The sequence below is a fragment of the Ardenticatena maritima genome (genome assembly GCF_001306175.1).
Lineage (GTDB): Bacteria > Chloroflexota > Anaerolineae > Ardenticatenales > Ardenticatenaceae > Ardenticatena > Ardenticatena maritima.
This window is the reverse complement of record NZ_LGKN01000003.1, coordinates 346029-461371: the sequence shown is the minus strand read 5'-3', so window position 1 is coordinate 461371 and position 115343 is coordinate 346029. Positions and strand designations below refer to the sequence as shown.

Here is a 115343-nt window from a genome sequence, read left to right as displayed (position 1 = left end):
AGGCCATCGCGACGCCGCTTTGCGCGCGTTTCATCTGCTTGGCGCAATGTGGGGCATGTCTGCGGAAGAAGCCGCGCAAGCGGTACTCAACCAAGCCACCGCGCGGATCGCCGAAGCCATTCGGCAGATGACACGCGAGTACAAAGTCCCGCACGACCGCCTGCTTCTCATTGGGGGCGGTGGCGGAGCGGGGGCGCTTGTGCCGCCTGTTGCGCAGGCGCTGGGTATCACGTACACGCTTCCACGCCACGCCGAGGTTATCTCGTCGCTGGGTGATGCGCTGGCATGGGTGCGCGAAGTGGTGGAACAGCCCATGCGCGGGCACGATAACGGGCACGACCTGGTGCGTGAAGCCCGCGCCGCGGCTATCCGTTCAGGCGCGGCGCCCCACACGGTCAGCGTGGTGGTCGAACGCGACGAACAGCGCGGTATGTTGCGCGCCATCGCCACGGGGCAAGCGGCACTGGCAACCCCCACGCACGACCTGCGCATGACACCAGAAGAAGCACAGCGCCTTGCGGCTGAAGCCTGCGGCATGCCGCCCAACCGCCTGGAACTCCTTGCGACGAACGACGTGTTTCACGTCTTCCGCGTGCCGCGCCACTGGTGGCGTGCGCCGCGCCTGGCGGTGGTGGACGTGCGGGGTGGTGTGCGCTTCTTTTCGGGGAAAGCGCACGTTGTTTTCGGTACACCGCCCCACCTGCTCGAACGCATGCAACATCTGCTGGGGGCGTCCCCCGCGCACTTCATGCCCGACGTGCGCCTGCTCATTGACGGGCAATTGATTGACCTGACGGCGGTGGGTGAACCGACCACCTCGCTGTTGGAAACCATTCGCACCATTGTTGAACCACTGGACAACAAGCGCGTGATTGCCATTGTAGGAGGATGAGCCATGACAATCTATCGCGTTCAGAAAAAAGCATGGCATGAAAACATCTGGATATGGGCTGGTTTGTTGGGATTACTCGCTCTCATCGTCATCATCGGCTGGCTCTTCTGGCGAACAGAAGCCCCCGCCGCCCCATCCGAAGCGGAACAAGCCCTTGAAGAAGCCGCCCAAGGGCTGGAAGTCTTCCTCATCGAGTATCCGCAAGCAGGGGAAGGCGTGGAACGTCGCGGCGCGGAAGCCGTACTCGAACGCGCCACCCAAGCCTTTGAACGCGCCCGCCCTGCACTGGACCCCGCCGTCGCGGAAAGCATAGCGCGCGATTTGGCTGAGTTGCAGGCGCGGGTTGAAGCAGAGGCGCCCGCAGATGAGGTCGTCCCGTTGGCGGAACATCTGCGCGACCGCCTGATGGACGCCGCGATGCAAAAACGCCCCTAAGGGTTGCCTTAGGGGCGTTGCCGTCTGGATGCGTGGACGGTTTAGAGCGGTTCCATGCCAATGCGCGACATCACCACCGTCCATGAGCGGGGCAAGATGCGCGGCAAAAACGTGAGCAAGCGATTGCGCCAGCCAGGCACAACCACCCGCTTGCCCGCCAGCATGGCGCGGTAGCCATATTCAGCCACCTCTCGCGCCGACATCGCGCCCATCTCAAAGCCGCGCACCCGCCCAATGCGTGCGCGCTCCTTGAACTCGGTTTCCGTCGCGCCTGGGCATAACGCCGTCACGGTGACGCCCGTGGTGCGCAACTCATCCGCCAGCGCTTCGCTGAAAGAGAGCACGTAGGCTTTGGTGGCGTAATAGACCGCTTGCCATGGTCCCGGCATGAAAGCCGCCACCGAAGCCACATTCATGATATGCCCTCGCCCGCGTGCAATCAGGTGGGGCACAAACAGGCGCGTGAGCATTGTCGTCGCCAGCACGTTCACATGCACCATTTGCGAAAGGTGTTCGGGGTCTTGCGTGTGGAACAACCCATGCAACCCAAACCCCGCATTGTTGATCAGAATGTCCACATCAAGCCCCAACTCGCGTACCAGGTCGTACACCTTGCGCGGCGCGCCATCTTGCGCCAGGTCAGCCACGATGACCCAAACGCGCACATCATGCGCGGCTTCCAACTCCGCTTTGAGCGCTTCTAAGCGTTCGCGGCGGCGCGCCACCAGCACCAGGTCGCCTCCATGCTCGGCGTGCACGCGCGCCAACGCCATGCCAATGCCACTCGACGCCCCCGTAATCAATGCCGTTGCCATCGTTCCACCTCACGCTTCACGCGCCGCAGGCACATCGTCAAGGTACGCAACACCCGTCAACTGCTCCGAGACTTCCCACAGCCGCCGCGCCGTCTCCGGGTCGTAGGCTTCGGGCTTCGCCTGCACGCGCTTGGGGTAGCCGCGCATTTCCATGAAGCCGTCGGGACCGAAGTAGTCGCCGCCGCGCACATCGGGCATGGTGGCGGCGTAGAGCGTGGGCAGCGCCCCCATTTCGGGAGACTGCGCCAGCAGTTTGTTGAGGAGCGAGAAGGAGCGTGTGTAGCGCTGCAAATTGGTGTTGGTATAGCCTGGGTGGGCGGCAACCGCAATCGTTTCCGCGCCCTTGGCTTCCAGGCGGCGCTGCAATTCAAACGTGAAGAGCAAGTTCGCCAGTTTGCTTTGCGCATACGCTTTCCAGGGCGAATAAGAGCGCTCCCAGTTCAGGTCGTCAAAGTTGATTGTGCCAAAGCGATGCGCGCCACTGCTCACCGTCACCACACGCGACTTGGGCGTTGCCAGCAAACGCCCGATGAGCAACCCCGTGAGCGCAAAATGCCCCAAATGGTTGACCCCAAACTGAATTTCAAAGCCATCTTTGGTCGTCATCCGCTGGGGCGGTGCCATAATGCCCGCATTGTTCACAAGCACATCCAGGCGGTCGTACTGCTGGGTGAAAGTGTCGGCAAACGCCCGCACCGACGCCAGGTCAGCGAGATCCAGGTCAAGCACCGCCAACTCGCCGCGCGGGTTTTCGGCGCGGATGCGAGCGGCGGCGGCTTCGGCACGCTCGCGACTGCGGCACGCCATCACCACATGCGCGCCTTTGTGGGCAAGTGCGCGCGCGGTTTCGTACCCAATCCCGCTGTTCGCCCCTGTGACGATGATGATTTTACCGGTTTGGTCGGGCATATCGGCGGCTGTCCATTTGGCGGCCATATCGCCCCCTCCTTTTTCTTAGATTGAACGTTCATTCAACGCAAGTGTAGCATGGGAAAAGGGAATGTCAATTGGGCAACTTGGAGCAAATAAAAAAAGCGCCCCGTTGCCTGCGGGGCGCTTCCGTCTGCCAGCCCAACATCAATACTGGATCAACGTAAACACATCGTACCCTTCCAGCCGCGAACGACCATTCAGGAACGTCAATTCCACCATGAAGGCAAACCCGTGCACAATGCCGCCCAAGCGTTCGACCAACTGCGCCGTCGCTTTAGCCGTGCCGCCCGTTGCCAGCAAATCGTCCACAATCAAAACCCGCTGGCCAGGCTGAACCGCATCCACGTGCATTTCCAGATGATTGCTGCCATATTCCAGCGTGTACTCCTGCTCAATCGTTTCCGCGGGCAACTTCCCCAACTTGCGCACGGGCACAAAGCCAAGCCCCAACTCATATGCCAGTGGCGCACCAAAAATAAAGCCGCGCGACTCAATCGCCGCCACCAGGTCAATTTCATCATCCACATAACGGGACGCCATGCGGTCAATCACTTCACCAAAAGCGTCGGCATCTTTGAGCAAGGTCGTAATATCTTTGAACAAAATCCCTTTGGTGGGGAAATCGGGCACATCACGGATGAGTGCTTTCAGATGATCCATGGCTCTACTCCTTCCTTCAACGTTTTCGCGGGCGTGCGCCAGCACCAGCCGCATACTCTACCAAAATTAGCGCATTCGTCCAATGCCATTTGCCTTACGCCAATCCGAGACGTGCCAACATCCGCGCCACGCCTTGCATCACAGGCAACGCGCGCGGCTCACCATAGCGATACCACGTTTCCGCCGCCGCAATGCCCAACACCCACCCACCAATCACATCGAACGGGTAATGCACGCCGACGTAGATACGCGCCACCCCCATCGCCACCGCCAGCAAGAGCAACAGCCCCCCCACACGCCGGTTGTGTCGCCACACCAACCAGCCCAACGCCGCCAGCGCCGTGGCGGAATTGGCGGGGAACGAGGGGTCGCTGGGGCGGTAGAAGAGTAACACCACATCATCATGTGTGGTGAATGGGCGAGGACGCCGCCACATCAGGTTGAGCGCCTTCACAACGATATTCGCCCACACGAACGCCACCAACCCGCTGAACGCCATCACACGCTCGCGGTCGCGGCCGCTAAGCCAGAAGAAGACCAGCACGCTGAACGCCATCGTCGGCAACATGTAATCGGTTGCCAGGAAGAACATCACCCCATCAAGGGGCGGCCACTGCCCCGCCAACCCGTTGATGAGGCGAAAGAGCATCCAATCCAAAGCACCCATTGGCTCACTCCACCCGTGCGCCGCCCCACGCCAGCAGGCGCGTCAGCACAAGCGCCACGAGATAGGCGCTCGCCAACAAAATAGCCGTTTCCGCCGTCGCCGGCCCAGGGGCGCGTAGCCAGCGCTGGTTGGTCAGGAAAAAAGCCAGCAACGCGCCCCCCCACAGCACCGCCCCGGCGGGAATCGCCAGGCGTTCAGGGAGCCAGCGCAGCGTCGGGCGTTGCCAGTAGCCGGCGGCCACCTGCATAAGCCCCATAAAGGCAAGCACCATCCAGGCAAAATAGGCCACCGCCAGGCGCGGCTCAATCCAATTGTTGAGCACCGTCACCGAACGCCCAAAGACGGTAATGGTGATACCATCCAGCATTGGCGCTACCCCAAAATGCGGCGATAGACCGTTTCCACGGCTTTGTCTTTGTATTCAGCCTGCACGGCACGCAAGGCTTCGACACGCTCGCGCACCTGCGCGGCAAACGCCTCATCATCTAACAACGAAAGATTGATCGCCACGTTGAGCAACGCCGTTTCAAAAGCCGCATTCGCCAACTGCACACCGGCGCCGGCGTCGCTGATAGCGTTCTTGTTGCCCTTTTCGGCAAGCGGCACCGCCAACTCAAACAGGCGCGCCGCCTGTTCAGCCATGCGCAGCGGCACCTCCGTCGCTTCTTTCAGCGCCTCGCGAATCGCTTGTTTGCGAGCGGCTTTCTGCTCATCGGTCTCGCGCGGCAGGCGATACGCCTCCATCACACGCTCAAACACCTGCGCGTCCAATTCCGCCAGCGCCGTCAATTCCACACGAATCGCCTCCGCCTGCTCGCGAATGGCCTTCATCTCTTCCTCAACATCGGCGTACTTCTTCCGCCCAATGGTGAGGTTCGTGACCATCGAGATAAGCGCCGCGCCCATAGCCCCCGCCAAACCGGCAGCCGCACCGCCGCCCGGCGCTGGGGCGTCGCTCGCCAATGCGTCCAAAAACGTTCCAATCGTCTGCTCACGGAAGGCATGCATTGTTCTTCCTCCATGCACGGTTTTGGTTCGACAAGCCCAAGCAGCATGTGAAGAATATCACGAAGAAAAGAGGTTGACAACCAACCATTTGAAGCCTCGACGATGGTCTATTCTGCGATATCAATTGACCAAAAGACGCTATTCGATATAATAAGCGCCGTCTTCGCCAAAAGCGTTGTGAGAACTGAGGGGCGTCCCTCAGTTCTCTTGTTTCAGCAGATAGAGAGAGGATTATCGGCTATGAGCACGCACCAAAAACCCACTTTGTTGACACCAGAGGGGAAAGCCAAGCTCGAAGAAGAATTGCGCTACCTGAAAGAAGTGCGCCGCCCCGAAGTTGCGGAGATGATTCGCCGCGCACGCGAAGAAGGCGACTTGCGCGAAAACGCTGGCTACGATGAAGCCAAGCGGGAGCAAGCCTTTGTGGAAGGGCGCATCCAGCAACTGGAAGAGCTGTTGCGCCACGTGCAGGTGATTGATGAGGCCGCCAAAGCGCAAGGCGTCGTCACCATTGGCTCAACGGTGGTGGTGCGCGAAGAGGGTGGTCCTGAGGAGCGCTTCACCGTCGTCGGCTCAGCCGAAGCCGACCCCGCCAACGGACGCATTTCCAATGAATCGCCCATTGGCAAGGCGTTGCTGGGGCACAAAGTGGGCGACCGTGTAGAAGTGCAAACGCCGGGCGGCACCATTGTGTTCGAGATTGTCGCCATCGAATAATTCAGACCACGAAGCAGAACAAAAACGGTGGGGCGATAAAGCCCCACCGTTTTCATTTCACCCCTGCACGATTTCACTTGAATTGCGCTGTAAATTCCGCCGTCATACGGTAGTAGAGGTCGCCATACTGCACGCTGGGCTCAATGTACGTCCCCTCCACCCATTCATTCCAGGAATTGATCCACAACACGTCGGGAAGGCTTTGCATCGCCGCGTTGAAGGTGGCGCGGTAGAACGCGCCGTTCTCGCGGTCGCGGCGGTGGGGCTCACTCGGCACGCGGATGTCAGGTTTACAGCCGGCGCGCGTATCATCCCAGCCGGGCATCAGCGTGGCAACCCACAATTTGGGCTGGCCGGTTTGTTGTTCCCACGAGCGTACCCACCCCGCCCAGCGCGGCATTTTGACGTAGTCGTTCGGCCACTTCGCGTGCGTAATTTTGTGCACATACAAGCCATCAAACACGCTCAGGAACGAGGGGTCCAGCCCCTCGGCAATCCACCAGGCGCTATGGTTGGGGTCCACCTGGGCGCGAATGGCAGCCCATGCTTCTTGCGGGGTTTGCCCACCCGTGATGGGAACGCGATAGACATCGGTGAAGAAAATCACGGGACGCCCCGCCAACCGCAAGAAGTTGGGGTGTCCGGCGTAGGTGTTGAGAATGTAGGCAATGGCTTCGGCGACGTTTTGCTGGTTTGGCGCAGGCGAGCCGTGCCAGATATGGCGATGGAAGACAACGGTTGAGCGGAAAGGTGTGCCCGCCGATTGCGCCAGCAAGGTTTGGAAATTGCGATCGGTTCGTTCCCCCGGAGCAAACCAGTTGAGCGTGAAGCCGTCAATGCCGACGGCAAGCGCCTGTTCAATGTGGCGGCGAATCGCCCCGGCGTCATCGGAGTGGTACGGTTCGAGCGGACGGTCGCCCGCGCTGATGTTGCAGGCATCCCACTTGTCACCATCATACCATGCAAAATAGTTCGCCAACACCACCCGTTCTACCCGCTGCACCGGTGTGGGGGTCGGCTGTGGTGTTGGGGTGGGCGGCACCGGCGTTGGCGTAGCCGTCTGTGTCGGCGTGGGGGTGATGGTTGCCGTCGGCGTCGGCGAGGGCGTAGGGGTGTTGGTGGGGGTCGCCGTCGCCGTTGGGGTAGGGGTTTCTGTTGGAAGCGGCGTAAACGTCGGGCGCAGGGTGGCAGTTGGACTTGGCGTTGGCGAGGGCGGTTCCGGCTGCGCAGCCGCCTCGCCCGAAGATTGCATGGCTATGCCTTCTACATTTTGGCAAGCAACGCTCCACAAACTCAAAACTGCCATGAAGACTATCAACCATAGGCGTGTACGACGCATGAGAATAGGCCTCCTTTTATCCAGCGTTGGGTTGATAAGACGACGGAGTAAAGCAATTGGTTACGTCGAAGAAGTACGCCGGTGTACACGAGGGGGAGCATAAGCACTTTTTTCAAAAAAAGACAATGGTACTCTTGGGTGAACCGCAGGAACAATCTCCCAAAACAGACAAGGTGCATGGACAAACTGCCAAACCTGGATACAATGCGAGGCATTGCAAAAAAGTTCACAAAGGAGTGTCCCGTGGTCGAACAAAAACTTGCCGAACTCAAAGCCCGTTTGCTGGAAGTGGACAACATCAACGCCGCCGCTTCGGTGTTGTCGTGGGACCAATCCACCTACATGCCGCCGGGGGGCGCTCAGGCGCGCGCCCGCCAACTGGCAACGTTGCAACAACTCTCGCATCAAAAATTCACCGACCCCGCCATTGGGCGCTTGCTGGACGACCTGCAAGCCTACGCCGAAAGCCTGCCCTACGACCATGACGACGCCGCGCTCATCCGCGTCACCCGCCGCGAGTACGAACGCGCAACCAAAATCCCGCAAGACCTGGTGGCGGCATTGTCGGCGCACATCTCGCAATCCTATGCGGCATGGGTGGAAGCCCGCCCGGCAAACGACTGGGCGCGCATGGTGCCGCTTCTGGAAAAAACCGTTGAGTTGAGCCGCCGCATTGCCGATTGCTTCCCCGGATATGAGCACCCAATGGACCCGTTGATTGAGTGGGCCGACCCCGGCATGACGGTGGCGACGATTCGCCCACTGTTCGCCAAACTGCGCGACAACCTGGTGCCGCTTGTGGAAGCCATTACCGCCCATCCACCCGCCGACGACAGTTGCCTGCACCGCACCTATCCGGAAGACCGGCAACGCGAATTCGGCGAGCGCGTCATTCGCGCCTTCGGTTACGATTTCAACCGCGGGCGGCAAGATAAAACCGCCCACCCGTTCATGATCAAATTCTCGATTGGCGACGTGCGTATCACCACCCGCTTCAAAGAAAACGACCTGAGCGAAGGTCTGTTCAGCACGCTGCACGAAGCGGGGCATGCGCTCTACGAGCAAAATGTGGATTGGGCATACGAAGGCACACCGCTCGCCAACGGCGCATCAAGCGGCGTGCACGAAAGCCAATCGCGGCTGTGGGAGAACCTGGTGGGGCGTAGTCGCCCCTTCTGGGAGCACTACTACCCGCACTTGCAAGCCACTTTCCCCGAACAACTTGGCGACGTCTCGCTGGATACGTTCTACCGCGCCATCAACAAAGTCCAGCGCTCGCTCATCCGCACCGACGCTGACGAAGTTACCTACAATCTGCACGTGCTGATTCGTTTCGACCTGGAAGCCCAACTGCTGGAAGGCTCGCTCGCGGTCAAAGATTTGCGCGACGCCTGGAACGCACGCTATGAAAGCGATTTGGGCATCACGCCGCCGGACGACGCCCACGGTGTGTTGCAAGATGTGCACTGGTTTGGCGGGGTTGTCGGTGGGGCGTTCCAGGGCTACACGTTGGGCAATATCATGAGCGCACAAATTTTCAACGCCGCCGTCAACGCACATCCCTCTATCCCCGATGAGATTCGTCAGGGGCAGTTTGAAACCCTGCGCACGTGGCTCACCGAAAACATTTACCGCCACGGCGCAAAATTCTTGCCGCTGGAACTCATCGAACGCGCAACCGGCAAACCTTTGGACATTGCCGATTACATTGCCTATCTGCGCCGCAAATATGGCGAACTCTATCCGGAAGCCGTCAAGGCATAAAGGAGGCAAACCATGAGCATCCGTGCCATTCGCAAAGACCCCATCACGGCCTGGCTTCTTTTGGTGGCGTTTCTCACCTTCTTCATGGTGGTGTTGGGCGGCTACGTGCGCCTCTCACGCGCCGGCCTTTCGATCGTGGAGTGGAACGTCATCACGGGCGTGGTGCCGCCGCTGAGTGAAGAAGCCTGGCAACAAGAATTTGCCAAGTATCAGCAGACGCCGGAGTACCAACTGGTCAACAAAGGCATGTCGCTGGAAGAATACAAGGAAATTTTCCTCATTGAGTGGTTCCACCGTCTGGTGGGGCGCATTGCGGGGTTGCTGGTTGTGGTGCCGCTGATTGTGTACGGCATCCGCGGCATCATCCCCTGGCGCGAATCGTGGCGGTACTGGCTCATCGCCGCCCTGTTTGGCGTGCAAGGGCTGATTGGCTGGCTGATGGTGGCGAGTGGGCTGGTGGATCGCCCCGCGGTGAGCCATTTGCGCCTGACCATTCACCTGCTGACCGCCCTCACGCTTTTCGCCCTCACGCTCTGGATGGCGTTCAATCGCATCTACGCCGACGAAACCATCCGCCGCCCCGCCTCACCCACGCTGACACGGCTGGCGTGGGCGCTGCTGGTGGTGCTGGTGGTGCAAATCGCCTATGGCGGGCTGGTTGCCGGGCTCAAAGCGGGGCACGTTTCGGACACGTGGCCGCTGATGTTCGGCTATCTTGTGCCGCCCAAACTGCTGTCGGTGATGGAACCGTGGTGGGTCAACTTGTTTGAAACGCCGCTGACGGTGCACTTCATTCACCGCTGGTTTGCGTTTGTCGTCGCGGCAGTCGTCGTTGCGCTCGCGGTCGCCGTGCGCCGACAGGGATACGATGATGAAGTGATTGCCAGCACCAACCTGTTGCTGGCGCTGGTGGTTGTGCAGATTTCGCTGGGCGTGAGCGTCGTCATCTTTGGCGTGCCCAAATGGCTGGCGATCGCCCACCAAGGCACCGCTGTGCTCCTGCTTGGCACAACCATTTTCCTGCTTCACCGTCTGCGCCGCGCCGCACCGGCTGCGGTCGCTGTGCCGGTTTCCTCGCAACAACGCGCCCACACCTGAGAACCCAACGCTGAACCATACACAAAAACGCCCGCCAGCGCGGCGGGCGTTTTTGTTTTCTGCCACGTATCTCCCCCTCAGGGAGCAACCACCTCAACTGTACCGAGCAGAACCGCATCGCTCCCATCGGGCAGGCGCAGACGTTCACCCGTCTGCCACCAGTACGCCCCAGCAATCAGGCGATAGGTGCCCGGCGGCGCATCAGCGGGAATGGTGAGACGGTAGGTGTCTTGCACCACCTCGCCCACATCCCACGCCGTGGTGGGGTAAAAGCCGCCTTCGGGTTGGCGGTCGTTCTGCGCGACGAGCACACCATCGGCGTTGAGCAACTGCACAAAGAAGGTGTAATCGCGCGCCAGAGGCGCGTCGGCGCGCCAGGCAAGCGTTATGGCAATTTCGCTGCCAGGTGTGAGGCGTGCGGGGCGTTCGTTTTGCGCCACCAGCACCAATCCGCCCTCAAAGGCGGCGTTCAGCGCCACAGGCGGCAGGGGTGGACGCTCCCCAACCCAAATGTAGTCCACCGTCCAGGCGTCGCCCACCGGCTCGCCTTCCGCGTTCAAAATAGGCAATCGTTCAAGCGTATCGAGCAGGTACAAGCCGGTCTGCAAGCGATACCGCCCCGTGGGTGCATCCGCCGGAATGGCAAGCGTATGCTCATCAGGATACTCAGGCTGCTCGCCAATGTGGAACAACCACGTCGGCATCACGCCGTCCACCGGCGGCGCATCATCCTGGGCAAGCAGGCTGCCGTCGGGCGCTTCCAGATGGAAGAAGACGTTGTATTCGTCCCACACCTTGCCCAACGCCGTCCACGCCAGCATGGCGTTGAGCGTTTCACCGGGCATCACATGGTCGCCGGTCAATTCGACGCGCCGCAAGCCAACTTCGTTCTTGAAATTGACAGGCGGCTCATAGGTGTGCACCACCGGACGCGGCGGCACATCGCGCCAACCATCCGCCCGCAGGACGGCAATACCCCGGTCCATGAAAACCACGTCCATCTGTTCCACCACCATGCGCACAAACGCGGGTTCGTAGCGTGTCGCCAGACGATACCCGTCAACCAAAAAGTAGGTGTGCGGATGTGTGCGGATGACCTCTTCCAATTGTTCAACCGTGTTCAGCAAGGGCGCACCTGTCCAGCGGTCAACCCAGACACCATCGCGCCGAATGACATACTCCTCGTAATCTTTCTGAATGGCGTAGTAGTCGCAAGGACCAAAGACGGCGGCGCACGCCGGCGGTTGCGGCGTCAGCACGGCGTCGCCCGGTTGGCGGTGTTCGGCAATGTACGCCAGCGCCAGGTCGTAGCCTTCCACCTGCTGGCGCAACGTGCGCACCGCATCGGGAACGAAGAGCGCCATCGCCACGATTGCGAGCCCAAGCGCGCCCTGTTCACGCAGGCGCGGCGAGCGGACAAAGCGGTCCCACGTCCAGACGATGCCCGCCGCAGCCGGCAAAAACCAGAAGGGCACAATCATGAAGATGTAGCGCATTTCGCGCCAGGTTTGCCCCACAAAGAGCAGAATGACCACAAACACAGCGCCAAAAAGCCAGAGGTAGTAGAGCGTCGCCTGATAGGACGTGGCAATGGTGCGCAGGGCTGCGCATCCATCCAGCAGGCATGTACGCCACGAATCGAAACGCCAGGCGCGGCGGGCTTCGCGCAGAGCCATCACCAGCGCCACCAGCACGAAAAGCGTGAGCACAAGCCGCGCGGGTTCATAAAAGAAAGGACCGTACTCCTCCCACGCCCCGCGAATGTCGAAAATCAACCCCACGTAAGGGCGGCGCGCCTGAATGGTCTCGAAGTAGCCGGGCTGCCCGACTTTCTCGATCAGGTAGCGCACCCCCATGGCAATCCACGCCCCCACATGGGCAAGCACGGCATCGGGGTGGCGGAAGAAACGCACGCCCCGCCACGCCACAATAGCCGCCACCAGCGCCGGATAGAGCAAAATCGTTTCTTCCTGGCTGAACAACGCCAGCACAAACAGCACCACAAACCAGACATGCAGGCGCGCCCGGCGTCGGGGGTCTTGCGCCCGTACCGAGGCATACGTCACCCACGCCGTCAGCAGGACGAACAGTTGCAACTGCATGTAGAAGCGTGCACGCGCGCCCCACACAATTTCTTCGGGCGCCAGCACCATCAGCGCCGCGGCAACCAACCCCACCCGCGCGCCAAACTGCCGACGCCCCACGTGATAGACGGTGACGATCGTTGCCAACGCAAACAGGATGCTGGGAATGCGCGCGACCAGCGGGTCGTACCGATACGCCAGGAACGCCGCTTCGACGTAAGAGGCGAGAATACCGCGCGTGTAGAGCACACCACTCGGCATACGCGGCACGCCCAATTCCAAAATGCGCTTTGCCGCCCACATGGTGGTAAATTCGTCCACAAAGAGGCTGATTTCACGCGCGTACTGCCAGCGCACCCACGCCGCAACTGCAAGAAAGAGCGCCAGCAAGACGCCATAGGTGCGCGGTGCAAGCGAAACCGGCTTTTCTGTTGCGTCTGTTGCTTCGACGTTCACCTTCCTGCCTCCAAACGTGCAAAACGGCACAGGTGTTGTGCCTGTGCCGTTGCGTGGCTTTGAGACGCAAGCGGCTCACGCTTCATCGGCGTTGAGCACTTCGCGTACAACGTAAATAGGTTTGCCCTGGCTTTCGTGGTACGTGCGGATAATCATCTCCGCCAGCAAGCCCATGGTAATCAACTGCACCCCAACGACCACCAGCAAGACAGCCAGCAACAGCAAGGGGCGTCCGCCGATATTCTGACCTTCAACAATTTTCAAAAATGAAAGGTACAGCCCCAACAGAACACCAATGCCCGCTGAAACCAGCCCCATCGTCCCGAAAACGTGCAAGGGGCGCGTCGAGTACGTCCCCAAAAACCAGACCGTAATCAGGTCGAGAATCACGCGAATGGTGCGGCTAATGCCATACTTTGATTTGCCAAAGCGGCGCGGATGGTGATTGACGGGCACCTCGGTGACCGCCCCACCCACCTGGCTTGCAAGCGCCGGAATGAAGCGGTGCAATTCGCCGTACAAGCGCACTTCGCGCAGCACCTCGGCGCGATAGGCTTTGAGCGAGCACCCGTAATCGTGCAAGCGCACTTCGGTCACGTTCGAGATGAGGCGGTTGGCAATCATCGAGGGCAATTTGCGGTCCAAAAAGCGGTCTTGGCGGTTGATACGCCAGCCGCTCACAATATCGTACCCCTCTTCGATTTTTGCCATGAGTTTGGGAATATCGGCGGGGTCGTTTTGCAAGTCGGCGTCCATGGTAATGATGACCTCACCCCGCGCATGGTCGAATCCGGCGGCAAAAGCGGCGGTTTGCCCAAAGTTGCGGCGCAACCGCACAATCTTGAACCGCTTGTCTTTTTCGGCGATTTGCCGCAACAGGGGATAACTGCCGTCGGTCGAGCCGTCATCCACAATGATGACTTCGTAGGGCTTGCCGTATGCTTCAAGGGCTTCGGTCAGTTTCTCATAAAGGTGTGGGATGCTTTCTTCTTCGTTATAAAGGGGAATCACCACCGAGATGTATGGCGCAGACGCCTGCTCGGCGGTGTGAATATCAGTTGTCGAAACCGCTGTTTGAGTCATTGGCTTGTTCCTCCTTCACCACATGCGACAGGGGAGTATAGACCGCCCCCCACGTTCGTCAAATGAAAAGAGGGCGCATCCAGGTGCGCCCTCACAGAGACGATTGCTCGGCTTATTCGGCGACTGTCTCTTCCTCTTCGCCTTCTTGCACTTCCCAAAACCGGTCTGGCGACGTCAGGCGGTCGGTGTAGAGAATGCCGTTCAAGTGGTCAATTTCATGCTGCAAGACACGCGCCAAGAACCCTTCGGCTTCAATGCGGCGCGGTTTGCCCCACTCATTGCGTCCAATCACCACAATGCGCGTGTGGCGCATCACTTCACCAACGTAGCCGGGAATGGACAGACACCCCTCGATACCCGCTTCCATCTCTTCGCTTGCTTCCACAATTTCCGGGTTCACCAGCGCGAACGGTTTGCCAATCCAGGGGCTGCCGACATTCGCTCCCTCATCCTCTTCGTCGGCGGGGACTTCGACGACAATCACCCGCTTCAATTCGGCAATCTGAGGACCAGCCAGCCCCACGCCGTGCGCCGCGCGCATCGTTTCAATCATATCGCGCACCAGCGCCCGCAATTCGGGGCCAAACGTTTCCACCGGCTGGGCTTTTTCACGCAACACGTCATTTGGAACAGTCACGATTTCACGCAACGGCATAGGTTTTGCTCCTTACTTCATTCCTCTTGCTGACGTCCGCCAGCATTCTAGCATACTCCCACATGGGGCGAAAATAGCCGCTTAGCGACGACGCGCCAACCAAACCAGCCCCGTCCCATCTTCTGCCTCTTGCCAGGCGGCTTGTTGTGGGTCGAAAGCACGCCACTGCTGAACAACCACCAACCCAGCGCCCGCGGGCATCCCCGGCGGAAACGTTGGGGCGCACGGCTGCGCGCCCAGCGTACCGCTTCAGCGCCTGAGGGGCGCCGGCCGGGGGACGAGGGTGTCGGGCTGGATGAAGCGACCGAGGGCGGGGTCGTAGTAGCGGGCGTTGTAAAAGTAGAGCCCCAGGGCGTCGTCCCAGCGCTGGCTGGTGAAGCGGCGGTCGGTAGGAAGGGTGCCGCTGCGCCAGCGCACCTCACCGAAGGGCAGGTAACGCTGCTGCGCCACCACCTGCCCCGTGGCCGAGACCACCAGGCTGGCGCTGCCCAAGAGATGGGATTATCCCTTGTAAAAGGACACCGTTCCATTTCTACAGTGGGAATGGACTGCTTGTCAAAGCGGCATGTACTTCATACGCCTGTTCAGCTTTTTGTTTTAGTCATTGAGCCACGGAGTAATTTCCCGGTTTGTGTATCGCGCATATCGACGACAAGGTGTCCTTCCTTCAGCCAGCGTATTATGTCAAATAGGCCGTGATGTGGAAAAAGGGAAAATTTGCGTCCGTCCTCGGTTTTGAGGGAGAAGGGCAGCCAGCCCACTTCTCCTGTTAGAATCTCGTACGCTTCATATGGCTCAATCACAACTACTTTTACATGTGCCATCAAAGTACTCCTCCCTACTACCTAACCAATTTTTCAAGGCGGAGTATTTTGACTTGAACAGGATCTACTGTCCAATACTCTACTCCAAAGCCTGCACGGAAGCCCGGCCGTAAGGGCCAAACCCAGGGTTGAACTCTTCGTGGCCCAAAGATGCGAGGCTGATTTAGGATTTGAAAATCTATTCTGTATTGAGGAGTATTAGGTAAAGCTAAACGAGAAGTGGCTTCCTTAGCCGACTTGTATATGTCTGTAGTGAAATAAGTCTCACCCGGGCGACCACCGCGAAGCAATCCTGTTTCTTCAATGGCTTGCAATTCGCCCTCCGAGATATAACGGCTGTAATATCCTGGATATCGTGCCCGAATGAGGGCAAGGTCCATACTTCGACCCACGCCGGAAACTACGGCGCCCACCGCTGCATCGCGAAGAATATCCTCCGGTCTACCCAGGCCTTCGGTGATAGCCTGCCCGGTGAGCGCGTTCTCCGTGGCAATGGCCGCCTGCCCGCCACGGCTCCACTGATGGCCCCGGAGGCTATGGTGCCTGCCGCCCCGGTTCCGAGTACGGCGGTGCCTAAACCAAACGTGGCGCCGCCCACCGCGCCGGCCACGGCCCCGGCGGCCACGGCGGCCCAGTTGACCTGGGTAAAGGCCTGAACGTTGAGACCGTTCTGGCTGATGTTGGCGGCAACTTGAACGCCATAAGTGACCCCAGCGCCGAGCAACGCCCCGACGCCAATGGAAATGCACGAGGGGCAATGCCCTGTGGGGTCATTGTACCGCAGCGGGTTGTTGCGCCCAGCGTACCGGTTCAGCGCCTGCGGGTTCCCTGGCTTCGGGTAAATTTGCTTAGTGTGTTTGCTTCACGAATTGCGACGTATTAACTCCACAAGGGTCAGCATCTGTTGCTGGAGACGCCACATAAGATCGTCATACTGGGGATCTGCATAGTCCATAAATCCCATGTGTGTGCCAGCATCTTGTATTTGCTTCCATATTTCATTTATTTGCGAAGGAGCAATTTGAATCTGGCCCCATGCTTCAGCTTGCCCCTCCCACTGCGCCAGCGTCCGCACGTAGCGCATGACCGTGCTGGCCAACCGTGTAGGGTTCTGGTAAGTGGCTGCGTTCAAGTCCAGACTTTTGATGCTCGTTGCCACACCGTTCTCAAAACGGTCAATCACCGGGAAATTGGGGCTCAGGAACCGGCTTCGTCCCAATATTTTTTCAACCGCAATCCCTCGTTGAAGAGGCGGCAAATCCCAAACATTTGTCCCTGCCTGAGTGATGACTCGGGCCTCATTCGTGCAATCCCCATCGGCGCAGGCAGCGAAGGGGCCGCGCTAGCGACCGCGGCCCCTTCGCCGGTACTGAATGCCCCAATCGCGGTTTAGCCCGGTTAGCAAATTTACTGCATTTCAATCTCAATACCTCTGAAACGAAAGGCTTTGCGAATGTTCTCAATGATTCGGTGTTTTTCCTCTTCCGTGATTTTCTCGCCAGTAGGTGCATCCCAAGTATTTATGGAATCGGTATAAATGACTAAACCGGAAGGCCCGGCCAGGAGTTCGGCATCAATAAAAAGTTTTTTGCCAGGCTCCGTATATAAAATCCTACTCCGCCCAACGACTTCAACGGTGAAGCCTTCCGAGCTCTGAATAACGTTGGGGCGCGGTATAGTAAACATTACGTCCTCCTTATGGCAGGGTAATAACGTTTCCATCGGGCATCACCACATGGTAAATGATGGCGGTGACGCGAGGATTGGTGAGGAGCGTGGGATACTCTATTGTAGCCCAGATACTCTGTAGACTGACTCCTCGTTCAGCCACCTGAAATACATGTACTTCCCCACTCGCCTCTAAAGCAAAATTCCGCGAAGCCTGTATCCACAATGGGCGTGCTTCGGTAAACCAGTCTAGCACCTGTGAAATCTGCTCCAATTGCTTTCCGATGTCTGTCATCTCCAATGTGATTCCATTATTCTCTAAGGCCCATTGCTGAGCTGCATTTTTGACTATTTCACCTCCTGACCAAAAGCCGTGTGTAACTATCTTGGCCTCATTCGCACAATCCCCATCGGCGCAGGCGGCGGTGGCAGTCGTGCTGGCGACCGCGGTCCCTTCGCCGGTACTGAGTGCCCCAATCGCGGCTGCGGTCCCTTCCCAAGCCAGTATGCCCGTACCCACCAGAAGAGCCGCATGAGCACCCCCTTCCAGCGTAATGTACCCCCATGCCAGAGTTTTTTGCTGGGCTGTAGCCCGGTCGCTTTGGACGATGGTGAGGGCCATATCCAGGTTGTTGCAGGTGACATCGTAACCTGGAAGTCCGCGGATGAAACTCGCTACTCCCCAGCAATGCCCACTCGGGTCCGTGTACCGCAGCGGGTTGTTGCGCACATAGGCATAGCGGTTGAGGGATTGCGGGTCGCCGGGCCGGGGGACAAGGGTGTCGGGCTGGATGAAACGGCCCAGGGCGGGGTCGTAATAGCGGGCTTTGTAGTCGTAAAGGCCCAGGGCGTCATCCCAGCGCTGGCCGGTGTACTGGCGGTCGGTGGGGAGGACGCCGTTCCCCCCGCTCAGTTATCCGATTGTCAAGGTGCTCACCGCCGTGCAGGCTATACGTCCATCTTCACCTCCACCCACTCCAACGCCGGGTTGTCCCGTCCGGCCAAACCTTCAGCCCCTCTTCCGCCCCTTGGACCTTCGCTTCTTCTCACAACGCACCGACTCCACACCAAAGTACGCTTTCACTTCCTCCGCCAACGCTTTGTAGCCTTTGATCCGGCGCGCCATCACCGGAGCCAGCACATACAGTATCCCACCATCATCCAATTCTTCATGCAACCAACCCGGTGCCTTCAGAAAGTACTCCTTGCCGTACTTTTCCACGTACTCCTGCCCAAAGAAGTTGGCCCAGTAAATGTGGGGGATTTCCAATGCCTGCACATCCTTCTCCCGTATGCGGTTGCTGCAAAAGTCGATGCTGCCAAACACGGGATGCAAGATGGCGTATAATGCCTTTCCCAAGCGCAACATGAGTTGAGCGTAGTATTCGCGAGGATATCTCGCTTTGTTGAACATCCAGGCATCGTGAGTGCGAAGATAGACGCGTGTCTTCATAGGCGTCTCATTTGGACTGTATTCCCACTTCAGATCTAGCCGAAAGGCCAACTGGTTGTATTCGTCACTCTGGTCTTGTACCACTAAGATATGTAAGTGTCGGTGCTTATAGGCCACCCCCAGTTGGCGGCGCACATTCTCATCGTAATGGTCCCACCAAACAATCGATTCGGTCACAAGGGAACTTCCTATCTGCACCGAATCTGGTGGAAGCCCTAACGCCTGAAGAGTGTCCAGGATCGCCTCTAGGCTTCCAGGTTTTCCTAAATCTTTCGCCTGATAAAATCGCAGAACAACCTCGCTCATGGATACACCTCAACAATGGCACCGAGAGATTCAAGTTCCTGACGTACGATATTCGGAACACTGTTCTGGAAAATGAACTTTACTTGATCAGCATGCTGTTGATAAATCTTAAGTTGCACTGCGAACTTCTCAGCAAGATATCTCAATCCCCTCTCATCCCACTTACTCCAATCGTAGTTCTTCAACTCCACAAACGTTCCATCCTTCAACACCACATCAATGGACCGCCCACCGCCAAGACTCCTCTCGATCTCCACTACCTCGGTGGCATGCATCGCAATCCACTCCATCTGAAAGACGTACCCCTTCACCTGCGGAAATCGTACTGTCGCCAATGACCGCAGCAGTCGCTCCACCCGCGCGCCGGGGGGAAACAGTTGGTTGCCCCCGCCAAAGCGTCGCACGGCCTGTAGTAGGTCATCACCGACCTGTAAACCACCACGTCCCACAACACGAGTAATCCGGTGGTAAAGTTCCGAAGCCTCATCGCCATACCGCAGATACCCTATCGAGGGCAGAGCCGGTAGCAGACTTATTGTGTCTAGAACTAGCCAACCAGCATTGGTCAAGGAAGGGTTGGTGGCAAACTCGTAGGCGCTGATGGCGAAGAAGATGGCATCACCAATGTCCCATGGCGTGTGCCCACTCGGGTCCGTGTACCGCAGCGAGGACGTTGGGGCGCATGGCTGTGCGCCCAGCGTACCGGTTCAGCGCCTGCGGGTTTCCTGGCTCCGGCACGATAGTGTCCGGTTGCGTGAAGCGACCGAGGGCGGGGTCGTGCCCTCTCCCTCCATATAAACGTCGGCCCGTACCTGACCTTCTCCCCGGCCCTCCTCCCTCTCCCAAGGTTGGGAGAGGGAGGAGGGGAAGCCAGTCGCAGACGGGCTGAGAGGTGAGTGAGGGCCCTCATCCGTCATCCCAGCGCTGGCCGGTGAAGCGGTAGGGCGTGGGCACACGCTCCCAACCCTTTCGCGCCTCCCCGTAGGGATACCAGCCGCTGACCGTGCCATCCGGCCTTGAGGCGTTCCCACGGAGTGGTAGGTCCTATGAATCAAGGGTCAAGTAACTCCGGCACTTTGCGTGGCCCGGGACGCAGGGCGGAATGTCGCAGAAAATCGACCATCTCTCGATCGATCACTTCCAGCAATTGCTTCAAGTCCTCAAGAGTCATGTAGTCTGCAATAGGGGTGGAAAGAACGATGACATACTCTTCGTAACGTAGGATTAATCTACACCATTCTGGCTGGGCAACTCCATCTCCACCCTCACAACCAAACTCGAATTGATTGGCATTGGGTGGGTGATATATCCATCCTTTCGGAACGTATCCTTTCCCTGCATTCACACTTGATGGTGAAGGGCGCGAGTTTACTTTAGCAGCGAAGGAATTCCAGAAGACATGGATCTCTTCGTGGATCTGGTTCCGCCTGTACGTTTCTAACGTGACCTCATACTGGAATCCGCTCGCAACAGCCCACCGTGCCCTGGTGAAATCGGTGTCGGTCCATATATCCGAGGCGCTTACCTTATGAAAAGTCCATCCAGGTGGCAAAGCCTCGAATTGCTTTTGCAGGAACTGGTTTACAGGGAGTTCTGGTTCCCTCTGCGTAGATTGATAATACCGCGCCACGCATCCCCCTAAAGCGAGTCCACCTAGAAGCAACATAAGCATATATAACATACACCCTACACGCCACCGCTCACTCATGGTGTACCTCCCAACGGTTGTGTAGCCAGACGAGGCTCCTCTAACACAGCCAAGTAAAGATCGGCTGGTTTCACCGCCAACCCGTATTTGTTCCACAGTTGAATACCTATCTGAATGGCTGCGTTGTCCGACGGATCATCCCAGGAAGCTGCCCAATTGTCAGCCCCCGAAGAACGATGCGATACAGTCTTGTTATACAAATTCGAGCCAATCTGCTCGATCCCCGCTTCTCCTGTCAACTCAAGTTGAGAGAAATCAGAGGCCCGACCCACGTACCCGTAGTGAATGTTCGACCATATGTCGAATCGATATAGAAGTGATCCAACAGTTGATCACCCCTTAGGCTTTCCGGGACTTTCGTCGGGAATCTCTGGTACAGGTGAGTTTACCTCATCAAGCAAAATGGGCTTGTGGTCCCAGTTTGCAATTTTCGGGGCTAAAGGCCCAGCATACTTTTTGATTCGCGCATCCATAACTTGGGACGCCCAAATGCTGTAGGTGGCGGCTTTGCCTAACAATGTGCTAAAACCACCAAACCGGGACACGGCATTCGCTAATTGCATAGCCTTTACCAGCGAACTCTGCGCATTGTGTACCATCTCCTTGTAAATATACTGAATCGGCGGTGGAATAATGCCCCGCAGGGTGGGCCTGCTACTTATGGGTGTTTGAACAAGGTCACATTGTATATCAATACATACTGCGTGCCCACTCGGGTCCGTGTACCGCAGCGGGGACGTTGGGGCGCATGGCTGTGCGCCCAGCGTAGCGGTTCAGCGCCTGCGGGTTTCCTGGCTCCGGTACGATGGTGTCCGGTTGCGTGAAGCGACCGAGGGCGGGGTCGTGCCCTCTCCCTCCATATAAACGTCGGCCCGTACCTGACCTTCTCCCCGGCCCTCCTCCCTCTCCCAAGGTTGGGAGAGGGAGGAGGGGAAGCCCGTCGCAGACGAGCTGAGAGGTGAGTGAGGGCCCTCATCCGTCATCCCAGCGCTGGCCGGTAGAGAGCAAAGCCCTTAAGGAGCGTTTTGCTTAAGGGGCTTGGACTTGCCAAGACGCAGGTCCATCCGTTCGTCTATAGCCCGCAGCGCCCGCTCTAACGCCTCGAACGTTATGTGGGTGAATACATCCCAAAACAGCAACCAGGCTCTACATCACTATTTTGTATTACAAATTTTCCACAGATTACTGAGGTCTCTTCTGACTATATCACCGGTTTCTGCATTCACATAAATCTCTGCAAGAAAGAGGGGCGACAAAGTAATCCACCGTGGGTTGACAAAACGGACATCCCATCCTTGATATGCGTAAGGTGCTCCGGCGATAATTACCTTTTCAATTCCGCATTTTTCTGTCATATCCCCCAGAATAGCGATGGATTTGTACAACGCCTCTGTCTCATCCTTGTTACGTTCGAGATAAAATTGGGAAGTAGTGACTATACTGGTGCTGACACCAATACGACCAGGGGGAGTAATAAGCAACTCTCCCTCTGCTTTGTTAATTTCTATAACGATGTAAGTCTTTGTATCTTTATCCACAAACGTATATGATGCTTTTGATATCTTCCACTCCTCACGATCTCTTCGGTAAATAGCATCAACGGACTCTAAGTACGCCTTGTGACTCCACTCTCGGGCTTCACTAAGAGCCAAGGAGTAGCCGTCTTTTATCCGTTCCATAGTAAAGTTGGGGAGCAATGGCTTGGTCTTTTCCCTTTCCATCAAGCCACAGGCAGTTGTGAAGAGAAGCAGGAATACAATAGCCCCAATATATGGTTTAACTCTCATGGTGCGTTACTCCGAAAGGAATAGTAGATGGAAAAAATCCCCCGATGTGCATAAGGCCATGCCAAATAATCGCTCAAGGCTTGAGGAGAACCTTGCTGTGCTTCTATCAAGGCCTTCTCAATATTTTCTTTTCCTACATTATAACCATTGATTATCAAAACTCGCTGCTGTTCTGTAGTTAGGTTCAAATCTGCTGCATATCTATGGACAGTAGTTTGAATATCTAAGATGTTAGCGGCAATATATTGAATATTAGCCGGATCAACACTCAACCGCAGAGCGATTGCTCCTCTCCGCCCGATGAGAAGTACATTTGGTGTGTAGGGGATGACAAGATTTTTTGTTTCTAATTTCATAGCCGTATCAACTCGTACTTGACCCACGCCTATACTGGCCTCTCCTGTGAGGACGTATTTCCAGAGATCTGCGTCCATCCAGGGATATCCGGTTATATTGAGTCCAATACGCTCAATTTGTCGATAACATTTAGTTGACCAAATATAGGACCGGTCACCCTACGACGCAAACGGTCGATTTCGGCTATCTTACTCTCAGGAGAAACAAGTGTTGCCTTAAACGGACCTTCACAGGACTCACCTACTACACCGCAAATAGCAGCATGCCCACTCGGATCCGAGTACCGCAACGGGTTGTTGTTAACGTACGCGTAGCGGTTCAGACTTTGCAGCTCTGCAGGACATTCTCCCTCCAGCCGAATGCCCCGCCCCCGCCCTGGCTTTCTTCCTCCGGCGTAGATGGGTTGAGAAAGTTAATGGAAGAATAGCAGCTCGTTTATCCCTCTGTTGTGTGCTGGATGGTTGAGCAATCAAACTGTTGAAACCTCCCTATTTTTTCGGTCTATCCGCCGGGCCGCATTTGATCCGTTGAGGGCCGCTGCCCAAGGTCGTCGCATAAACCCTCGTGACCAATTTTTTGCTCTTTAAATCTAGCTGGAAATATATGCATGCTCCTTCGTATTCCGTGAGTTGATAAACATACCGGAGTCCCACTAATGTCCCATCGGGCTGTCGACTTTCCTCCTTCACATGAGGGAAGCGCCCCAACTTCGCCTCCACCTCCGCATAGGGCGTGCCCGGAGGAAAAAGTGCTTTCACCTTTTTGTACACATCCCAATGGTCGACAGGACGTCCCGGCTCGCAGAATGGGTCCCCAGCAGGCAAATCCAGTGCATCACACAGCACTTGCTTGCTCTCTTCGCTGATGGGATACACGGCCCAAGGATATCGCTCCGCTTTGGCCGTGGCAGCCGCTCGTCTCGCCTCTTGTATTTCTGCTATCCGTTGACACCCCCCTCCCAACACCAGCAATAGCAGCAATGGAACTAGCCACCACTTCCGCACTCTCATGGTTCCCCTCCTATCGACCAAGTAACCGATCCAGTCCGGCACCTACCACATTAGGAGGTAGCCAACTGTTGCCTGTCGAGGCCAGCCAGCGAGTCACCGGATCGCGTAGGTCTGTTATCAAGGCCCGCCGTGCAGCATCTGCGGCAGTATCCGGTGTAATTATCCCTTCATAGAGGGCTAACCCAAAAGCCAGGCCGTTGTAGGAAAGCGCGTAGTCTTGCCACGACGCTCCTCGCTCCTTGGGCGGTTTGAGAGATTCTGTGAAGTCCACGAATTCATGTATGTCATTCGCAGGTATACCCACAAGGATGGCACCAACCCATCCGCCCTGAATGGCTGTGTTCACATATGCCCACCAATGGTAGATTTGATTGTGCCCATCTTGATAAGCCTCATGGAATCCGGTATCACCAAACTCCGGTAGACGGGGGCCTCCACGCCACTCGCGAAATTTAACGGGTAAAGCCGTGATGAGCGTCCAGGGTCCGGCGGTGCCCAAGATGACAGCCGTGATGTCATCGGCCCATGCTTGGGTGTCCGTCCCAAAGCCAGCAGCGAAGTTGAGGATTTGGGCAAAAGCTTCTACGTCGGTCACGCCAGCATCCGGATTGCGCACTTCACGTAAAATGAAACGAGTGTACGTCGCGATATCGCGTCTTCGCCCCCGTTGATGGACAGTGTGGTGGCCTGTACCTGACCAGCTGCATTCTCCCAGAAGAGGATCCCCATAGCAAGGTATATGCCCACTCGGGTCCGTGTACCGTAACGGGTTGTTGTAGACGTAGGCATAGCGGTTCAGCGCCTGCGGGTTTCCTGGCTCCGGTACGATGGTGTCCGGTTGCGTGAAGCGACCGAGGGCGGGGTCGTAATGGCGGGCGTTGTAGTCATAAAGGCCAGGGCGTCATCCCAGCGCTGGCCGGTGAAGCGGTGGCGTGGGAACACTCCCCCAGCCCGCTCGCGCCTCCCCGTAGGGATAATACCACAACCGGCCGCTGACCGTGCCATCCGCATTCGCCAGCGTGACCGTGGACCCCAGGTGGTCGGGGAGGAAGTAATACAGCACGCCGCCCTCTGGAGGGCAGCTTTCGTCCGTCACCCAGCCCTCTCCCAGGAAGCCGACCAGCCTCTGCGGTCAGCTGGCGGTGTGATAGGCCTCTGCAGGGAAAGACGGATTCGGTTGTTAAGGTACATTCAAATGTACAATCTACTCCGTTACTCTTCGCCACTCACTCTTCGGAACCGAGGGTCGCATTGAGAAACGATCTCGGTGACAAGGTCAAGCAGTTCACCTCCTAGTGGACTCTCGGAAAAGGCGTAATCATCGGTCACAATCCGTCCTAGCGCACCAGCTGCTCCTAAAAGGGCCTTTTGATCTGGAAGACAATCTAGCATCGCCTCAAGTACATTAATAACGTGGGGCAGAAGCCAGTGGGATTGAGGCTCCTGAGCAGCGTCCTTGGCTTGAGCGAGTAGCGCCTTAATTTTCTCTTCCACAGTTCTCTCTTCCAAGGCATTCCTCTTACTTGGTTACATCAAGAGGGCCAAGCAACATAGCACTTTCGGGGTTGGGAAGGTAAATCTGTATTCCGCCCCCCGTTGCATAGGGACCAAAACGCGGGTCTTGAACTTGTGAAGCTACCTTTCCTCGGATAATGGTTGTGCCTGCAGAAATCTTGAAAACGGAGATGCGAGTAGCTGAGTTATAGTCCGGTAGTGCTAATGAACCCCACACGTACAAGCTGGCGTAAATGCACCATAAGATTTCCTCCGGGAGTGAAAGTTATATGTGGTTGACAGCAGCAGCCTTTGCAGAGAACGACTCGAAGACGACAAGAAGACGACCGAAGTGTTTGCGGATATGCCGCGATGCCGCGGCCTTTCTGCTTCAAAAACGGGCGCTATTATACGCCGTTGGTGACATTGTCAAATCGCCCAAGGGAAGTGCTCGAAGAGCAGTGGATAATACCAATTGCCTATTACTACAACCGCGCTTATCGGGGTTTATACCACAGCTCCACCGAATGCGGGGGGAGGGGGAACGTCACCGCCAGCAGCCGACGCACTTCCAGCACCGTCAGGTCGGCCAATCCCAACTTGGCCCCTTTTTTCCGTTGCCCGGCAGCGGAGAGACGAACCATGCATGGCCATCATGGAGAGCATGATATACCGGTACCAACTGTGTCAGGAACGCACTTCGTAATTCGTCCAGTCCGCTCTCCCCTTGGCTTTACCGCTATCACAGTCGAGAAACTCTATCCGCACAAGTGCGGTTGTCGTACTAGCGACGACGCGCCAACCAAACCAGCCCCGTCCCATCTTCCGCCTCTTGCCAGGCGGCTTGTGGGTCGAAAGCACGCCACTGCTGAACCACCACCAACCCGGCTGTTTCGAGCATGGCGCGCATTTCAGCCGGCGTCTGCCACCGCCGACGCAGTGTCAGCGGTTCCCCCTCCGGCGGGGTCAACGTGCGCAGGACGGTGCGCGTCTCGGCGTCGAAAACGGCTTCTTCCAGTACCTCGCCTTGCGGCGTGGTGTAGCGGCGTCGCCACGTCGGCGCTGGTCGCCATTCAGGCGAGCCAAAGAGCAAATAGCCGCCTGGTCGCAGCAAATCCGCCACTTTTTGCACCGCTTCGACGGTTTCGGCTTCGGAAGGCTGCCCAAAGGGCAACATACCGTCAGCCAAAATCGCGTCGAAGTAGGGCGGAAAGTCTAACGTGCGGAAATCTTCGTTCAACACCGCCACCGCCCACCCACGCGCCAGCGAGGCTTCACGCGCGAGCGCGGCAAGGTCTGCCGACAATTCAACCGCCACGGGGCGAAAACCATGCCGCCCAAGCAGCAAACTCACGCCGGCTGTGCCGCTGCCAATGTGCAGCAGACGGCGCGCCCGCGCAATGGGGGTCTGCATGAGAAACTCGAAACGCGGCTGAGCGTCTTCGGGTGTGAATGTGCCCGCGCGAATAGCGCCCGCCAACCAGCGCCCACGGGTTTGGTAGTAGCGCACGTCATTCATGGCGTCCACCTATCGGGAAGAGCATGCCGCCCACGCCGCCCAACAACATGCCCAGCGCAAGCCCGGAGATGAGCGTGGCGAAAAACGACGCCCCAACACCCAGCACGCCGCCCAGTAGCCCCAGCACCAGCCCGGCGAACGTCCCCAACGCGGTGCCGCGCACCGTGCGCGTGCCGCCGTACCCGTTCACGAATCCGAGCGCCAGCCCCACCAGCGCCAACCCAGCCACCACCGGCAACGCCATCCGCTGAAGCCAGCCGCTCAGCAGCGCCAAAAACGCCCCCATGCCGCTGAGGGCGACGGTCAGGCGAAAACGGTTGAGCACGGGCGCATCCGTGTCGAGCGTGGCAGTGGTTGCCAGAAAAGCGCGCCAGAGTGCCGGTCCATCACGGCGCACCCAGACCAGCATGGACGCGAGAATTGCGCCGGCGACGGCGCCCGTGAAAGCGGCAAGAATAGCGCCCCCCATTTGCTCCGGCGGCAAGCGGAGCGCGAAAAACGCCCCCGCACCGACACCGCCAAGCACGCCGCCAAGCGCCAGTGCGCCAAACCGCGAGCGTTCAAGTTCCATAAAAAGTTCCCCCACCGATGCGCCAAAGAGCGCCCCCAGCGCGCCCCCCGTGAGCGCACCGGGAATTTCGCGCCCTGTGCCGGCGGCAAAAGCCCAACCAGCCGCCGCGCCCAGAAACATCAAGGTGAACGTAATCAGCACTTCTTGACGACTCGTCCCAAAACGCATATCCCCTCGCTCCCTCTTTGCCTCACATGCTTCTGTTTTGCTTCCAGGCGGACTCATCACGCTTGACGAACCTCGCAACGGTGTAGTATACCTCACCCGCGATTTTTGCCTATCACACAAGTAACTTTTGCCGTACACATGGGTTTTGGCAATTGACGTTCGGGCAACAAACCGATATACTAGCGCGCAGTTGCCGACGTTTGAATAAAGCAGGCAAACAACAATTTCGCAAAGGAGAGGAACCATGTCCGACATTTTTGAACGCGTCCGTGCTATCATTGTGGAGCAACTTGACGTTGATCCCGAAAAAGTCACGATGGACGCTCGCTTCCGCGAAGACCTCGAAGCCGACTCGCTCGACCTCGTCGAACTCATCATGGCGTTTGAAGAAGAATTCGGCGGCGAAATCTCCGACGAAGAAGCGCAAGAAATCCAGACCGTGGGCGACGCCGTCCGCTACCTGGAACAACACGGCGCAGCGTAATTCACCAAACGACTGGCTCGACGAAGGCGAGACGGTTTCGACCGCTCGCCTTTTTTCTTTCATCAACCCGCAACCCCGCAAAGGAGGCCACAATGAAGCATACCCTGGCCGACCTCGCCGAAGCCCTTGCGGCACAGAGCGCCAACGCGCCCGAAGATGAAGCCGACCTGTTGCACTTTTACCACCGCCTGTTTGCCTTGCTTGCCCAACAACAAGCCGCCCTGGAGCTTGACCTGAGCAAGCACCTCGCCGACTTTTCCCGCAAGCAGTGGTTGCGTTCGGGGGAACCGGCGCTGCGCTTTGAGTGGCTTGGTCTTGCCCCGTCAACGTTCCACCCTTGGGTGGAACAGGTGGCGGCGTTGCTCCGTGAGCGCGTGCCTGAGTGCCAAGCCCCCACCCCGGAGGAAAGCGTCGAACTTGCGGCACGCTACTACCACGACAACACGACGGGCAAAGGCGCTGCCATGGATGCGCTCATGCAAAGCGCCTTGACGCCTTGGCTTTGGGAAGCCGCCGCGCAACTCACGCCCCATCTGCCGCTGGATGAGTGGCTGCGCGGCTACTGCCCCGTTTGCGGCGGGTTTCCCGATTTTGAAGTCATCGTTTCCAACAAATGGCGGCGTCTGCTCTGCGAACGCTGCGCCGCGGAATGGCGCTTCCCCAACGGCGTCTGTCCCTTCTGCGGCGAAGATTCCCCCGACATGTTGGGGTTCTACACCACCGAGGATGAGGTGTACCGCATTGACGTGTGCGACGCCTGCGGTTCCTACATCAAAGGCGTGGATAGCCGCCGCTTTGAAGGCACGCTCAACGCCGTGCTGGAACGCTTTTTGACGCCGGGGCTGGACTATTCAGCCGTTGAACAGGGCTACACACGCCCCGAAGCCTTTGAAGATTTTGCCGAAGGAGACGAGACATGAACCGCGAAGACGTGCTCCGCGCGTTGCAAGGCGTCATTCCCGCCGTCGTCACGCCCATGCTGGAGAATGGCACGCTCGACATTGACGGTTTTGAAGCCAACCTGCACGCCTGGAATTCCCTCGGCTTGACGGGCTACCTGGTGCTGGGCTCGACAGGCGAAACACCGCTGCTGACCGAATTTGAACAGGGCATGCTGGTGCAAATCGCCCGCCGCACCGTTCCCCATGACCGCCTGTTGCTGGTGGGCACGGGGCGCAACAGCACCGCCGCTACCATTGAAGCCACGCTGCGCGCCGCCGAGGCGGGCGCTGACGCAGTGCTGGTCGTCGCTCCCACCTACTACACGCCCCAGTACACCCAAAGCGCCCTGCGCCGCCATTACGAAGCCGTTGCGGACGCCAGCCCGGTGCCGGTTTTGCTCTACAACATTCCGCAATTCACGCACATCACGCTCTCGCCGGCGCTGGTCGCCGATTTGGCAACGCATCCCAACATTGTCGGCATCAAGGATTCCAGCGGCGCGCCCGCCAGCCTGCTCGCCATTCGCCGCGCCACGCCGCCGACGTTTCGCATCCTGAACGGTTCGGCGGTCTATGCCCTGGGGGCGTTGCTCGACGGCGCAGCTGACGGGTTGATTCTGGCGCTGGCTAATATCGCGCCCGAAACGTGTGTCGCTTTGTTCAACGCGGCGCGCGCCGGGCGTATCGAAGAGGCGCGGCGCTTCCACAGCGCCTTGCTCGCACTGAATGAGGCGCTTGCCGGAACAGGCATTGGGGGCATCAAGGCGGGGGTTGAAGCACGCGGCTGGGCGGCTGGTCCATCACGCCCACCGCTTTCGCCTGTGGATGAGGCGCAACGCGCGCGTATCGCCGCCGCCGTCGCCGCCCTTCCATGAAGAAAAAACGCCCTGTCAGACGCACACCTGACAGGGCGTTTTCGTTGGCGAGACGTTGCGGTTAGACGTTGAAGCGAATGCTCAAAATATCGCCGTCCTGCACGACGTACTCTTTGCCTTCCAGTCGCACCAATCCGCGCTTGCGGGCTTCCGCCATGCTCCCCGCTTCAATCAAATCGTTGTAATGCACCACTTCGGCGCGAATGAAGCCGCGTTGTAAGTCGCTGTGAATCGCGCCCGCCGCTTCGGGAGCGGTGGCGTCGGCGGGCACCGTCCAGGCGCGGACTTCGTCTTCCCCAACGGTGAAGAAGGTTTTGAGGTTGAGCAGGTCATAGCTCATGCGAATGACGCGCTTCAAGCCGGGTTCTTCAATGCCAAACTCTTCCAGAAACTCGGCCGCTTCTTCGGGCTCCATCACCGCCAGCTCGGCTTCCAATCGCCCGCGGAGCGTGGTAATCATGGCGCGTTTGCCAATGCGGTAGGCGCTCAAATCAGGCTCGGGTTGCTCATCTCCCAGGTTGATGACAACAAGCATGGGCTTTTGCGAGAGGAACGAGAAACTGCGAATGCGCTTCTCTTCTTCGGGCGTCAGGTCGAGTTCGCGCAGGGGGTGTCCCGCTTCGAGATGGTCGCGCAGGCGTTCGAGCAAGGCTTTTTCCTCTTCCAGCGCTTCGCGGGCGCTTTTTTGCAGGTTTTGCTTGCGCAGTTCGTCCGCCAAGCGTTCCAGGCGCTTTTCAACGGTAATCAGGTCGTTGAGCACCAATTCATCTTCCAGCGCGTGGAAATCACGCACAGGGTCAATGGTATCATCCAGATGGGGCACATTGGGGTCTTCAAACGCGCGCACCACGTGCAGCAGGGCGTCGTTGGCGCTGATGGCGTTGAGCAAGGGGCCGCTAATGCCGCGCTCCCCCGCCCCTTTGGTCATGCCCGCAATGTCGTTGTAGGTCACTTGCGCGTAGATGGTACGCCGCGGGTTGTACATGGCGCTCAGGCGGTCTACCCGTTCATCGGGCACATCCACCACGGCGGTGTTGATTTGCAAATGCCCGCCCGAAAACGCCGCCGTTTCGGCTTCGCCGCGCGTCAACGCATTGAAGACGGTCGTCTTGCCACTATTTGGTAAACCAATAATGCCGATTTTCATCGCTCTGCCTCGAAGTCTTGAGAGTTGGGCTTGACACAGAAACAACGCCGCACAAGGCGGCGTTGAGATAGGCTCATCATACCACAAAGTGCCAAATGCACGAAACGTTCATCATGGGTGGGCTTCCAGGCGCTGCGCCGGCGTCAGGGGGATGGTGAAGGTGAAGGTCGTTCCACGCCCCACTTCGCTTTCAACCCATATGCGCCCCCCTTGGGCTTCGGTTGCCATTTTGCAAAACGCCAGCCCCAACCCCAAACTGCCCCGCCGATTTTTGCCCTGGCGGAAGCGATCGAAAATGTGGGGGAGTTCGTCGGGGGGAATGCCTTCGCCTGTGTCGGCGACCTGCACATGCATGAAGCCATCATGCACGAATGCGCGCAGGGTAATTGCGCCATCGGTGGTGTGGCGAATGGCGTTGCTCAGCAGGTTGTCCACAATCCGCGTGAGAAGCCCCGCATCGCCATAAGCGGGTGGCAAGTCGTGGTCGGCTTCCACGTGAATGTCGGTGCCGTTTTGCGCGGCGCGGTGGCGGAACGCATCGGCTTCGTTTTGCAGCAACGCCGGCACGTGAATCTCCTCTTTGCGCGGCGTGAAAGAGCCGCTTTCGAGGCGCGCAATTTCCAGCATATCGTTGACCAATCGCGACATGGAATGGCTGGCGCGCTCGGCGCGTGCCAGCATCGCATCCAGTTCATCCGGCAATGTGCCAAAAACACCTTCGCGCACCATTTCAAGCGTGCCCAGAATAACGTTGAGCGGGTTTTGCAAGTCGTGCACAATCATGCGCGTCAGGTCCAGGCGGGCTTGTTCGGCGCGTTTGAGTGAATCGAGCGCTTGGCGCAGTTCCGCCGAACGCTTTTCGAGCAATGTATCGGCGCGATAGACAAGCACCAGCAACGCTGTGAACAACACCAGCATCAACCCGACCCCCGTTCCCACAATCCGCCAGCGCAGGCGCTCGGCGCGCTGAATCAGCCCGCTCACGTCTGTGATGAGCAGCATGAGCGCGGCATCGTTGCCTATTTGCACCGGCAACACCGACTGCAAAAGCGGCGCTTCGCTTGGCGCAAGGTCGCCGTATTCCCCCGACGGCATTGGCGCGCCCACGGGCAAGAAGGTGTGCGACGGCGTCGTCAAAGGGGCGTCAAGGGGGAGTCGCCGCCCAATTTGCTGGTGGTTCGTGCTGAGGAGAACACGTCCCTGGGGATCGGCAAGGCTGAGCAAGCGCACCCGCCCCAACCCTTCAACCTGCTTCAAGACCATATCCGCCATGCTGCCGGGCGTTTCGGTGTTGCCGCGCAACATCTCCAAATCCACCTGCTGGCTGAGCAGAACCGCCAAATGGGCACCCAGGTCTTCGGCTTCGGCGCGCGCCTGTTCAAGCAAGACATCGCGCGCCAGACGGAAGACACTTTCGGAAAGCACGATGGTGAGGAAACCGATGATAGCCAGGCTAAACACCGCGTAGTAGGGGAGAAGCCGAAATCGGCGCAGGTTCTCGTATTCGTTCAGCAGAATGAGCACCGAGACAACGAAGAAGACCAACAGCCAGACATGGAACATCCACCAGGAGAGTTGCCATTGCGGGGCGTTGGGTTCGATGAGCAAGGTTTGCAAAAGAAGCGGCGCCGCCACCAGCAGAATGCGCCGCTGGGCGGTGGCGCGCTCACCAATCAGGCGCAACGCCGCCACAAGCAACCCCGCCAGCAGAACAAGCGTGCTCCATTCGATGAAGCGCGTCAGCACGTCGCCAAGTCGGGCATACAGGTCAAGCAGCCAATCATCTGCGGCAAAGGTGAGCAGCAGCCAGAGCAGGTACGCCCCCACCGCCGTCGCCAAAATGGCGCGCTGGTGCTGCTCGGTCCATGCCGCAAAAGCGGGGCGCGAGACCAGAACAGCCGCCCAGAAGCAGAGGGTCGCGCTGAGCACCGCCAGCCCAACAGACCATGCAACCGATGGGTTGAAGCCGGCAAGCAGTGCGCCGGGGGTGGTCAAGCCGTGGACGAGGAAGAAACTCGCCAGCAGGGCGTTCCCCAGCAAAATCCAGAAGAGGCGCACGTTGCGCACATCGTGCAGGAAGATGAAGAGCAACCAGCCACTGAGCGCCATCAACAGGCTGGTGTACGAAACCAGGTAGAAATGCAGAAGACGGTTCTCAAAACGCACGTCCAGCGCGGGGACGAGTGTGAAGAAGAGCCACACCCAGGTCGGGAGCAACAAGAGCAAACTATACGCTACGGGACGCAGGCGGGCTTGCATAGGCAATTCCTCGGTTTTTTCACCATGCCACTCTCTTGGGAGCATACATCTACCCGTTGATACGAACAAATTGCTACTTTTGGATGAAAGCACGTGCAACAAAGTGGAATACGGCTTTGTGTGGAGAGAAGGCGTGCATATAATCCCCACGCAGAGACCCACCAACCACCAGACTAAAGGAGCAGGCTATGGACCTTGGTATTCAGGGCAAAGTGGCGCTTGTCGCCGCTGCCAGCCGTGGCTTGGGATTCGCCTCAGCGTACCGTCTGGCGCAGGAAGGCGCGCGTGTGGCGATTTGCTCTCATTCGCAAGAGCGGGTCAACGCCGCAGCCGAGCGTATTCGCGCCGAAACGGGGGCGGACGTTCTGCCGGTTGTCGCTGATTTGAACCGCGCCGAAGAGATTGAGCGGCTGGTGGCGACCGTGCGCGAGACGTGGGGCGCGCCGCTCATTCTGGTGACGAACAACGGCGGACCGCCGTCAGGCATGCCGCTTGACTTTACGGATGAAGAATGGCATGCCGCATTCAACCAGGTGTTTTTCAGCGCGTTGCGGCTCATTCGGCTGACTGTGCCTGACATGGAACGCGCCGGATGGGGGCGTATCGTCAACATCACGTCCATGTCGGTCAAACAGCCGATTGACACGCTCGTGCTCAGCAACGCCACACGCGCCGCATTGGTGGCGTTCGCCAAAACGCTGAGCAATGTTCTCGCGCCCAAGGGCATCACCGTCAACAACATCTGCCCTGGTCCCATTGAAACGGAACGGTTGCAACACCTCATGCAAGCCGCCGTGGAACGGGAAGGCATTTCATGGGAAGAAGCCCGCCAACGCTGGACGAGCACCATTCCCATGGGACGCCTTGGACGCCCTGAGGAGTTTGGCGACGTGGTGGCGTTCCTCTGCTCCGAACGCGCCAGTTTTGTGACGGGGGCTACCATTCAGGTGGACGGCGGCGCAGTCAAATCATTGTTGTGAGGGTGGTATGCCAATCGTCTCATGCTGGCTTGAACTCGACTTGCCCTCGCGCACGCTCAAAGAGAAGCGGAGCATCGTCAAACACATTGTCAACCGTGTGCGCCAGCATTTCAATGTCGCCGCTGCGGAAATGGAGTTGCAGGATGTTGTCGGTTCAGCCACGCTCTGCTTTGTGACTGTGAGCAACGATTACCGCTACGCCGAAGGGCTGCTGGAACAAGTGGTGGCGTGGGTTGAGCGCGAGCGTCCCGACGTTGTGATTGTGGAGTACAGCATTGAAGAAGTTTGAAAAAGTGCGTGGATGGGCAAAAAACCTGCCAGGTGGGCGAACGCCTGGCGGGTTTCTTTTCGTGTTGCTTGGCGTGCTGGTGCTGACCGCCTGCACAGGACGTACCGCCGCACAGCGCGACGTGCTTTTGGCGACAACCACCAGCACGCGCGACAGCGGCTTGCTCGACGTGCTCATCCCCCGTTTTGAAGCCCAAAGTGGGTATCGGGTGAAGATGATTGCCGTCGGCACGGGGGCGGCGCTGCAAATGGGGCGCGACGGCAACGCCGACGTGCTGCTCGTTCACGCGCCCGAAGCCGAAGAAGCCTTCATGCGCGAAGGGCATGGCATGGCGCGCTTCCCCGTCATGCATAACGACTTCGTGCTTGTCGGTCCCCCCGACGACCCCGCGTCCATACGCGGGCGTTCGATTATCGCGGCGCTCCAACACATCGCAGCGCAAGGGGCGCGGTTCATCTCGCGCGGGGACGATTCGGGCACACACAAGAAAGAACGGGCGCTCTGGGCGGAAGCGGGCATCTCGCCTGAGGGGGCGACGTGGTACAACGAGACCGGGCAAGGCATGGGGGCGACGCTCACCATTGCGTCGGAGAAACAAGCCTACACGCTTGCCGACCGAGGTACATTTTTGGCTATACGAAACACGCTGGCGCTCGACATTCTGGTTGAAGGCGACCGACGGCTCTTCAACCCGTATCACGTCATCATCGTTTCCCCCACAGCCCACCCCAACGTCAACGTTGAAGGCGCACGCGCCTTTGCCGCCTTTCTCACCACCCCCGACACACAAGCCCTCATTCGCACGTTCGGCGTCGAAACCTACGGCGAGCCGCTCTTCATTCCAGACGCCGTTCAACCGTAAGCCATGCAGACACTTCTTGACGGACTCACCGAAGCCATCCGCCTGCTCCTCAGCGGCGACCCCGCCATCCGCGAGATTGCCGGGCTGACGCTCTTTGTTTCCGGCACAGCCACCCTGCTCAGCCTGCTAGTGGGGTTGCCGATTGCCACCTTGCTGGCGTTCACCCGTTTTCGTGGGCGCACACTCCTCATCAGCCTGGTCAACATGGGCATGGGCATGCCCCCCGTCATCGTCGGGCTGGTGGTGGCGCTCTTGCTCTGGCGCAGTGGTCCCCTGGGTGCATTGGGGTTGATTTACACCCCCGCCGCCATGATTCTGGCGCAATCCCTGCTCGCGTTGCCGCTCATCATCGGGTTGAGCCAAGCCGCGCTCGAACACCTGGACCCCCGCTTGCGCTGGCAACTGCTCGGCTTGGGTGCTTCCCCCGCGCAACTGGTCGCAACGTTGCTGTGGGAAGCGCGCTTGCCCATCCTTGCCGCGGTCATGGCGGGCTTTGGTGCGGCGCTCTCCGAGGTCGGCGCTTCCATGATGGTAGGGGGCAACATCGCCCACCAAACCCGCGTGCTCACCACAGCCATTGTGCTTGAAACAAGCCGCGGACACTTCGCCACCGCCATGGCGCTGGGGCTGTTGCTTCTTCTGCTGGCATGGTTGGTCACCTTTGCGCTCACCACCCTGCAACACCGCACCACGCCCGACACCGCGCCCCCCGCACCACCCCCCACGCCGCCGCGCCCGCCTGCACCGCTTCCACCGCCACGCCCCCACACGGCGGACGCACGCCCCCGCGTCCACCTGCACAGTGTGCGCGTGGAAGAAGGCGGACGCACCCTGCTCGACATTCCCCATTTCGACATTTTCGACGGGCAAACCCTCGTCGTCATGGGACCCAACGGCGCAGGCAAAAGCACGCTTCTGCTCCTGCTGGCGGGGTTGCGTCGCCCCACGCAAGGGCGCTTGGTCTGGTGCGGCGAACCGTTGCCACCCCGCCCCCCCACCGCCTACCGCCGACGGCTCGCCCTCGTCATGCAAGCGCCGCTCTTGCTCGACATGTCGGTCGCCGAGAATGTAGCGCTCGGCTTGCGCTTCCGCGGGCTGAACGCAGACGAACGCACGCAGCGCGTGCAAACCTGGCTGGAACGCCTCGGCATCGCGCACCTGGCGGAACGCCGCGCCCGCACGCTCTCCGGTGGTGAAGCCCAACGTGTGGCGCTCGCCCGTGCGTTCGCCACCGAACCCGACCTGCTCTTGCTCGATGAACCGTTCAGCGCCCTTGACGCACCCACCCGCCACACCCTGCGCGCCGACCTGGCGCGCCTGTTGCGTGAAACTGGGCAAACCGCCGTGCTCATCACCCACGAACGGGACGAAGCCGCCATGCTCGGCGACCGCATCGCCGTCATGTTTGGGGGGCGCGTGCGCCAGGTGGGCACGCCCGAAGAGGTGTTCGGGCGCCCCTGCGATGAAGACGTGGCGGCATTCGTCGGCATCGAAAACATCTGGCAGGGGCGTGTACTCGCTTCACACGGGGGCGTGAGCCGCGTGCAAGTGGGCGGCACAACGTTGGACGTTGCCGCGCCGCTTCGCCCCGGCGAACATGTGCGGCTGGGGCTGCGCCCCGAAAGCGTGGTGCTCTGGGCGGCGCACGCGCCCATCCCGCCGTCGAGCGCGCGGAACAGCGTGCGCGGCACGGTTGTGGGGATTGAAGCCGTGGGAACCGCCTTGCGGCGCGTCTTCATCGCCTGCAACGGCATGACGCTGGTGGCGCTCATCACGCACCAATCCGCCGAAACGTTGGCGTTGCGCCCCGGCGCGCCTGTGCAAGCCGCCTTCAAAGCCACAGCCATCCACATCTTTTCGCCCGCCTGAACCGCCCCAATCCCCGCATCGCCGCTTCGCCAAAACCAGCATCGTGGCTATAATCCCCGTGCGATTCCGACCCACACACATTCACGGCTTCGTCTGTAAGCCGTGTTTCTTTTTGAAAAGACCAAACAGGACGTGTGAAACCTATGACGGACAAAATCATTGTACGTGGCGCACGTGTTCACAACCTGAAAAACATTGACCTGGAAATCCCGCGCGACAAACTCATCGTCTTCACGGGGCTTTCGGGCTCCGGCAAATCATCACTGGCGTTCGACACGCTCTACGCCGAAGGGCAACGCCGCTACGTCGAAAGCCTTTCATCCTACGCCCGCCAATTCCTCGGGCAAATGGAAAAGCCCGACGTAGACCAAATCGAAGGGTTGTCGCCCGCCATCTCGATTGACCAGAAAGGCACCAGCCACAACCCACGCTCCACGGTGGGAACTGTCACCGAAATTTATGACTACCTGCGCTTGCTTTTCGCCCGTGTCGGGACGCCCCACTGCCCACAATGCGGTCGTCCCATCACGTCGCAAACCGTCCAGCAAATTGTGGACGCCCTGCAACGCCTGCCCGACGGGAGCCGCATTCAGATTCTGGCGCCGGTGGTGCGGGGGCGCAAAGGACACCACCAGCGAGTGTTTGAGGATATTCGCAAAGCGGGCTTTGTGCGCGCCCGTGTGGACGGCGAAATTTATGACGTCAACGAAGAGATTGAACTGGACCGCTACAAGTTGCACACGATTGAAATCGTGGTTGACCGCCTCGTCATTCGGCACGAGCACAGCCACGATGATGAAACCCGCCTGGCGGACAGCGTCGAAACGGCGCTGGAACTGGGGAATGGTCTGGTCGTGGTCAACGTGATTGACCCCGAAGACCGTTCGCAATCGCGCGATTTGATTTTCAGCGAGCAATTTGCGTGTGTACAGTGCGGCATCAGCATCGGCGAAATCGAGCCGCGCACCTTTTCGTTCAACTCACCCCACGGCGCATGTCCCGAATGCCAGGGGCTGGGCATCAAGCAAGAAATTGCGCCGGAACTGGTTGTGCCCAACCCCGATCTCTCGCTCAACGAGGGCGCAATCGCCCCGTGGAGCCGCGCCAGCACCACCGAATCGTTCTTCAAAAACCTGCTGGAATCCGTCGCCGAACACTACGGCTTCTCACTCGATACGCCCTGGAAAGACCTGTCGCCCTTCCACCAAAACATCATTCTCTACGGAAGCCGCGGGCAACCCGTCAAAGTGCGCTACAAAGCCCGCAACGGGCAAATGCGCATCTACGAAACCGTTTTTGAAGGCGTCATCCCGAACCTGGAACGCCGCCACAAAGAGACCACCAGCGACTACATGCGCTCCGAAATCGAGCGCTACATGGCTGAATACCCTTGCCCCGCCTGCAACGGCACACGCCTCAAACCCGAAGCGCGCGCCGTGCTGGTGGCGGGCAAAAGCATCACCGACGTGGTCAACATGTCGGTCGAAGAGGCGCTTGCCTGGGTGCGCGAGGTGATGAACGCCCCCACCATTGACCCGAACATGGTTGTCGAACAGGAAGGCACGCTCTCCCAACTCACCACCACCCAGCGCCAAATCGCCGACCAAATTCTGCGCGAAGTGGAAGCCCGCCTCGGCTTTCTGGCGGACGTAGGATTGGGCTACCTGACGCTTTCCCGCTCGGCGAACACGCTTTCAGGTGGTGAATCCCAGCGCATCCGCCTCGCCACTCAAATCGGCTCGCGGCTGGTGGGCGTGCTCTACATCCTCGATGAACCCAGCATCGGCTTGCACCAGCGCGACAACGAGCGCCTCATCCGCACGCTCGAAAAAATGCGCGACCTCGGCAACACCCTCATCGTGGTTGAACACGACGAAGACACCATCCGCGCCGCCGACTGGATTGTTGACCTTGGTCCCGGCGCGGGGGAACATGGGGGGCGCGTGGTGGCGACGGGCACCGTCGAAGATATCATGAACAATCCCAACTCCATCACCGGACGCTACCTCAGCGGCAAAGCCTACATTCCCGTGCCCCCCAAACGGCGCGACGGCAATGGCAAATCACTCATCATCAAAGGCGCACGCGAACACAACCTGAAAAACATCACCGTCGAAATCCCGCTCGGCAAATTCATCTGCGTGACAGGCGTCAGCGGGAGCGGCAAGAGTACCCTGGTGGTTGAAATTTTGTACAAGCGGCTGGCGCAACTTCTGCACCGCGCCAAAGCGCACCCCGGCGAACACGACGCCATTCTGGGCATCGAACACATTGACAAAGTCATCAACATTGACCAATCACCCATCGGGCGCACGCCGCGCTCCAACCCCGCCACATACACCACCGTCTTCACCGCCATCCGCGAACTCTTTGCCACCTTGCCCGAAGCCAAAATGCGCGGCTACAAGCCGGGGCGCTTCTCGTTCAACGTGAAAGGCGGGCGCTGTGAAGCCTGCCAGGGCGACGGCGAAATCAAAATCGAAATGCACTTCCTGCCCGATATTTATGTCAAATGCGAAGTCTGCAAAGGGCGGCGCTACAACCGCGAGACCCTGCAAATCAAATACAAAGGCAAAAGCATCGCCGACGTGCTGGACATGACCGTCGAGGAAGCCCTCGAATTTTTCGAGAATGTGCCCAAAATTCGGCGCAAACTGCAAACCCTCTACGACGTCGGCTTGGGCTACATTCGGCTTGGGCAACCCGCCCCCACGCTCTCAGGCGGCGAAGCCCAGCGCGTGAAACTGGCGAAAGAACTGTCGCGTGTGGCAACCGGTCGCACGCTCTACATTCTGGACGAGCCGAGCGTGGGGCTGCACACGCACGACGTCGCCAAACTCATCCGCGTGCTCAACCGCCTGGTCAACAAAGGCAACACCGTGCTGGTCATCGAACACAACCTCGACATCATCAAAGTCGCCGACCACATCATTGACCTTGGTCCCGAAGGTGGGGCGGGCGGCGGGCAAATTGTGGCGCAGGGCACGCCCGAAGAAGTTGCCGCTACACCCGGCTCGTTCACGGGCTACTACCTGAAAGCGGTGCTGGAACGCGCCACCTACGGCGAATGGCCGCCGGAAGAAGACCTTGCCCCGTTTGATGACGAAGCCGAAGATGAAGAAGCCGAACAAGAGGAAGAACGGCTAGACGAAGAAGCCGAAGAACTGCTGAACTAACCCCCGCCACACCACAAGGCGACGCACGCGATGGGTGCGTCGCCTTTTTTACTACGTTCAGGTCGCCTCTTCCGCCACAATCATCCACGGTTGACCCTGGCAACGTGTGAGGAAGACGGTGAACGTCTGCTCACCCGCACCGCGCGGCAACTTGCGCCGAAACGCCATCGGGTCCACCGCAAACCCCCGTTTCTTGACGACAACGTCGCCAGGATTGAGGGCGCGGAGCCACTTTTTGAGCGTTTTCAGGTGAAACGCGCCATGCTGCACAATGCGCCAACGCCGTGCCAGCGGCGTCTCAACGGCTTCATCACCGCTCAGGTAGGCAATCGTGGGGTCGAGCAGGGCGGCGTTGAGGCGAACGGCAAGGTGGCGCACCGCGCCCGCACGAATGACCGCGCAATCCGGTTCGTAGAGCCAGCCGTGCGGCGGCGCAACGGGCACATCGGGGGCGGGCGTCTCAGCCGCCAGATGGTGCGGCCCCGGCAGACAGGTTGCCAGACGTTGCGCTGTGGGTTGCAACGCGCCGAAGGTGAGCAAGGCTTCCTTGCATGCGCCTGCTTCCGAAATGATTTCAAGCGCGCCATCGGGCGGGAGTTCCGCATCGCGCACGCCGGGATGGAGTTTGACCGCCAGCGCCGCCACGTGCGCCCGCAAGGCGAGAATGCGGTCGAGCGGCGGTTCCAACGCCTGCACGTGGAAGAGCCGCCGACCATCGCGCCGACGGGCGGGGTCCACAAACGCCGCTTCAACGCCTTCCAGGGGCAACGTTGTCCAGTCGGCGCAAACCACGCGCACGCGCGCCGCCAGCCCCAGCGCCGCCACGTTGGCTTCCGCCAGCGCCGCCCGCACGGGGTCGCGTTCGACGGCGAGCACGCGGCAACCGGCTTCGGCAAGCGCAATCGTATCCGCGCCAATGCCGCACCCCAAGTCTGCCACATGGGCGAAAGGTGCAAACCGTTGAGCGCGGTAGGTCGCCACCGCCCGACTGCTTGCCTGCTGCAAGGCTTCGTCGGTGTAGAGCAAGGCGTCGGCGTGCGGGAATTTGCCCACCGCCCGCCGTCGCAAGCGCGCCTGGTCGAGCAACGCCGCGGCTTCGTCGGGTGAAAATTCGCGGCGCAGGTGGGTGAGAAGCGCCAGCGTGTTTTCCGCGCGCAGGTCTTCATCGGCGAGCCGCGCCAGCGCACGCTGAGCACGTTCGCTCAGCAAAAAGCGCACCGTCTCAAGCGTAAGCGCCCGCATGCGCCCTCATTCAGCCCGCTGGATGACATCCAGCGCCTGCTCGATGTCCGCCTCGGTGATGCCGTAATGCGTCACCGCACGGTAGCGCCGCCCGCCAATGGGGTTGATGAGCACGCCCTCGGCACGCCAGCGCGCCGCCCGCGCGGCGGGGTCGGTTTCATCCGGTTGCTCAAAGATGACGATGTTGGTTTCCACGGGATGCAAAATGCGGTAGCCCAACGCCGCCAACCCTTCGGCAAGGCGCTGAGCGTTGGCGTGGTCTTCCGCCAGGCGGTCGCGCATTTCGGTCAGCGCGACAATGCCCGCCGCCGCCAGCACCCCCGCCTGGCGCATTCCACCGCCCAGCAGTTTGCGTTTGCGCACCGCCTCAGCGATGAAGTCGCGGCTACCGACGACCAAACTTCCCACCGGCGCCGCCAATCCTTTGCTGAGACAGACGCTCAGGCTGTCGAACGGTTCCGCCAGCACCGCCGGCTCCACACCGAGCGCCACGGCGGCGTTCCAGAGCCGCGCGCCATCGCAGTGCAGGCGCAAACCGTGGCGGTCGGCAATCTGGCGCACGCGCCAGAGGTAATCGGGGGGGAGAACGCGCCCGCCCATGCGGTTGTGCGTGTTTTCAAGCGAGATAAGGCGTGTGCGCGGGTCGTGGGGGTCGTTGGGGCGCACGCCCGCTTCAATCTCGGCGGGGTCCAACGTGCCGTCCGGCTGGTTGGGAATCACCCAGGGGTGAATGGCGCCCACCGCCGACGCGCCGCCGGCTTCGTAGAGGTAGGTATGCTGGGCGTTGCCGACGATGTACTCATCGCCGCGCCCACAATGCACCAGCAGGCAAATAAGGTTGCCCATGGTGCCGCTGGGCACAAAAAGCGCCGCCTCTTTGCCGAGCAGTTCCGCCGCCATGGCTTGCAGGCGGTTGACCGTGGGGTCTTCGCCATAGACATCGTCGCCCACGTCGGCTTCGGCCATGGCGCGCCGCATGGCGGGCGACGGCTGGGTGACCGTATCGCTACGCAAGTCAATCAATCGCATAAAGCCCCCTTTTGTGTGCCTGTGGGTGTTTGCACGCTACGCCTCATATTCGGCAAGCAATTCGCGCGCACGTTCCACGCGGATGTTGCGCTCGGCAACCAGGCGCGCGGCGATTTCATCCACCAGGGCGCCCGTCGCCCCCGCCGCGAGCGCCACTTGCCGCGCGTGGAGCGCCATGTGCCCTTGCTGAATGCCCTCGGTGGCAAGCGCCCGCAACGCCGCCATGTTCTGCGCCAACCCAACCGCCGCCATAATCTGCGCCAGGTCGCTGGCGCTTTGCACGCCCAGCATTTTGAGCGCCACTTGCGCGGTGGGGTGGGCTTTGGTCGTACCGCCCACCACGCCCACCGCCAGCGGCAGTTCGATTTCGCCGAAGAGGTCGCCTTCGGGCGTGCGCCCAAAGCGGGTGAGCGAGGTGTAGCGTCCTTCGCGGGCGGCGTAGGCGTGTGCGCCCGCCTCGATACCGCGCCAGTCGTTGCCCGTCGCGACGGCGACGGCGTCAATTCCGTTGAGAATGCCCTTGTTGTGCGTTGCGGCACGGTAGGGGTCGGCGGCGGCAAACGCCCAGGCTTCGATGATGCCTTGAATGACGCGGTCGGGGTCGAATCCGCTGGCGGCAAAGGCGTCGCGCGTCCAGACAGCGCGGGCGCGGGCAAGGCGGCGGTCGGCGAGGTTGCTGAGGATACGCAGGTTGACGCGCCCCCCTGTGAGCGCTTCAATGCGCGGCGCCAGCGCTTCGCATGTGGTGTTGATGGCGTTCGCCCCCATGGCGTCGCGCGTGTCCAGCAAAATGTGGACGATGAGCATGGGTCCCGCAGGCGTATCAGGCAAATGGCGCACTTCGATGCCCTTCGCACCGCCCCCCAGTGCCACAATCGTCTTGTGCAGGCGGTTGGCTTGCGCCAGCAGTTCTTCCTCAGCGGCGAGCAGGGCGCGGGTTGCGGCTTCGATGTCGGGCACGTCCAGCACTTGGATTTGACCAATCATGATGGGGGGATCGCTTTCGGCGGTAAAACCGCCGCCGTCGCGCGCCAGTTTGGCGGCAAACGAGCACGCCGCCACGATGCTCGGTTCTTCAACCGCCATGGGCACAACCACTTCGCGCCCATTGACAATGAAGTTCACCGCGACACCGAGCGGCAAGGCGAAAATGCCAATCACGTTTTCGATGAGGCGGTCGGCGCGCTCCAAATCAAGGCATGTGTGCAAGATGCGTTGCTCATCGGGCGACAGGCGGCAAAATTCAGCAATGCGCGCCACACGTTCTTCAACAGAGAGTTTGTAAAATCCGCTAAAAGGCGTTGTCGTCATTGGTTCGTCCCTTTTTCGTTTTTGTCAGCCGTTGCATGTTCATCGGTTGCGGATGCCAGAGTTTCTTCTTCCGCCAGGGCTTGCTCCATTGCCAGAATCGCACGCGCCAATTCTTCGATGGCCGCACGCTGTTTGCGGTACAGGTCGCTTTCGCTCATGGCAAGGCGTTGGGCAACGTCGCGAGAACGATACCCTTGAATGAATTTGAGGTCGAGAATGTTGTAGAGCAACCACTCCTGCTGGCTATGCGCCTGCCCTTCGGGCGGTTTCAAGGCTTCCATGGCTTCGGTCAGCACCGCCCGCAAGGCTTTGGCGGGGTTGTTGTCGAATTCGCGCAGGCGCTGGCGCACCACGCGCAAATGCAAGAGCGGACTTTGGGTCAGGCGTGGACCGCCCCAGTAGTCGCGCAAGGCGTCTTTCACAAATTGGGGAAAATCGGCGGCCTGGAGCGGGGTATGCTGCAATACCGCTGTTGGCGCGGTGTAGGGCACGGTTGTGCGCCAACGCTGGATATTGTCGAATTGGGGTTGCAGTTGTTTCAGCAATGTGAGCACCCCTTGCTGCAAATGGCGGTCTTCCAGCGAGATTTGGGCTTGTTTCAGCAAGCGGTCGAGCAAGTTGCGTTCGCGGTCGCTCATTTCGCCCAACTGGGTGGGCATTTGCACGGCCAGCAACCCCAGCAGAAACGCGCCATCTTGCGAGCGGAGCGGATAGAGCCGCAAGCCGTGGCGTTCAGGCCATGTTGTCAGGTCGTCGGCTGCAATGTCGCCGTTCAACCCCGCCAGTTCGGTCAAGTCAAAAGCGTTGAGAAACGCTTGGGCAACGCTGGGGTCGCCCGAAGACGCCGCCACCGAAAAGCGCCCTTCATCCAGCACAATCACAAAACCGTGCTCAACGCGGAGCAAATCGCAAATCGAGGTGAGAATGTTTTCCAGCACTTGATTGATGTCGCTGGCGGTGAGCATGCGGTCGCGCAACGCCCGCCACAGTTGAATTTCGGAGCGGTCGCGCTGGTAAACCAGCAGGTCGTACACGGGCTTGAGCCACTCCAAAATCACCTGGTAGAAGATAATCCCCCCCACGATGATGAAGACGAGCACGGTTTCGCGTGGAAGCCCCAACCACTCTTCCAGCGGCGGCAACAACAAGACCGCCGTCAAGACGAAAAGCCCAAGGAGGGGCCCCTGGAAGATGTACGTCACCAAATCATGTTTGATGACGCGGTCGGGTGCGAGTGCGCCCAAATACGCCACGCTGTACGTCATGACGACGATCATGGTGCCAACCCCAATGTTGCCTACCAGAAGCAGGATGATAATCACCATCGGCGGCAAGCGGGCGGGCACACTCGCCAGCAACAAATAGGGGTAAACCGCCAGGCCGGGCGCGGCGAACGAGGCCACCAGGTAGGTCATGCGGCGGCGTGAGGTGGGCGTCAAGGCGCGTTGGCGCGCCCACAGCGTGTTGGCAAAGCCCCACGCCGAGGTGATGAAGAAGTACGCCACGAAAACCCAAAAGAAGGGACCCGCGGTGAGTTGGGTCGCCCACGGTGCGTAAGCAACCGCGCGGTCTACAATCAGGTCGGTTGTCCAAACGAGGATGAAAAAGAGCCCACCTGTGGCATACGCCACGACGGTCGCCCAGCGCCGAAAACGGGAGACATTGCCCGTGCTGCGCAAGAGCGCGTCGCTAAAATGCAGGTAGGCGGCGGGCACCATCGCGATGCCAATCCACTGCAATTTGAGCCAGCCCGTCGCCGCTTCGGGGTTATTGACCTGGGCAATCACCACATCCACGCCATTCACAATGGTGACAAACCCCAGCAAAGCGGCAAACGCGCGGGCGGCGGAATTGCGGAAGTTATGCGTGACGATGTAAACGAACAGCGAAAATGTCAGCAGCAAATTCGCCGCTGAAATTGCCAAATTCAATCGGTTGAGCAGTTCTAACAACAGATTATTGGAATTCATGGGCATTGTACCGTGCGCGTTGCAAGCCTCGATGCCGTGAGTGAGACCTTACCCCAACCAGTAGGTAAGGAAAAACGCCACAGTGGTCACGAAAATCAGGCTATCCACACGGTCGAGCACCCCACCATGCCCAGGAATGAGATGACTGCTATCCTTCACGCCCGCACGGCGTTTGAGCATACTTTCCGCCAAATCGCCATACACAGCCGCTAGCGATAAAGCAACACCGATGAGAATGGTCAAGCGCCAATCCAGCGCAAGCACACGTGTGCCATACACCAGCATAGCACCGATACACGTGAAAACACCACCAAAGACGCCTTCCCATGTCTTTTTCGGGCTATAGCGTGGCGAAAAGAGGTGCCGACCAAACATCCGCCCCGTCAAATAGGCGCCGCTGTCTGTTGCGGTCGTGGCAATGACCACCAGCACCACCCACCATAACCCATCTTCACGATTGCGCAGGAGCACAAGCAACATGCTGGGCCATCCGAGATAGAGCGTGGCGGCGACGAGGGTGCTCCATTCACGGATTTTGTCATGGGAGTCATCAAGCGCCAGTTGCAAAACCAGCCCCCCCAAGACCAGCACAGAGAGCCCCAGCGCCACCACGACCAGATCGCCTTGCGCTGCACCACTCACAAAAGCCAGCAACGCGGCGGCGGCCGGCAGCAGCAGATGCTGATAGCGCGTTTTCAACACCATGCGCAAGAATTCCCACGTGCCCAGCAATGTAGCGACAAAGACAAGACCCGCAAACAGAAAACCGCCCCGCCAGAGTGGCAGGGCTATGAGAGCAATCAAGACCAGGGCGCTAACGATGCGAGTTCGCATGAAGACTGCTTCCTCAAATTGTTGCGCGCGCCATGCTTACGCTTTTTGCGGCACACGCCCAAAGCGGCGCTCGCGGCGAGCGTATTCGAGAATGGCTTTGCGCAACTCTTCTTTGTCGAAGTCTGGCCAAAACGTCGGTGTCGAATAAATTTCGGAATACGCCGCTTGCCAGAGCAAAAAATTGCTCAGACGATACTCTCCGCCCGTGCGAATGACCAGGTCGGGGTCCGGGCACGGGTAGGTGTAGAGGTAGCGGCTGAACGTTTCTTCGTCGAGCGTATCAGGATCGAGCCCTTCTTTCATAATGCGACGGCACGCATCCAAAATCTCGGCGCGGCCACCGTAGTTGAACGCGACATTCAAAATCAGGCGGTCGTTGTCTTTGGTGTATTCCACCGCCTTGCGAATTTTCTTCTGTAAACGGGGCTCGATACCTTCCATGCGTCCAATATGGCGAATCTGCACCCCCTGCGCATGCAACGATTCCAACTCGCGGTCAATGACACGCTCCAAAATGCTCATCAAGCCGCGCACTTCGCGCGGTGGGCGGTTCCAGTTCTCGGTCGAGAACGCGTAAATGGTCAAGATTTCGATGCCAAACTCGACACATGCTTCCAGGATGCGGCGCAAATTGTCCGTTCCGGCACGATGCCCCGCCAAGCGAGGCAAACCGCGTTGTTGCGCCCACCGCCCGTTGCCGTCCATGATAATGGCGACATGGCGCGGGATTTTTTCGGGGGGCAAATCAAACGGCTGTTCGCTCATCTCTTGTCCCATGCGCTTGCCTACACTTCCATGATTTCTTCTTCTTTCGCCTGTCCAACTTCTTCTGCTTCCTTGATTTTCTTATTGGTCAATTCCTGCAATTCCTCTTTGGCGCGGAAGAAGTCGTCCTCGCTGATTTCGCCTTCCTTTTTCAACTGTTCCAGGTCGTGCAACACATCGCGGCGAATATTGCGAATGGCGATGCGGGCTTCTTCAACACGGTGATGCACAGCCTTCACCAATTCGCGGCGGCGTTCTTCCGTCAAGGGGGGCAACACCAGGCGAATGACTTGCCCATCGTTGTTGGGGTTGAGCCCCAGGTCAGATTCCTGGATGGCGCGTTCGATCAGGCTCAGTGTGCCGGGGTCCCACGGTTTGATCAGCAACATGCGGGCTTCGGGCACCGTAACCGACGCCACCTGGGTCAGCGGCGTGGGCACGCCGTAGTAATCAATTTTGACACGTTCAAGCAAGGCTGGTGTGGCACGTCCTGTGCGCAAACTACGCAAATCATGGTCAAGCGCCTGAACGGCTTTGTCCATACGTTGTTCGGCGTCCTTCAAAAATTCCCGGTACATAGTGCCTCTCCTTGCATCGTTGTGTTCTTGCGTCTTCAGGAACTAATCAGCGTTCCGATGTCATCGCCAAGCACCACTCGCTCGATGCTCGATTCACCCCACAAGTCAACCACCACAATGGGCAAATCGTTGTCCATGCACAGGCTGAGCGCCGTTGAATCCATCACACCGACGCGCATATTGAGCGCGTCGAGGTAGGTCAGGTGCTCGTAGCGGCGCGCGTTGGGGTTGACTTTGGGGTCAAGGTCGTACACGGCGTCAACTTTGGTGGCTTTGATGAGGACTTCGGCGTCAATTTCCATGGCGCGCAGGGCGGCGGCCGTGTCGGTGGTGAAGTAGGGGTTGCCTGTGCCGGCCGCCAGAATGACAATGCGCCCTTTTTCGAGGTGGCGAATGGCGCGGCGACGGATATACGGTTCGGCGACGGCTTTCATTTCAATGGCGGTTTGCACACGGGTATCGCAGCCAATCTGTTCGAGCGCGTCTTGCAGGGCAAGGGCGTTGATGACGGTCGCCAACATGCCCATGTAATCGGCGGTCGCGCGGTCCATGCCATGGCGCATGCCAATCTGGCCACGCCAGATGTTCCCTGCACCAATGACAACCGCCACCTGCACATCGAGATGGCGCACGCGCTTAATTTTTTGCGCCAACTCGTGCACACGTTCCGGGTCAATGCCATAACCGCCTTCACCGGCGAGGGCTTCGCCACTCAGTTTGAGCAAAATGCGCTTGTATTTCAACTGGGACATGGGTTGCTCTCCAACTGTGGTTTGGAATAGAGTACGTCAAAAGGGGGCTTTGGGCAAACAAAGACCGGCGAGCCTGAGGACTCGCCGGTCGTCAACAATGCGCTGATTAGCCTTCGACTTCGCCCACCGCCATGCGGCAGAAGCGGCGCACAACGATGTTTTCACCCAACTGGGCAATGTGCTGCTTGATGAGGTCCTGGATGGTCACGCTCTGGTCACGAATGTAGGGTTGTTCGAGCAAGCAGACTTCCTGGAAGAATTTGTCGAGACGCCCTTCCACGATACGTTCCAGGATGTGCTCAGGGCGACCTTCCTGGCGCGCCTGCTCCATGAGGATGGCTTTTTCTTTTTCGATGACTTCGGCGGGCACATCCTCGCGCGAGACGTATTGCGGGCTGGTTGCCGCAATCTGCATAGCGATGTTGTAGGCGAGTTCCTGGAATTGCGGCGTGCGCGCCACGAAGTCGGTTTCGCAATTCAGTTCGACCATGGCGCCAATCTGATTGCCGGCGTGGATGTAGGACGTAATGACGCCCTGCATCGCCACGCGGTGGGCTTTCTTGGCAGCCTTGGCGATACCGCGTTCGCGCAGCAATTCAATCGCCTTGTCCATATCACCGTTGGTTTCCTGGAGCACCTTCTTGCATTCCAGGATACCAGCACCGGTGCGTTCACGCAGTTCTTTGACCATTTCAGTGGTAATTTCAGCCACGGTTCTCCCTCACTTCCGATTGGTTTAGTCTTCGGCTTCATCCTTGTGGGTGCGCTGGCGCGGCTTGCGCTTGCCACGCTTGGCATCCACACGGCGGATTTCATCATCTTCTTCACCAGCACGCCCACGCCCACGGCGGCGCACAAGGATTTCTTCTTCCTCGTCTTCATCAAAGAGATCGAAATCGGCATAGTCGGGTTCGTCCTCGGGCGTGAAGACGCGCTGTTCAGGCAGGGCGCTTTCGGCTTCGGCGCGAATTTCTTCAAGCAGAGCCGATTCGCGCATCTGCTTGCCTTCGATGATCGCGTCGGCGATGTACGAGGTCATCAGCCGAATGGTACGAATGGCGTCATCATTGGACGGAATCACATACTGAATGGGGTCGGGGTCGCAGTTGGTGTCCACCAGCGCCACGATGGGCAAGCCCAAGATGTTCGCTTCGTGCACCGCCAGGTGTTCGCGGTTGGGGTCCACGATGAAGAGCATATCGGGCAACGTTTCCATGTTGCGCAAACCACCCACGCGGCGTTCCAGTTTTTCAAGCAGGCGGTCAATTTTCAGCCGCTCTTTCTTGGGCAGGTGGTCAAGTTCCCCATTCGCGCGCTGGCGTTCCAATTCAATCATGTATTCCACGCGCTTGCGAATGGTTTGGAAGTTCGTCAGCGTGCCACCCAACCAGCGCACGTTGACATAGGGCATGCCGGCGCGCTGCGCCTGTTCGGCGATAATGTCCTGCGCCTGGCGCTTCGTGCCCACAAAGAGCACATAGCCCCCATCAGCCGCCACGTCGCGCACGGCTTCATAGGCGCGCTGCATGGCTTCGAGCGTTTGCGCCAGGTCAATGATGTGAATCCCGTTGCGCTCCGTGAAGATGTAGGGGCGCATTTTGGGGTTCCACCGGCGGGTGCGGTGGCCAAAATGGGCGCCTGCTTCCAGCAGGTCTTTCATGGTAACTTGTGTAGGCATAGAAAATCCTCCTGAAAAAGTTGGTTCGACTTCCGCACTCCTCATCCCCCGCCAGAACCACGTGCGCGACGTGGCACCCCCGGCGGAGTCGAAAGTGCGTGCTTGATACGGCAGGGACAAGCCCAATCGCGGAGTATAGCACAAGGTGAATATGTGACCAAATGCACAAGCAACGCGCTCATTTGCCAAGGGAGAGACTTTGCGCATTATAGCCACCGTCTGCGTATCTTTTCACAAGGATGTGTGTTTTCATGAATGAACTCCGGCATTGTGGCCACGCTTTTTACCTTCTTCTAGAACATACCAAGGGGGGATATTTTTGACCATGGAGAACCGTGCTCGACGTGTTGTTGTCACCGGTTTGGGTGTTGTGTCACCTGTCGGGAACGACGTTGAAACCACATGGCGCAATCTGGTCAACGGTGTATCAGGGATTGGGCCCATCACGCAGTTTGATGCGAGCGACCTTGATACACGCATTGGGGGTGAATTGAAAGACTTCGACCCCCTGCAATACATGGACCGCAAGGAAGTGCGCCGCCATGATCGCTTCGTTCACATGACGGTTGCCGCCGCCGACCAAGCCATACAAGACGCCGGTATCAAGCCTGAAAACGAAGACCCCACACGGGTGGCTATTATCATCGGGAGTGGTATCGGCGGTTTTCAGACGGTTTTTGAGCAATATGACATTATGAAGGAACGCGGTGTCAAACGTGTCAGCCCCTTCTTCCTGCCGGCCATGATTATTGATACAGCCGGGGCGTATCTTGCCATTCGCTACGGGTTCAAGGGCCCCAGTTTTGGTGTGGTGAGCGCATGCGCCACAGGCACGAACGCCATTGGTGAAGCGTTCCGCATGTTGAAGAACGGGCTTGCTGATGTGGCATTGGCGGGCGGCTCCGAAGCAAGCATGATTCGCCTTGCATTTGCCGGTTTCAATGTGATGCGGGCGATGAGCACACGCAACGATGAGCCTGAAAAAGCCTCGCGCCCGTTCGACGCCACGCGCGATGGGTTTGTGCTGGGTGAAGGGGCGGCTGTGCTTCTGCTGGAAACGCTGGAACATGCGCTGGCACGCGGTGCCAAGATTTACGCCGAAGTGGTGGGCTACGGCACCAACGTGGATGGGTATCACCTGGCGCAACCCGCCGAAAACGGCGAAGGGATTCAACGCGCGATGAAAGAAGCCCTCGCCGAAGCCGGTCTTGAACCGCACGAAGTGGACTATATCAACGCCCATGGGACAAGCACGCCGCTGAACGATGTGAATGAAACACGCGCGATCAAAGCCGTGTTTGGCGAAGCGGCGTACGACATCGCGGTCAACAGCACCAAGAGCATGACCGGGCATTTGATGGGGGCGGCCGGCGCGCTGGAAGCGCTGGTGACTGTGAAAACCATTGAAACGGGCATCATCCACCCCACCATCAACTACGAATACCCCGACCCCGAATGCGATTTGGACTACGTGCCCAATGTGGCGCGCAAAGCCGATGTGCGCGTCGGCATGAGCAATTCCATGGGGCTCGGTGGACACAACGCCAGCATCATCTTCCGCCGATTTGAAAACGGCAGCACGAAAAACGAGTAAGGAGGCTTCTATGCCACACGCCCATATTCGCGGGTGGGGAAAATATGTGCCGGCCAATGTGATGACCAACGACGACCTGGCACGCATTGTGGACACCAACGATGAATGGATTCGCACCCGAACAGGCATTGCGGAGCGCCGTTTGGCCGGCAAGGAAGAAACAACCGCTACCATGGGCGCAAAAGCCGCACGCGAAGCCCTCACACGCGCCCAGGCAGACCCCGCCGACGTTGAGTTGATTATCGTTGCCACCGTCACGCCCGACCGGGTGTTTCCCTCAGCCTCGTGTGTCATTCAAGATTTGATTGGGGCAACCAACGCCGCCGCTTTCGATTTGAGCGCGGGGTGCAGTGGATTCGTCTATGCACTCTCTGTTGCCTCGAAGATGATTGAAAGTGGGGCGTACCGCAACGCGCTGGTGATTGGCGCGGAAACGTTGAGCCACCTTGTCAACTGGGAAGACCGCAGCACCTGCGTGCTCTTCGGCGACGGGGCGGGCGCTTTCTTCCTTGAAGCGGATGAGCGACCGGGTGGGTTGCTCGGTTTCGAGTTGGGGGCGGACGGTTCCGGCGGCGCGTTGCTGACGGGGCCGCTTGTGGGGCGTGGCTACGTGCCGGCCGTCGGGCCGGAAAATTCGCCTGATTACATTTACATGAATGGGCGCGCCGTCTATCGGTTCGCAACACGTGTGATGGGCGTTGCCGCCAAGAAAGCCATTGAGCGCGCCGGGTTGACCATCGAAGATATCGATTTGTTCATTCCCCACCAGGCGAATTTGCGTATCATCGAAGCCGCCGCCAAACAATTGCAGTTGCCCATGGAGAAAGTTTATGTCAACATCCACCGCTACGGGAACACATCCGCAGCCAGTATTCCCGTTGCCTGTGCCGAAGCCGCCGAAGAAGGACGCCTAAAACCCGGCGATACCGTGGTGATGGTGGGATTTGGTGCAGGGCTGACCTGGGCGGCGGCGGTTGTCCAATGGCCTGAACCGTTGCCCAATGGTCATAAGCGCACGACAACCGCTCGTTCGTGGTTCTACGACAAACGCGCGCGCTTTGTCAGCATGCGGCACCGGTTGGGGCATCGTGTGGATGAGTTGCTGGAAACGGTACGTCGCGACTCGTAATTGAATACACGGCGGAAAGACAAAAGGCGCTTCGCACGAAGCGCCTTTTTGTCTGCGTCCCCCCCAATGGCTTACGAGGCTAAATGCGCCTCAAACCAGGCGGGGATGCGCGAAAAATACTCGTTCGGTGCGACGTGCTCAATCTCGCGATGGTCTGCCTCTGGGACAACCCAATGCTCTTTGACCGACGCCCCCAATGCGGCAAAAAGCGCCTCCCGGTCTTCACGCGGGATAAACCGGTCACGCCCAGCGTGCAACATCAACGTAGGGACACGCACCCGCGCCGCCCAACGCAGCGGCTCGGCCACGCGCAAGGCCACATGCAAACGGCGGTCGGCCAGCCACAAAGCGCGGCGCACCCACGCGTCGGCAAACCATGACGGCACATGCCGCTCACGCAGCGCCCCGGCAACAACATGCGGCAGCACCGCAAAGGGGCAATCCAGCACAAGGGCGGCGATACGTGCATCATGGGCGGCGGTTGTCAACGCCACGCCGCCCCCCATTGAACAGCCCCATACGCCCACACGCTCAATACCGCGCGCGGCAAGCCAATCCAGTGCGCCGCGCACATCGCACACTTCCCAGTAGCCAAAGGTCACGATCTCGCCGTCCGAACGACCATGGGCGCGAAAATCGAACATGAGCACGTTGAAGCCGCGCCGCACCAGATGGGGCGCATAATGGAGATCGCCATCCATACTCCCCGCTTGCCCATGCAGGATGACGACCGTTCCACGCGCCGGCTCCGGTGCGGGCATCCACCATCCCATCAACCGTGTGCCATCACGGGCGGGAAAGGTCACGACTTCGTACGCCAATCCAAACGCCGCCGGATTACGCGCCGGGTCGGGGGGACGACGCGCCAAGAGTTTGCGCATCAGCCACCAATCAGCGCCCGGCGGCACGAGGAGTGTCGCCAAGATGGACGCTTGGCTCATGCCTGTTCCTCCACAAATGAAAATGCTTCAAACGAGTTGACGTTGACAAGCGCCACAGGTGTTTTGACGCGAATATGTGGGTTAGTCGCTGAAAGAATTTCCGCCTGAATCATCGGCGTAAACACATCGCCTTCACGGATGAGGGGACCCATAGATTCACGTTTGGAACGCAGCGCCATCAATCCATAGACGCGATAGGTATGCACGTACATGATGGCGGGCTTCTTCACACGCTCAACATAGGAATAGAGCCGCCCTGAGGGGTCTGCAATATGTTCTTCAAGAATGGCAATGACTTCAATTTCGCGCTTGCGCAGATAGAGCGTTTTAGGCGTATCAATGGGCGTCTGGGGGGATTTAAGATTGTACACGCGGACATCTTCGATATCCACGTAATCCGTCAGGCGGTCGTTCAACACATCCGAGAGGCGTTTGCTCCCAGTCACAACGCGCCCCCGAAAAATGTAATAAGCGGTCATGGCGGCGACAACGGCCACATTTTGCTTCATACAGCCTCCTCAGTTTGGTTGATCAACAGCGGGGTACATTAGAGAGATGCCAGCAGGCGTCGAAGAAGCCAGCGGGCGGCATGCTTATCAAGCGTCAAATTATTATTACCACATTTTGGGCTTTGAATACAAGCAGGGCATCCATCCTGACAGGGGCATGTCTCCAGATGGTCCAATGTGGCGTGCCAAAGTGTTTCCAATTGCTCATAGCCCCGTTCAGCAATGCCGACGCCGCCTGGATGCCCATCATAAATACAAATGAGTGGTGTGCCGGTATCAGGGTGCATGGGGGTTGAGACGCCGCCAATGTCCCACCGGTCGCACATGGCAAACAGGGGCAGCAAACCAATGGCGGTATGTTCAGCGGCATGTAGCCCGCCGGCAAAATCCAGCCCCAAGCGCGCCATTTCGGGCGCCCAAGCCAGCGGCACCGTCCACCAGACGCCTACCGTGCGGAATTCAGTTGGGGGGAGTGTGAGGTCGTGCTCGCTGAGCACTTCTTCGGTGAACAGCCGATGGCGACGGTAGCCAACCACTTGCTGGACAACAGTCAGTTCACCCAAGAAGACGGTCACAGCGCCGAGTTGCTTCTGTTCCCAAACGCGCTCCAAGCGAAAATCTGTTTCCAGGCGCGGGCGGGTGTAGTAATCCACGTCATCATCGCGCAGCCAAATACGCCGCCGCGCCATGTCCACTTCTTCGACAAGGTAGGATTCGCCCTGGTGAAGATAGACCGCGCCGGGGTGGGCGCGTTCAAACACCAGCGCAGGCTCCAATGTTTCCAAGGTGATGGTTTCACCGCGCCGCGTGCGCAACAAAAGCAGGTAGGGGTCGCCCCCCAAACTGCGAATGTTGACATGCTGGGCGGGATACTCGTCGCGCCCTGTGTAGAAGAGGCGACCATGGCGTTCTTGCAGCAGCCCCACGCCTTCGAGCAGCCGTGCCATCTCATCGAAGGCGTCGCCGCCAAAACGCTCGCGGTCGCTCTCGTCCAGGGGGCGTTCGTAGGCGGCGCACAGCAGATGGTCGCGCAGGATGTGCTCGTTTTCGGGGTCAATCAGCGCCTGCTCAACCGGGCGTTCAAAGATGGCTTCGGGATGGTGCATGAGGTACTGGTCGAGCGGGTTGTCTTGCGCGATGAGCACGGCAAGCGATTCGCGCGCGCCGCGCCCGGCGCGCCCCACTTGCTGCCAAAGGCTGGCAATCGTGCCGGGAAACCCCACCGTGAGCACAGCGTCCAGCCCGCCGATGTCAATCCCCAGTTCGAGCGCGTTGGTCGCGGTGACGCCCAGCAACTCTTCATCAAACAGGGCTTTTTCGATTTGGCGGCGCTGTTCGGCGAGGTAGCCGGCGCGATAGGCGGCCACGCGGTCGCTCAACTCCGGGGCATGGGCTTCAAGCCGATCACGGGCGTAGCGCAAAATGAGTTCGGCGGCACGGCGCGACCGCGTGAAAACGATGGTGCGCAAATCATTCTGCATGAGCATGGCGAGCAAGTTTGCGGCTTCGGTGTTGGCGCTACGCCGCGAAAGGCAGGCGCGGTCCAGGCATGGGGGATTCCAGAGCAGAAAAATGCGCTGCCCACGCGGTCCACCGTCCTCATTCACCACTTCGACGGGCATGCCAATCAGGCGCTCGACATGCTCACCGGGGTTGGCAATCGTCGCCGAGGCGGCAATCACCACCGGGCGGCTTCCGTAGAAGTCGCACAAGCGCCAGAGCCGCCGCAGAATGTTGGCGACATGGCTACCAAGGACGCCGCGGTAGTAGTGGGCTTCATCAATTACCACGTAGCGCAGATTGGCGAGAAAGTGCGCCCACGCGGCATGGTTCGGCAAAATGCCCACATGCAGCATGTCGGGGTTCGTCAAAATGATATGCGCCCGCCGACGAATACGCCCCCGGTCGGCTTTGGGGGTGTCGCCATCGTATGTGGCAAAACGTACAGATTCGAGCCCCTCGGTGGCGCATAGCGTTTCGAGTGTGCGCAGTTGGTCTTGCGCGAGGGCTTTGGTGGGGAAGAGGTAGAGCGCGCGGCTGTTGGTATCACGCAGCCAGGTGTCCAGCACGGGCACGTTGTAGCAGAGCGTTTTCCCGCTGGCTGTGCCGGTAGCCACAACAACATGCCGCCCTTCACGCGCCGCGTCAATGGCGTGCGCCTGATGGGTGTAGAGTCGCCGCACACCCAGCGCACGCAATGCCTGCGCCACCGGTCGCTTGATGGGGCGCGACAGGGAGCGAAATCGCGGCTCACGCGCCGGCAGGTAGCGCGTGTGGGCAACTTGCCCCTCGTACTCACGGCTGGTGACAATTGTTTGCACAAGCACGTCAAGTGCAGACATCGGTACATCCTGTGGTTTCAAGAGACGACAGACGGCGCACGCATGTTAGCCCGTGTGGTTTCCAAAACGCTGTTGATCGTGATAGCGAATGCGCTCGAAGGTCATCCACATGACGATGATGATGAAAACGCCTTGCAGGGCGAACAGGTAAATGGAATCACGCGCCATTGCCTGGCGGTCGGGCGAAAGCGCCAACCAGCCGACAAAGCCGCACGGGAGTACCCACGCCATCACCAGCGCCCCCAGGCATCCCAATGTTTGCCCCACACGCGCCAAAAACGCTCCGACACGCAGGAGCACAAAATAGACCGCGCCCACCCAAACGATGATGGACGTGTTGGCAATGCGCCCCTGGGTCGCGCGTTCGACGGCAATCGAAAGGGCAATCATGCCTGCAACCAACAACAGGTCAATCAACCAACCGGGCACTTGTCGCTGTATCGTGTTCATAGACGCCTCACGCTATTTTTTGCCCTTGCGGCGGCTGTTGCGACCACCGCGCTTTTTCGATTTCGATTTTTGCCCTTTCTTGCGCGCCGTTGCCGACGGTTCGCTGCCGGCGGCGCTCCCCCCACCGCTCCTGCGCCGTCGATTGCCGCCACGCCGCCGCTTCTTCTTGCCAGATGGTGCGCTTGCTTCGGACGCGTCTTCTTCTTCCCCGTCCTCCACTTCCTCAGACGGCGCAGCCTCTTGCGCAGCGCGTTGCGCTTCATCGCGAGCAATGCGTTCCGCCACGGATTGGGGCACCTGCACGTCGGGCAGGCTGGTGGTGTATTCGGTCAAACCTTGCCAACGCGAGAACGCTTCGGGGGCGGTTTCGCTCCGCTCCTCGAAGGAGATGGCAAGCGGCACGCTCTCCCCAAGGGCGGCTTGCAAACGGGTCAAGTGGGCTTGCAAATAGGCGTCCACATAAGCGGCATAGGACGCAGGCAACGGCGCTGGCGGTTCATCACGCAGTGCGCCGGCTTCCCACATAGAGACGTATGCCGCAGGCATCTCCGCGGGCAGGGCGATGGTTTCCGCCAAATGCGCCGCCGCCACCAGCAAAAAACGGGGCGGGACGGCGGGGTCGGTGCCTTCTCCACCCATGACCAACCAATGCGGCACGTGCGGCGTCAGCGCTTCAAAAAGTGCATCAAGCCCGTTGGTGGTGAGGCGCAAATGCGCCACGTCGTCGGCGGGGTGGATATCCGCCCCAAGTTGGAGCACTACCACGTCGGGCGCGACATGTTGGACAACGGGGACGATGACCTCGTTGAGCAGGCGTTCCAAATGGGAATCGTCCGCAAGCGGCGGCAACGGCAGGTTGATGGTCGCGCCGCGTCCGGGACCGTCGCCAATTTCTTCCGGTTCGCCGGTGCCGGGGAAAAGAAAATCGCCCCCTTCGTGGACTGACAGCACCACCACGCGGTCGGTTTGCCAGAAGGCGTCTTGCACGGCGTCGGGGTGGTGGGCGTCCAGGTTGAGGTAGAGCACACGCAAGCCGTGTTCAGCCAGCAGATGGAGCGCCAGCGCTACATCGTTGTAGAGGCTCAAACCGCGCGCTTCGGCGGGGCGCGGGTGGTGCGCTCCCCCCGCAGGCGTCAGCGCATGGCGCGTGCGCCCCAGCGCAATCTGACGGGCGGCGGTGAGCAGCGTGGCGACCTGCGCGCCGAAATAGGCGTGCATGTCTGGGAAGATGGGCACCTGGGCGTCATCAAGCCCGTAGGCGGCTTCATCCAGCAAACTCGCGCCTTCTTCGGCGACGGCTTTGATGGTCGCCAGGTATTCGGGCGCATGAAACGCGCCCAACACGTCTTCATCAAGCGGTTCGGCTTCGATGAGATGGACGCCTTCGGCTTCATCGAGCCGCAAAGCGTCAATAAGCGTCCGAAAGCGTGCGGCGGCGGCGGGGCGAATGCCATGCCGCCACCCTTCGGGCGTTTCTTCAATCGCCGAATTGAGAACAATGGTCAGCGATGGCGTTGTCGTGTCATGCATGGTCGTTCTCTCTCGTTATCGCATAGTCTTGCGAGATGGTTATGGGTTGGGCGGAAGCCAGGTTTGTTGCATCCACTGACGCGGATTGACGGGCACATCCAGAATACGCAGTTCCCAATGCAAATGGGGACCAGTGCTCAAACCGGTGTTGCCGACAGTGCCAATCTGTTCGCCCTGTGAAACGGTTTGCCCAACGGCAACCAGGCGCTCCGCCATGTGGAAGTACGCCGAATAGAGCCCCGCACCATGGTCTATGATAACCAGTTTCCCGCGAACATGCACATCGTCGGAAAAGGCGACAACGCCGTCGGCGGACGCATAGACGGGTGTCCCCTCTTCGGCGGCAATATCCAGGGCGGCGTGATACGCGCCCGGCGGTTCGCCCTGATAACTGCGGCGCGTGCCAAATGCGGTGGTGAGAATGCCGAGCACGTCGCCCAGGGGCCAGGCAAAGGCGCTGTTCCAGAGACGGCGCGGCGTGGCTTGCTGGTAAATCGCCGAGAGCATGGCGCGTTCTTCGGCAATCAGTTGTGGGTCGAGCAGGTCAACACGGTCAGGGGGAACTTCAAGGTACTGAATTTCAAACGCCTGTTCGACAACAGGAACACGCACCACCACTTCGGCAACTTCCCCCTCGGCGGTGGCGGCTTGCACCACCAGCGGGCGCTCGCCCGTGCGATTCCAGGGCGCGATCGGCATCAGCGCCCACGCGGCATCCGGCGCGAAGGGGATGGGCGCCAGGTGCAGCCCGTCGAAAATGGCGCTGATGGTCGCCGGGCGCGTGGTGCGCACCAGAAGCAAGGCGGTTTCCCCCTGGGCAACCTGTTTGGGCGACCACGCCACATGCAGGGCAAGCGGTTCCACCGTGGGGGTTGGGCTGGGCAGCGGCGCGGGCGTGAATGTGGGCGCGGGTGTGAGCGTGGGTGGCTGTGTTGGGGTCGGTTCAAGCAAAGTGGGCGAAACCGTGCAGGCAACCGCCATGCCGAGGCTCACCAGCAACAGAAAAACCCACCCGCCCGATTGCCGTCCACGTTGCCACATCATGGGAGCGCCGTCATGTACGCTGTTGCCACCAGCACAGACACCGCCAGCAAGCCATTCACCCACGCCACCAGGCGCAAGCGGCGAAGCATGGTTTCATAGTGCGGCGCGAAACGTCCAGCGTCGCGGATACGTTGTTGCAACCCAAATTCGGGGAAGAAAACCAGTTCCAACCACACAAGCAACACCAATTCAAGCCCATACAACAGGTGTTTGACAAGCATGGCGCGGCTCCATGCGTTGGTGATGGCGAGCAAATCCTCGTAATGGGCATCCACCACCATCTGGTAGAAGCCGCTGCCACCCAGCACAGCAAAGCCCAACAATGCCCACGGCATCCAGCGGCGCAAGCGGTTCACAAAAACGTCATCTTGCGTGGTGCTTGCCACAACAAGCAAAAAACTCCACCCAATCCAAAGAATGGTGCCGAGCAGGTGTGCGCTGTATGAGATTGCCAGCCGAAATGTTGCATCCATTGGTCGAGATTGACAGAGTTCGTATAATGCGCCGGTTGCAAGCGCCTATGATACGATGAAACGAAGAGAGGACAAAACCACAAGCGGCGTATCAGCCGCTTTCTGTTGGGGGTATGCATGTTCGAGATTGTCTTTTTAGGCACATCGGCATCTGCGCCGTCGGTGACGCGCAACGTGAGCGCAACAATGGTACTCGCCCGCGGCAACCGCTTTTTGATTGATTGCGGCGAAGGCACGCAGCGGCAGTTGCTGAAAAGTGAACTGGGTTTCCGCAAACTCGACCGTATTCTCATCACCCACTCCCACCTCGACCACATTCTGGGGCTGGCGGGGCTGGCGTCAACGTTTGCCCGCTGGGAACTGCACGAAGCCTTGCACATTTACGGCGGGCGAAAAACCCTGCAACGGGTGCGCCGCCTGCTCAACATCGTCATTCAGGAGCAAAATAGCCCGCTCAACATCACCTACCACACCTTGAAAGATGGGTTTGTGGTGTACGAAGACACTTCTTTTCGCGTCACAGCGTTCCCCGTCATTCACCGTGGCGCGGACGCCTACGGGTTTGTGTTCGAGGAGCACCCCAAACGCCGCTTCCTGAACGAACGCGCCACCGCGCTGGGCGTGCCGTTTGGTCCCGAGCGGGGGCGGCTGGTCGCCGGCGAATCCATTACGCTTGCCGATGGGCGCGTCATCACGCCGGACGACGTGCTGGGTCCCCCTGAGAAAGGCACCAAACTGGTCTATGTCGGCGACGTGGACGCCGTCGAGCCGCTGGTGGAGATTGTACGCGGGGCGGACGCACTGGTGATCGAAGCGACCTACACCGAGGAAGAGCGCGAGATGGCGGCGCAACATGGGCACATCACCGCCAAACAAGCCGCCTGGTTGGCGCGTGAGGCGGGGGTCAGGACACTCTACCTGAACCACATCAGCCGCCGCTACCGCGGTCCCGAAGTAGAAGCCGAAGCCCGCACCATCTTTCCCGAAGCGTATGTCGTGCGCGACTTCGACCGTGTGGTGGTGAAACGGGGTTAACCCCCACCAACAGACCTGTCAGGTCGTTGATGAGGAGACGACCTGACAGGTCTCACGCTTCTTCCAATTCCAGGTTTTTCTGCGCCACAACCAGCGCCCCTAACTCCGCCACGAGCATGCCGCCCAAAATCAGCGCCGAGCCGACCACTTCGCGCGGTCCCAGCACTTCGCCCGCCCACCACCAGCCAAACAGCGCGGCAAACACCGGTTCGAGGCTGAAGATGAGCGCGGTATGGGTGGCGGTGGTAAAACGCTGGACATACGTTTGCAGGCTGAAAACAAGCGCGGTGGCCACAACGCCGGTGAACGCAATCGCGCCCCACGTGTCCAACGGCAAGCGCACCCGCGGTTGCTCGAAGACGAACGCCGCCAGCGTGGCAGCGAGCGCCACCGTGGCAATCTGCACAATGGCGAGCGAAATGGCGCTATGGCGCGCCGTGAAATGCGAAATACTGACGATATGCAGGGCAAACGCCACGGCGCACGCCATCACCCACGCATCGCCGCGTTGCAAGGTCAAATCGGCATTGAGCGAAAGCAACGCCAGCCCCACCGTCGCCAAAACAACACCCAGCACCGCCCAGCGCCCCGGCGCCTGGCGCAACAACATCGCCGAAAAAATGGGCACAAGCACAATGTTCAAGCCCGTGATGAAGCCCGCTTTGGCGGATGTGGTGTATTGCAGCCCAATCGTCTGGAAAATGTAGCCCATCGCCAAAAAAAGCCCGATGAGCATACCAGCGCGCCATTCCGCCTGCGAGATGGTGCGCGCCTGTTGCCGAAACAAAAAGACCAGCACCAACGTGGCAATCCAGAACCGCCATGCCACAAACGTCATCGGCTGAACATCGTCCAGCGCGTTTTTCACCATGACGAATGTGGACCCCCAAATGACGGTGATGAAAACAAGAGTCAGGTCGGCTTGCCAACGCGACATAGCCCCTCCGTTTGCTTGCTGGATACACAAACAAAGATGATACGTGAAACGCGGCTTCTGTGAAGTATGGAGCCTATTCCCGCCGCAAAATTGCCTTTTCCGCCCGTTTGGGGAACATTTGCATACAACACTGACCAATGACCAAAGGAGCACCACCATGCCTGGACAGGGTGTTGATGTCGAGCCGGTGAAAGCGTTTGCAGAGCGCGTGATTGCCAACGTCGAAACCGTGCTCGTCGGCAAACGCGACGCCATCGAACTGCTCGTCATCGCGCTGTTGTGTGAGGGGCACGTCCTGCTGGAAGATGTCCCCGGCACGGGAAAAACCATGCTGGCGCGCGCGTTGGCGGCCAGTCTGGGGGTTTCGTTCCGCCGCATCCAATGCACGCCCGACCTGCTCCCCAACGATGTGCTGGGGGTGAGCGTCTTCAACCGTCAACAAGGCGTGTTTGAATTTCGCCCCGGTCCCATCTTCGTCAATGTCTTGCTGGCGGACGAATTGAACCGCGCCACGCCGCGCACCCAATCCGCCCTGCTGGAAGCCATGCAAGAGCGCCAGGTCACTGTGGATGGGAAAACCCACCCCCTCAAACGCCCGTTCCTCGTGCTCGCTACACAAAACCCCATCGAATACGAAGGGACATTCCCCCTGCCCGAAGCCCAACTCGACCGCTTCTTTTTGCGTGTGCGGCTCGGCTATCTTGATTTGGAGCAAGAGCGTGCCATGTTGCGCCGTTTGCGCGGCGAGCATCCCATCTCACAGGTGCAACCGGTCGTGCAAGGTGAAGACCTGCTCGCGCTCCAACCGCGCGTGGCGGCTGTTCATGTGGATGAAACCGTTGAAACCTACATCCTCAACATCGTCCACGCCACCCGCGCCCACCCCGACCTTTTGCTGGGCGCCAGCCCCCGCGGCTCACTCGCGCTTTACAAAGCCGCCCAAGCCTTCGCGGCGCTCCGCGGGCGCGACTACGTGCTCCCCGACGATGTGAAACACCTTGCGCCCTACGTGTTGGAACACCGCCTGATTGTGCGCCCCGAAAGCCAACTGCGGGGACGAACCGGGGCGCATATCATCGCCGATGTGCTGGAACGTGTCGAAGTGTCGCTGGGAGAAAGCGCCTGATGTGGCAAATTTTTGTCTTGCTCGTGCTTCTGCTCCTGGCGGCGGCGGCGTTCTTTCAGGTGGAAGCCTTTCTCTCGGTGCTCTACCTGGTCGCGCTGGTCTATCTGCTGTCGCGGCTGTGGGCGCGCCAAAGTATGCGTGCGCTTGTTTTTGGGCGTCGCCTTCCCCAGCGGGCGTTTTGGGGTGAGACCGTCGAAGGTGAAGTCTGGCTGGAAAACAAAAGCCGCTTGCCCATCGCCTGGCTTGATGTGCACGAATCACTCCCCGTGGCGCTTGCCTCGGGCGAATCTCCCCATGAAGTCGTCTCCCTGCTGGGGCATGAGCGCCATACCATCACCTACCGCCTCGTCTGTCGCAAACGGGGCGTGTACACCGTCGGGCCGCTCACGGTGCGCCTGGGCGACCTTTTCGGGCTGGTGCCGGCGCGCATCATCGGCGGCGATGTGGACACCATAATCGTCTATCCGCGCGTGGTGCCGCTTGCCCAATTGGGCTTGCCTGCCCATGCGCCGTTCGTTGGGATGAAGAACCGCGTGCCACTTCTGCACGACCCATCCCGTTTTGTGGGGGTACGCCCCTACGCCGAAGGCGATCCCCCCCGCATGATTCACTGGTCGGCTTCGGCGCATCTGGACGATTTGATGGTCAAAACCTTTGAGCCTACCATCGCCCGCGAAACGCTTTTCGTGCTGGATGTTGATTTGGCGCGGTACGCCCACGGGCAGCGCTACACCGCGACGGAACTGGCCATCACCGCCGTGGCTTCGATGGCGGTACACCTGGTGCAAACCGCGCAACAAGCGGTTGGGCTTCTCGCGCACGGCATGGACGGCTTGGAACAAACACGCACCCTCTACTGGCTTCCCGTGCAAAGCGGGCACGCGCACCTGGTCCACATGCTGGAACTGCTTGCGCGCATTCAGCCCGCCGACGATGTCTCCGTGTTGCCGCACGTGCGGCGCGCCATCGCCCAACTGGCATGGGGCGCGACAATTGTTTTGGTTACAGGCGATGTGGACGCCGCCACACTTGAACACGTGGCTACCTGGCGGCGCTTGGGGTTTCATGTCACCCTCATCGCGGTACGTCCCGGTCTGAGCGTGCGCGAAGCCCGACGCGCCACAGACCTGTTGGGCGTACCGTTTTATGTCGTGTGGGATGAACACTTATTTGCCTTGGGTGGTGTGGGGAGTGCGCCATGACCCAACAACAAGAGATTCCCGAAACAACATTGGGGCAGTGGGTCTTTCGCTCGGTTGCGTTGGCGGGCATGACGGCCTGCATCGCACTGGCGATTGCGCTTTTCGTGCGGCAAATCAAACCTTCATGGAACACGCTTTTCATCCTGCTTGCGCCGCTGCTCGCCACCGCCGAAGCGATTTTCTCCCACCACATTTTGCGCTTGCGCCCCCAGCGCGGCAATGATTTCTGGCGCTTTCGCCTGATTGAATTGCTTGTTCTGCTCGTGCTCGTGCGTGTAGGCGTTTTCCTCGGCGACACACCCCGCGACATTCTGCACGAACTACTGCTCTGGCCTCGCGAGCCGTTGCGCATGCTTTCGGTCGAAGTCGTGGTCACCTACATGCTTGTGGTGCTCACGTGGTTGTTCGCCCTCGACGCCGCCCGCGACTTTGAACGCGCCGGCATGCCGTCCGAACAGCACCAGGACGAAACCCCACCCCTGCACGCCATCGCCACACGCTTCTTCTGGGGCGGTATGGTCTTGCTCTTTGTCTTCGGCGCGCTGCTCGCCGACGCCCGCACATCGCCCAACATCACGCCGCCGCCCGCGTGGGTCATTCTCGCCATCCTGATGACCTACTTCGTTTTTGGGCTCATGCTGCTGGCGGAAGTCCACTTTGCCACACAAGTGCACATGTGGGCGCACGAACGCGCCCACATCACCGCCACGCTCAGCCTGCGGTGGGCACTCTACACGGCGTTGCTCCTCATCACCGCCGGCGTCCTGGCACTTCTATTGCCGCCCGTAGGCACCGGCGCGTTTCGCTCGCTCTCCGAGATTGTCTCGTTCACGGTTGAAATCCTCTGGCTGCTGTACACCATGCTGTTTTATGTTGTGTTGCTCCTCATGTTCTTGTTCACATTGCCTTTCGCCTGGCTCATGTCGCGGTTTGACGATGGGTCGGCGCTCCAACCCGAAGCGCCGCCACCCCCTACCGAATTTTTGGCGCAACAAAGCGGCAGCCCCCCCGGCGTCTGGTTTGACATTCTGCGCGCCATTATCTTTTGGGGGCTACTGCTCTACGCGGTCAGCGCGCTCTTTCGCGCCTATCTGGCAGACCATCCGGAAGCCGTCGCCGCCCTGCACGCTTTACGCCCCATAGCGTGGTTGCGCCGCCTCTGGCACTGGCTGCGCCGCATGGGGCGCGCTGTTCAGGCGGAAACGCGCCGCCTCATCGCGAATGCGCGGCTGGCCACATCCACCCCCGCCCAAAGCGCTTCCAACCCGCGCCGCCCAGCCACACCCCGCACCCCACGCGAACATATCTTTGCGCTCTATCAGCGCGCCCTCAACACAGGAGCGGAACACGGCTTGCCGCGCCTTCCCACCCAAACCCCGCACGAATACGCCCAAACCGTCAGCCGCCAACGCCCTGACGCCGCGCCGCCCCTCGACATCATGACCGCTGTCTTTGAGCGCGCCCGCTACACACCCTACCCCCTGAACGAGGAACATGTAGCGCGTGCCGAAAACGCCCTGCACATCTGGCGCGAACACCTGGCACATCAAGAAGAGACCCCTTCCGCATCGCAATAGCCCCGGCTGTTCACAGCCGTTTCATCCATCTTTCCCTCTCAATCACACCTTGTTCATACAAAGCGCCTCTTTGCCCTTCCAAATAGTCCTTTTGTCCCATATCCACTTGAACAATTGGGCAACGCTTTCTTATCAAAAGTTCATCTTCTTTTCATCAAATACATGTGTACTTGAAACATAGGAAAGGTGCGAAGGGGCAAGGAGGTTGTGATGACATTTGAAGCCTATGAACGCTGGAAAAGCACCCCGATTGAAGGCGAGCCTTTTTTGTCGGTTGTCATTCCAGCCTACAACGAAGAAATTCGCATTTTGCCGACCATCGGCGCAATTGCCGCACATGTGTGCAGTCTCGGCTTCCCATGGGAACTCATTGTCTCTGACGACGGCTCACGCGACAAGACGGTGGAACTGGTCACATCATTGGGGTTTGCCAACGTGCGCGTACTGCAAGCCCCGCGCAATGGCGGAAAAGGCAGTGCTGTGCGGCGCGGCGTATTGGCGGCGCGTGGGCGCTACATTCTCTTTGCCGACGCTGACAATTCCACCCCCATTGAAGAACTAAACAAGTTGCTCACCAAACTCACCGACGAAGGCTACGACATCGCCGTCGGTTCGCGTGCGGTGGAGGGCGCCGAAGAACAGTACCGCCCACTCCACCGCCGTATTCTCAGCGCCGGCTTGCGCTGGATGGTGCGCAACATTCTGCACATTGGCGTTCACGATACGCAATGCGGCTTCAAACTCTTCACACGAGAGGCCGCCCATCACCTGTTCCGCGCACAAACCATCATGGGGTTTTCATTCGATCTCGAAATTCTCTACCTCGCCCACAAGTTCGGGTATCGGGTTGCCGAAGTACCCGTGGAATGGATAGACGCCCCCGGCTCCAAAGTGCAGTCGTTCAAGGTCGTGCGGCAATTCCTCGCGGACATGGTGCGCATCAAAGTCAACGATTGGCGCGGTCTCTACATCCGCCAGGTAGGGTATCCACAGGAGGTCATCGCATGAGCATGCGTGTTGGTGTTGTGACAACCCATCCGCCCGGCAAAGGCACGTTGAACGAGTATGGCTACCACTTTGTGCGCCACCTGCGCGCCAAACCGGAAGTCGCCGAAGTGATTGTGTATGCGGACGAATTGCCAGCAGGGCAAACCTACACGTTCCCAGAGGGAACGCCGCAACACCCGCTCGCGCCGGTACACGTCCGCACCTGCTGGCGTTTCAACGATTGGCGCAATCCCTGGCGCATCATGCAAGCCGTGCGCGCCACACGCCCCGACGTGGTGCTTTTCAACATTCAGTTCGCCAGTTTTGGCGACCGCAAAATCCCCGCCACCCTGGGGCTCATGACGCCTCTCCTGGTGCGTATGTTGGGCATTCCCAGCGTCGTCCTGCTCCACAACATTATGGAAACGGTTGACCTGAAAAAAGCCGGCTTCGCCACCAACCCGCTGGTTGAATGGGTTATTCGTACCGCGGGCACGGTTGTCACTCGCATGATTTTGATGGCGGACCTGGTGGCGGTCACCATTCCCAAATACGTGGAGATTTTGGAAACCAAGTATAAAGCCAAAAACGTCATCCTTGCCCCGCATGGCTCGTTCGACGAAGTGGCGCAACCCTCACTTGATTTGCCTGATGGACCGCGCCGCATTCTCGCCTTTGGCAAGTTCGGCACATACAAGAAAGTCGAAATGCTGATTGAAGCATTTCGCCTGTTGCAAGAACGGCTCGATATGCCGCTCGAATTGGTGATTGCAGGCACCAACAGCCCGAACGCCCCCGGCTACCTGGAACGTGTACGCGAGCAATACCGCGACGTGCCCAACATTCGGTTTACGGGCTACGTTCCAGAAGAGGATGTGCCGCGTATTTTCAGCGAAGCCGCCGTGGTGGTCTTCCCTTACACAGCCACCACCGGGAGCTCCGGGGTGTTGCACCAAGCAGGCAACTATGGCAAAGCCGCCGTCCTGCCGGATATTGGCGACCTTGCCGAATTGGTGCGTGAAGAAGGCTATGCCGGCGAATTTTTTGACCCCGGGGACATCGAAAGCCTGGCGAACGCTATTCAAACATTCCTGCTGAATGATGAATACCGCCGTGAAGTGGGGTGGCGCAACTATCTCGCGTCGAAAGGGCTGGGCATGGACGACGTGGTGGATTGGTATCTGTTGCACTTCCAAACGCTGATTGCACAACGGCATGGCGGCGAAACACCGCAGATGACCAAGCAGGAATCACAAACTGTTGCTCACAACTGAAAGTACAAGGAGGCATACCTATGGAACTGAAACCGCGCTATGAAGAAGGCAAAGCCATGTTGCACCTCGCAGGGCGCTTCGACGCCTATCAGGCGCCTGCTGTCGCTGAATGGCTGGACGACACCATGAAAGCCGGCACGCACAACATCATCATTGATTTGAGCGGCGTCAACTTCATTGATTCAACAGGCTTGGCCACCCTGGTGCAGGCCATGAAACATGCACGCCAGCATGGCGGCGACCTCGTTCTCTGCCGCTTGCAACAGCCTGTGCGCATCATCTTTGAATTGACGCGCCTGGATAAAGCCTTCCGCATTTTCGAGACAGAGGAAGAGGCGCTTGCCTACTTCCAGCCGGTTGCCGAATAACGCACCGCCGAAAAGGAGCCACAGGATGAGCACCAAGCCACTCCTCACATCAGGCAGTTTGTTTACGCCCGAGGTGCTCTCTACCGAAGAACAGGGTTGGGAATGCCTGTCAACCTACCTGGCGATGTGGGCGGATAGCTGGCATGAAAATGGGGCGCACGCCGTCAGCATTGTTTCGCGCCAACATGCCGTTTTTGTCTCACCGAGCAATTTTCCCTGGCGCAACGTGCCTCCATCTTTGCGGGCGCCCATTCGCCACGCCGAAAACATCTTGGGCGAAATGCGGCTCTACGGCGTCCCGCCGACGCAAGCCCACCGCCAACGCCTGGCCGCAGAAGCCCACTTGGTCGCCCAGGTGCTCACGCAACATCAGGAACTTGACGTATTGAGCGCCCAGCTCAGCACATATCAGGACCAATTGATGGCGCTCTATGAGCTGGCCGAGTCGGTACGCCAGGCGTCCGACTTGCGCCATATGGCGCACGCCATTGCCGTCGTGGCGCAACGTCTGTTTCGCGTGCAAAGCGTGGGGATGCTGGTCGAAGTGCCCAACGGGCATTTTGTGCACTGGCACCCCACACCGCTCTTTGATGATGAAACATTGCACCAATACTTGCAACGTGTAAGCCAACGTCAGGAAATCCTGACCGAATCACAAGCCACAGGGCACATTGTCCCCGCCAACGTCCAAACGCTGATGGCTATTCCGATTGGTATCGAAGGTGAAGTGCAAGCCGTTCTCGTCCTTTGCAATCGTCCATCAGCCTTCTCCACACCCGATGTCAAGCTGGCTATGACGATTGCCGAACAGGTAGGGGCGTACTTTGAAAATGAGATCCTTCATCAGGAAAAGCTGAAGCGCATTCGATTGTTGACCGAGATGGAGCTTGCCAAACGTGTGCAAGCGCAATTGCTGCCGCAAACAACACCCCATTTCGAGACACTCGACATCTTCGCCAAATCGGTGCCTTCGCTGCACGTTGGCGGTGATTTTTACGACTTCGTGCCGAAAGGCGATGGTTGGATGATTTTCACAGTCGGCGACGTTTCCGGCAAGGGGATGTCAGCCGCCTTGCTGATGGCGGTTGTGCGCACCGTCCTGCGCACCAAAGCCAAATTCCTGCCCACACCTACGCCGGAAAACATTCTGGCGCGCGCGAATGAGGACTTATACGAAGATTTTACGAACGTGAGCATGTTCGCCACGGCATTTGTAGGCTCCTATCGGGAAGATTCGCGCACATTTCTTCTCGCCAGCGCGGGGCATGCTCCCATCATCTACATGCCCGCCGGCGAAGGGCCGCGCCTGGTTGAACCCGACGGCACCGCCCTGGGCGTTTTGCCGGAGAGTTTTCACGTGGACCGCAAGGTTTCACTGCTCCCCGGCGATGTCTTTGTCGTGGCAACAGACGGCTTCCATGAAGCCACGAATACGCGCGGAGAAATGTTCGGATTGAAACGCATATTCGACATCCTCACCTCTGTGGGGCACCGTTCGGCGGCTGAGATTGGCAACGCACTCTATCAGGCAGTGCAAGAGTTCACCGCAGGCACCCCCATGCTGGATGACCAAACCTTGTTAGTTCTGAAAGGGGTGTAGCAATGGGATTCTGGCGACGCAATCCATCATCTCAAAACCAGACAGCCACATTCGATCACGCCTACCATGTCGTCGAGCTCAACATCCCAGCCGAACACCGCTTCCTCAATGTTGTCGGGAGTTGTGTGGAGGCGCTGTTTGAGCGGATGTCCAATATTCCTGAGCGCGAAATCAAAACCTACAACACCCAACTCGCGGTGCATGAAATCTGCACCAACATCGTCAACCACGCTTACAAGGACATTGAAAACGGGCGCATTCAAGTGCTCTTCTTCCTGGATGAAGACGCCCAGCAGCTTGAAATCAATCTGTACGATTACGGTGTACGCTTTGACCCTTCCAGTGTACGTGAACCCAACCTCGATGAACCGCAAGTGCACGGATACGGGCTTTTTCTGGTGCGCCAATTGGTTGATGAAGTGGTGTACACTCCCGAAGCATCACGCAATCATTGGCGGCTTGTCGTCAAATGGTGAAAAGAGGAGGCTCCTATGAGTATCGCCGTGAAAGAACACGTGGTCCGCACCGCCGTTGTGACACTGACAGAACGTCTAGACGCCTTCAATGCGCCGGACGTGCGCGAACGTCTGTATGCCCTGCTCGATGAAGGCGTTACCCGTTTCGTGCTCGACCTGCGCGATGTGCCATTCATGGATAGTGCCGGGATGGCTGTCATCGTCAGCCTGTTGAAACGCGCCCGTGAAAAAGGGGGCGACGTGAAACTTGTGTGGCCCTACCATGAGGCGGCGCGTCGCATTCTGCACCTGACGAAGTTCGACCGTGTCTTTGACATCGCCGAAACACCAGAGGAGGCGTTGCAACGCTTCTAGGAGGCGCTATGGCAACCATTCTCGTTGTAGATGATTCACCTGTCATCACACGCACCATCGGCTTTGTGCTGCGCCAGCATGGCTTTCATGTGCTTGCCGCCGCCAACGGCCGCCAAGCTCTGGCGCTGTTGGAAACATCACCCGTGGACCTGGTGATTGTCGATGTGACAATGCCCGTGATGGACGGATGGGAATTGCTGGCGCACCTGCGCGCGCATGAAACATGGCGCAACCTGCCCGTTGTTATGCTCACAGCCAGCAATGATGAGTTCGACCGTGAGCGTGCTCAGCAAGAACATGTTGACGGGTATCTGACCAAGCCGGTCAGTTCCTGGCGGCTGATTGAAACCGTCGAAACGCTCCTGCGCTCGACAGAGACGCCAAAGGAGGACGACCATGTCGCTGCCCGCACTCACACCTGACGACGTCGCCCGGCTCTACGCCGCTTGCGACACCGGCACGTGGGAAGGTGAACGCGACGCGCTCATCGTGACGCTGGCATTCAACACAGGGTTGCGCCCCGCCGACATGGCACGCTTGCATGTACGCGACATCAGCGCCGATGGGCGCTGGCTCATGCTCCACCGCGGGCTTCGCCATCATGCCATCGTACCGCTCAACCAACGGGCAGCGCGAGCATTGCACGCGTGGATAGAGCGCAACAATCTCAAAGCGAGCGACCCTCTCTTTATCCGCGCCCCCAACACGCGCAAACGGTTGCGTGCCAGGGAAATCGCCAATCTCATGGCGCAAATCAGCGCACGCGCCGGCGTCCCATTTGACGCTGAAAATGCCCGTGCAACGCTCGCGCGCGTGCTCTTCAACCTGTCAGAGGACGCCGCCGTCATTCGCAGCGTTCTACCGCCTGAAGAACAAGAGGCGGCAACCCTTCCTTTGGAGCACCTGCCGCCCTTCTCGCTGGTCCTTTCACGCTCGGAAATGCTGTTTGCATCACTCGGCATGCTCCCGTTGCCAACAGCGTTCATGCCGCCAGAAAACGACCCGGTACTGGAACGCAGTCGCGCACTGCTTGAACGTGCGGGGGAGGTGTTGTGAAATGCAACGCATCGAGACACTCGATCATCTTGAAGAAAAACGGAGCAGGCATATGGACAAGACACTTTTGCTCACATGGGGCGTCAACTTCCTGTTTGCGACGTTAGTTGCCATCTCGTACGTGATGTATGGCATGGCATTCACGCGCATTGGCGCTATGCCGATGGATCGCGACCTTATGTCAACGCTTACCTACGTGTTTCGCGTTGTAACCAATCCCTTCTTCATCAGCGGGCTGGCGCTTGCCCTCACGGCGTCCGTCGTGCGGCTGGCGCTTTTCAGCCTGATTGGTATTGCGCGCTCCGCCCTTGCGGCTGAACTCTCATTGTTGATGATGATCATTTTCTCGTTTCTTGTGTTTGGCGAACAACCACGCTTCCCACGCGATTTCATTGGCGGGGCGCTCATCTTTTTGGGCTCCTACATCGTGGCGGGATAGGGAGAGCATGGTGCCGCATCGCCCGATGTTCCCATAGACATCGGGCATTTTCTTTTCTATAGTCGCTTATGTCGATCGAGCATAACACATATTTCGCGGGAGCGTGACGTATGCAGCCGTCAGTCAACGAGACACGACCAGTAGACCACCAGCAAAAGAACGTCGAACAGGTCTTGTCCCTCTCGTTCGCACCGTTTGCGCGCTATCTGCTCTTGGGCAACACACTCTTCGACGCGCTTGTCACCCTTTTCATCGCTCTAACCCAAACCCCTTTGGCGCTCAGTAGTCGCATTGCCGCTCTCTTCACACTTTTCTCTCTGGGAACGACGTGGCTGGCATGGCGCGGCAAAGAACGTGCGGCCATGCTCCTTTTCGGGTGGGGGTTTTGGCTGGGGCTTGTCAGTATCTCGCTCCTCATGGGCACCATCTCCACAGCCACGCTTCTCACCTTTTTGTTGGTCATTATCCTCACCGCCACCATTGTTGGGGTTTTCCACGGTGCGCTTCAAGCCGCTCTCGCGCTCGGTCTCGTTATCTGGCTCAACAGCACGCCGGTTTTGCCAATCCCCACGGCATGGCGACTCTCACCGCCCACCTCTTCACTGAACTGGTTACTGGAAGGCGGCATTTTTCTCTTTATTCTGGTCATTCTGTACGCCTTGCGGAACATCACCTTGCGCGTTATCGCAGACATGCTCGCCATGCAAAATGACCTTGTACAACTCAACGCCGAACTCTCCACCACCAACGCCGAACTGGAACGCCTGCGCGCTTCCCTGCAACAGGAAGTTGAACAGCGCACCATCGCCCTGCAAGACGCCCTCAAACAAGTGCGCCGCAGCGAAAACCGCTACCGCCAATTAGTGGATATGCTCCCCGATGCGGTCATTGTGCATTGTGAAGGGCGTATCGTCTTCGCCAACGAAACCGCCGCCGTCATGCTGGGAGCGCATTCACCACAGGACCTGATTGGCCGCGCCGTTCTTGATTTTGTCCATCCAGACAACCTGGACATGGTACGGGAGCGAATTCGCGCGTTGACGGAGTGGGACGAGCCGGCCCCGCTTGTGCGCGAAAAATTGGTACGCCTTGACGGCACAGCTTTTGACGCAGAGGTGGCCGCCATGCCCACTGAATGGGGGCGCAAACCGGCCATCCAAGTTGTGGCACGCGACATCAGCGCCCAAGTTGCCGCCGAAGAAGCCCTGCGTCGTTCGGAAGCGCTCTACCGCGATATTTTCGAGAACGTCAGCGATTTGCTCTTCATGCACGATATGGACGGCGTCTTTTTGAGCATCAACCCCGCCGTTGAACGCACACTCGGCTACACCCCCGAAGAAGTGATTGGTCGCTCCATCGCCGAATTCATTGTTCCTGAACATCGCGCCCGTTTTGCCACGTATCTGGAAATTCTCAAACGGCGTGGGCACGCCGCCGGGCTGATGTACGTCCAAACAAAGCAAGGCGACACACGTCTTCTGCGCTACAACACTTCTGTACTGCTAGAAAACGGTGAACAGCGCTATGTGCGCGGTTCAGCACGCGACATTACCCGCGAAGTTGAAGCCGAACGTGAATTGCGCCGCCAAAAACGCTTCTTTGAAGCCATTTTCAACCACAGTCCTGTCGCCATTGTCGCGCTTGATTTGGAGCAACGCATCACCGCATGCAACGCAGCCTTCGAGCGCATGTTTGGCTACACAGCGGAAGAGGTAATTGGCGTTACACTAGACGACCTTATTGTGAGTGAAGAACGCAAAGATGAAGCCCTGCAAGCCACGGCGCAAGCCACCGCCGGCGAGGTTGTGCATCTGACCACGCGGCGCAAACGCAAAGATGGCAGCGAGTTCGACGTAGAAATTTTTGGCGTGCCCGTGTTCGTTGACGGTCAGCAAGTCGGCGCAATTGGCATCTACCACGATGTGAGCGAGTTTGTGCGCGCACGCGAAGAAGCCGAAGCCTACGCCCGCGCCAAATCCGAATTCCTTGCCAACATGAGCCACGAAATTCGCACCCCCCTCAACGGTATCATCGGCATGACCAACCTGCTTCTTGACACACCGCTCACCAACGAACAACGCGACTTCGTCGAGACCATTCGCAACAGCGGCGACACACTGCTCGCTCTCATCAACGACATTCTGGACTTCTCCAAAATCGAAGCGGGCAAGATGGAGCTGGAATCCATCCCCTTCGACTTGCGCGATTGTGTGGAAACCGCGCTCGACCTGCTGGTCGCCAAGGCGCAAGAAAAAGGGTTGGAGCTGGCGTACTTCATCGAGGATGACGTCCCCCCCGTCATCGAAGGCGACGTGACACGCTTGCGACAGGTGCTTGTCAACCTGGTGGGGAATGCGGTCAAGTTCACAGAAGAGGGCGAGGTGTTTGTTGGCGTCTCCGTGGTCAAACGGGAAGGCGAGCAGTATCAGCTGCAATTCATGGTGCGCGATACCGGTATCGGCATTCCCCCAGAACGACGCGATCGGCTCTTCCAGGCATTTCAGCAAGTTGATAGTTCCACCACCCGCCGCTATGGCGGCACAGGCTTGGGGCTTGCCATCTCAAAGCGTCTGGTCGAACTGATGGGGGGCGAGATTTGGGTGGAAAGTGAAGTCGGCAAAGGGTCAACGTTCTACTTCACCATCCAGGCGCGCGTCGCCGCAAGCCCCACAACAGTGATACGTCGCATGGCGCAACCCCGCCAACTCCTGCACAAACGTGTGCTTGTAGTGGATGACAACGCCACCAACCGCACTATTCTGACCCGCCAACTCGACAAGTGGGGGATATCGGTGGTTGCAGTTGCCTCAGCGCAGGAAGCATTGGCGCTCCTGTATCGGGGGGATATTTTCGATGTTGCTATTCTCGATATGCAAATGCCCGAAATAGACGGGCTCATGCTTGCGCATCAAATTCGTACCATTCCCACCGCACGCGGGCTACCGCTCATCTTGCTAACATCCATTGAAAAGCGCCGTGAAGTCCGCGAGTCGGGGTTGTTTGAAAAATACCTCGTCAAACCCATCAAGCCTGAACCATTGATGAACGCGTTGCTCGACGTGTTGGGCGAGCAACAAGACGTCATCTCCGCGCAAGATATTCAAGAATCAAGCACGCGCCTCTTCGATGCGACCTTGGGCGAGCGCCACCCATTGCGCATTTTGCTCGCCGAGGATAACGTCGTCAACCAAAAAGTTGCGCTGCGAATGCTTGAGCGCCTCGGCTACCGCGCCGACGTAGCGGCAAACGGGCACGAAGTGCTAGCCGCCCTACGCCGACAACCCTACGATGTTGTGCTCATGGACGTACAAATGCCCGAAATGGACGGCGTCGAAGCGACGCGACGCATTATTGAGGAATGGGGTGAACACCGCCCCCGTATCATTGCGATGACGGCAAACGCCCTCCCACACCATCGCACAGAATACATTGAAGCCGGCATGGACGATTACATTAGCAAACCCATTCTGGTTGAAGAGCTCGTAGAAGCATTATTGCGCTGTCCACCCCACGAAGACGCGCATCACAGCACACACGCCCCCAAAACGCCCGCCGCCTTCATTGACTTTGAGCAACTGCACCAGCGCCTGGGCGATCTGGTTGAAGAAATGTTGCCCGATATGGCTCCCGTTTTTCTGGAAGACGCCGCCCAACGCTTGCAAGAAGCCCGCGACGCCATCACCACACGCGACCAAGAGACATTTGTGCGCTGTCTGCACACCCTGAAAGGGAGCGCAGCCACGATTGGCGCTATGCCATTTTCGGAAATCTGTCGCGAATTAGAGGCGTTAGGGCGTGATGGAGAATGGGATACTATCGAAGCCCGCTTCCCAGAGGTCGAAAAGGCGTTTGAGCAGACCAAGCAGGCTTTTCTTCAATATCTGGGATAAAGCGGCAAGATGCCAAACCAAAAGCCCCGTGGCCGTGCTTCCACGGGGCTTTTGTGTGAGGAAAGGAGCGTTTTCTAATTCAGGGAAGGGCAATCACACGCCCGGTCATGAGACGGCTTGCCAATTGCCAAAGTTGCTCCCACTGATAGACCAAAATGTGGACGAAATCGTCTTCGGCAAAGGCTTCATCAATCGAAGAGAGCACCTCTTCTACCAGCGCACTCAACCCACTCAAAAATGTACGGTGGTCGAGCGTGATGGGAGCGCTGACTTGCCAGGTGGCTGTGTCGAAGGCTTCATCCAGGACGTGAAATTCAAGCCCGTTGGGCAAGCGTGTAATCCGCACAGGCTGGCGATTGGTCGGCAACAAAAATTCGTCTTCATGGTCATTGTAGAGGGCAATGAAGCTATGCATGAGATACGAAAGTTCCATTCCCAAAGGACCTTCGATGAAAAGCGAATGCGTCGGGTCATTGGTATCGGTGATGTGAATACGGACAAAAACGTCTTGCAACGGATGCTTGCCAGTACGCTTAATTACTTCATAACGCAAGGGTGAAACGTTCACACCCAACTCCTTCTGGTTTAGGACTTTCGTCCTGTTTGTGGTGGGATTTGAGAGACTTTCGTCTCTCCACCTTGCGCGAGGATATCATGAGAAGTGGAAGGCGTCAATGTGCCCGTGGTACTAATGCGGGGTGAAAAAACGCAAACATACACGCGAAAAGAGGGCGCAGCGCACGCTTACGCTGTCCAGCGTTCAATCAACACCAGCACCAGCCACAACAGCCCCACCAACGAAAACACGCTCAATGCGCAAGTGATCCCCAAGAGAGCGGCGCCGGTTCCGTAGCGCCACGCAATCAGCGCCCCTCCGACACAGACCAGCAGAATAACGAACGCCAGCACATAGGCGCGCTCATCGCGCTGTCGTTGGCGGCGCATATCGGTTGGCGGTTTTTGAGAAGCCATGCCCGCGCTCCTTTCACCACACTTGGCGACGCAGTAAGAAAATGCGTGGGTGCAGCCCCCCCAGTGTCACTTTGAGCACCTGTTCCACACGCCACGCTGTTTGCGCTTCCAGAACGGTGTTCAGCAAACGCACTTCGTGGGTGATGAGCGCCCCGCGAGCGCCAGGGCGAGCGATGCGCGCCATTTCTTGCACAAAAGCGGGGTACAAGCGCTCGTTCTCAGCATGCGAGCCGACCAAGCCGCCAAACGGCAAATCACTGAGAATGACATCCACGCTCTTCTCAGGAAGTGGGGTTTGACACGCGTCCCATGCTTCCCACTCGATGCGCTCCGCCAAGCCCGCCGCCAGCGCATTCTCGCGGGCGCACGCCAACACAGCGGGTTCGATATCGCACCCCAGCAAGCGCGCCGCAGGTGCAATCAACCCCCGTTCGATGAGCAACGTCCCCGAGCCGCAGCAGGGATTGAAGACGATATCATCAGGATGCGGCGCAGTAAGTAACGCCATCGCATGGGCAACGGTCGCGTTCATAGCGCCGGGGTAGTTGCACACGCGCCACGCGCGCGCCGACAAGGGGCGTGGCGTCAAGCGAAACAAGACATCCCATCCGGCACTCCCTTCAGGGGGGCGACGGATACGCATGAGAAAGTGCCCTTCGTCGGGTGTTTGCACGCGGCGCAAGCCCAGATGGTTCGCCATTCCCTCGGCGATGCGCTGCATGGTGGCGGTGTGCGCGCCCGCCGCGCTAAGGTAGAACGTTTCAAATGCGCCAGGTGGGTGCAGGTGCACAATGGCAGCAGCGGCGGTGCAGAGCGCGCGCCAATGTTGGTCGCCCAGCAAGGCGCGCGGGCGGGGCACATCCAAGCGGTGCAGTTGGAACACCGCCAGCACTGTCTTCAAATCGAACAGGCGGCGCGGCGCATCCCCAAAGCGGAAGCGCACCGCACCACGCAACGCCACCGGCTCCATCGAGACGTGCGGCTGAAGGCGTCTGCGCACCTCTTCCGCCGCCAGCGCTTCCAGCCCATCCGCGACGTCGGCTTCGTAGAGCGGGGCGGGCAGCGCGCTTTGCGTCGCCTCGGTTCGCCTGCGGCGGGATTTTGATTTGGCTGAACGATGTTTGCGCTTCAAAACTGCGTTTTCCCCGTGAATGTGAAGTTGCGAATGACGGCGGCAGGGACTTTCATGGCGCCGACCGTGCCAAAAGAGGCCAGTATGCGCCGTTCGCGGCTCAACGCCACAACATTTTGCAATGCTTCAACATAACTTTGGGTAAAGCGCAAGTTCTTGATAGGGGCGACGATTTCGCCGTTTTCGATCAGGAACGTGCCGTCGCGCGTAAGCCCCGTCACGATGACGCGACCGGGGTTGACGGTGCGCGTGTAGTTGAAGCGCGTCACGTAGATACCACGCTCGACATGGCGCACCAGTTCGCTGCGCGGGGTCTCCCCAGCCGCCAGGTGGGGATGCAGCGGCACAGGTCCCCACCAGTTGGGGGCGGGCAGGGCGTGCCCAGTGCTCTCTGTGCCTGCGCGCGCCGCCCACCGCGAATCCCACGCCACAGCACGGGCAACGCCGTGTTCAACCAGGGGCAGGCGCTGGCGTACAACCCCCTCAAAGTCAACCGGCAAGGGCAACCCGTCTGGCGACAAGCCGTCGTCAATGATGGTGATGTTTTCACCAAGCACCTGCTCGCCCAGTTTGCCGCTCACAAAACTGCGTCCTTCAGCGTAGGCTTGCCCCCCAAAGCCCAGCGAACAGACAAACGAGAGGATATCCGCCATGGCGTAGGTGTCCAACACGACGTCGTACACACCGGGTTCCAGGTCAATAGGGTTGCGACTGCGCGTCGCCGTTTCAACGGCTTCACGCCCCAGGTCGGCAACGGGAATGGCGTTCAGGTCGCGGTGGGCGCCGGCGGCGTAGCCGCTTCCTGTGTCGCTCATCACCACGGTCACAAACGAAGCCACGGTGCGCGGCACATAGCGTTCGACGCCGTGCGAGTTGGCGATGTAGAGCGCCTGTGTGTTGGTTTCGAGCGCCCCACTCGCCACATGCCCCGCCGCGTCAGCAGTGCGGCAGACGTCACCTACGAGGTCGGCGCGGCGTTCGGGCGTGGCTGAGGCGGTGGCTTCGCTCCACGTTTCGGTTTCAGGGGTGGGGCGCGTATCGTGCGGCAAGCCGGGCCAATCAGGCACAGGCGGCGTATTCGCGGCAAGCGCTTCGGCCTGTTCGAGCGTTTTCAGCAGTGCGTCGCGGTCGGCGCTATTGCTGATTGCCACGCCCACGCGCCCCCCTTTTACCACGCGGATACGGGCTTCCAGGTTATGCTCGGCAACGTTTTGGTGAATTTCATTGTTGGCGAAGCGGGTCAGGCGGGCATGGGTAGCCAGCAAGACGACTTCGGTTTCATCTGCGCGGCTGGCGAGCAACACCGTCTGGGCAAGGTCGCGCAAGGTTTGTTCGTTCAACATGGGTGGCTCCTTTGTCCTTCACGTTTTGCCTGCATGTTCCCGGCATTACTGGGTGCCGAAGACGCGGATACCGCGGAAACGGGCGGGGGCAGCGCCATGCCCCACATGGCTGAGTTGCATGGGTTGCCCTTTGCCGCAGTTGGTGACGCCCCAGAGTGTCCAGTAGTCTGCGTTGCAGACGGCGTCGCACGCGCTCCAAAATTCAGGGGTGATGCCGGTGTAATTCGCGTTCTTGTAGAGTTGCCCAAGTTTCCCGTTTTTGATTTCGCGGCAGACTTCTACCCCAAATTGGAAGTTGAGCCGCTTATCGTCAATGCTCCATGAGCGGTTCATTTCAAGATAGAGCCCATGCTCGGTGTCGGCAATCAAATCTTCAAGCCGCCATGTCCCCGGTTCGAGGTTGATGTTGGTCATACGAATGAGAGGGATGCGGTTCCACCCATCGGCGCGCATGGTGCCGTTGCTGGTGGGGGGCGCATTCGGCACAATTTCGTGCAATTGTTGTGCCGTCTCGCGGCTGGTCAAATAGCCCACAAAGAGCCCGTTGCGCACGATATCCACCCGTTGCGCGGGCACACCTTCATCGTCCCAGCCAAAGGTGCCCAACCCCAGCGGCGCGGTGGCGTCGGCAACGATATTGACGACGTCGCTCCCGTAGCGCAACGTGTAGAGCCTGTCGGGCGTGAGGAAACTGGTGCCGGCAAACGCCGCTTCGGTGCCAAAGACGCGGTCGAGTTCGATAGGATGCCCACAACTTTCATGGACTTGAAGCGCCAACTGCGTTGAGTCAATAATCACGTCGAACGTCCCGCTCGGTGCCACCGGCGCATGCAGCAATTCAACGGCTTCATGCGCAATGCGCTCGGCATTGCCCACCAGGTCAAGGCGGCGGACATGCTCAAAGCCCCCCGTGACTTGTTGCTGGGCAAACAACCCCGGATAACTGCGCTGCTGGACGTCGCCATTCCCCACGGCAATGGCTTGAATGCCGCCGCCGCTCTCGTAGAGCACCTGCTCGGTGAGCGCCCCTTCACTGTTGGCGAAGAATTTATGTTCACGCATGGCGGCAAGTTTCGCAAGCGTGATGCGCACGCCATTGACACGGCGCATAGCGGTATCGGCTTCCAGAAGAAGGGCGATTTTTTCTTCCAGCGACACCGCAAAGGGGTCTTCCTCAATGGGGGTCTGGTAGAAGCCGCGCGAGGTTACCGGTGGACCAAGCCGCACAGGTTGTTTGTGTACGCGGGCGCTGGCGCGGGCGATGCGCACCGCCTCGGCGGCGACGCGGTCAATTTCCTGGGGGGTGAGCAGATGGCTGGCGCTAAACCCCCACGCGCCATCTACGACCACCCGCACGCCCAAACCGAGGCTTTCGGTTTCCTGCAACGTTTCGACGGCGCTGTTCCGCACGAGAATGTTTTGGTGCCGCTGGTGGACGATTCGCGCATCGGCGTACTGCGCGCCAAGGGCAACAGCCGTATCCACAGCGCGCTGAACAAGGTCTTGCATGGGAGAACTCCTTTGTTCGGTTGATAGAATTCGGTACGTCACGAACGCGACGCCTGGCACGCTTCACATGGGCACAACGAGCGCAAAAGCGACCATGTGTAGTAGCCGCCGCTGTGCCCATCCGCCCAGTAGATGTGAAGCGCATAATTGCCCGCTTCGCTCACCGCCGTCGGTTCGATACTGGCGCGCGAAAACGTCTCATCGGGCTCGCCCTGCGCCAGGCGACGACGCGCCTGCTCGCAAAAGGCGCATGGGCAGGCTTCGCGCACCACATGCAGCGGGATGAGGCTTTCATGGTCATCTTGCCAACGCACGTACATGAGCGCGCGCTTGGGGTCAACGATAAGTTGTTTGGGCTTGGGTTCTTTCGCTGGTGTGGTCATAGGCATTCTTGTTGACAAGATTAGTTAGCAAGGCATACTATCGAAAAATGGAACGCGCGGCAAATGGAAGAAGGGGGTGAAACAGCCGCCGCTCGCCTCGCGTATATTCGCATGTGGGGCGTTGCTCCCACACATTCCCAACACAACGAGGAGGACGCTATGGGTTGCCTTGGATTTTTGATGTGGATTTTGATTGGCGGTCTGGCCGGTTGGGCTGCCAGTGTCGTCATGGGCACAGATGACCGCCAGGGCTGCTTGACGAATATCCTGCTTGGCATCGTCGGTGGGATTGTTGGCGGGTTCTTGCTCCGATTGGCGGGCTTTCACACACGCCCGGGCATTTTCGCCAGTTTCCTGACCGCTTTTATTGGTGCGGTTCTGTTGCTGGCAATTTTCCGCCGACGCTAAGCAAACAAGCATACCACGTTCGACAGTCGCGCCATTCTGCTTATAGTGTGAGCCGTTTCTGAAACCTGACGGGTGCCGCCACCTGTCAGGTTTTGGTTTGTCGGTGGCTTGAACCTTTCGGATTGAGGGAAGCAGATGATTGATACACGCGAACGCTCACGCGCGAATATGCGCTTGCTCGTGCTGGTCTTGCTGCTGTTGGTGCTCTCCATTCTGGGCAGCATCTGGCAGGCTGTCCGCCTGGGGCGCAATGTCGGCGGTACACGCGAGAACGTCACGCCCTACGTGGCGACCTACCTGGAAGCGCTGGAAGCGGGCGACACCGCCGCCTTGCAAAGCATGGCCGACCCCAACGCCGACCCCGCCTGGCTGGCGGTTCTGGCGACCGAACCCCGCCGCCTGTGGGTTCCTCTTACGGAGTGGCACATTGAGCGTGTTGCTGAACTCGAAGGGACGAACATTGTACAAGTTTCGCTCAACGGCACTTTTGACGCCGACGGCGTGCCTGTTTCAGCGTATTGGCGGCTCTACTTTGTGCAAGACGGCGAGCAATGGCGACCTACATTCCCCAATGTCACCGCCACGTGGGGTCCGCAAACCACTTTGCCTTTTGCCGAAGGCATCCGCATCACCTATCGGCTGGATGAAGCGCGCGACGTCCCGCCCGCATTGTCAGACCTTTTCACCTTCCTGGAAGATGTGCGCCGCCTGACGGGCAGTCGCGACGAGGCGCTTCTACTGATTGCCATTGACCCGCTGGAACCCTTCGAGGCTGTCACGCTTCAAGAGACGGATGAAGGCATGCTTATCGCGGCACGCTCACCGTGGACGTCATACGGTTTCCTAGCGCCCGAAACCGAGTTGCGTGCGCGTATCGCCTGGGGGATTTTGCAGACCGTAGAAACCGCTTCACCCCGCCAACGCGCGGCGTTGCAAGCCGTAGCGCGTTTTTGGGTGGGGCAGGTGAACGAGGTGCACCCCTTCTTCGACACCGCCCTCATTCGCGAAGTCGAAACATGGGGCGCAGATGTCCCCCCGCTTGCCGCTGTCCTGTCGGGAGAAGCGCCCGCAACCCTGCAAACAACCGCATACCTCTGGTTGCTGAGCGAAGGACTAACAACGGGGCAGGTCGCACAAATCGTCGAAGCCACTTCATCGGAGCAAATAGAGCATCTGCTGACAACATGGCGCGGGCAAACGCCTGAGGAACTCAACACGGCGTGGCAACAAGCCGTGCAAACACGCTATCGGCCCTAGAAGGCGGCACGCGGGCGCGAGTGAATGGCGCGGCGCACTCGTCGAAACTGAAACTCACTCGACCCAATGCGGATGATGTCTTCATCTTGCAAGGAGGCCACAGCGTTGATCCGCTTGCCGTTCAAAAAGGTGCCATTGGTGGAGTAATCAATAATCGTGAACTCGTGAGGAGATGTGGGATCATTACGGTGGGTGATGTGGGCATGCAACCGCGAAACCCCTTCTTCGCGGATGACAATGTCCGCATCATCCGCACGTCCAATCGTCAAGGTTGTGCCGGGGCGAATCAAGAATGTTTGACCACGCAACGGACCTCGAATGGCGTTGAGAACGCCCACAGGAGCGGAACGCTGCCCGGTCGCCTGGTCCTGACGGCTGGGCACCGATGAAGCGCGCCCTATCACCTCGTTTGGCGCTGTCATGAGGCTGGAAATGGGGATGGCCTGCTGGTCGGTCGTCTCCCACGAAGCAGGCGCCTCATCACCGGGGCGTGTGTACCACATCACCAGCACGCCAAACAAAAAGCCAATGGCGGCGCTTATAAAGACCAGCAAGTAGTCAATTTCACCCATACCCCGGCAGCTCCCCGTGATTGATCTCCCTGCAATGGCTATTGTAAATCAGAACAAAGGCACTTTCAAGCCGGTTTGAACACAAAAAGCGCAACAATGTATGCCACATATCCCGCAAACATCAACGCGGCGCGTTTGCGGTCAATGTGTTCGTGGTACACCAGGGGCCACAGCCCAATGGCAAACGCCAACATCACCGGTGTTTGCACCGTGAGCACATTCTGGCTAATGCTGATGGGACGTACCAGTGACGTAATCCCCAAAATCGCCAGAATGTTGTAGATATTCGAGCCGATGATATTCCCCACAGAAATATCACTTTCGCGGCGGAACGCTGCCACCAGCGAGGTCGCTAATTCAGGCAGCGAGGTTCCAAACGCCACCAACGTGACACCAATCACCAACTCGCTGACGCCAATCGCGCGCGCAATCGCCACAGCGTTGTCCACCGTCAGTTGCGCACCAATCATGAGCACAACCAACCCCACTCCCAACCGTCCGACTTCCTGCAAGCGGTTGATTTCACCGCTCGTTTCAATCAATTCCTCGACTTCCTCAAATTCGGCGAACTCTTCCGCCAGTCCATTCCCGCGCTCGGCTTCCCAATACGCCCCCACATTGAAAGCAATCAACCCCAGCACCATCAGCAAGCCGTCCAACCGGCCGATACTTCCATCCCACATGAAAATCACCAGGGCGAACGAAATCCCAATCATCAAGGGCAATTCGCGGCGCACAATGCGCGAATGCACAACGATGGGGAAAATAAGCCCGGTCAGCCCCAGAATCAAGCCGATGTTGGCAATGTTGGAGCCAACCACATTGCCGATGGAAATATCACTCGACCCACGTATCGCCGCCGTCAAACTCACGAGCAATTCGGGAGTTGACGTGCCAAATGCGACAACGGTCAAGCCAATGACCAGCGGCGAAACGCCAAACGACTGCGCGAGACGCGCCGCGCCTTTCACCAGCCAGTCAGCGCCAAAAAAGAGCCCAACCAGGCCAATGACAATCAGGATGAGGTGTAGGGCCATCGTGCTTCACTCCTGTGAGTTGAAGGGTATGTACAGTGTTAGCGAGTATATGAATACGAAAAAAATTGACAAAGCGTTTTAGCGTTTGTGATATTTTTCACCCCGTACTTGTACGCTTGCTTGAAGTATGATATTATCGCGGCCGTTTCAAGCGCTGTGTCCTCAAATTCTATGCGAACCAGCAACAAGGAGGGTGAACCGTGAACGAAGTCATGCTTGGCCTTGTTGCCGGTGTGTTGGCCTTGATGATGGTGCTTGTTCTGGCACGCCAGGTCTTGGCCAAAGATACCGGCACGCCGGAGATGCAACAGATTGCCAGTGCTGTGCAGGAAGGCGCAACAGCCTTTTTGCGCCGCGAATACACTTATCTTGCCGTCTTCGTTGTCATTGTAGCAGTGCTGCTGGCTGTGGCGATTGCGCCATTGACGGCGTTCAACTTTATCGTTGGGGCTATTACATCCGCTTTGACCGGTTTTATTGGCATGAACATTGCCGTTCGCGCCAACGTGCGCACCGCCTCGGCCGCCCGTGAAGGGTTGAACCCGGCGCTGCGTGTCGCCTTTTCGAGCGGTGCAGTCATGGGGCTTTCGGTCGTTGGGTTCGGTGTGCTCATGCTCTCGTTGCTCTACCTGATTACCGGCGGCAACATTGAAGCGCTGGCCGGCTTCGGGTTTGGGGCGTCGAGCATTGCCCTGTTTGCCCGTGTGGGTGGCGGGATTTACACCAAAGCCGCCGACGTCGGCGCCGACCTGGTCGGGAAGGTGGAAGCCGGCATTCCCGAAGACGACCCGCGCAACCCCGCCGTCATCGCCGACAACGTGGGCGATAACGTGGGTGACGTGGCCGGTATGGGCGCTGACCTCTTCGAGTCCTATGTCGGCTCAATCATTGCCGCCGCAACGATTGGCGCTTTCAACCTGAAAGACACCAACGCCATCGCGCTCCCCTTCTGGATTGCCGGCGTGGGGATTATCGCGGCAATCATCGGGACGTTCTTTGTGCGCACGAAGGAAGACGCCTCGCAAGAAGATTTGCTGAAAGCCTTGCGCGCCGGTGTGTATGGCGCTTCGGCGATTTTTGTGGTGCTCGCCATTGGCGTGACGCTCTACCTCAACCAGGGCTGGAATGTCGTGTGGGCGATTCTGGCGGGTTTGGTGGCTGGTTTGGCGATTGCCTACTCAACGGAATACTTCACCGCCTACACCTACCCGCCCACGCAACGCATTGCCAAAGCCAGCCTCACCGGGGCGGCTACGAACATCATTGAAGGTTTGGCTGTGGGGATGCTGAGCACTGTGCCGCCCACGTTGATTGTAGCGGTGGCGGTTCTTGTGGCGTATCAGTTTGCCGGCATCTACGGTATCGCCATTGCGGCTGTGGGGATGCTCTCGACGTTGGGGATTACACTGGCGACCGACGCCTACGGCCCCGTGGCGGACAACGCTGGTGGAATTGCTGAAATGGCGCACCTGCCGCCGGAAGTGCGCAACCGCACCGACGCGCTGGACTCGCTGGGCAACACCACTGCCGCTACCGGGAAGGGCTTTGCCATTGGTTCGGCGGCGTTGACGGCGTTGGCGCTGATGACTGCGTACACCGAAGCCGTCAACCTGGAAGTTGTGGACTTGCTGACGCAAAAAACGGTTGTCGGTTTGCTGATTGGCGCTATGTTGCCCTATCTCTTCTCATCGCTGACCATGACGGCGGTCGGTCGCGCGGCGGGCGCTATCATCGAAGAAGTGCGCCGCCAATTCCGCGAAATTCCGGGCATTATGGAAGGCACCGCCAAGCCCGACTACGCCCGCTGTGTGGGCATTAGCACCGAATCGGCGTTGCGCGAAATGATGCTGCCCGGTGCACTGGCGGTGATTGCGCCCATCGTGACGGGCTTTGTGCTGGGCGCGGAAGCCCTGGGCGGCTTGCTGATTGGCGCGATTGCTTCGGGCTTCATGCTGGCGGTCACCATGGCGAACGCCGGCGGCGCCTGGGACAACGCGAAGAAGTACATCGAAGCAGGCAACCTGGGCGGCAAAGGGTCAGACGCCCACAAAGCCGCCGTGGTGGGTGATACAGTGGGCGACCCCTTCAAAGACACGAGCGGGCCGTCGCTGAACATTCTCATCAAGTTGATGAGCATTGTGGCGCTGGTACTGGCACCGTTGCTCATCTAACAGGCAAACGACTGGCAAAGGGGGCGATGCGCCCCCTTTTTTCATGTTCGCAAAGGCCGGGGGCTTGTCGAGTGTTTTGTTTTTCGGTACCATGTGCCTAACTCACCCGTCAAACCTATGAAGCAAGTGCCGATGGGAGTTTTCCATGCTCGATGAAATTGCCGCCTTGAAAAGTCAGGCCGGGTTTGCAGAACCGCATGAGTGGATTCTCAATGGCGAGTTGCTAACGATTGGGCGCTGGCCTGACAACGATATTGTGCTTGCCCATCGTGATGTAGCCCAACATCATGCCTCGGTTCACCGTTCAAGCGATGGATTTGTGATTGAGGATTTGGGAAGCGACAATGGAACGTTTGTGAATGGTGAACGTGTGCACTCCTCTCAACCGCTCCACAATGGCGATCTTATTTACATTCCCCCACATTTTGAGTTGCTTTTTTATATCAAACAACCCACTATCAAATCAGGGCGGTTGATTGGCGTGCATGTTGATTCGGAAGCACATGAAGTGTATGTCAACGGGCAATTGCTTGAACCACCACTTAGCACAGCCCAATACACGCTCTTGCTGCTTCTGCTTCGGCGGGCTGGTGAAATTGTTGAACGCGAAGAGATTGTCAGCCTGATTTGGCCGCCACATGAAGCCGACCACGTGAGCGACCAGGCGATTGACGCCCTTGTGCGCCGCCTGCGCGAACGCCTGGCCGAGATTGACCCCGACCATCAATATATCCTCACCATTCGGGGGCATGGTTTTCGTTTTGAAAATCGCGAATGACGCCCGCCACTTTGCTGCATGAAAAAACGGCTCTCTGTGCGAGAGCCGTTTTTTGTTGCCAGGTGCGCCATCAGTATCGGAAGATGGCGGCGACAGGCGTCGTTGTAGCGGGCATCCGCTCGGATGGCAAGGCGAACACTGTCCCCCCGTTGCGCAACGTATGGACGACCGCAAAATCGAGAAGGTCAATGCTTTCAGGCGTTTGTTCGGCATGGATGCTCACATCGCCCGATTCACGATTGAACGTCCCCCACACAGGGCGATCAACATCGGCAAAGAGTACCTCAACGCGGGCAAAATAAGCCGCCGGTACAATTTCGCGCATCTCGGTGGCGGCGCGGGGGCTTTGTGTGCCCAGCAAGTGCTCAAAAAGCGCAATGGCATCCTTTTCGCGCTCCATGAAAATGGGGCGCATAATGCCGTATGCGCGTGCATGCAATTCGTCAGACGAGAGGGTGTCCGGGTTCGCGTCAATATCGTTGGGCGCAAGGCGCGGGTAGCGGGAAACTTCGCGAAAAATACCACGCAAATGCGCCACCCCAGCCAGCACAACCCAAGGCTGCTCGGCGCCCAACATCTCGCGAAGCCCCGCATCTACGGCTTTGAGGTAGCGTACCATTGCCTCTTTGCGCCAGTTCTCATCGCCGCCGCCCCCCTGCCCGTGGAAGACGACCGAGCCGGTTGTCCCGCGGTCAGTTTGAGCAACCACGCCACTGTGGAATTGCAATGTGCGTTCAAATTCATCGTACTGCAAAATTTCACCTAAACTCTTCGGCATGCTCTCGGCGGCGACTTCGTGCAACGTGTATTTGCTGCCTTCATACAGCCGCACGCCCCCCAGGTTGAGTGCGAGGACATAGAAACGTCCATCATTGGCGAACAGCCGCAACAAAGGCTTGATGGCAAAGCGGTCGGCGACATACACGAGCTCACGTGTATCGTGCGGCAAATGATACGTCTCAAACAGATTGGGCCCCACAAACATCGCCAGTGTACGACTCGCATTCCGCCAGAAAAGTCGATCATCCAGAACGGCGCGCGCCGGCTGCAACAAAGCCTCAGCGTCGGGGGCGCGCATCCCTCGTTCAATCAGCCGCTCCTGGGCTTCGGCGAGCAAGTTCTTGAGGTGGATGGGGAATTTTTGCGTCTCCGGTCCCACACCAAGGGTGGGCATGTAGATGGTCACGCATGATGGGGCACGATACTCCATGAGGCTGCGTAATTGGTCGCGGGTCAGATATGCCATAGACTACTCCTTTCGTCCGTGACTTGCTCGACCTTTCAATGTGCGGATGGGTGGCGTGTGGGGCGTGCTTGTACTCTACCAAGAGAGGGGGAGACCTGTCAAGTATGGTGTGTGAATCAAAAATGCCACGCGCCATGCGTGGCATTTCGAGTGCGGGGTGTGAGACGTTGGACGGGGCTTATGAAAGAGGTTGGTGCTTCAAGCGTCCGAGTAAATCAAGCAGCGCTTGCATGTCAATGGGCTTCACGAGGAAAAACTCAATCCCCAGTTCCTGCACCATCGGCATATACTGCGACTCCGCGGAGACAACCAGGATGTGGGTCCCATCATGTTGCAGCATGGATGTCCAACGGCGCAGGAAGTCGAAACTGTTTTCTTGCACAAGGTTCAAATCGCAGATGAAAAAGTCAAAATGGCGTGTCTGTAAGGCGCGCGTGGCATCGTATATTGTCGAAACGGCTTCGACGTCGTAGCCGCCTAGAGCAGAGAGCATTTTCTGATAGAGGGCGAGCAGTTCCTGATTGTCTTCCAGCACAAGAATACGTGCGCTCATAAGAGACTCCTTTGGTGATTGAACTGTCTCCTTGTAAGTATACGTGAAAAAGCACAAAAATGGAACAATTAGAAAAGGTATTTTTGTTGAAAATCCTAGGAAAAGGGTCATGGGGCTTGCTGGTCCCTTTTTTCAATCAAAGGGACTTTTGTACTTTGCACTCCTTTGCTTTCTTCCTTGTCGTTGACAAGTTGCGCCGTGTGGCCTATGCTTCTGTGTAGCATAAATGGCTATACGAAAAAAAAGGAGGCGGTATGGGGAAACCACGTCAACTTTCGCTCTTTTCCACCGACGATGAAACACCATCAAATGAATCAGCGCCTATCATCGAAACGCCACCATTGCGCCCCACGGCAACGTTGGCTGCCGCTATCAACGCCTACCGCGACTACATGCTCCGCAAAAAATTCAGCCAGCATACCATCAAAGCCTTCACCAGCGATTTGCGGCTTCTCATGCGCTATTTGGGCAAAACAACCCCTATCAACACGATTCGCACAGCCCATCTCAAACAATTCCTGACGTGGCTACGCGAGGAACGAGGCGTTCCCTGCTCTCCCAAGTCGTATCAACGGCGTATCACCACACTCAAATCGTTCTTCAAATGGCTACACGATGAAGGCATTCTGCCGACCGACCCCGCCGCGCCGATCATTCACCAACGTGCGGCAACACCGCTCCCCGAAATTCTGTACGATGACGAAATCGAGCGCATTTTGGCCGTGGCACGCCGGCGCCGCTTTGACCCCGACACGCCCGACGCACGCCCCTATTTGCTGTTTACGCTGCTTCTCAAAACGGGCATCAAAAAAGGGGAATGCGCAAACATTAAACTGACCGACATTGACACCAGTCACGCGGACGCCCCCGAACTGTATGTGCGCTACAAAGACCCCCGCCATGCCCACAAAGAGCGCAAACTGGCATTGCCCCGTGATTTTGCCGAGGTGTTGCGTGAATATCTCGCACAGTACGAGCCAGACGAGCACCTTTTCGAGTGCACGCCGCGCAATCTGGAATACGTGTTGCAGGGGCTTGCCGAAGAAGCCGGGGTTGTCAAGGGGTGTTCATTCGCCATGCTGCGCATGACCTGCGCCGTGCGCGATTGGCAAGCGGGAATGCCGCCGGAGCGATTACGGCGCAAATTGGGGTTGAGCGAGATTACATGGCGCGAGACAGAGCCGAAAATCGCGATTCTGGCCGAGCGGGGGCTGTAAACAGGCTGTTTACTGCCCCCCCGGCACGATGGGCGCAAATGTGCGGAAAAGCGCCGTGTAGCGCCAAACAGCAGCAGTGAGGCGCCCATCGGTGTCGCGACCGCCCATGATGTAGAGATAGGGGTCGGCGGCAAGGAAAGCGCCCCCTATTTGTGCTTGCCCTTCCGGTAGCGGTATGTACGTCCATTCTTGTGTATTGGGGTTGGAATGCCAGATACCTTTTCCATCGAAGAAGTACAATGTTTCGGCGAGCACCGCCGCTGAGACACGCGCCATGGGCACAGGCAAGGGGCGCACCGGCTCAAGGAGCAGCTGCGTACCATCCTTGCGTATCTGCCACCCCTCATCAGTTGGAGCACCATCGGGCGTTTCCCCTCCATAGACAAAGAGCCCTTGCCGCGTAACGGCTGCCGCGGGAAAGAGCCGTGCTTCTTCAAGCGTGGCCGTTTCCGTCCAGGCATCTTCATCCGGGGAGTAGCGCCAAATCGTTGCCTGCGCCTGCGCGCCATCCCACCCGCCGATGAGATAGAGCGCGCCTTCAAACGCCACCATTGCGCCACGGCTGCGCGGTGCGGGAAGCGGTGCGCCCTGTTCCCATGTTTCTGTGTCAGGCGTATAGACCCACACGGCATCGCTCACGCTGCCGTCGGCTGTTTCCCCACCTGCAAGGTAAAGCCGCCCGCCAAGCCAGGCGCTTTGTGCATGACGTAGCGCAAGCGGCACAGCAACACTTTCTTGCCATGTATCCGCTTGGGCGTCATAGAGCCAGAAGGCGCTGGTCATCCCATTTTCGCTTTCACCACCAACCAGCGCCAAGAAGCGGTCGGTCGGCGTAGCGGCCATATCAGCCAACGGGGCGGGCATTGGCTGAAGCGCCACCCACCGTTGCACAAGTTGCTCGGCACTCACAAATACGGTTGCCGGCTGCTCTTCAGCAGAAGGCTGGAACAACCGCCACATGATCACCATGAGCAAAAGCATCACCGCAACAACACCACTCCCTACAATCCACTGCGTCCATGCGCGCTCACGCGGGCGCACAACAGGCGCCGTCTCGGTAGTTGAGGCTGGGGCTGGGGCTGTTGCGTCCGTTGCTCCTTCCGACGCGGCGACAGGCAGCTCAGACACGGTGGGCGAGACGGCTTCAGACGCGGGCGCTGCATCTGGCGGGGGTGTTGTTTCGGCTTCGGGTGATTCGGCGGGCTGTTCAACCCCCGGCAATGTAATCAAGCCGTCGCGCAACCCGACCATGGAAGCCTCGGTGCGCGAAGAGACGCCCAATTTTTCATAGATATTGCGCAAATGCACCTTCACGGTGTTGGGGCTAATGTGGAGTTCGCGGGCAATTTCCTGATTGGTTGCCCCTTTGGCGACCAATTCCAAAACTTCCAGTTCTCGCGGGCTCAAAACCGGTTCTTCTGACATCGTTGCAGGCATCTGTTACTTTACCAGGTTCGGGATTTGTGGGACTGGCGAATTATGCCACACAGTGGACGATGCGCCAAAACGCTTGTGGGGGATATTTCCTTGAAAACAGAGACATCTGGCACTAACAAAAAAGCCCACCGTGTTGGTGGGCTAGGATTGGCAGCATGTCGGCAAACGGGGTTATTTCTTCTTTTTCTTCTTGACGATGTCGCGGATATCCTTGCTGGGACCCAACTTCTTGTCCAGTTCCTCGGCGATCTTGCGCGGATCCTTCTTCTTGCCCATGGGAGCCTCCTTTCATCACTCGGTTGGCGTTTCTGCTCCCATGGTAGAAATGGTTTATCAAAAAAGCGTGAACGGATTGTAAATGCAAAATGATCGTTCATTCATACAGGAGCGCATTTTGTTGCTTTACACCCGCGCTGCAACATCCGCAGCGGCTTGCGCAACCAGTGGAATGAGTGTCCCAAAGGCGGCAAAGCGTTCATCTTGCGTTTGCCCCGCGACATAGCGTTTGTAAATTTGCGCGAGAATGACCACGATGCGGTAGAGCCCCAATGTGTGGTAGAACCCGATATGCCGAACATCGCGGCCACTGCGCTGGGCGTACCGTTCAACCAGCTCTTCACGACGCATAAAATCATACCCCGTGGGCATAATCCAGGCGGCCATCGCCCGCATATGCGGTGGGTCGTCAGGCTCCGTCCAGTAGGCCAGCAGCGCCCCCACATCACTCAATGGGTCGCCCAGCGTGCACATATCCCAATCAAAAATCGCCACCAGGCGCGCGGGGTCGTCCTCGGCAAACATGGCGTTGTCAAGTTTGTAATCGTTATGTACAAGCGTCGGGGGCTGTTCGGGCGGTTCATGCGCCAACAGCCAGGCATGCAACTCATCCATCAGCGGCAAATCGTGCGTTTGGGCGGCTTGCCAGCGCCGATACCAGCCTTCAATTTGGCGGTGGATGAAGCCCTGCGGCTTGCCCAAATCACTCAACCCCAAGGCTGCAAAATCCACTGCATGAAAATCAGCCAACGCATCTACCAGCGCCGCACTCATCAAGCGCGCCGCGTTGGGGATAGCGGCAAACTGGGGCGGCATCTCGCGGCGTACCACCACACCCACGCGCCGCTCCATGACGAAAAAGGGCGCACCGATGACGCTTTCATCTTCGCAAAACAGAAAAGCACGCGGCGCCAGCGGGAACGCCTGCCAGAGCACAGAAAGCACGCGATACTCGCGGTGCATATCATGCGCCGAGGGCGGCAACGGTCCTTGGGGTGGGCGGCGCAAGACGTATTGGTGCGTGCCGTAGTCGAGCAGGTAGGTCAGGTTTGCCGCACCGCCACCAAACTGACGCACACGCAAAGGGTTTTCACTCCCCGGCAAACGCCCGCGCAAATAGGTCGCCAAACGCTCAACCGGTATTTCTTCACCCGGACGCATTGGGATGGTTTCGTCGAAAGCCATTTCGCGCTCCTCCCATGCACATAGCGGTATCTGACCGCCGATTTTCCCCAAAACAGTAGAAGCAAACGCCCGCTGCGTCAAGCCTTTTTGGCATAAAAAACCTGGCAGGCGTGTACCAACCTGCCAGGTTGAACATGTGCGTGCGCTCTGCGCGCCCTGTTTCAGCTTTGCTGCGCCGTTTCCGCGCCAGATTTGAGCGCGTTGAACAGTTGCTCGATATCGCTGGTGCGCACAAATGCGGTAATGCTGTCCCCCGCCTGGAAAACGGTTTGCCCATGCGGAATCAGCATGCGCCCATCACGGCGCACAGAGATGATAATGCTGTCCTGCGGCAAGAGTGGCGCAATCTCGACAAGCCGTTTGCCAACCGCCGCATCTCCCTCATTCAACGTAATGTCAACAAATTCAGTGCCGTCAATATTGCGCAACTGCGCCCGTTTGGCACGGTGTTGCAGTTCCGCACGGCGCGCCAACGCCATGTTGTACGCCCGTATGACTTCCTCACGCCGAATGACGCCCAGCACATGCGTGGGGTCTTCACGCGCAACCACGGGCAAGCGCCCATAGCCGCGAATCCCCATGCGCGTCAACACTTCGGCGAGGGTTTCATCGGGGAACGCAACAACCAAACGCGCCCGCGGTGTGCCGATTTCCGTCACGTGTGTGCTCCGCGGCAAACCTTCCTCCACCGCGCGGTCCAGGTCGCTGACGGTGACCAGCCCCCAGAGTTTGCCTTTGTCATCCAACACCAACGCACCGTGGCGGTGCGTGCGGGCAAAGAAGTCCGACAATTCGGTGAGGGTCGTATTCGTGGAAACCGCGCCAAAGTCGCGGCTCATCACTTCGCCCACCGTCACCGCCTGCAGCACGTCCACATCGCGCCCGGCCTGAATGGTAATGCCCTTGCGTTTGAGTTTGAGCGTGTAGATGGATTCCTTGAACAAGGCTTCGGCAAAGAAGGTTGCAATCACGGTTGCCAGCATGAGCGGCAAAATCAGTTTGTAATCGTTCGACATCTCGAACACAATAAGCACTGCCGTAATGGGCGCACGCGCCGCACCGGCAAACGTCGCCGCCATGCCAACAATGGCATACGCGCCAGGGTTCACCGCCACATCAGGCCAAATGGCATGGGCGACCTGCCCGACGATACCACCCAGCACCGCCCCCATGAAGAGGCTCGGCGCAAAAACACCGCCCGAGTTCCCCGAACCAAGCGTGAAACTGGTCGCCGCCAGTTTCAACAGGAGCAAGACCGCCATCATTTGCAACGTGAGCGGGATATTTTCAGCAATCAACTCACCAATCATGTGCAAGCCGGGTCCCAGCACTTCACGCCCCGGCAGCAACAAAGCGACCGCCCCCGTGAGCACCATCCCCAAAGCGGTTTTGATGGGCATTGGCACAGACCAATTGTCGAAGAAATCTTCCAACGCATAAAGCACACGAATGAAGATGACCGCCAACACTGCCGCCAACAGTCCCAACACCACGTAAATGGGAAGTTCACCAAGATGGTGCAGGGGATACGCCGGTACAGCAAAGGCCGGCTGATCACCGAGGTAAATACGGCTGATAATACTCGCCGAGACGGCGCTAATCACCACCGCCCCAAAGTTGCGGGCGCTAAAACGCCCCAAAATCACTTCCAGCGCGAAAATCGAGCCGGCAATGGGCGCGTTGAAGGTTGCGGCAATCCCCGCCGCCGAGCCCGCCGCCACAAGTGTCTGCACGCGGTCGTTTGAAAAACGCAAGAATTGCCCCACTGTGGAGCCAAGCGCCGCCCCCACCTGCACGATAGGGCCTTCACGCCCAGCCGACCCACCGGCACCAATGGTCAACCCCGACGCCAGAATTTTCACCAGCGCCACACGGGGGCGAATGCGCCCACCACGTACCGCTACCGCTTCCATCACTTCGGGGACACCATGCCCTTTGGCTTCACTCGCCCAACGCGAGACCATCACCCCCACAATAACACCAGCGATTGCCATAAAGGCAATCAGCCCTACGACCCCCATCTGCTGCTCAAACGTCAGCCGCAAATTGGTAATCTGCTGAATCAGCCAGATAAAAACAACCGCACCATACCCTGTGCCAACCCCTACGAAAACCGCTGTGCTCAACAACACCACTTCTTCGGGTGGGTGCCAACGCGCAATAGCCGCCAGCCGCTCCACCCAAAGCGCCCATTGTGAAGGTGCGGGAACATCAGCTTGGGACATCTCGTCACGCACTGTCATCTTCTCTCCCTCCTCAGCGTGGAATCAGCCGGCGAGTATAGACCGCTCAGACAAACAGGCAACACGCGTTGTGCACAGCTTGCCGCCGAGCATAGCTGTTTTATAGTACCCCGCACATGGCACCAACACCCATCCCTGACATCGGAGGCGCATCATGAAAAGGTGGTTTCGTCGTTGGCTGCGCGATCCCCGTTGGCTTCGTTGGGGGCTCAACATCTACCCACCCTATCTTGGAGCGGGGATCAAAGTGCGCACCATCAGCCCCGATTACCGCTATGTGGAAGTTGAAATGCGGCTGCACTGGTACAATCGCAATTACGTGGGCACACACTTCGGCGGAAGTCTTTACAGCATGACAGACCCCTTCTACATGCTCATGCTCATCAACATTTTGGGGCCCGATTACGTGGTGTGGGACCAGGCGGCTGAAATTGTGTTCCGCCGACCGGGGCGCGGCAAAGTGCGCGCTGTGTTCACGCTGAATGAGGCGCAAATCGAGGATATCCGCCGCGCCACCGCCGACGGCAAGCCGTATCGCCCAACGTTTATGGTGAATGTTGTAGATGAGGCGGGTGAAGTCGTTGCCGAGGTCAAGAAAGTGCTTTATGTGCGCCGCAAGCGCCAGGGGTGAGGGCGTGCCGCCCTACACCGTCCACCATTGCACGGCGTAGGGCGGCAGTTCGACGGTTTGGCTCGTGCCATCAACATGCAAGCGCACCCCTGCCAGGGTTTCGCGCCAGACGCCCGCCCCCAACACGTCCACAGGCACCACCACACGGCGCGGCGTCGGCGTCACGTTGATGAGCGCCAAAACGGGCGCGGCTTCCACATGCACAGGACGCCGCACCAGCGCAAAAACGGCGTCGTCCAGCGTGAGCACCTCCTGCGCCGCCGTGGGATGAAAAGCGGGCAACGTGCGCCGCACCGCCAACAAATGGCGCATACCATCAAAAACGCGCCGCCGCAGGCTTTGGGGGTCGTTCAGTTCACGCATGAATGGTTCGTAGGCAAACTTTTCGCGGTTGATGGCGCGATTGTAGCCCCGTTCTTCTACACAACACTGGCAATTGCGCGAGCCAAAGAGGCTATGCACATACACGGCGGGCATGCCCGCCAGGGCGAACATGATAGCGTGCGCCGCCAGAAAACGGGGGACATCCAGCGGCGACGGGTTCGCCGGATCGTTGAGCGCGTCAAAATAGGTAATATTGAGTTCATACGTGCTTTGTCCGCCATCGGGCAAAGCACGGTACGAAACACGCCCCCCATGCGCGAGGGTACGCGCCACCAGCGCCTCAATCTCTTCCGCCGACAAAATGCCTTCCACAGGACGCACACCAATACCGTCGTGCGACGCCAGGAAGTTGAAGAAGGTGGTGGCGGGTGAAGGGGTGTGCAACGTTGCCGCCCATGCGCTCAACTGCGCCGCCGAGGCGGTGGCGAAGGTGTGCAACACCAGCGGCGGCAGCGCAAAGTTGTACACCAACTGCGCTTCATCATAGCCGTTGCCAAAGTACGAAATATTTTCGGCGTGCGGCACATTCGTTTCGGTAATGAGCATGACGTTGGGCGCAACATCATCCAACACATCGCGAAAGAGTTTGACAATGGCATGTGTTTTGGGGTGATGAATGCAGGGCGTCCCAATCTCCTTCCACAAAAAGGCAATCGCGTCCAGTCGAATCAGTTCCGCGCCCTGTTCTACGTAGAACAACAGCACATCCAGCACCGCCAGCAACACATCGGGGTTGGCATAGTTCAGGTCAATCTGGTCGGCGCTGAACGTCGTCCAGACGTACTTCACGCCCTCAGCCGTCTCAAACGGCGTGAGCAAAGGCGTGGTACGGGGGCGCACCACCTGCGACAAATCCGTGTTCGGGTCAACCACGATGAAGAAATCGCGGTAGGGGGGTTCACCACGCAAAAACGCCTGAAACCAGGCGCTCTGGCTCGAAATGTGGTTGATGACGGCATCGAACATCAGGCGCATACGTGGACGAAAACGGGCGACATCGTCCCACGTACCAAACTCGGGATTGACCGCCTTGTAATCAATCACCGAGAAGCCGTCATCTGACGAGTAGGGGTAGAAGGGCAACAAATGCACCCAATTGATGTCAGGCGTCACCAGGTCGGGCAAGAGGTGGGCAAGCGTGCGCAACGGCGGTTCCCCCTCGCGCTGAATCTGGTCGGCATAGGTGATGACCAATGCGTCGCGCTCCGTCAGGCGTTCTTCCGGCGGGACCACGGCGGCGCGCCATTCGGGGTGGCGTGTTCGGTACGCATCCAGCAACGCCGCCACCCGTGGCCAGAGCGCGCGCGCCGTCTCTTCGCCGTAGATGAAACGCAAACGCGCCTGCATTCGCTCCCGTGGTGTTGGCATACGCCCTCCCTCCGTCTGGTTTTTAGCGCGCCTCGTGAATCCCTTGTTCGCGGGCGGCAGTGGTTTCTATCGCCGTCAGCACGTCATCCAGCGCATCGGGTTCGCGCAAAAGGCGCTGCAAACCCGTTTGCACATCCGCCGTCAGCAAGCGCGGCAAACGGTCGGAAAGGTCGTACACGAACGTGCGCGCTTGCTGCAACTGCGCCGCCTCGGTTCGTTGCAGGGGGTCGGTGTAGGCCTCCAGCGGCACATCCCGGTTGGGCGAGATGAAGTATCCCTGTTCAGGCGGGGCTTCAACCCAGAGTTGGGCGGCTTCGGGCGTCGCCAGCCACGCCAACAGCGCCGCCGTCTCGGGGCGGGTGTTGAGCGCCACCGCCGTATCCACAATTCCCACCACGCCGCCATCGGCGGGAAAATCCCACACGCGCACATCGCGCCCAAACTGCACGTCGGGGCGCTTTTGCAGCGCATTCTTCATCACGGGTCCCAGCCCCAACCACATGGCGGCGTCCCCCTGCACAAACGCATCGGTACTCTCGGCAAGCGCCAAGTCCAGCGCGCCCACCGCGCCCCCCAGCAAGTGGCGGTCTTCCAGCAACGCCACATACCGCTCGGCGGTCGCCCGCACTTCGGGCGCGGTCCATGTTGTGCGGTGCATCGCCAGCGCCTCGGTTGTGGCACGCCCCGCTTCGGCAAGCAAAATGTTCTCGAACCAGTCGGTCAGCGGCCAGCCGTCGCGGGCGGGCACACTCAACGGCGCGGTTCCCTGCGCCGCCAGGCGGTCGGCGAGCGCGTCCAGGTCGTCCAATGTGGCGGGCGGCGTCTCCGTTCCCACACGGTCGGGACGATACCAGAGCAAACTTTTGCTGTTGGCGCGGAACGGCACGCCATACGGTTGCCCCTCATACGTCACCAGCGCCACCCACGCGGGGGCGTAGTGTGTTTGCAACGCGCGGGCGACGTCTTCGGGAAGCGGTGGAATCGCGTTCGCCGACGCCAATTCCGTGAGCCAATTGGGTTTTGGGAGAAAGACAATGTCAGGCGGGGTTCCGGCTTCGATTTCCGCCAACAAGCCGTCAGCCACCTCGGCGTTGCTGACATACTCGACCACGATACCCGTTCGCGCCTTGAACGCTTCTGCCACCAGCAAAAAGCCCGCTTCTTCCCCACCCCGCCACGAGGCAAGCACACGCACCACACCCTGCGGCGAGGGCGTCGGCGTCGGGGGCGGTGCATCCCACGGCGGCTGCGGGCCGGGCGGGGGCGGCTGAATCTGCCGGCACGCCGCCAGCACCAAAAACCCAAGCACCAAAAGCCAACGGCGCATCAATCCCCCTCGTACACCACGCCCTGGCGGGCGTCAATCGTCACAATCTGCCCATCCTGCAAAATTTTGGTGGCGTCTTTGGCGCCCACCACCGCCGGCAAACCGAGTTCAATCGCCAAAATGGCACTGTGGGCGTTCATGCCTTCCTGCTCGCTAATCAATCCCGCCGCCCGCTGTGCCACGTCAATGAACGAGCGGTCGGTCTTGCTCGTCACAATGATATCCGACGCATCCACAATCAGGTGTGGGTCAACCGGCGATTCCAGACGCCGCACCCGTCCCGTCACCACCTGGTTGCCAATCCCCTGCCCACGCACCAACACGCGGCGAATGTACTGCACTTTCATCAAATCGGTACTGCCGGGGGGGCTCTCCGCCGTGCCCGCTGTCAGTACCACAATGTCGCCTTCCTGCACAAAACCGCCTTCCAGCGCAATGTTGACGGCATTGTGAATCATCTCGTCGGTGTTTTCAGTGCGCCGCGACAACAGGGGATAGACGCCCCAAAAGAGCACCAACTGCCGCTGAATGTTCGGGTTGGGCGTCGTGGCAACAATCACTTGCGGGGGGCGATACTTCGCCACCTGGCGCGCCGTGCTCCCCGACATTGTCGGGGTGATAATCGCCGTCGCGCCCAGTTCAACCGCTGTACTGACGGTGGCGTGGGCAACCGCTTCGGCAATGGCATAGCGCCCCTTGTGGGTCGTATGCCCGTAATAGCGGGGTCCCTCGCGCAACAGGACGTTTTCGGCTTCGCGGGCAATGCGCGCCATCATTTCGACGGCTTGCACGGGATATTTGCCCGCCGCCGTCTCCGCCGAAAGCATGACCGCATCGGTGCCGTCCAAAATGGCGTTCGCCACGTCGCTGGCTTCGGCGCGAGTAGGGCGTGGGTTCTGAATCATGGATTCAAGCATCTGGGTCGCTGTAATCACCGGCTTGCCCACACGGTTGCATCGGCGGATGATGTCCTTTTGCACCAGGGGCACCACTTCGCTGGATGTTTCAATGGCAAGGTCGCCGCGCGCCACCATGACGCCGTCGGCGGCTTCGATAATCGCATCCAGGTTCTCCAGCGCCTCGGGCTTCTCGATTTTGGCAATCACCGGCACAGGGCGACCAAAGGGGCTGGAACGGCGGATGATCTCTTTGAGTTCGTAGACTTCGTCCGCGGTGCGCACGAACGAGAGCGCCACCCAATCAACCTGTTGTTCAAGCACAAAGAGCAAATCTTTGCGGTCTTTTTCGGTAATGGCGGAAATGTTGAGCGTGGTGCGCGGCAGGTTCAAGCCTTTGCGGCTCTTCAACACGCCGCCAATGACCACCTCGGCTGTGACGGTTTCCTCATCGCACGCCAGCACGCGCAGTTCCAGCATGCCGTCGTCCAGCAAAATGCGGTCGCCTGGTTCGACGGCGCGGGGCAAATCTTCGTACTGCACGGGGATAACCTTGTGCGGGCTCTGCACGCGGTCGGGGAAGGGGGTCAACACGACCGTTTCCCCCTCTTCCAGGGGAAGCCCCTCGTCGGGCAGTTGCCCCACGCGCAGTTTGGGCCCCTGCAAGTCGGCGAGAATGGCCACAGGGCGCCCCACGTGCATCGCCGCCGCGCGAATGCGCGCGATGTTTTCAGCATGCAGCGCATGTGTGCCGTGCGAGAAATTGAGGCGGGCAACGTTCATGCCTGCGCGGATGAGTTCTTCAAGCACATGCGGCTCACGCGAGGCGGGGCCAATAGTGGCGACGATTTTGGTTCGCCGCAACGGTTCTCGATGTGTTGTTTCGTCAATCATACCGACTTCCTCACATTCTCACTCACATTTTCCGGACACACAAAGCAAAAAAAAGCGATTGGTCGGCGTATGCCAACCAATCGCTTGGCGCTTGCAGGGTCAGGCGTTTTCGGCGTCATCCAGCACTGCCACGCCGGGGAGTTCTTTGCCTTCCATGAATTCCAGCGACGCCCCACCGCCCGTGGAGACGTGCGTCATCTTGTCGCTCAAGCCGGCTTTGCGCACCGCCGCCGCCGAATCGCCGCCCCCTACGACAGTCGTCGCCCCGTCGAGCTGCGCCAGCAGTTCGGCAATGGCGAAGGTGCCTTTGGCAAAGCGTTCAAACTCAAACACGCCCATGGGACCATTCCAGAAGACGGTTTTGGCGGAGCGCAGAATGTCGCCAAAGTGTTCGATTGTCTTGGGACCAATGTCAAGAATCATCTTGTCGGCAGGCACAGCCTGCACGTCCACCACCTCAGCCTCGGCGTCCGGCGCAAAACGGTCGGCAACAACGGCATCCACCGGCAGGTGCAGTTTTCCGTCGTAGCGCTGCAACAGGTCGCGCGCGGTCTCCACCGCATCCTCTTCGACCAGCGAGGTGCCTGTTTCGTAGCCCAGCGCCTTGAAGAAGGTGTTGGCCATTCCACCGCCGATGAGCACCGCATCGGCAATCTGCGCCAGGCGTTCCAGGACGCCGATTTTGTCGGAGATTTTCGCCCCGCCCAGAATGACCACGTAGGGGCGTTCGGGGTTTTCGCGCACCTTCCCCAGGAATTCCAGTTCGCGTTCCATGAGGAAGCCAGCCACGGCGGGCAGGTCGGGGCGCACCTGCTTCACGCCGGCTGTACTGGCGTGGGCGCGGTGGGCGCTCCCAAACGCATCGTTGACATAGACATCGGCAAGCGCCGCCAACTGGCGCGCCAGTTCAGGGTCGTTCTTCTTTTCTCCCGGTTCAAAGCGGGTGTTTTCCAGCAGAATCACATCGCCAGGCTGCATTGCCGCTACAGCGGCTTCCACTTCGGGTCCCACGACGGCGTCCAACTTCTTGACGGGGCGCCCCAGCAGTTCAGCCAAACGCCGCGCAACGGGGTCCATGCGAAATTGGTCGCGGTTTTCGGGCTTTGGGCGTCCCAAGTGGCTCATCAAGATCACTTTGGCGTTGTGGTCAAGCAGGTACTGGATGGTGGGAAGTGCGGCACGAATACGCATATCGTCGGCAACTTCGCCATCTTTGAGCGGGACGTTGAAATCCACGCGAACGAGGACACGTTTGTTGTTGACGTCCACATCACGAATCGTCTTCTTACGCATTGCAGGCCTCCATTTTGAAGTCTGTTGAGTTGCAGGTGGAGGCACGCCGCTGTGCCGTCGGCGATTGTATCACGGGCGGCATCTCAGGCAAGCCCTGTGTGCCCAATGCCGGCAAAACACAAAAATTCATCCATTCAACGCCTGCAAGACGTAAGATTATGTGAGGCTGTGGCTTCTATGAAGTATGCACATCCCCGTGCACACAATCAATCCATGAGGAGGGAATGCTATGGACGCTTTGAAACGATTTTCGCCGTACGCCCACTGGTTGCTGCGCATTGCGTTGGCGGCTGTCTTCATTTATCACGGCTGGGGCAAAATCACCAACCCCGGCGGCGGCGCAATGATGGGGCTTTCATCGGCGGTCTGGCTATTGGTGGGCTTGATGGAAGCGGGGGGCGGTCTGCTGGTGTTGGTGGGCGGCTTCTTGCCAAATGACATCGTCACACGTATCGGCGGACTGCTGCTCATTCCGCCAATGCTTGGGGCGATTGCCAAAGTCCACTGGGGGCAATGGTCGTTTGTCCCTTCGGAAACACACCCGATGGGTGGCATGGAGTTTCAGACAACATTGCTTCTTCTGGCACTCTTCTTCGTGCTGGCTGGCAACAATGTAGGACGAAGCGCGCAAGAGTAGGTCGTTGCAAGTAATCTCATCGCCCCCGCAAGGGGGCTTTTTTCTTGCCGATTCAATATAGGGTTGCAAACCCTACCTGTATTTGATACAATCAACCTGCACACACTTCCCCGCCCCGCTTTCGGTGCACTCCGTCAAGTTCAAACCTTTTACAGGAGGTGCCTAGATGAGCCGCCCAATCACTGAAATGTTGAATGAAAGTATCGCTGTTCTCACGAGTCCGAGTGTCGCTACGTTTGAACGTGTTGAGCGCAACGGCACAAAACAGGATGCGCTCCAATATGTCATCGCAGCGGCTGTTGTGAGCGCTGCTTTCTCCGCAGTCATAGCCCTCATTTTCGCCGTCGTGGGAAACGCCAGCATGATGAGTGTTATTGGTGCGCTCATCAGGGGGCTTGTGATTCCCGTTGCAGGGTTCTATGTATTCGCCTATCTGGTGCACTTGATTGGCAAACAGCAAGGCGGCACGGGAACGGAAGATGAAGTCTTCTACACGATCGCACTCATCAGCGCTCCGCTTCTGGCATTCAATAGCATCATTGGCAGCATTCCCCTCCTCAATTGCCTGGCACTGCTATTTACCTTTCTCATCCAAATCTACATGATTTACCTCACGTATCTGGCGGTCCGCGCGAGCATGAATCTTGAATCAACGCCCGCGATCATTACGACTGTTGTGGCGTGGGTTGTCCAGTTCATCGTTAGGATAGGTATCTCCATCATTCTGACGGTTTTCGGGCTCGCCGCATCATAGTCTTTTCGCCATACATTCACCTGCCGGGGGAAGAACCCCCGGTTTTTTCATGTTTCTGCCTCCGCACTGCGCGTTTTTTGCGCCTGTGTGATATACTTGGAACGCATCTTTTCACCATCATCAAAACCAAGCAGAAGGAGCATCAAATGGGTAGCGTAGCACTCAAATGGATTGGCGACGACAGCCAACTCTTCATTGGACGCGACAGTTTCGGGCATGTCGTTGTTTCCGGTTCATGGCCGCGCGAAGATGAAGAATGGGTGGAATGGAAAGCCCCCAAGCCATCCGATTTGCTTGTATTGAGTTTGCTTTCCTGTTCCGCCTATGACGTTGTGATGATTCTGAAGCGGCAACGCCAGCAGATACGCGCGCTCGAAATCACCGCTGAGACGACTCAGCAAACAGAACCGCCTTATGCCTTCACGCATATTCACCTGCATTACACCATCCGCGGCACAAACCTGGATGAAAAGAAAGTCGCCCGCGCTATCGCCCTTTCCGAAGAAAAGTACTGTTCGGTTGCGGCAACCATTCGCGGCGTCACCAAACTGACCCACGATTTCACGATTGAAAACGGAGCAGAATAAGGATTGGAAACATGCAGCGTCTCTTGGCTTTGGGGTTTTTGCTCGCCAGCGTCTGGGTGCTCATCGGGTGCGGTGGCGTCTCCGAAAGCGAGCGCGCCGCGATTGCCACCGAAGTCGCCGGCGCGATTTACGCCACCCAAACCGCCACCCGTCCCACACAAACACCGCCACCAACCCCGTCGCCCACCCCCGCGGTTTTGGATTCGGCGGCGATTTTCCAACGTGTTGCGCCATCCGTAGCGTTCATTGAAACGCCTACCGCCACCGGTAGCGGTTTTGTCTTCGCCGAAGGGCTCCTCGCAACAAACGCCCATGTTGTGTGGCCTTTTGAGACGGTGCGCGTTCGTTTTCCTGATGGAACGGAGTACGCCGAAGCCCATGTTGTGGGTTGGGATTTGCTCAGAGACCTCGCCGTCATCACGCTTCCCAACGACACTCACACACCGCTGCGCCTGACGGATGGGGAAACGTTGCCGATTGGGAGCGAAGTCTATCTGGTCGGCTACCCCGCCGAAGTTGAGCACGAGCCGCAACCGACCATCACGCGCGGGCTGTTGGCGCGTCTGCGTGAGTGGACGCCCGGCAATCTGACCTACTTGCAAACCGACGCTGCCGTCACGGGGGGACAAAGCGGGGGCGCACTGGTCTCTCCACGCGGCGACGTTATCGGGCTGAGCGGTTTTTCGTTTGGCAATGGACAGTTTGCACTGGCGGCTTCCAGCCCCGATATTGCGTCTCATCTGCAACGTCTGGCGCAAGGCGAGTCAACAGACGGGTTGGGGCGTTTTCCCGCTTTCTCGCTGGAAAACGCCACCTATCAGGACACCGCCACACTGCAAACCATTTGGAGCACGGCGGTCTGGGTCATGTGGCCCACAACAACCGACCAGATTGAAGTCACCGCTACATCGGCCAACGATTTGGGCGTGCGCATTGTGGACGCGCTGGCATACATCGTGACCGACACCGACAACACACTCACCGGCGACGAAAACGCCACCTTCACCCCACTCGACCCCATCCCCCATTGGGTGGAAGTCTATCAGTACAATTCATACTCGGCCGATGTGGAGCTGACCAGCAGTGTGCCCATCGCCCGCTTTCCTGACCCCGACGATGACACAGAATTGACGCCCGGAACAACCTACACCGGCGCCATTGACTACCCGAGCGACATGGATACCTTTCTCCTGCCGCTCAAAAAAGGCGAAGAGGTCACGCTGCGCGTTGAATCCATCGCCATAGACGCCAACATTTTGATTGACGAAATCACGCTAGGAAACGAGGAGTTCCTCGCCAGCGATGATGACAGCGGCGGGGGGCTTTTCGGATTGGATGCGCAAGTGTCATTCACAGCCCCAAAAACGGGGACGTATTTTGTACTGGTGCGTGATGCCGTAGGATTTGACACAGGGGGGTACTTCATCCATGTCAGTGAGACACGCTAAACCGACAGGGCTCCAACCGCCGGTCGTCAAACTTTCCTGGTGGAAAGGCGACTTTCGCCAGTTTGCCCGCCACCGCACACGCGCTCTACTGGAAACATTTGCGCAACATGGGGATATCGTCGCCATACAGTTTCCAGGGCGCACCATCACACTCGTTGCCCATCCCGACGGCGTGCAACACATCTTGCGCGACAATCATCAAAATTATGTCAAAAGCGAAGCCTACCAACGCATTGCGCTCGTTTTGGGGCAAGGCTTGATTACGGCGGAAGGGGAACATTGGCGGCGTCAACGCCACCTCATTCAGCCCATCTTCACCCCGCGCCACGTTCAACAGTTTGCCGACACCATGCGGACACACATCCGCGCCTTCATGGCAACGTGGGACACCCTCGAAGAGAACCAGCCGCTTGACATTGCCCAGGAAATGATGCGGCTCACCCTGGACATCATCGCCGACACCATGTTTGGCGTGGACGTTGGCGACGCCGCCGCCACCATACGCGCCGCGCTGGATGAAATCCTGGCGTTCGCCCATACCCGCATGCCCATGGCTATCTACCCCGAACGCTGGATTCCCACCCCCGCCGGACGCCGCTTTGAACGCGCGGTCGCCGCGCTGGATGAAATTGTGTATGGCATTATCGAACAACGCCGACGCGCAAACCAACCCCGCGAAGATTTGCTCGGCTTGCTGATGCGCGCCCGGTATGAGGACGACGGCACCTTCATGGACGATACCATGCTCCGCGATGAGGTGATGACCATCTTCCTGGCGGGGCACGAAACCACCGCCACCGCCCTCACCTGGACATGGATGCTGCTTTCACAACACCCAGACGTGCGCCGACGGCTCTACGCGGAACTGGACGAAGTCCTTGGCGGGCGTCTGCCGACATGGGAAGATATCCCCAAGTTGCGCTACACCGAGGCGGTCATCAAAGAATCTTTGCGGCTCTATCCGCCGGCTTGGGTCGTGGGGCGGCAAGCGCGCGAAGAAGATTGTATCATGGGGTATCACATTCCCGCCGGGGGCTTCGTGATTACCAGCGCATACGTCACACACCGCCATCCAGCATTTTGGGACAACCCCGAAGGCTTCGACCCCGAACGCTGGCTCGACGAAACCCGTCAGCCGGCGCACCGCTTTGCCTACTTCCCATTCGGCGGCGGACCGCGCATCTGCATCGGCAAGCATTTCGCCATGCAAGAAATCATGCTGATTCTGGCGAGCCTGGCACAACACTACGAATTGAATTTGGTGCCGGGGCATCCCATTGCGCTCTGGCCTTCGGTGACACTGCGCCCCGCACATGGCATGTTGATGACCATTAGCAAACGTCCGCGCTAAACGCCAACAGCCCTGACAGGTGCCCCAAAGCCCTGTCAGGGCTGCCTCGTCTGCACACTGCGCCGTCTTGCTCACACAACACTTTCAGTTGGCTGCCCCGCAACACGCGCCAGCCGATAGACACGCACCGGTTCATGAAACCCTTTCAGCAAGATGGGATGCTCCAACATCTCCGCCCAGTAAGGGCTTCCCAAAATGGCTTTGAACGTTGTTTCATCGAGATACACTGCATTACGCTCTTTACTGCGTGCGCTCAACCGCGTTGCCAGCACAACGGGCGTACCCGCCAACACCGCATCAAAGTCCGTATCCTCAATCGCAATTGTGCCGGTGGCAATACCAACCCCCAACCCACTTTCCAGAGGTGTTTCCAGGCGCATTTCCCACTGGTGCAACAAACGCATGTAGGTGGTTTGCATATCCACCGCACACGCAACCGCATCTAACGGTTTTTCAAACAAAGCAACAATCTGGTCGCCCACATACTGATAGATGATGCCACGATTCCCCACCACTTCGATCATGTCGCTATAAAAATCTTTCAAGAACCGCAGCCAACGTGTGGCGCCAAATTGTTGCGTCAGCGGCGTAGAATTGCGAATATCCGCCGCCAACACCGTCATCTGATGCTCGCCCTGCTTGTATTGCTGAATATGCTCACTCGCCTGACGCCGCCACTCACGAAAACGCTGGATATTTTCTTCCAACGTGTGGCGCACATCGGCTTCCAAGCGGTCATTGCGTGTCTGCACAAGCATACTGACCACGTCAGGCGATTCTTCCTTGATGCGCATGAAATCTGTGCGATGCAACGCCAGCACACGCACCGGCGTCACAGCACGCACCGACGCCGTGCGACGCGCGCCCTCTTCCAGCAAGGCAATTTCGCCGAAGTAATCCCCTGTGCCCAAGCGGTTGAGCACCCGCAAAGCGCCCGTCTCGGCGTCACGCGCGATCACTTCCACTTCGCCGGATTCGATGATGAAAAGGTGATCGCCTTCTTCACCCTGCCAGACGATCATCTCCCCAGGTGCATAGGTGCGTTCTTCCAGCGAGTGGCTCAACAGGACAAGGTGCTCCAATGAAAGGGAACGGAAGAGCAAGATGCGTTCCAGAAAAGCGATTCGGTCAAAGTTGCGAGCCAGGGCAATCAACTGTTGTTGTTCACGCGCTTCACGATACCCGGAATCGCGACGCAGGACTTCTTCAAACATCGCCCACGCTTCATCGTACTGCCCCAGCATCTTGTACGCCAGCCCCAAGTTGAAGTAGTGATGCGGGTTCTCGGGTTCCAGGTCAATCGCCGCCTGGAAGACATACATGGCGCGCGTGTAATCTTGCATCTCGAAGTAGACAATGCCCAACTGGTTGTACGAATCAACCAGAGTGGGGTCAATGCGAATCGCCGAGCGCAACGCGACAGCCGCCATCTCCAAATCGCCAAGCAACCGATAGACAATGCCCAATTCGTAAGACGCAATAGCCAATTCGGGGTCGTATGCGATGGCGTCCTGCAAATAGAGCACGGCGTCGCTCAACTTCCCACGCCATTCCATCGCCAACCCGCACGCCAACTTGAAGCGCGCCAACCATTTCTCATCATGCAGAAACGCCTGCTCTATCTCTTGCCACGCTTTTGATTCCAGCCCCACATGCTCCAATGCACGCGCCGCCAGCCAATAGCGCTGGTATGCGCCTTCCTCGCCCAGCAACTGGCGAAAAGCGATGCCTTTATCGGGGTGCAATCCCAAATAGAGCGCCGCTGTGCCCTGCCAGTGCGTCAACCCACTCTCATCAAGGTAGAATTCAATCGGCTCCTCGTATGTCACCAAATACCAGGCGGCGTAAAATTCGCGTACCGCCTGGTGCATAAATTCAACCGCCTTGCGGTTGGGTGTGAGCCGAATCAGCCCGCTGAACAGCAAGCCCTCAAAAATATCTTGCACCGAGCCTTGGGCGCTTTGCAGATAGGCGGCTTCCTTGATGAGCCAGAAGCAACGCCGCACATTCAAGGTCGCCCGACGTTCGCGCTGCATGGTGATGGCCAGGCGCGCCAACGCCACACGCGAAACATCCAGTTTGATGCGCGCTTTACTACGCCCAAAAATATTCCACCATTCTTCCTCAATGCGCGCCAGCAACTGCTCGGTAAACAAGCGATAGAGGTGGGCATGGTCGGACGGCAATTTGAAGCCGGTTGCCTCATCGGCAATCTGCGTCAACATGAAGAGCAACAACGGCGAGCGCGCCAGGTCGTGCAAAGAATTATCCTCGATAATTTGCTGGTACAAGGTGGCGCTATTGCGATGCCCCACATAGCGTTCCAGAAACGCCTTGATTTCCTCATCACCCAGCGGCTCCACTAGGTACATCGTCAAAAAACGGGGCAAAAAGCGGGCATAATCATTCCGCGTGCTCACAATCAAGCGGTGTTCACGCCCCAGTTGGTAGAACCAGGAGAGGACATCGCGCTGCAAATCAAATTCCACTTCGTTCAGCCCATCCAGCAACAAGAGCAATCGCACGGGCGTGGGGTCATCGGGCAACGTAAGGCGCTCTCCTTTCAGCAGCGCCTGCACGTCGTCTACGGTGAATGTGTCCAGCCCGGTGGTACGCATCAACTGTTCGGTAATCAACTCAACAAGCGTGTATCCCTTGCGCAAGGCATTCAGGCGCACAAAAATGGGCAACAAGCGCGGCTCGTGCGGCGCGATTGCACCTTGCTGAATGCGTTCCCACTGTTCAACCGCCATACGGTGCGCCATCATGCGTAAAATCGTGGTCTTCCCCGCGCCGGGGTCGCCAACCACAACCCCACGCTGGCACTCACGAAGTACCGCAAGGGCTTCGTGGCGCTCGAAGCGCTCCCATTTCACAGCGGTTGTTTCGCCAAGCGTTTGCAGGCGACTATACAGCGGAGCTCTGCGTTCTTTTTCGCGGGCAATGTTCCCGTTGCGTTCTTCCTTCAAACGCACGTGCGTGAGTTGCAAGGGGACATACACTTCCGACCAGACCGCAATGGAAGGGTCGCGTGCGATGTTGTAGAGGTATTGTTCGGCGGGCAGTAAGGCTTCGTCGAATTGCAGGGGGGTATCGTCATCAAACGAGAAAAGCAAGCCCTTCCATGACCAAAAATCGGGGGCTTCGCTCGCCATGCGGGCGATGAAATCACTGGTTGCCCAGATGATGATGGGCTCTTTGATGATGGTGGTGGCATCGCGGAAGAGGTTGAGAAATTCCAAAAACTTTTTTTGCTGGCGTGGTGTGTAGTCTTCCAACCCATAGACGAAGAAAACAATACGGCGATACCGCCCCAACAATTCCAAGTCTTTGAAACCGGGTTGGTCGGTGATATTGCGCAACACACGCACCAGGTTCAAGTCATGGCGGTCAATGCGCAAGGGGTAGAGCAACATGCCGCGTTCGGCAAGGCGCTCATCGAAATAGCGGAAGAGACGGCGACGCAGTTGCAAGTTGTTGCACTCAACCGTCGCAATACCGCCCAGGTTGCTCAATTCAATCATCTTGAGCAACAGCGCAATCTGATGCCCGAATTGGGCTTCCAGGGCTGTGCGAGTTGTCAGATGGTCATCAGCCGCCATGCGCTTCATCCGTTCGTGTCCATGAAATCATTCAAGAACGGTTCTCGCTCGGCAATCAGCAGTTGAACGATGGGATGCACATCATACCAATAGTCAGCGTCCACGTATTCAAGGACGCACAGCGATTGTAGATACTCCCACGCTTCTTCGCCATCCTCATACGCTTTGATCGCATGAATACGCTTCAAGCGGGCGTAATCTTTGAGCGAAAGTCGGCGGCTAAAATCGCGCTTGAATTCATTGACGCCCCATTCAACAACTTCGTGAGAGATGCGCGGGTGTCCGAATGTTGCGCAATAGAGCGAGGCATCTTGCACCATTTTGATGAGGTGGCGCACCACACCACCGCTCAGGCGTACCAAACGGTCCACCACGCCATCTTCAAACAACTCCGGGGAAACGCGCCGATAGACGATCTCCTTCATCTTCTCGATATCGTGCAAGTGGCTGTTTTCCCCCGGCTGGCGCGAAGAGACGCGGAACATGGGGACCGGATAGAAGTGATAAGCTTCGGTGACCACGCTATGCCCAAGCTCATACATGAGCGACACGGGCGCGGTGTAGATAGCCATGCAATCCAGCAAGGTCAAGAAGGGGCCATCGTCACGAAACACACGCAAGGCTTCGCGCTTGGGGAGTTTGTCCAGGTCGTCAATGACCAGGAGCACATTCATCCCACTCAGCGCCTTCAACTGACGCAACACCTCATTGACCAATTCGCGCAACTCGGGGGCGCGTTTTTTCACCTTGTAGCGCACCTCACGCCCAATCGTGCCACCGCCCCGCACCTTGACCCCCAGCACATTGATGAAACGCAGCAATTTAGAGACCCCGACATCGCTCCCCACTTCAATCTCCGCGCCCAGTGTGGTTGTCGTAAAGCGCTCAATTTCCTTCTGAATCCATTCAATCACGGCGTCAATGCGGTCGCGCGGGAAACTGAGATCGAGCTTTTCCAGGTGGTTGTACACGCCCACCACAATCGAAAAGACAATGTCGGTGTAGTCCACATCCTGAAGATCGAGAATTTCATTGACAGAGTAGGAGACCACGAAGAGGCGATGGCGCAAGGTTTCATCCCGTTCAATCTCGCGCACCAGGCGGTTCAATTCGGTGCTCTTGCCACACCCGACATGCCCGGAGATGAGGAATTTCGTCGTGAGACCGCGTTCTGCTCCCCATACCAGTTCTTGCTTCAACAGACGCAGGCGTGCGCCGCTTTCAAAACGGGCAACATAGAAGGCGTCCAGTTGCTCGTCTTGCAAGGGCAGGCGGTAATCGGCGTTGGCGTAGGCTTCTTCGAATGTGCGTGCCGCCCGTGGGTACAGGCGTGTGGATGGTGTGGACATCCTCATCCCTCTCTTCGATTTTTCAACAAATCCATGCGCGCTTTATTGTAAAGTAAATTGGCGGTTATGTCAATAATCTAGCATATTTTTTAGGCAAAAAAGAGTGCTTTTTTCTCACAAAGAAATGCAAACAATTGTCCCTCGTCCCTGAAACCAACAAACTTTTGTCCTGTTTCTTCATCTTCGGCGAAAACCCCATGCGGCTTGGGCTTTGCCTGCCGTGGTGAGGGGCGTATAATGCACGTCAAGCAAACCACATGTGCGGAGAACCCGTATGTCCAAACGATGGTCATCCCTGGAAGAGCAAATCGAGCGCCTGCTAGAGCAGCCTTTTTTCCGGCTCTTTGGTGGGCGGTTGGAACCGGCCGATATCGCCAAGCGGCTGGGGTATGCCATGGAAGATGGGCGTATCCTCACCGCCGGCAAATTGCTGGCGCCCAACCATTATGTTGTGCGGCTCAATCCGGAAGATGCGGCAGAGTTTGAGGGATACTGGCAGACTCTCGAGCGTGAAATGGTTTCCTACTTGTTGAAACTGGGCGAAAAACGCGGACTGACATTTGCCGGGCGCCCGCATATTGAATTCAAACCCGACCCGGCTATTTCGCGCGGCAGCGTTGAAGTTGACGCCAAATTAGTTGACCTCTCCGCCCAAGACCAAACCATGATGTTCACCGCCCCAATGGCGATTGAAACGCCCGAAACGCCTTCGGTGATGGCGACTGGCGCACGCCTGCGCTGGGGCGACCGCCTGATTCCTCTTGATCTCCCATTTATGACGATTGGGCGCAGTATGGACAACGACATTATCATCGAAAGCGAAGGGGTAAGCCGTCATCACGCGCAAATCAAATTACGCCAGGGGCAATACGTGCTACGCGACCTGGAAAGTGCAAACGGGACATTTGTCAACGGGCAACGCATTCAAGATGAATGCGTGTTGCAAGATGGCGACCGTATTCGGTTTGCAAACGTGGAACTGATTTTTGAGATACCGGAGACATGGCAACCGAAGCATTCACGCTAACCATTTTCATCGTTCGCATAGGGCTTGCGCTGTTGTTGTATGCATTCCTCTTCGCAGTGGCGCAACTCGTTTGGCGTGACGTCAAGCAAAGCGCACAGGGGGAAACGATACCCGCCGCGCCACGCCAGCAGAGCGCCCTGCTCGAAGTCATTGAAGGCGAAGAAGCCAACCTGATTGAGGGGCAACGTTTCGCCGTGCATACGATCACCACCATCGGGCGCGACCTGAGCAACGACGTGGTCGTCCCGGATACGTATGTGTCCGCCGAACATGCGCGCATTCAATTTCGTGAGGGGCGCTGGTGGATTGAAGACCTGGGCGCAACGAACCCCACACGCTTAAACGGGCGGCCTCTTTCCGCCAACACGCCCGCCCCACTCGATAGCGGCGACCTCGTGCAAGTGGGGCGCGCGATATTCAAGTTTCGGGGGTAAATGCGGGGAGCGCTACAGTAGATTGATAGACCGGCTCGCCTCGGCACAACTGTTCGTACACATCGAGCAAGAGAGTGGCATGCGATTCGATCGTGACCACCGGCGGAATGTGGGTGCGCATCTCCACGAGTTGCTGAGGATTCATAATAAGGTCGTAAAGTACAGCGGCCAGGGCATCTACATCACCGGGTGGGAAGAGCCGCCCGGTTTTGCCATCTACCACCTTCTCTTCTAATGCTCCCAACCGCGACGCAACCACCGGTACGTTCATGGCATAGGCTTCTTGAATCACCAGCGGCGAATTTTCAAACCAGAGTGATGGCACAACAAGACAATCCATCTGCCGCAAAGCCGCCCCCGTTTCCCGATAATCAATCGCGCCGGCAAACCGAATGAGGGGATGGCGGGCGCGTTTACGAAGCGAGTCCGCATAGTCGGGAAACGCCTGGTCGCTGCCGTAGATCGTCAGTGCGGCGGCATCGGGAGGAAGACGATTGAACGCTTCAATCAGCACGTGGACCCCTTTTTGCCACGCTAGCGACCCCAAAAAGCCAAAGTGGGGACGCCGTGGGGGAGGTGGCAGTTCCCCGGCCTCCTGCAACCGTGATGTGTCCAAACCATTTTCCAGCAGGATGATACGTTCCGCGGGAAAACCATGCGCAATGTACTGTTGCCGCAAAAACTGGCTTGGGGCAATAAACACCTGCACATATTTCAAAAGACGACGCAAATAGGCATTGCGATACACAAAAGGAAGCGCTACTAATGGGCGTGCATAACGAAGCGCACGCAAATCA

General features: G+C 58.7%; 104 protein-coding genes and 4 pseudogenes (2 of these 108 cut by a window edge). 42 read left to right on the top strand and 66 right to left on the bottom strand.

Annotated elements, in window-relative coordinates:
* Positions 1 to 892 carry the final stretch of a hydantoinase/oxoprolinase family protein gene (locus SE16_RS02110; protein ID WP_054493711.1) on the top strand. Its footprint begins 1208 nt before the window's first position, so only the last 892 of its 2100 coding nucleotides appear in the window; its start codon lies beyond the left edge, outside the window; the stop codon is at positions 890 to 892.
* Positions 893 to 895: 3 nt separating this feature from the next.
* Complete coding sequence (locus tag SE16_RS02105) at positions 896 to 1327, top strand: hypothetical protein (protein ID WP_054493712.1); 432 nt, start codon at positions 896 to 898, stop codon at positions 1325 to 1327.
* A 41-nt stretch (positions 1328 to 1368) separates the two neighbouring features.
* On the opposite strand, the gene SE16_RS02100 is transcribed toward SE16_RS02105, so the two are convergent.
* From SE16_RS02100 to SE16_RS02075, 6 genes are all read right to left on the bottom strand, one after another.
* Positions 1369 to 2142 (bottom strand): SDR family NAD(P)-dependent oxidoreductase, encoded by a 774-nt coding sequence (locus tag SE16_RS02100; protein ID WP_054493713.1) that lies wholly within the window; start codon positions 2140 to 2142, stop codon positions 1369 to 1371.
* Between the two features lie 9 nt (positions 2143 to 2151).
* The gene (locus SE16_RS02095; protein ID WP_054493714.1) at positions 2152 to 3078 is read right to left on the bottom strand and encodes an SDR family NAD(P)-dependent oxidoreductase; all 927 of its coding nucleotides are present in this window, start codon (positions 3076 to 3078) and stop codon (positions 2152 to 2154) included.
* 141 nt (positions 3079 to 3219) lie between these two features.
* The gene (locus SE16_RS02090; RefSeq protein WP_054493715.1) at positions 3220 to 3735 is read right to left on the bottom strand and encodes an adenine phosphoribosyltransferase; all 516 of its coding nucleotides are present in this window, start codon (positions 3733 to 3735) and stop codon (positions 3220 to 3222) included.
* Positions 3736 to 3829: 94 nt separating this feature from the next.
* Entirely contained in the window at positions 3830 to 4402 is a 573-nt protein-coding gene (locus SE16_RS02085) for a phosphatase PAP2 family protein (RefSeq protein ID WP_060687136.1), read from the bottom strand.
* Between the two features lie 4 nt (positions 4403 to 4406).
* Positions 4407 to 4769: a hypothetical protein gene (locus tag SE16_RS02080; protein ID WP_054493239.1), complete on the bottom strand. Its 363-nt coding sequence runs from the start codon at positions 4767 to 4769 to the stop codon at positions 4407 to 4409.
* Positions 4770 to 4774: 5 nt separating this feature from the next.
* On the bottom strand, positions 4775 to 5410 hold the full coding sequence (locus tag SE16_RS02075; RefSeq protein ID WP_054493240.1) for a cyclodeaminase/cyclohydrolase family protein: 636 nt from the start codon (positions 5408 to 5410) through the stop codon (positions 4775 to 4777).
* A gap of 240 nt (positions 5411 to 5650) precedes the next feature.
* Here SE16_RS02075 and greA point away from each other — a divergent pair, with 240 nt between their 5' ends.
* The gene (greA, locus tag SE16_RS02070) at positions 5651 to 6127 is read left to right on the top strand and encodes a transcription elongation factor GreA (protein WP_054493241.1); all 477 of its coding nucleotides are present in this window, start codon (positions 5651 to 5653) and stop codon (positions 6125 to 6127) included.
* A gap of 73 nt (positions 6128 to 6200) precedes the next feature.
* Here the strand turns inward: greA and SE16_RS15880 are convergent, their stop codons facing one another.
* The gene (locus tag SE16_RS15880; RefSeq protein WP_161804500.1) at positions 6201 to 7379 is read right to left on the bottom strand and encodes a glycoside hydrolase family 99-like domain-containing protein; all 1179 of its coding nucleotides are present in this window, start codon (positions 7377 to 7379) and stop codon (positions 6201 to 6203) included.
* Between the two features lie 330 nt (positions 7380 to 7709).
* Here SE16_RS15880 and SE16_RS02060 point away from each other — a divergent pair, with 330 nt between their 5' ends.
* Positions 7710 to 9230, top strand: a complete 1521-nt coding sequence (locus SE16_RS02060) for a carboxypeptidase M32 (protein WP_200907347.1) — start codon at positions 7710 to 7712, stop codon at positions 9228 to 9230.
* 12 nt (positions 9231 to 9242) lie between these two features.
* Positions 9243 to 10328 carry a COX15/CtaA family protein gene (locus SE16_RS02055; RefSeq protein WP_060687132.1) on the top strand — a complete coding sequence of 362 codons (1086 nt, stop codon included), beginning with the start codon at positions 9243 to 9245 and terminating at the stop codon, positions 10326 to 10328.
* Between the two features lie 77 nt (positions 10329 to 10405).
* Here SE16_RS02055 and SE16_RS02050 read toward each other — a convergent pair whose 3' ends face one another.
* The 19 genes and pseudogenes from SE16_RS02050 to SE16_RS01960 form a co-directional block, all read right to left on the bottom strand.
* Positions 10406 to 12868, bottom strand: a complete 2463-nt coding sequence (locus tag SE16_RS02050) for an ArnT family glycosyltransferase (RefSeq protein WP_054493428.1) — start codon at positions 12866 to 12868, stop codon at positions 10406 to 10408.
* A gap of 75 nt (positions 12869 to 12943) precedes the next feature.
* Entirely contained in the window at positions 12944 to 13951 is a 1008-nt protein-coding gene (locus SE16_RS02045; protein ID WP_082381963.1) for a glycosyltransferase family 2 protein, read from the bottom strand.
* 112 nt (positions 13952 to 14063) lie between these two features.
* Complete coding sequence (gene def, locus SE16_RS02040; RefSeq protein ID WP_054492648.1) at positions 14064 to 14606, bottom strand: peptide deformylase; 543 nt, start codon at positions 14604 to 14606, stop codon at positions 14064 to 14066.
* A gap of 249 nt (positions 14607 to 14855) precedes the next feature.
* Positions 14856 to 15098, bottom strand: coding sequence for an RHS repeat-associated core domain-containing protein (locus SE16_RS02035; protein ID WP_054492647.1), 243 nt, complete (start codon positions 15096 to 15098; stop codon positions 14856 to 14858).
* A 92-nt stretch (positions 15099 to 15190) separates the two neighbouring features.
* Positions 15191 to 15430 carry a hypothetical protein gene (locus SE16_RS02030; protein WP_054492646.1) on the bottom strand — a complete coding sequence of 80 codons (240 nt, stop codon included), beginning with the start codon at positions 15428 to 15430 and terminating at the stop codon, positions 15191 to 15193.
* A gap of 862 nt (positions 15431 to 16292) precedes the next feature.
* The gene (locus SE16_RS02020; RefSeq protein ID WP_161804499.1) at positions 16293 to 16688 is read right to left on the bottom strand and encodes an endonuclease toxin domain-containing protein; all 396 of its coding nucleotides are present in this window, start codon (positions 16686 to 16688) and stop codon (positions 16293 to 16295) included.
* A gap of 149 nt (positions 16689 to 16837) precedes the next feature.
* The gene (locus SE16_RS02015; protein ID WP_054492643.1) at positions 16838 to 17116 is read right to left on the bottom strand and encodes an Imm74 family immunity protein; all 279 of its coding nucleotides are present in this window, start codon (positions 17114 to 17116) and stop codon (positions 16838 to 16840) included.
* Between the two features lie 10 nt (positions 17117 to 17126).
* Complete coding sequence (locus tag SE16_RS02010) at positions 17127 to 17720, bottom strand: hypothetical protein (RefSeq protein ID WP_054492642.1); 594 nt, start codon at positions 17718 to 17720, stop codon at positions 17127 to 17129.
* A 78-nt stretch (positions 17721 to 17798) separates the two neighbouring features.
* Positions 17799 to 18011: pseudogene (locus tag SE16_RS16670) on the bottom strand (RHS repeat-associated core domain-containing protein); the annotation flags it as partial.
* Positions 18012 to 18107: 96 nt separating this feature from the next.
* Positions 18108 to 18857 (bottom strand): hypothetical protein, encoded by a 750-nt coding sequence (locus tag SE16_RS02005; protein WP_054492641.1) that lies wholly within the window; start codon positions 18855 to 18857, stop codon positions 18108 to 18110.
* Positions 18854 to 19147, bottom strand: a complete 294-nt coding sequence (locus SE16_RS15660) for a hypothetical protein (protein ID WP_152918067.1) — start codon at positions 19145 to 19147, stop codon at positions 18854 to 18856. The genes SE16_RS02005 and SE16_RS15660 overlap by 4 nt, the downstream gene beginning before the upstream one ends.
* Positions 19148 to 19908: 761 nt before the next feature.
* Entirely contained in the window at positions 19909 to 20565 is a 657-nt protein-coding gene (locus tag SE16_RS01995) for a hypothetical protein (protein ID WP_082381962.1), read from the bottom strand.
* Positions 20562 to 20867 (bottom strand): annotated as a pseudogene (locus SE16_RS16665) (polymorphic toxin type 44 domain-containing protein); the annotation flags it as partial. The pseudogene SE16_RS16665 and the gene SE16_RS01995, both read right to left, overlap by 4 nt.
* An 852-nt stretch (positions 20868 to 21719) precedes the next feature.
* Complete coding sequence (locus SE16_RS01985; protein ID WP_054492637.1) at positions 21720 to 22352, bottom strand: hypothetical protein; 633 nt, start codon at positions 22350 to 22352, stop codon at positions 21720 to 21722.
* The gene (locus SE16_RS15655) at positions 22349 to 22708 is read right to left on the bottom strand and encodes a hypothetical protein (RefSeq protein WP_152918066.1); all 360 of its coding nucleotides are present in this window, start codon (positions 22706 to 22708) and stop codon (positions 22349 to 22351) included. The genes SE16_RS01985 and SE16_RS15655 overlap by 4 nt, the downstream gene beginning before the upstream one ends.
* 1021 nt (positions 22709 to 23729) lie before the next feature.
* Positions 23730 to 24314: a hypothetical protein gene (locus SE16_RS01975; RefSeq protein ID WP_054492635.1), complete on the bottom strand. Its 585-nt coding sequence runs from the start codon at positions 24312 to 24314 to the stop codon at positions 23730 to 23732.
* 156 nt (positions 24315 to 24470) lie between these two features.
* Positions 24471 to 24602 (bottom strand): annotated as a pseudogene (locus SE16_RS16660) (RHS repeat-associated core domain-containing protein); the annotation flags it as partial.
* Between the two features lie 1395 nt (positions 24603 to 25997).
* Positions 25998 to 26732: a class I SAM-dependent methyltransferase gene (locus SE16_RS01965; protein WP_054492633.1), complete on the bottom strand. Its 735-nt coding sequence runs from the start codon at positions 26730 to 26732 to the stop codon at positions 25998 to 26000.
* A complete protein-coding gene (locus SE16_RS01960; RefSeq protein WP_054492632.1) occupies positions 26725 to 27471 on the bottom strand; it encodes a hypothetical protein in 747 nt (248 codons plus the stop codon). The genes SE16_RS01965 and SE16_RS01960 overlap by 8 nt, the downstream gene beginning before the upstream one ends.
* A gap of 244 nt (positions 27472 to 27715) precedes the next feature.
* Here SE16_RS01960 and SE16_RS01955 point away from each other — a divergent pair, with 244 nt between their 5' ends.
* From SE16_RS01955 to SE16_RS01945, 3 genes are all read left to right on the top strand, one after another.
* Positions 27716 to 27955, top strand: coding sequence for an acyl carrier protein (locus SE16_RS01955; RefSeq protein ID WP_054492631.1), 240 nt, complete (start codon positions 27716 to 27718; stop codon positions 27953 to 27955).
* Positions 27956 to 28047: 92 nt separating this feature from the next.
* Entirely contained in the window at positions 28048 to 28875 is an 828-nt protein-coding gene (locus SE16_RS01950) for a formate dehydrogenase accessory protein FdhE (RefSeq protein WP_054492630.1), read from the top strand.
* Positions 28872 to 29771: a dihydrodipicolinate synthase family protein gene (locus tag SE16_RS01945; RefSeq protein ID WP_054492629.1), complete on the top strand. Its 900-nt coding sequence runs from the start codon at positions 28872 to 28874 to the stop codon at positions 29769 to 29771. The genes SE16_RS01950 and SE16_RS01945 overlap by 4 nt, the downstream gene beginning before the upstream one ends.
* A 61-nt stretch (positions 29772 to 29832) precedes the next feature.
* On the opposite strand, the gene ychF is transcribed toward SE16_RS01945, so the two are convergent.
* Positions 29833 to 30918 carry a redox-regulated ATPase YchF gene (gene ychF / locus SE16_RS01940; protein WP_054492628.1) on the bottom strand — a complete coding sequence of 362 codons (1086 nt, stop codon included), beginning with the start codon at positions 30916 to 30918 and terminating at the stop codon, positions 29833 to 29835.
* Between the two features lie 111 nt (positions 30919 to 31029).
* A complete protein-coding gene (locus tag SE16_RS01935; protein ID WP_060687128.1) occupies positions 31030 to 33177 on the bottom strand; it encodes a sensor histidine kinase in 2148 nt (715 codons plus the stop codon).
* Between the two features lie 188 nt (positions 33178 to 33365).
* Between SE16_RS01935 and SE16_RS01930 the strand changes: the two genes are divergently transcribed.
* The 5 genes from SE16_RS01930 (at position 33366) to uvrA (ending at position 40353) form a co-directional block, all read left to right on the top strand.
* Entirely contained in the window at positions 33366 to 34157 is a 792-nt protein-coding gene (locus tag SE16_RS01930; RefSeq protein ID WP_054493419.1) for an SDR family oxidoreductase, read from the top strand.
* Positions 34158 to 34164: 7 nt separating this feature from the next.
* A complete protein-coding gene (locus tag SE16_RS01925; RefSeq protein WP_054493418.1) occupies positions 34165 to 34446 on the top strand; it encodes a DUF503 domain-containing protein in 282 nt (93 codons plus the stop codon).
* Positions 34433 to 35308 (top strand): substrate-binding domain-containing protein, encoded by an 876-nt coding sequence (locus SE16_RS01920; RefSeq protein ID WP_200907344.1) that lies wholly within the window; start codon positions 34433 to 34435, stop codon positions 35306 to 35308. Before SE16_RS01925 ends, SE16_RS01920 begins: the two co-directional genes overlap by 14 nt.
* A gap of 3 nt (positions 35309 to 35311) precedes the next feature.
* The gene (locus SE16_RS15235) at positions 35312 to 37177 is read left to right on the top strand and encodes an ABC transporter permease (RefSeq protein ID WP_082381960.1); all 1866 of its coding nucleotides are present in this window, start codon (positions 35312 to 35314) and stop codon (positions 37175 to 37177) included.
* A 143-nt stretch (positions 37178 to 37320) separates the two neighbouring features.
* Complete coding sequence (gene uvrA, locus SE16_RS01910; RefSeq protein WP_082374419.1) at positions 37321 to 40353, top strand: excinuclease ABC subunit UvrA; 3033 nt, start codon at positions 37321 to 37323, stop codon at positions 40351 to 40353.
* A gap of 57 nt (positions 40354 to 40410) precedes the next feature.
* Here the strand turns inward: uvrA and SE16_RS01905 are convergent, their stop codons facing one another.
* From SE16_RS01905 to rpsB, 10 genes and pseudogenes are all read right to left on the bottom strand, one after another.
* The gene (locus SE16_RS01905; protein ID WP_054493941.1) at positions 40411 to 41595 is read right to left on the bottom strand and encodes a class I SAM-dependent methyltransferase; all 1185 of its coding nucleotides are present in this window, start codon (positions 41593 to 41595) and stop codon (positions 40411 to 40413) included.
* 6 nt (positions 41596 to 41601) lie between these two features.
* Entirely contained in the window at positions 41602 to 42624 is a 1023-nt protein-coding gene (gene ltaE, locus SE16_RS01900) for a low-specificity L-threonine aldolase (RefSeq protein WP_060687126.1), read from the bottom strand.
* Positions 42625 to 42660: 36 nt separating this feature from the next.
* Positions 42661 to 43935: a hydroxymethylglutaryl-CoA reductase, degradative gene (locus SE16_RS01895; RefSeq protein ID WP_060687124.1), complete on the bottom strand. Its 1275-nt coding sequence runs from the start codon at positions 43933 to 43935 to the stop codon at positions 42661 to 42663.
* The gene (locus tag SE16_RS01890) at positions 43932 to 45905 is read right to left on the bottom strand and encodes a histidine kinase N-terminal 7TM domain-containing protein (protein WP_160316958.1); all 1974 of its coding nucleotides are present in this window, start codon (positions 45903 to 45905) and stop codon (positions 43932 to 43934) included. The genes SE16_RS01895 and SE16_RS01890 overlap by 4 nt, the downstream gene beginning before the upstream one ends.
* 48 nt (positions 45906 to 45953) lie before the next feature.
* The gene (locus SE16_RS01885) at positions 45954 to 46739 is read right to left on the bottom strand and encodes a phosphatidate cytidylyltransferase (protein ID WP_054492588.1); all 786 of its coding nucleotides are present in this window, start codon (positions 46737 to 46739) and stop codon (positions 45954 to 45956) included.
* Between the two features lie 36 nt (positions 46740 to 46775).
* Positions 46776 to 47516: an isoprenyl transferase gene (locus tag SE16_RS01880; RefSeq protein WP_161804498.1), complete on the bottom strand. Its 741-nt coding sequence runs from the start codon at positions 47514 to 47516 to the stop codon at positions 46776 to 46778.
* An 8-nt stretch (positions 47517 to 47524) separates the two neighbouring features.
* Positions 47525 to 48082 carry a ribosome recycling factor gene (gene frr / locus SE16_RS01875; RefSeq protein ID WP_054492587.1) on the bottom strand — a complete coding sequence of 186 codons (558 nt, stop codon included), beginning with the start codon at positions 48080 to 48082 and terminating at the stop codon, positions 47525 to 47527.
* Between the two features lie 35 nt (positions 48083 to 48117).
* Positions 48118 to 48834 (bottom strand): UMP kinase, encoded by a 717-nt coding sequence (gene pyrH / locus SE16_RS01870; RefSeq protein ID WP_054492586.1) that lies wholly within the window; start codon positions 48832 to 48834, stop codon positions 48118 to 48120.
* 106 nt (positions 48835 to 48940) lie between these two features.
* A complete protein-coding gene (gene tsf, locus SE16_RS01865; protein WP_054492585.1) occupies positions 48941 to 49546 on the bottom strand; it encodes a translation elongation factor Ts in 606 nt (201 codons plus the stop codon).
* Between the two features lie 147 nt (positions 49547 to 49693).
* Positions 49694 to 50512 (bottom strand): annotated as a pseudogene (gene rpsB, locus SE16_RS01860) (30S ribosomal protein S2); the annotation flags it as partial.
* A 325-nt stretch (positions 50513 to 50837) separates the two neighbouring features.
* Here rpsB and fabF point away from each other — a divergent pair.
* Positions 50838 to 52106, top strand: a complete 1269-nt coding sequence (gene fabF, locus SE16_RS01855; RefSeq protein WP_054492584.1) for a beta-ketoacyl-ACP synthase II — start codon at positions 50838 to 50840, stop codon at positions 52104 to 52106.
* A 10-nt stretch (positions 52107 to 52116) separates the two neighbouring features.
* Entirely contained in the window at positions 52117 to 53235 is a 1119-nt protein-coding gene (locus SE16_RS01850) for a beta-ketoacyl-ACP synthase III (protein ID WP_082374151.1), read from the top strand.
* A 71-nt stretch (positions 53236 to 53306) separates the two neighbouring features.
* Here SE16_RS01850 and SE16_RS01845 read toward each other — a convergent pair whose 3' ends face one another.
* From SE16_RS01845 to SE16_RS01815, 7 genes are read right to left on the bottom strand one after another with little or no spacing between them, the layout of a single operon-like run.
* Positions 53307 to 54176: an alpha/beta hydrolase gene (locus SE16_RS01845; protein WP_054492583.1), complete on the bottom strand. Its 870-nt coding sequence runs from the start codon at positions 54174 to 54176 to the stop codon at positions 53307 to 53309.
* The gene (locus SE16_RS01840; RefSeq protein ID WP_054492582.1) at positions 54173 to 54685 is read right to left on the bottom strand and encodes a hypothetical protein; all 513 of its coding nucleotides are present in this window, start codon (positions 54683 to 54685) and stop codon (positions 54173 to 54175) included. Before SE16_RS01840 ends, SE16_RS01845 begins: the two co-directional genes overlap by 4 nt.
* A 38-nt stretch (positions 54686 to 54723) precedes the next feature.
* Positions 54724 to 57027: a DEAD/DEAH box helicase gene (locus tag SE16_RS01835; RefSeq protein WP_054492581.1), complete on the bottom strand. Its 2304-nt coding sequence runs from the start codon at positions 57025 to 57027 to the stop codon at positions 54724 to 54726.
* A gap of 45 nt (positions 57028 to 57072) precedes the next feature.
* Complete coding sequence (locus SE16_RS01830) at positions 57073 to 57477, bottom strand: hypothetical protein (protein WP_054492580.1); 405 nt, start codon at positions 57475 to 57477, stop codon at positions 57073 to 57075.
* Between the two features lie 12 nt (positions 57478 to 57489).
* Complete coding sequence (locus SE16_RS01825) at positions 57490 to 59007, bottom strand: arginase family protein (protein ID WP_054492579.1); 1518 nt, start codon at positions 59005 to 59007, stop codon at positions 57490 to 57492.
* A 39-nt stretch (positions 59008 to 59046) separates the two neighbouring features.
* Positions 59047 to 60051: a M23 family metallopeptidase gene (locus tag SE16_RS01820; protein WP_082374150.1), complete on the bottom strand. Its 1005-nt coding sequence runs from the start codon at positions 60049 to 60051 to the stop codon at positions 59047 to 59049.
* Positions 60048 to 60524: a hypothetical protein gene (locus tag SE16_RS01815; RefSeq protein ID WP_054492577.1), complete on the bottom strand. Its 477-nt coding sequence runs from the start codon at positions 60522 to 60524 to the stop codon at positions 60048 to 60050. Before SE16_RS01815 ends, SE16_RS01820 begins: the two co-directional genes overlap by 4 nt.
* Positions 60525 to 60641: 117 nt before the next feature.
* On the opposite strand from SE16_RS01815, the gene rnz reads away from it, so the two are divergent.
* Positions 60642 to 61559, top strand: coding sequence for a ribonuclease Z (gene rnz, locus SE16_RS01810; RefSeq protein ID WP_060687122.1), 918 nt, complete (start codon positions 60642 to 60644; stop codon positions 61557 to 61559).
* Between the two features lie 52 nt (positions 61560 to 61611).
* On the opposite strand, the gene SE16_RS15650 is transcribed toward rnz, so the two are convergent.
* On the bottom strand, positions 61612 to 62496 hold the full coding sequence (locus SE16_RS15650; RefSeq protein WP_054492542.1) for a DMT family transporter: 885 nt from the start codon (positions 62494 to 62496) through the stop codon (positions 61612 to 61614).
* Positions 62497 to 62653: 157 nt separating this feature from the next.
* Here SE16_RS15650 and SE16_RS01800 point away from each other — a divergent pair, with 157 nt between their 5' ends.
* The 13 genes from SE16_RS01800 (at position 62654) to SE16_RS01740 (ending at position 76845) form a co-directional block, all read left to right on the top strand.
* Positions 62654 to 63622 (top strand): AAA family ATPase, encoded by a 969-nt coding sequence (locus SE16_RS01800; protein WP_054492543.1) that lies wholly within the window; start codon positions 62654 to 62656, stop codon positions 63620 to 63622.
* Positions 63622 to 64824: a DUF58 domain-containing protein gene (locus SE16_RS01795; protein ID WP_054492544.1), complete on the top strand. Its 1203-nt coding sequence runs from the start codon at positions 63622 to 63624 to the stop codon at positions 64822 to 64824. Before SE16_RS01800 ends, SE16_RS01795 begins: the two co-directional genes overlap by 1 nt.
* Positions 64821 to 66401, top strand: coding sequence for a DUF4129 domain-containing protein (locus SE16_RS01790; protein WP_060687120.1), 1581 nt, complete (start codon positions 64821 to 64823; stop codon positions 66399 to 66401). Before SE16_RS01795 ends, SE16_RS01790 begins: the two co-directional genes overlap by 4 nt.
* Before the next feature lie 210 nt (positions 66402 to 66611).
* A complete protein-coding gene (locus tag SE16_RS01785; protein ID WP_054494433.1) occupies positions 66612 to 67409 on the top strand; it encodes a dolichyl-phosphate beta-glucosyltransferase in 798 nt (265 codons plus the stop codon).
* Positions 67406 to 68662, top strand: coding sequence for a glycosyltransferase (locus SE16_RS01780; RefSeq protein ID WP_200907533.1), 1257 nt, complete (start codon positions 67406 to 67408; stop codon positions 68660 to 68662). Before SE16_RS01785 ends, SE16_RS01780 begins: the two co-directional genes overlap by 4 nt.
* Before the next feature lie 20 nt (positions 68663 to 68682).
* On the top strand, positions 68683 to 69030 hold the full coding sequence (locus SE16_RS01775; protein WP_054494434.1) for an STAS domain-containing protein: 348 nt from the start codon (positions 68683 to 68685) through the stop codon (positions 69028 to 69030).
* A gap of 25 nt (positions 69031 to 69055) precedes the next feature.
* Positions 69056 to 70630, top strand: coding sequence for a PP2C family protein-serine/threonine phosphatase (locus SE16_RS01770; protein ID WP_054494435.1), 1575 nt, complete (start codon positions 69056 to 69058; stop codon positions 70628 to 70630).
* Positions 70631 to 70632: 2 nt separating this feature from the next.
* Entirely contained in the window at positions 70633 to 71106 is a 474-nt protein-coding gene (locus SE16_RS01765; RefSeq protein WP_054494436.1) for an ATP-binding protein, read from the top strand.
* A gap of 15 nt (positions 71107 to 71121) precedes the next feature.
* Positions 71122 to 71460, top strand: a complete 339-nt coding sequence (locus SE16_RS01760; RefSeq protein ID WP_054494437.1) for an STAS domain-containing protein — start codon at positions 71122 to 71124, stop codon at positions 71458 to 71460.
* An 8-nt stretch (positions 71461 to 71468) separates the two neighbouring features.
* A complete protein-coding gene (locus SE16_RS01755; RefSeq protein ID WP_054494438.1) occupies positions 71469 to 71882 on the top strand; it encodes a response regulator in 414 nt (137 codons plus the stop codon).
* Complete coding sequence (locus tag SE16_RS01750) at positions 71857 to 72516, top strand: tyrosine-type recombinase/integrase (RefSeq protein WP_054494439.1); 660 nt, start codon at positions 71857 to 71859, stop codon at positions 72514 to 72516. Before SE16_RS01755 ends, SE16_RS01750 begins: the two co-directional genes overlap by 26 nt.
* Before the next feature lie 52 nt (positions 72517 to 72568).
* On the top strand, positions 72569 to 72955 hold the full coding sequence (locus SE16_RS01745; protein ID WP_152918249.1) for a hypothetical protein: 387 nt from the start codon (positions 72569 to 72571) through the stop codon (positions 72953 to 72955).
* A gap of 110 nt (positions 72956 to 73065) precedes the next feature.
* Complete coding sequence (locus SE16_RS01740) at positions 73066 to 76845, top strand: PAS domain S-box protein (protein ID WP_054494441.1); 3780 nt, start codon at positions 73066 to 73068, stop codon at positions 76843 to 76845.
* Between the two features lie 79 nt (positions 76846 to 76924).
* Here SE16_RS01740 and SE16_RS01735 read toward each other — a convergent pair whose 3' ends face one another.
* From SE16_RS01735 to SE16_RS01710, 6 genes are all read right to left on the bottom strand, one after another.
* Positions 76925 to 77413 carry a hypothetical protein gene (locus SE16_RS01735; RefSeq protein ID WP_054494442.1) on the bottom strand — a complete coding sequence of 163 codons (489 nt, stop codon included), beginning with the start codon at positions 77411 to 77413 and terminating at the stop codon, positions 76925 to 76927.
* Positions 77414 to 77589: 176 nt separating this feature from the next.
* A complete protein-coding gene (locus SE16_RS01730) occupies positions 77590 to 77817 on the bottom strand; it encodes a hypothetical protein (protein ID WP_054494443.1) in 228 nt (75 codons plus the stop codon).
* Positions 77818 to 77830: 13 nt separating this feature from the next.
* On the bottom strand, positions 77831 to 78949 hold the full coding sequence (locus SE16_RS01725; protein WP_152918250.1) for a methyltransferase domain-containing protein: 1119 nt from the start codon (positions 78947 to 78949) through the stop codon (positions 77831 to 77833).
* The gene (locus SE16_RS01720; protein WP_054494444.1) at positions 78946 to 80292 is read right to left on the bottom strand and encodes a TldD/PmbA family protein; all 1347 of its coding nucleotides are present in this window, start codon (positions 80290 to 80292) and stop codon (positions 78946 to 78948) included. The genes SE16_RS01725 and SE16_RS01720 overlap by 4 nt, the downstream gene beginning before the upstream one ends.
* 45 nt (positions 80293 to 80337) lie before the next feature.
* Positions 80338 to 81801, bottom strand: coding sequence for a TldD/PmbA family protein (locus SE16_RS01715; RefSeq protein ID WP_054494445.1), 1464 nt, complete (start codon positions 81799 to 81801; stop codon positions 80338 to 80340).
* Between the two features lie 38 nt (positions 81802 to 81839).
* Positions 81840 to 82184 carry a gamma-butyrobetaine hydroxylase-like domain-containing protein gene (locus SE16_RS01710; RefSeq protein WP_054494446.1) on the bottom strand — a complete coding sequence of 115 codons (345 nt, stop codon included), beginning with the start codon at positions 82182 to 82184 and terminating at the stop codon, positions 81840 to 81842.
* 159 nt (positions 82185 to 82343) lie between these two features.
* Between SE16_RS01710 and SE16_RS01705 the strand changes: the two genes are divergently transcribed.
* Together SE16_RS01705 and SE16_RS01700 are read left to right on the top strand one after the other, a co-directional pair.
* The gene (locus SE16_RS01705; RefSeq protein WP_054494461.1) at positions 82344 to 82592 is read left to right on the top strand and encodes a GlsB/YeaQ/YmgE family stress response membrane protein; all 249 of its coding nucleotides are present in this window, start codon (positions 82344 to 82346) and stop codon (positions 82590 to 82592) included.
* 135 nt (positions 82593 to 82727) lie between these two features.
* Complete coding sequence (locus SE16_RS01700) at positions 82728 to 83849, top strand: hypothetical protein (RefSeq protein WP_054494447.1); 1122 nt, start codon at positions 82728 to 82730, stop codon at positions 83847 to 83849.
* On the opposite strand, the gene SE16_RS01695 is transcribed toward SE16_RS01700, so the two are convergent.
* Together SE16_RS01695 and SE16_RS01690 are read right to left on the bottom strand one after the other, a co-directional pair.
* Positions 83846 to 84421 carry an FHA domain-containing protein gene (locus SE16_RS01695; RefSeq protein WP_054494448.1) on the bottom strand — a complete coding sequence of 192 codons (576 nt, stop codon included), beginning with the start codon at positions 84419 to 84421 and terminating at the stop codon, positions 83846 to 83848. The two genes, SE16_RS01700 and SE16_RS01695, sit on opposite strands and share 4 nt — an antisense overlap.
* 65 nt (positions 84422 to 84486) lie before the next feature.
* Positions 84487 to 85458 (bottom strand): calcium/sodium antiporter, encoded by a 972-nt coding sequence (locus SE16_RS01690; protein ID WP_054494449.1) that lies wholly within the window; start codon positions 85456 to 85458, stop codon positions 84487 to 84489.
* A gap of 212 nt (positions 85459 to 85670) precedes the next feature.
* On the opposite strand from SE16_RS01690, the gene SE16_RS01685 reads away from it, so the two are divergent.
* Both SE16_RS01685 and SE16_RS01680 read left to right on the top strand, forming a co-directional pair.
* Complete coding sequence (locus SE16_RS01685) at positions 85671 to 87629, top strand: sodium-translocating pyrophosphatase (RefSeq protein ID WP_060687281.1); 1959 nt, start codon at positions 85671 to 85673, stop codon at positions 87627 to 87629.
* A 145-nt stretch (positions 87630 to 87774) separates the two neighbouring features.
* Positions 87775 to 88407, top strand: coding sequence for an FHA domain-containing protein (locus SE16_RS01680; RefSeq protein ID WP_054494450.1), 633 nt, complete (start codon positions 87775 to 87777; stop codon positions 88405 to 88407).
* Between the two features lie 70 nt (positions 88408 to 88477).
* Here SE16_RS01680 and SE16_RS01675 read toward each other — a convergent pair whose 3' ends face one another.
* Together SE16_RS01675 and SE16_RS01670 are read right to left on the bottom strand one after the other, a co-directional pair.
* The gene (locus tag SE16_RS01675) at positions 88478 to 89653 is read right to left on the bottom strand and encodes a baeRF7 domain-containing protein (protein ID WP_054494451.1); all 1176 of its coding nucleotides are present in this window, start codon (positions 89651 to 89653) and stop codon (positions 88478 to 88480) included.
* Between the two features lie 178 nt (positions 89654 to 89831).
* Positions 89832 to 90206, bottom strand: a complete 375-nt coding sequence (locus SE16_RS01670) for a response regulator (protein WP_054494452.1) — start codon at positions 90204 to 90206, stop codon at positions 89832 to 89834.
* Positions 90207 to 90460: 254 nt separating this feature from the next.
* Between SE16_RS01670 and SE16_RS01665 the strand changes: the two genes are divergently transcribed.
* Entirely contained in the window at positions 90461 to 91423 is a 963-nt protein-coding gene (locus SE16_RS01665) for a tyrosine-type recombinase/integrase (RefSeq protein WP_054494453.1), read from the top strand.
* A gap of 9 nt (positions 91424 to 91432) precedes the next feature.
* Here the strand turns inward: SE16_RS01665 and SE16_RS16595 are convergent, their stop codons facing one another.
* From SE16_RS16595 to SE16_RS01650, 3 genes are all read right to left on the bottom strand, one after another.
* Positions 91433 to 92860: a Kelch repeat-containing protein gene (locus SE16_RS16595; RefSeq protein ID WP_082374534.1), complete on the bottom strand. Its 1428-nt coding sequence runs from the start codon at positions 92858 to 92860 to the stop codon at positions 91433 to 91435.
* A gap of 402 nt (positions 92861 to 93262) precedes the next feature.
* The gene (locus tag SE16_RS01655) at positions 93263 to 94321 is read right to left on the bottom strand and encodes a phosphotransferase family protein (protein ID WP_054494455.1); all 1059 of its coding nucleotides are present in this window, start codon (positions 94319 to 94321) and stop codon (positions 93263 to 93265) included.
* Between the two features lie 161 nt (positions 94322 to 94482).
* Positions 94483 to 96564, bottom strand: a complete 2082-nt coding sequence (locus SE16_RS01650; protein WP_054494456.1) for a chloride channel protein — start codon at positions 96562 to 96564, stop codon at positions 94483 to 94485.
* A gap of 154 nt (positions 96565 to 96718) precedes the next feature.
* Between SE16_RS01650 and SE16_RS01645 the strand changes: the two genes are divergently transcribed.
* A complete protein-coding gene (locus SE16_RS01645) occupies positions 96719 to 97195 on the top strand; it encodes a DUF4442 domain-containing protein (protein ID WP_054494457.1) in 477 nt (158 codons plus the stop codon).
* 12 nt (positions 97196 to 97207) lie between these two features.
* Here the strand turns inward: SE16_RS01645 and SE16_RS01640 are convergent, their stop codons facing one another.
* From SE16_RS01640 to SE16_RS01625, 4 genes are all read right to left on the bottom strand, one after another.
* Positions 97208 to 98947: a sugar phosphorylase gene (locus SE16_RS01640; protein WP_054494458.1), complete on the bottom strand. Its 1740-nt coding sequence runs from the start codon at positions 98945 to 98947 to the stop codon at positions 97208 to 97210.
* Between the two features lie 22 nt (positions 98948 to 98969).
* Positions 98970 to 100274 carry an ABC transporter substrate-binding protein gene (locus SE16_RS01635; protein ID WP_060687117.1) on the bottom strand — a complete coding sequence of 435 codons (1305 nt, stop codon included), beginning with the start codon at positions 100272 to 100274 and terminating at the stop codon, positions 98970 to 98972.
* The gene (gene pyk, locus SE16_RS01630) at positions 100274 to 102064 is read right to left on the bottom strand and encodes a pyruvate kinase (protein ID WP_200907247.1); all 1791 of its coding nucleotides are present in this window, start codon (positions 102062 to 102064) and stop codon (positions 100274 to 100276) included. Before pyk ends, SE16_RS01635 begins: the two co-directional genes overlap by 1 nt.
* 99 nt (positions 102065 to 102163) lie before the next feature.
* Positions 102164 to 103357: a phosphoglycerate kinase gene (locus SE16_RS01625; protein WP_054492804.1), complete on the bottom strand. Its 1194-nt coding sequence runs from the start codon at positions 103355 to 103357 to the stop codon at positions 102164 to 102166.
* Positions 103358 to 103586: 229 nt separating this feature from the next.
* Here SE16_RS01625 and SE16_RS01620 point away from each other — a divergent pair, with 229 nt between their 5' ends.
* The 5 genes from SE16_RS01620 to SE16_RS01600 all read left to right on the top strand — a co-directional run bounded on the left by SE16_RS01620 (position 103587) and on the right by SE16_RS01600 (position 108134).
* Positions 103587 to 103994, top strand: a complete 408-nt coding sequence (locus tag SE16_RS01620) for a DoxX family protein (RefSeq protein ID WP_054492803.1) — start codon at positions 103587 to 103589, stop codon at positions 103992 to 103994.
* 166 nt (positions 103995 to 104160) lie between these two features.
* Complete coding sequence (locus SE16_RS01615; RefSeq protein ID WP_054492802.1) at positions 104161 to 104748, top strand: Yip1 family protein; 588 nt, start codon at positions 104161 to 104163, stop codon at positions 104746 to 104748.
* A 146-nt stretch (positions 104749 to 104894) separates the two neighbouring features.
* The gene (locus SE16_RS01610) at positions 104895 to 105335 is read left to right on the top strand and encodes an OsmC family protein (RefSeq protein ID WP_054492801.1); all 441 of its coding nucleotides are present in this window, start codon (positions 104895 to 104897) and stop codon (positions 105333 to 105335) included.
* Between the two features lie 11 nt (positions 105336 to 105346).
* Positions 105347 to 106783, top strand: a complete 1437-nt coding sequence (locus SE16_RS01605; RefSeq protein WP_054492800.1) for a serine protease — start codon at positions 105347 to 105349, stop codon at positions 106781 to 106783.
* Positions 106764 to 108134, top strand: a complete 1371-nt coding sequence (locus SE16_RS01600) for a cytochrome P450 (RefSeq protein WP_054492799.1) — start codon at positions 106764 to 106766, stop codon at positions 108132 to 108134. The genes SE16_RS01605 and SE16_RS01600 overlap by 20 nt, the downstream gene beginning before the upstream one ends.
* A gap of 71 nt (positions 108135 to 108205) precedes the next feature.
* Here SE16_RS01600 and SE16_RS01595 read toward each other — a convergent pair whose 3' ends face one another.
* Both SE16_RS01595 and SE16_RS01590 read right to left on the bottom strand, forming a co-directional pair.
* A complete protein-coding gene (locus tag SE16_RS01595) occupies positions 108206 to 111736 on the bottom strand; it encodes a cyclic nucleotide-binding domain-containing protein (RefSeq protein WP_160316969.1) in 3531 nt (1176 codons plus the stop codon).
* A gap of 5 nt (positions 111737 to 111741) precedes the next feature.
* Positions 111742 to 113085 (bottom strand): P-loop NTPase fold protein, encoded by a 1344-nt coding sequence (locus SE16_RS01590; RefSeq protein WP_054492797.1) that lies wholly within the window; start codon positions 113083 to 113085, stop codon positions 111742 to 111744.
* 274 nt (positions 113086 to 113359) lie between these two features.
* Between SE16_RS01590 and SE16_RS01585 the strand changes: the two genes are divergently transcribed.
* Together SE16_RS01585 and SE16_RS01580 are read left to right on the top strand one after the other, a co-directional pair.
* Positions 113360 to 114112, top strand: a complete 753-nt coding sequence (locus SE16_RS01585; RefSeq protein ID WP_054492796.1) for an FhaA domain-containing protein — start codon at positions 113360 to 113362, stop codon at positions 114110 to 114112.
* Positions 114088 to 114546 carry an FHA domain-containing protein gene (locus SE16_RS01580; protein WP_054492795.1) on the top strand — a complete coding sequence of 153 codons (459 nt, stop codon included), beginning with the start codon at positions 114088 to 114090 and terminating at the stop codon, positions 114544 to 114546. Before SE16_RS01585 ends, SE16_RS01580 begins: the two co-directional genes overlap by 25 nt.
* On the opposite strand, the gene SE16_RS01575 is transcribed toward SE16_RS01580, so the two are convergent.
* Positions 114530 to 115343, bottom strand: the 3' portion of a protein-coding gene (locus tag SE16_RS01575) for a glycosyltransferase family 4 protein (RefSeq protein WP_054492794.1). It continues 491 nt past the right edge of the window; the window shows 814 of its 1305 coding nt (coding positions 492-1305); its start codon lies off the right edge, out of view — the gene reads right to left on this strand; it ends in the stop codon at positions 114530 to 114532. The genes SE16_RS01580 and SE16_RS01575 overlap by 17 nt on opposite strands.

Bases quoted from the DNA above. Each gene is read 5' to 3' on its own strand.
- ychF (WP_054492628.1), bottom strand. From the start codon at position 30,918: ATGAAAATCGGCATTATTGGTTTACCAAATAGTGGCAAGACGACCGTC.
- SE16_RS01675 (WP_054494451.1), bottom strand. From the start codon at position 89,653: ATGGCATATCTGACCCGCGACCAATTACGCAGCCTCATGGAGTATCGT.
- SE16_RS02055 (WP_060687132.1), top strand. From the start codon at position 9,243: ATGAGCATCCGTGCCATTCGCAAAGACCCCATCACGGCCTGGCTTCTT.
- SE16_RS15655 (WP_152918066.1), bottom strand. From the start codon at position 22,708: ATGAAATTAGAAACAAAAAATCTTGTCATCCCCTACACACCAAATGTA.
- SE16_RS01800 (WP_054492543.1), top strand. From the start codon at position 62,654: ATGCCTGGACAGGGTGTTGATGTCGAGCCGGTGAAAGCGTTTGCAGAG.
- SE16_RS01815 (WP_054492577.1), bottom strand. From the start codon at position 60,524: ATGGATGCAACATTTCGGCTGGCAATCTCATACAGCGCACACCTGCTC.
- SE16_RS01610 (WP_054492801.1), top strand. From the start codon at position 104,895: ATGGGTAGCGTAGCACTCAAATGGATTGGCGACGACAGCCAACTCTTC.
- SE16_RS01905 (WP_054493941.1), bottom strand. From the start codon at position 41,595: ATGCGGGCGCTTACGCTTGAGACGGTGCGCTTTTTGCTGAGCGAACGT.
- SE16_RS01985 (WP_054492637.1), bottom strand. From the start codon at position 22,352: ATGAGAGTTAAACCATATATTGGGGCTATTGTATTCCTGCTTCTCTTC.
- SE16_RS01795 (WP_054492544.1), top strand. From the start codon at position 63,622: ATGTGGCAAATTTTTGTCTTGCTCGTGCTTCTGCTCCTGGCGGCGGCG.
- greA (WP_054493241.1), top strand. From the start codon at position 5,651: ATGAGCACGCACCAAAAACCCACTTTGTTGACACCAGAGGGGAAAGCC.
- SE16_RS01950 (WP_054492630.1), top strand. From the start codon at position 28,048: ATGAAGCATACCCTGGCCGACCTCGCCGAAGCCCTTGCGGCACAGAGC.
- SE16_RS01955 (WP_054492631.1), top strand. From the start codon at position 27,716: ATGTCCGACATTTTTGAACGCGTCCGTGCTATCATTGTGGAGCAACTT.
- SE16_RS01935 (WP_060687128.1), bottom strand. From the start codon at position 33,177: ATGCAAGCCCGCCTGCGTCCCGTAGCGTATAGTTTGCTCTTGTTGCTC.
- SE16_RS02075 (WP_054493240.1), bottom strand. From the start codon at position 5,410: ATGCATGCCTTCCGTGAGCAGACGATTGGAACGTTTTTGGACGCATTG.
- rnz (WP_060687122.1), top strand. From the start codon at position 60,642: ATGTTCGAGATTGTCTTTTTAGGCACATCGGCATCTGCGCCGTCGGTG.
- SE16_RS01680 (WP_054494450.1), top strand. From the start codon at position 87,775: ATGCTCGATGAAATTGCCGCCTTGAAAAGTCAGGCCGGGTTTGCAGAA.
- SE16_RS01780 (WP_200907533.1), top strand. From the start codon at position 67,406: ATGAGCATGCGTGTTGGTGTTGTGACAACCCATCCGCCCGGCAAAGGC.
- pyrH (WP_054492586.1), bottom strand. From the start codon at position 48,834: ATGTCCCAGTTGAAATACAAGCGCATTTTGCTCAAACTGAGTGGCGAA.
- SE16_RS01850 (WP_082374151.1), top strand. From the start codon at position 52,117: ATGCCACACGCCCATATTCGCGGGTGGGGAAAATATGTGCCGGCCAAT.
- SE16_RS02015 (WP_054492643.1), bottom strand. From the start codon at position 17,116: ATGTTTACTATACCGCGCCCCAACGTTATTCAGAGCTCGGAAGGCTTC.
- SE16_RS01580 (WP_054492795.1), top strand. From the start codon at position 114,088: ATGGCAACCGAAGCATTCACGCTAACCATTTTCATCGTTCGCATAGGG.
- SE16_RS01925 (WP_054493418.1), top strand. From the start codon at position 34,165: ATGCCAATCGTCTCATGCTGGCTTGAACTCGACTTGCCCTCGCGCACG.
- SE16_RS02045 (WP_082381963.1), bottom strand. From the start codon at position 13,951: ATGACTCAAACAGCGGTTTCGACAACTGATATTCACACCGCCGAGCAG.
- SE16_RS01655 (WP_054494455.1), bottom strand. From the start codon at position 94,321: ATGGCTTTCGACGAAACCATCCCAATGCGTCCGGGTGAAGAAATACCG.
- SE16_RS01965 (WP_054492633.1), bottom strand. From the start codon at position 26,732: ATGAATGACGTGCGCTACTACCAAACCCGTGGGCGCTGGTTGGCGGGC.
- SE16_RS01640 (WP_054494458.1), bottom strand. From the start codon at position 98,947: ATGCCAACACCACGGGAGCGAATGCAGGCGCGTTTGCGTTTCATCTAC.
- SE16_RS02005 (WP_054492641.1), bottom strand. From the start codon at position 18,857: ATGAGCGAGGTTGTTCTGCGATTTTATCAGGCGAAAGATTTAGGAAAA.
- SE16_RS01765 (WP_054494436.1), top strand. From the start codon at position 70,633: ATGGGATTCTGGCGACGCAATCCATCATCTCAAAACCAGACAGCCACA.
- SE16_RS01730 (WP_054494443.1), bottom strand. From the start codon at position 77,817: ATGGCTTCTCAAAAACCGCCAACCGATATGCGCCGCCAACGACAGCGC.
- SE16_RS02085 (WP_060687136.1), bottom strand. From the start codon at position 4,402: ATGGGTGCTTTGGATTGGATGCTCTTTCGCCTCATCAACGGGTTGGCG.
- SE16_RS01885 (WP_054492588.1), bottom strand. From the start codon at position 46,739: ATGCGAACTCGCATCGTTAGCGCCCTGGTCTTGATTGCTCTCATAGCC.
- SE16_RS01750 (WP_054494439.1), top strand. From the start codon at position 71,857: ATGTCGCTGCCCGCACTCACACCTGACGACGTCGCCCGGCTCTACGCC.
- SE16_RS15660 (WP_152918067.1), bottom strand. From the start codon at position 19,147: ATGGAGTGGATTGCGATGCATGCCACCGAGGTAGTGGAGATCGAGAGG.
- pyk (WP_200907247.1), bottom strand. From the start codon at position 102,064: ATGATTGACGAAACAACACATCGAGAACCGTTGCGGCGAACCAAAATC.
- SE16_RS01605 (WP_054492800.1), top strand. From the start codon at position 105,347: ATGCAGCGTCTCTTGGCTTTGGGGTTTTTGCTCGCCAGCGTCTGGGTG.
- SE16_RS01790 (WP_060687120.1), top strand. From the start codon at position 64,821: ATGACCCAACAACAAGAGATTCCCGAAACAACATTGGGGCAGTGGGTC.
- SE16_RS01705 (WP_054494461.1), top strand. From the start codon at position 82,344: ATGGGTTGCCTTGGATTTTTGATGTGGATTTTGATTGGCGGTCTGGCC.
- fabF (WP_054492584.1), top strand. From the start codon at position 50,838: ATGGAGAACCGTGCTCGACGTGTTGTTGTCACCGGTTTGGGTGTTGTG.
- SE16_RS01600 (WP_054492799.1), top strand. From the start codon at position 106,764: ATGTCAGTGAGACACGCTAAACCGACAGGGCTCCAACCGCCGGTCGTC.
- SE16_RS02095 (WP_054493714.1), bottom strand. From the start codon at position 3,078: ATGGCCGCCAAATGGACAGCCGCCGATATGCCCGACCAAACCGGTAAA.
- SE16_RS01590 (WP_054492797.1), bottom strand. From the start codon at position 113,085: ATGTCCACACCATCCACACGCCTGTACCCACGGGCGGCACGCACATTC.
- SE16_RS01720 (WP_054494444.1), bottom strand. From the start codon at position 80,292: ATGTTGAACGAACAAACCTTGCGCGACCTTGCCCAGACGGTGTTGCTC.
- SE16_RS15235 (WP_082381960.1), top strand. From the start codon at position 35,312: ATGCAGACACTTCTTGACGGACTCACCGAAGCCATCCGCCTGCTCCTC.
- SE16_RS01775 (WP_054494434.1), top strand. From the start codon at position 68,683: ATGGAACTGAAACCGCGCTATGAAGAAGGCAAAGCCATGTTGCACCTC.
- SE16_RS01700 (WP_054494447.1), top strand. From the start codon at position 82,728: ATGATTGATACACGCGAACGCTCACGCGCGAATATGCGCTTGCTCGTG.
- SE16_RS01745 (WP_152918249.1), top strand. From the start codon at position 72,569: ATGGACAAGACACTTTTGCTCACATGGGGCGTCAACTTCCTGTTTGCG.
- SE16_RS01585 (WP_054492796.1), top strand. From the start codon at position 113,360: ATGTCCAAACGATGGTCATCCCTGGAAGAGCAAATCGAGCGCCTGCTA.
- SE16_RS01825 (WP_054492579.1), bottom strand. From the start codon at position 59,007: ATGCATGACACGACAACGCCATCGCTGACCATTGTTCTCAATTCGGCG.
- SE16_RS01880 (WP_161804498.1), bottom strand. From the start codon at position 47,516: ATGGGACAAGAGATGAGCGAACAGCCGTTTGATTTGCCCCCCGAAAAA.
- SE16_RS01715 (WP_054494445.1), bottom strand. From the start codon at position 81,801: ATGCAAGACCTTGTTCAGCGCGCTGTGGATACGGCTGTTGCCCTTGGC.
- SE16_RS02080 (WP_054493239.1), bottom strand. From the start codon at position 4,769: ATGCTGGATGGTATCACCATTACCGTCTTTGGGCGTTCGGTGACGGTG.
- SE16_RS01665 (WP_054494453.1), top strand. From the start codon at position 90,461: ATGGGGAAACCACGTCAACTTTCGCTCTTTTCCACCGACGATGAAACA.
- SE16_RS01650 (WP_054494456.1), bottom strand. From the start codon at position 96,564: ATGACAGTGCGTGACGAGATGTCCCAAGCTGATGTTCCCGCACCTTCA.
- SE16_RS01615 (WP_054492802.1), top strand. From the start codon at position 104,161: ATGAGCCGCCCAATCACTGAAATGTTGAATGAAAGTATCGCTGTTCTC.
- SE16_RS01645 (WP_054494457.1), top strand. From the start codon at position 96,719: ATGAAAAGGTGGTTTCGTCGTTGGCTGCGCGATCCCCGTTGGCTTCGT.
- SE16_RS01670 (WP_054494452.1), bottom strand. From the start codon at position 90,206: ATGAGCGCACGTATTCTTGTGCTGGAAGACAATCAGGAACTGCTCGCC.
- SE16_RS01890 (WP_160316958.1), bottom strand. From the start codon at position 45,905: ATGAATTCCAATAATCTGTTGTTAGAACTGCTCAACCGATTGAATTTG.
- SE16_RS01995 (WP_082381962.1), bottom strand. From the start codon at position 20,565: ATGAGTGAGCGGTGGCGTGTAGGGTGTATGTTATATATGCTTATGTTG.
- uvrA (WP_082374419.1), top strand. From the start codon at position 37,321: ATGACGGACAAAATCATTGTACGTGGCGCACGTGTTCACAACCTGAAA.
- SE16_RS01755 (WP_054494438.1), top strand. From the start codon at position 71,469: ATGGCAACCATTCTCGTTGTAGATGATTCACCTGTCATCACACGCACC.
- SE16_RS01835 (WP_054492581.1), bottom strand. From the start codon at position 57,027: ATGTCTGCACTTGACGTGCTTGTGCAAACAATTGTCACCAGCCGTGAG.
- SE16_RS01760 (WP_054494437.1), top strand. From the start codon at position 71,122: ATGAGTATCGCCGTGAAAGAACACGTGGTCCGCACCGCCGTTGTGACA.
- SE16_RS01685 (WP_060687281.1), top strand. From the start codon at position 85,671: ATGCTTGGCCTTGTTGCCGGTGTGTTGGCCTTGATGATGGTGCTTGTT.
- SE16_RS01740 (WP_054494441.1), top strand. From the start codon at position 73,066: ATGCAGCCGTCAGTCAACGAGACACGACCAGTAGACCACCAGCAAAAG.
- SE16_RS01945 (WP_054492629.1), top strand. From the start codon at position 28,872: ATGAACCGCGAAGACGTGCTCCGCGCGTTGCAAGGCGTCATTCCCGCC.
- SE16_RS02030 (WP_054492646.1), bottom strand. From the start codon at position 15,430: ATGGCACATGTAAAAGTAGTTGTGATTGAGCCATATGAAGCGTACGAG.
- SE16_RS02010 (WP_054492642.1), bottom strand. From the start codon at position 17,720: ATGGCCCTCACCATCGTCCAAAGCGACCGGGCTACAGCCCAGCAAAAA.
- SE16_RS01895 (WP_060687124.1), bottom strand. From the start codon at position 43,935: ATGACGACAACGCCTTTTAGCGGATTTTACAAACTCTCTGTTGAAGAA.
- SE16_RS01770 (WP_054494435.1), top strand. From the start codon at position 69,056: ATGAGCACCAAGCCACTCCTCACATCAGGCAGTTTGTTTACGCCCGAG.
- SE16_RS01635 (WP_060687117.1), bottom strand. From the start codon at position 100,274: ATGCGCCGTTGGCTTTTGGTGCTTGGGTTTTTGGTGCTGGCGGCGTGC.
- SE16_RS01690 (WP_054494449.1), bottom strand. From the start codon at position 85,458: ATGGCCCTACACCTCATCCTGATTGTCATTGGCCTGGTTGGGCTCTTT.
- SE16_RS01845 (WP_054492583.1), bottom strand. From the start codon at position 54,176: ATGAGCCAAGCGTCCATCTTGGCGACACTCCTCGTGCCGCCGGGCGCT.
- SE16_RS01695 (WP_054494448.1), bottom strand. From the start codon at position 84,421: ATGGGTGAAATTGACTACTTGCTGGTCTTTATAAGCGCCGCCATTGGC.
- SE16_RS01840 (WP_054492582.1), bottom strand. From the start codon at position 54,685: ATGAAGCAAAATGTGGCCGTTGTCGCCGCCATGACCGCTTATTACATT.
- SE16_RS01710 (WP_054494446.1), bottom strand. From the start codon at position 82,184: ATGACCACACCAGCGAAAGAACCCAAGCCCAAACAACTTATCGTTGAC.
- SE16_RS16595 (WP_082374534.1), bottom strand. From the start codon at position 92,860: ATGCCTGCAACGATGTCAGAAGAACCGGTTTTGAGCCCGCGAGAACTG.
- ltaE (WP_060687126.1), bottom strand. From the start codon at position 42,624: ATGCGATTGATTGACTTGCGTAGCGATACGGTCACCCAGCCGTCGCCC.
- frr (WP_054492587.1), bottom strand. From the start codon at position 48,082: ATGTACCGGGAATTTTTGAAGGACGCCGAACAACGTATGGACAAAGCC.
- SE16_RS01820 (WP_082374150.1), bottom strand. From the start codon at position 60,051: ATGATGTGGCAACGTGGACGGCAATCGGGCGGGTGGGTTTTTCTGTTG.
- SE16_RS01625 (WP_054492804.1), bottom strand. From the start codon at position 103,357: ATGCGTAAGAAGACGATTCGTGATGTGGACGTCAACAACAAACGTGTC.
- def (WP_054492648.1), bottom strand. From the start codon at position 14,606: ATGCCGTTGCGTGAAATCGTGACTGTTCCAAATGACGTGTTGCGTGAA.
- SE16_RS15880 (WP_161804500.1), bottom strand. From the start codon at position 7,379: ATGCAATCTTCGGGCGAGGCGGCTGCGCAGCCGGAACCGCCCTCGCCA.
- SE16_RS01930 (WP_054493419.1), top strand. From the start codon at position 33,366: ATGGACCTTGGTATTCAGGGCAAAGTGGCGCTTGTCGCCGCTGCCAGC.
- SE16_RS01620 (WP_054492803.1), top strand. From the start codon at position 103,587: ATGGACGCTTTGAAACGATTTTCGCCGTACGCCCACTGGTTGCTGCGC.
- SE16_RS15650 (WP_054492542.1), bottom strand. From the start codon at position 62,496: ATGTCGCGTTGGCAAGCCGACCTGACTCTTGTTTTCATCACCGTCATT.
- SE16_RS01785 (WP_054494433.1), top strand. From the start codon at position 66,612: ATGACATTTGAAGCCTATGAACGCTGGAAAAGCACCCCGATTGAAGGC.
- SE16_RS01830 (WP_054492580.1), bottom strand. From the start codon at position 57,477: ATGAACACGATACAGCGACAAGTGCCCGGTTGGTTGATTGACCTGTTG.
- SE16_RS02090 (WP_054493715.1), bottom strand. From the start codon at position 3,735: ATGGATCATCTGAAAGCACTCATCCGTGATGTGCCCGATTTCCCCACC.
- SE16_RS01595 (WP_160316969.1), bottom strand. From the start codon at position 111,736: ATGGCGGCTGATGACCATCTGACAACTCGCACAGCCCTGGAAGCCCAA.
- SE16_RS02105 (WP_054493712.1), top strand. From the start codon at position 896: ATGACAATCTATCGCGTTCAGAAAAAAGCATGGCATGAAAACATCTGG.
- SE16_RS01960 (WP_054492632.1), bottom strand. From the start codon at position 27,471: ATGCGTTTTGGGACGAGTCGTCAAGAAGTGCTGATTACGTTCACCTTG.
- SE16_RS02100 (WP_054493713.1), bottom strand. From the start codon at position 2,142: ATGGCAACGGCATTGATTACGGGGGCGTCGAGTGGCATTGGCATGGCG.